88 protein-coding genes, 1 pseudogene and 2 CRISPR repeat arrays (2 of these 91 cut by a window edge) are annotated in these 115,343 nt (G+C 48.8%); of the genes and pseudogenes, 75 read left to right on the top strand and 14 right to left on the bottom strand.

Features of this window, described 5'->3' with window-relative positions; genetic code table 11:
* The 6 genes from sdaAA to coaD all read left to right on the top strand — a co-directional run.
* Nucleotides 1-812, top strand: partial view of an L-serine ammonia-lyase, iron-sulfur-dependent, subunit alpha gene (gene sdaAA, locus QQZ12_RS04345; protein ID WP_102992810.1) — the 3' portion only. The gene continues 82 nt to the left of window position 1, outside the view; the window shows 812 of its 894 coding nt (coding positions 83-894); its start codon lies off the left edge, out of view; its stop codon occupies nucleotides 810-812.
* Nucleotides 809-2,857: an ATP-dependent DNA helicase RecG gene (recG, locus tag QQZ12_RS04340; RefSeq protein ID WP_189318852.1), complete on the top strand. Its 2,049-nt coding sequence runs from the start codon at nucleotides 809-811 to the stop codon at nucleotides 2,855-2,857. Before sdaAA ends, recG begins: the two co-directional genes overlap by 4 nt.
* Before the next feature lie 114 nt (nucleotides 2,858-2,971).
* A complete protein-coding gene (locus QQZ12_RS04335; protein WP_102992808.1) occupies nucleotides 2,972-3,274 on the top strand; it encodes a hypothetical protein in 303 nt (100 codons plus the stop codon).
* 105 nt (nucleotides 3,275-3,379) lie between these two features.
* A complete protein-coding gene (locus QQZ12_RS04330; RefSeq protein ID WP_102992807.1) occupies nucleotides 3,380-3,862 on the top strand; it encodes a hypothetical protein in 483 nt (160 codons plus the stop codon).
* 620 nt (nucleotides 3,863-4,482) lie between these two features.
* On the top strand, nucleotides 4,483-5,055 hold the full coding sequence (gene rsmD / locus QQZ12_RS04325) for a 16S rRNA (guanine(966)-N(2))-methyltransferase RsmD (RefSeq protein ID WP_102992806.1): 573 nt from the start codon (nucleotides 4,483-4,485) through the stop codon (nucleotides 5,053-5,055).
* Nucleotides 5,052-5,534, top strand: a complete 483-nt coding sequence (coaD, locus tag QQZ12_RS04320) for a pantetheine-phosphate adenylyltransferase (protein WP_102992805.1) — start codon at nucleotides 5,052-5,054, stop codon at nucleotides 5,532-5,534. Before rsmD ends, coaD begins: the two co-directional genes overlap by 4 nt.
* Nucleotides 5,535-5,631: 97 nt before the next feature.
* Here the strand turns inward: coaD and ylbJ are convergent, their stop codons facing one another.
* Complete coding sequence (ylbJ, locus tag QQZ12_RS04315; RefSeq protein ID WP_223247950.1) at nucleotides 5,632-6,843, bottom strand: sporulation integral membrane protein YlbJ; 1,212 nt, start codon at nucleotides 6,841-6,843, stop codon at nucleotides 5,632-5,634.
* Between the two features lie 94 nt (nucleotides 6,844-6,937).
* Here ylbJ and QQZ12_RS04310 point away from each other — a divergent pair, with 94 nt between their 5' ends.
* The 28 genes from QQZ12_RS04310 (at nucleotide 6,938) to QQZ12_RS04175 (ending at nucleotide 30,098) form a co-directional block, all read left to right on the top strand.
* Nucleotides 6,938-7,747 (top strand): patatin-like phospholipase family protein, encoded by an 810-nt coding sequence (locus QQZ12_RS04310; protein WP_102992804.1) that lies wholly within the window; start codon nucleotides 6,938-6,940, stop codon nucleotides 7,745-7,747.
* Nucleotides 7,728-8,816, top strand: coding sequence for a SepM family pheromone-processing serine protease (locus tag QQZ12_RS04305; RefSeq protein ID WP_102992803.1), 1,089 nt, complete (start codon nucleotides 7,728-7,730; stop codon nucleotides 8,814-8,816). Before QQZ12_RS04310 ends, QQZ12_RS04305 begins: the two co-directional genes overlap by 20 nt.
* 41 nt (nucleotides 8,817-8,857) lie before the next feature.
* A complete protein-coding gene (locus QQZ12_RS04300; protein WP_022736378.1) occupies nucleotides 8,858-9,376 on the top strand; it encodes a YceD family protein in 519 nt (172 codons plus the stop codon).
* 56 nt (nucleotides 9,377-9,432) lie between these two features.
* On the top strand, nucleotides 9,433-9,615 hold the full coding sequence (gene rpmF / locus QQZ12_RS04295; RefSeq protein WP_083465011.1) for a 50S ribosomal protein L32: 183 nt from the start codon (nucleotides 9,433-9,435) through the stop codon (nucleotides 9,613-9,615).
* Nucleotides 9,616-9,743: 128 nt separating this feature from the next.
* Nucleotides 9,744-10,316 carry a transcription factor FapR gene (gene fapR / locus QQZ12_RS04290; protein ID WP_022736377.1) on the top strand — a complete coding sequence of 191 codons (573 nt, stop codon included), beginning with the start codon at nucleotides 9,744-9,746 and terminating at the stop codon, nucleotides 10,314-10,316.
* Between the two features lie 12 nt (nucleotides 10,317-10,328).
* Nucleotides 10,329-11,318 (top strand): phosphate acyltransferase PlsX, encoded by a 990-nt coding sequence (gene plsX, locus QQZ12_RS04285; protein ID WP_102992802.1) that lies wholly within the window; start codon nucleotides 10,329-10,331, stop codon nucleotides 11,316-11,318.
* Complete coding sequence (locus tag QQZ12_RS04280) at nucleotides 11,269-12,312, top strand: beta-ketoacyl-ACP synthase III (protein ID WP_106342707.1); 1,044 nt, start codon at nucleotides 11,269-11,271, stop codon at nucleotides 12,310-12,312. Before plsX ends, QQZ12_RS04280 begins: the two co-directional genes overlap by 50 nt.
* A gap of 20 nt (nucleotides 12,313-12,332) precedes the next feature.
* The gene (gene fabD, locus QQZ12_RS04275; RefSeq protein ID WP_102992801.1) at nucleotides 12,333-13,280 is read left to right on the top strand and encodes an ACP S-malonyltransferase; all 948 of its coding nucleotides are present in this window, start codon (nucleotides 12,333-12,335) and stop codon (nucleotides 13,278-13,280) included.
* 22 nt (nucleotides 13,281-13,302) lie between these two features.
* Complete coding sequence (gene fabG / locus QQZ12_RS04270) at nucleotides 13,303-14,046, top strand: 3-oxoacyl-[acyl-carrier-protein] reductase (RefSeq protein ID WP_154987534.1); 744 nt, start codon at nucleotides 13,303-13,305, stop codon at nucleotides 14,044-14,046.
* A gap of 56 nt (nucleotides 14,047-14,102) precedes the next feature.
* Nucleotides 14,103-14,336, top strand: coding sequence for an acyl carrier protein (locus tag QQZ12_RS04265; RefSeq protein ID WP_022736372.1), 234 nt, complete (start codon nucleotides 14,103-14,105; stop codon nucleotides 14,334-14,336).
* Nucleotides 14,337-14,440: 104 nt separating this feature from the next.
* Entirely contained in the window at nucleotides 14,441-15,685 is a 1,245-nt protein-coding gene (fabF, locus tag QQZ12_RS04260) for a beta-ketoacyl-ACP synthase II (protein ID WP_284724032.1), read from the top strand.
* A 15-nt stretch (nucleotides 15,686-15,700) separates the two neighbouring features.
* A complete protein-coding gene (gene rnc, locus QQZ12_RS04255) occupies nucleotides 15,701-16,390 on the top strand; it encodes a ribonuclease III (RefSeq protein WP_375163202.1) in 690 nt (229 codons plus the stop codon).
* Between the two features lie 94 nt (nucleotides 16,391-16,484).
* On the top strand, nucleotides 16,485-16,607 hold the full coding sequence (locus QQZ12_RS04250) for a hypothetical protein (RefSeq protein WP_267203729.1): 123 nt from the start codon (nucleotides 16,485-16,487) through the stop codon (nucleotides 16,605-16,607).
* Between the two features lie 352 nt (nucleotides 16,608-16,959).
* On the top strand, nucleotides 16,960-17,757 hold the full coding sequence (locus tag QQZ12_RS04245; RefSeq protein WP_154987538.1) for an IucA/IucC family C-terminal-domain containing protein: 798 nt from the start codon (nucleotides 16,960-16,962) through the stop codon (nucleotides 17,755-17,757).
* Nucleotides 17,758-17,931: 174 nt separating this feature from the next.
* Complete coding sequence (locus tag QQZ12_RS04240; RefSeq protein ID WP_102992798.1) at nucleotides 17,932-18,270, top strand: tRNA-binding protein; 339 nt, start codon at nucleotides 17,932-17,934, stop codon at nucleotides 18,268-18,270.
* Nucleotides 18,271-18,553: 283 nt separating this feature from the next.
* Nucleotides 18,554-22,153 (top strand): chromosome segregation protein SMC, encoded by a 3,600-nt coding sequence (smc, locus tag QQZ12_RS04235; protein WP_102992797.1) that lies wholly within the window; start codon nucleotides 18,554-18,556, stop codon nucleotides 22,151-22,153.
* A gap of 1 nt (nucleotide 22,154) precedes the next feature.
* A complete protein-coding gene (ftsY, locus tag QQZ12_RS04230) occupies nucleotides 22,155-23,141 on the top strand; it encodes a signal recognition particle-docking protein FtsY (protein ID WP_284724031.1) in 987 nt (328 codons plus the stop codon).
* A gap of 152 nt (nucleotides 23,142-23,293) precedes the next feature.
* Complete coding sequence (gene ylxM / locus QQZ12_RS04225; protein WP_102992795.1) at nucleotides 23,294-23,626, top strand: YlxM family DNA-binding protein; 333 nt, start codon at nucleotides 23,294-23,296, stop codon at nucleotides 23,624-23,626.
* A gap of 24 nt (nucleotides 23,627-23,650) precedes the next feature.
* Nucleotides 23,651-25,003 (top strand): signal recognition particle protein, encoded by a 1,353-nt coding sequence (gene ffh / locus QQZ12_RS04220; RefSeq protein WP_102992794.1) that lies wholly within the window; start codon nucleotides 23,651-23,653, stop codon nucleotides 25,001-25,003.
* A 36-nt stretch (nucleotides 25,004-25,039) separates the two neighbouring features.
* Nucleotides 25,040-25,297: a 30S ribosomal protein S16 gene (gene rpsP, locus QQZ12_RS04215; RefSeq protein WP_102992793.1), complete on the top strand. Its 258-nt coding sequence runs from the start codon at nucleotides 25,040-25,042 to the stop codon at nucleotides 25,295-25,297.
* Between the two features lie 44 nt (nucleotides 25,298-25,341).
* Nucleotides 25,342-25,569: a KH domain-containing protein gene (locus tag QQZ12_RS04210; protein WP_022736361.1), complete on the top strand. Its 228-nt coding sequence runs from the start codon at nucleotides 25,342-25,344 to the stop codon at nucleotides 25,567-25,569.
* Between the two features lie 15 nt (nucleotides 25,570-25,584).
* Nucleotides 25,585-26,115 (top strand): ribosome maturation factor RimM, encoded by a 531-nt coding sequence (gene rimM / locus QQZ12_RS04205; protein ID WP_102992792.1) that lies wholly within the window; start codon nucleotides 25,585-25,587, stop codon nucleotides 26,113-26,115.
* A 10-nt stretch (nucleotides 26,116-26,125) separates the two neighbouring features.
* Nucleotides 26,126-26,872, top strand: coding sequence for a tRNA (guanosine(37)-N1)-methyltransferase TrmD (gene trmD, locus QQZ12_RS04200; RefSeq protein WP_102993861.1), 747 nt, complete (start codon nucleotides 26,126-26,128; stop codon nucleotides 26,870-26,872).
* 95 nt (nucleotides 26,873-26,967) lie between these two features.
* A complete protein-coding gene (gene rplS, locus QQZ12_RS04195; RefSeq protein WP_022736358.1) occupies nucleotides 26,968-27,315 on the top strand; it encodes a 50S ribosomal protein L19 in 348 nt (115 codons plus the stop codon).
* A 91-nt stretch (nucleotides 27,316-27,406) separates the two neighbouring features.
* Nucleotides 27,407-27,949, top strand: a complete 543-nt coding sequence (gene lepB, locus QQZ12_RS04190) for a signal peptidase I (protein WP_228503295.1) — start codon at nucleotides 27,407-27,409, stop codon at nucleotides 27,947-27,949.
* Nucleotides 27,950-28,040: 91 nt separating this feature from the next.
* Nucleotides 28,041-28,943, top strand: a complete 903-nt coding sequence (gene ylqF, locus QQZ12_RS04185; RefSeq protein WP_102993860.1) for a ribosome biogenesis GTPase YlqF — start codon at nucleotides 28,041-28,043, stop codon at nucleotides 28,941-28,943.
* The gene (gene rnhB, locus QQZ12_RS04180; protein WP_284724030.1) at nucleotides 28,918-29,733 is read left to right on the top strand and encodes a ribonuclease HII; all 816 of its coding nucleotides are present in this window, start codon (nucleotides 28,918-28,920) and stop codon (nucleotides 29,731-29,733) included. Before ylqF ends, rnhB begins: the two co-directional genes overlap by 26 nt.
* Entirely contained in the window at nucleotides 29,733-30,098 is a 366-nt protein-coding gene (locus QQZ12_RS04175; protein WP_102992790.1) for a YraN family protein, read from the top strand. The genes rnhB and QQZ12_RS04175 overlap by 1 nt, the downstream gene beginning before the upstream one ends.
* Before the next feature lie 80 nt (nucleotides 30,099-30,178).
* On the opposite strand, the gene QQZ12_RS04170 is transcribed toward QQZ12_RS04175, so the two are convergent.
* Nucleotides 30,179-30,388 carry a cold-shock protein gene (locus QQZ12_RS04170; RefSeq protein ID WP_106342703.1) on the bottom strand — a complete coding sequence of 70 codons (210 nt, stop codon included), beginning with the start codon at nucleotides 30,386-30,388 and terminating at the stop codon, nucleotides 30,179-30,181.
* A 263-nt stretch (nucleotides 30,389-30,651) separates the two neighbouring features.
* On the opposite strand from QQZ12_RS04170, the pseudogene QQZ12_RS17055 reads away from it, so the two are divergent.
* The 21 genes and pseudogenes from QQZ12_RS17055 to QQZ12_RS04070 all read left to right on the top strand — a co-directional run.
* Nucleotides 30,652-31,000 (top strand): annotated as a pseudogene (locus QQZ12_RS17055) (CNNM domain-containing protein); the annotation flags it as partial.
* A 15-nt stretch (nucleotides 31,001-31,015) separates the two neighbouring features.
* A complete protein-coding gene (locus QQZ12_RS04165; protein WP_284724029.1) occupies nucleotides 31,016-31,213 on the top strand; it encodes a hypothetical protein in 198 nt (65 codons plus the stop codon).
* A gap of 84 nt (nucleotides 31,214-31,297) precedes the next feature.
* Nucleotides 31,298-31,510 (top strand): transporter associated domain-containing protein, encoded by a 213-nt coding sequence (locus QQZ12_RS04160; protein ID WP_284724028.1) that lies wholly within the window; start codon nucleotides 31,298-31,300, stop codon nucleotides 31,508-31,510.
* A gap of 153 nt (nucleotides 31,511-31,663) precedes the next feature.
* Nucleotides 31,664-32,518 (top strand): tyrosine-type recombinase/integrase, encoded by an 855-nt coding sequence (locus QQZ12_RS04155; protein ID WP_102992787.1) that lies wholly within the window; start codon nucleotides 31,664-31,666, stop codon nucleotides 32,516-32,518.
* An 872-nt stretch (nucleotides 32,519-33,390) separates the two neighbouring features.
* Nucleotides 33,391-34,095, top strand: a complete 705-nt coding sequence (locus tag QQZ12_RS04150) for a thermonuclease family protein (protein WP_102992786.1) — start codon at nucleotides 33,391-33,393, stop codon at nucleotides 34,093-34,095.
* Nucleotides 34,096-34,112: 17 nt separating this feature from the next.
* A complete protein-coding gene (locus tag QQZ12_RS04145) occupies nucleotides 34,113-35,021 on the top strand; it encodes a sporulation protein (protein ID WP_102992785.1) in 909 nt (302 codons plus the stop codon).
* A 485-nt stretch (nucleotides 35,022-35,506) separates the two neighbouring features.
* Complete coding sequence (locus tag QQZ12_RS04140; RefSeq protein WP_284724027.1) at nucleotides 35,507-37,033, top strand: YifB family Mg chelatase-like AAA ATPase; 1,527 nt, start codon at nucleotides 35,507-35,509, stop codon at nucleotides 37,031-37,033.
* A gap of 516 nt (nucleotides 37,034-37,549) precedes the next feature.
* Nucleotides 37,550-39,100 carry a hypothetical protein gene (locus tag QQZ12_RS04135; RefSeq protein WP_102992782.1) on the top strand — a complete coding sequence of 517 codons (1,551 nt, stop codon included), beginning with the start codon at nucleotides 37,550-37,552 and terminating at the stop codon, nucleotides 39,098-39,100.
* 10 nt (nucleotides 39,101-39,110) lie between these two features.
* A complete protein-coding gene (locus QQZ12_RS04130; RefSeq protein ID WP_102992781.1) occupies nucleotides 39,111-39,557 on the top strand; it encodes a hypothetical protein in 447 nt (148 codons plus the stop codon).
* Between the two features lie 3 nt (nucleotides 39,558-39,560).
* Complete coding sequence (locus QQZ12_RS04125; RefSeq protein WP_284724026.1) at nucleotides 39,561-39,746, top strand: ATP-binding protein; 186 nt, start codon at nucleotides 39,561-39,563, stop codon at nucleotides 39,744-39,746.
* A 607-nt stretch (nucleotides 39,747-40,353) separates the two neighbouring features.
* Nucleotides 40,354-41,680: a CRISPR direct-repeat array (repeat unit 29 nt; unit sequence GTTATCAATTAACTATGTGGAATTTAAAT).
* Nucleotides 41,681-41,950: 270 nt separating this feature from the next.
* Nucleotides 41,951-42,685: a CRISPR-associated endoribonuclease Cas6 gene (gene cas6, locus QQZ12_RS04120; RefSeq protein WP_102992779.1), complete on the top strand. Its 735-nt coding sequence runs from the start codon at nucleotides 41,951-41,953 to the stop codon at nucleotides 42,683-42,685.
* Entirely contained in the window at nucleotides 42,682-44,418 is a 1,737-nt protein-coding gene (gene cas8a1 / locus QQZ12_RS04115; protein WP_284724025.1) for a type I-B CRISPR-associated protein Cas8b1/Cst1, read from the top strand. Before cas6 ends, cas8a1 begins: the two co-directional genes overlap by 4 nt.
* Nucleotides 44,411-45,331 (top strand): type I-B CRISPR-associated protein Cas7/Cst2/DevR, encoded by a 921-nt coding sequence (cas7i, locus tag QQZ12_RS04110; RefSeq protein ID WP_102992777.1) that lies wholly within the window; start codon nucleotides 44,411-44,413, stop codon nucleotides 45,329-45,331. The genes cas8a1 and cas7i overlap by 8 nt, the downstream gene beginning before the upstream one ends.
* Nucleotides 45,312-45,965 (top strand): type I-B CRISPR-associated protein Cas5b, encoded by a 654-nt coding sequence (cas5b, locus tag QQZ12_RS04105; RefSeq protein WP_102992776.1) that lies wholly within the window; start codon nucleotides 45,312-45,314, stop codon nucleotides 45,963-45,965. Before cas7i ends, cas5b begins: the two co-directional genes overlap by 20 nt.
* 29 nt (nucleotides 45,966-45,994) lie before the next feature.
* Nucleotides 45,995-48,280, top strand: a complete 2,286-nt coding sequence (cas3, locus tag QQZ12_RS04100) for a CRISPR-associated helicase Cas3' (RefSeq protein WP_284724024.1) — start codon at nucleotides 45,995-45,997, stop codon at nucleotides 48,278-48,280.
* Between the two features lie 11 nt (nucleotides 48,281-48,291).
* Nucleotides 48,292-48,804 carry a CRISPR-associated protein Cas4 gene (gene cas4 / locus QQZ12_RS04095; RefSeq protein ID WP_102992774.1) on the top strand — a complete coding sequence of 171 codons (513 nt, stop codon included), beginning with the start codon at nucleotides 48,292-48,294 and terminating at the stop codon, nucleotides 48,802-48,804.
* A gap of 127 nt (nucleotides 48,805-48,931) precedes the next feature.
* Nucleotides 48,932-49,783 (top strand): type I-B CRISPR-associated endonuclease Cas1b, encoded by an 852-nt coding sequence (gene cas1b, locus QQZ12_RS04090; RefSeq protein WP_284724023.1) that lies wholly within the window; start codon nucleotides 48,932-48,934, stop codon nucleotides 49,781-49,783.
* A 2-nt stretch (nucleotides 49,784-49,785) separates the two neighbouring features.
* The gene (gene cas2 / locus QQZ12_RS04085) at nucleotides 49,786-50,049 is read left to right on the top strand and encodes a CRISPR-associated endonuclease Cas2 (protein ID WP_102992772.1); all 264 of its coding nucleotides are present in this window, start codon (nucleotides 49,786-49,788) and stop codon (nucleotides 50,047-50,049) included.
* A 444-nt stretch (nucleotides 50,050-50,493) separates the two neighbouring features.
* A CRISPR array of direct repeats spans nucleotides 50,494-51,108; the repeat unit is 29 nt; unit sequence GTTATCACTTAACTATGTGGAATATGAAT.
* 157 nt (nucleotides 51,109-51,265) lie between these two features.
* Entirely contained in the window at nucleotides 51,266-51,757 is a 492-nt protein-coding gene (locus QQZ12_RS04080; RefSeq protein WP_284724022.1) for a hypothetical protein, read from the top strand.
* Nucleotides 51,758-51,900: 143 nt separating this feature from the next.
* Entirely contained in the window at nucleotides 51,901-52,470 is a 570-nt protein-coding gene (locus QQZ12_RS04075) for an imm11 family protein (protein WP_284724021.1), read from the top strand.
* A gap of 85 nt (nucleotides 52,471-52,555) precedes the next feature.
* Nucleotides 52,556-53,020, top strand: a complete 465-nt coding sequence (locus tag QQZ12_RS04070) for a GNAT family N-acetyltransferase (protein ID WP_228503103.1) — start codon at nucleotides 52,556-52,558, stop codon at nucleotides 53,018-53,020.
* 263 nt (nucleotides 53,021-53,283) lie between these two features.
* On the opposite strand, the gene QQZ12_RS04065 is transcribed toward QQZ12_RS04070, so the two are convergent.
* Nucleotides 53,284-54,186 carry a sulfite exporter TauE/SafE family protein gene (locus tag QQZ12_RS04065; protein ID WP_102992768.1) on the bottom strand — a complete coding sequence of 301 codons (903 nt, stop codon included), beginning with the start codon at nucleotides 54,184-54,186 and terminating at the stop codon, nucleotides 53,284-53,286.
* Between the two features lie 536 nt (nucleotides 54,187-54,722).
* Nucleotides 54,723-54,896, bottom strand: a complete 174-nt coding sequence (locus QQZ12_RS04060; protein WP_223247948.1) for a hypothetical protein — start codon at nucleotides 54,894-54,896, stop codon at nucleotides 54,723-54,725.
* Between the two features lie 346 nt (nucleotides 54,897-55,242).
* Between QQZ12_RS04060 and QQZ12_RS04055 the strand changes: the two genes are divergently transcribed.
* The 6 genes from QQZ12_RS04055 to QQZ12_RS04030 all read left to right on the top strand — a co-directional run bounded on the left by QQZ12_RS04055 (nucleotide 55,243) and on the right by QQZ12_RS04030 (nucleotide 61,580).
* Nucleotides 55,243-56,316 carry a WD40/YVTN/BNR-like repeat-containing protein gene (locus tag QQZ12_RS04055; RefSeq protein WP_284724020.1) on the top strand — a complete coding sequence of 358 codons (1,074 nt, stop codon included), beginning with the start codon at nucleotides 55,243-55,245 and terminating at the stop codon, nucleotides 56,314-56,316.
* Nucleotides 56,317-56,644: 328 nt separating this feature from the next.
* Nucleotides 56,645-57,454 (top strand): ABC transporter ATP-binding protein, encoded by an 810-nt coding sequence (locus QQZ12_RS04050; RefSeq protein WP_102992766.1) that lies wholly within the window; start codon nucleotides 56,645-56,647, stop codon nucleotides 57,452-57,454.
* Between the two features lie 88 nt (nucleotides 57,455-57,542).
* The gene (locus QQZ12_RS04045) at nucleotides 57,543-58,475 is read left to right on the top strand and encodes an iron-hydroxamate ABC transporter substrate-binding protein (RefSeq protein ID WP_189318851.1); all 933 of its coding nucleotides are present in this window, start codon (nucleotides 57,543-57,545) and stop codon (nucleotides 58,473-58,475) included.
* Between the two features lie 29 nt (nucleotides 58,476-58,504).
* On the top strand, nucleotides 58,505-59,545 hold the full coding sequence (locus QQZ12_RS04040; protein WP_431606295.1) for a FecCD family ABC transporter permease: 1,041 nt from the start codon (nucleotides 58,505-58,507) through the stop codon (nucleotides 59,543-59,545).
* A 2-nt stretch (nucleotides 59,546-59,547) separates the two neighbouring features.
* Entirely contained in the window at nucleotides 59,548-60,555 is a 1,008-nt protein-coding gene (locus QQZ12_RS04035) for a FecCD family ABC transporter permease (protein ID WP_284724157.1), read from the top strand.
* Between the two features lie 20 nt (nucleotides 60,556-60,575).
* The gene (locus QQZ12_RS04030) at nucleotides 60,576-61,580 is read left to right on the top strand and encodes an NAD(P)/FAD-dependent oxidoreductase (protein WP_102992765.1); all 1,005 of its coding nucleotides are present in this window, start codon (nucleotides 60,576-60,578) and stop codon (nucleotides 61,578-61,580) included.
* Between the two features lie 176 nt (nucleotides 61,581-61,756).
* Here QQZ12_RS04030 and QQZ12_RS04025 read toward each other — a convergent pair whose 3' ends face one another.
* Entirely contained in the window at nucleotides 61,757-63,025 is a 1,269-nt protein-coding gene (locus tag QQZ12_RS04025) for an MFS transporter (RefSeq protein ID WP_194830593.1), read from the bottom strand.
* Nucleotides 63,026-64,494: 1,469 nt separating this feature from the next.
* Here QQZ12_RS04025 and QQZ12_RS04020 point away from each other — a divergent pair.
* Both QQZ12_RS04020 and QQZ12_RS04015 read left to right on the top strand, forming a co-directional pair.
* The gene (locus tag QQZ12_RS04020; protein WP_284724019.1) at nucleotides 64,495-79,590 is read left to right on the top strand and encodes a non-ribosomal peptide synthetase; all 15,096 of its coding nucleotides are present in this window, start codon (nucleotides 64,495-64,497) and stop codon (nucleotides 79,588-79,590) included.
* Nucleotides 79,591-79,692: 102 nt separating this feature from the next.
* On the top strand, nucleotides 79,693-93,465 hold the full coding sequence (locus tag QQZ12_RS04015; protein WP_284724018.1) for a non-ribosomal peptide synthetase: 13,773 nt from the start codon (nucleotides 79,693-79,695) through the stop codon (nucleotides 93,463-93,465).
* 75 nt (nucleotides 93,466-93,540) lie between these two features.
* Here the strand turns inward: QQZ12_RS04015 and QQZ12_RS04010 are convergent, their stop codons facing one another.
* The 5 genes from QQZ12_RS04010 to QQZ12_RS03990 form a co-directional block, all read right to left on the bottom strand.
* Complete coding sequence (locus QQZ12_RS04010) at nucleotides 93,541-94,407, bottom strand: DUF4097 family beta strand repeat-containing protein (protein ID WP_102992761.1); 867 nt, start codon at nucleotides 94,405-94,407, stop codon at nucleotides 93,541-93,543.
* A 96-nt stretch (nucleotides 94,408-94,503) separates the two neighbouring features.
* A complete protein-coding gene (locus QQZ12_RS04005) occupies nucleotides 94,504-96,045 on the bottom strand; it encodes a hypothetical protein (RefSeq protein ID WP_106342666.1) in 1,542 nt (513 codons plus the stop codon).
* A gap of 17 nt (nucleotides 96,046-96,062) precedes the next feature.
* The gene (locus QQZ12_RS04000; RefSeq protein WP_102992759.1) at nucleotides 96,063-96,923 is read right to left on the bottom strand and encodes an ABC transporter ATP-binding protein; all 861 of its coding nucleotides are present in this window, start codon (nucleotides 96,921-96,923) and stop codon (nucleotides 96,063-96,065) included.
* Nucleotides 96,924-97,051: 128 nt separating this feature from the next.
* A complete protein-coding gene (locus tag QQZ12_RS03995) occupies nucleotides 97,052-98,131 on the bottom strand; it encodes a HAMP domain-containing sensor histidine kinase (RefSeq protein WP_245888346.1) in 1,080 nt (359 codons plus the stop codon).
* Nucleotides 98,128-98,847, bottom strand: coding sequence for a response regulator transcription factor (locus tag QQZ12_RS03990; protein ID WP_102993855.1), 720 nt, complete (start codon nucleotides 98,845-98,847; stop codon nucleotides 98,128-98,130). Before QQZ12_RS03990 ends, QQZ12_RS03995 begins: the two co-directional genes overlap by 4 nt.
* Nucleotides 98,848-99,215: 368 nt before the next feature.
* On the opposite strand from QQZ12_RS03990, the gene QQZ12_RS03985 reads away from it, so the two are divergent.
* The 3 genes from QQZ12_RS03985 (at nucleotide 99,216) to QQZ12_RS03975 (ending at nucleotide 102,033) form a co-directional block, all read left to right on the top strand.
* Complete coding sequence (locus QQZ12_RS03985; protein WP_284724017.1) at nucleotides 99,216-100,343, top strand: hypothetical protein; 1,128 nt, start codon at nucleotides 99,216-99,218, stop codon at nucleotides 100,341-100,343.
* 262 nt (nucleotides 100,344-100,605) lie between these two features.
* On the top strand, nucleotides 100,606-101,274 hold the full coding sequence (locus QQZ12_RS03980) for a lytic polysaccharide monooxygenase (RefSeq protein WP_284724016.1): 669 nt from the start codon (nucleotides 100,606-100,608) through the stop codon (nucleotides 101,272-101,274).
* 237 nt (nucleotides 101,275-101,511) lie between these two features.
* A complete protein-coding gene (locus QQZ12_RS03975) occupies nucleotides 101,512-102,033 on the top strand; it encodes a hypothetical protein (protein ID WP_106342664.1) in 522 nt (173 codons plus the stop codon).
* Between the two features lies 1 nt (nucleotide 102,034).
* Here QQZ12_RS03975 and QQZ12_RS03970 read toward each other — a convergent pair whose 3' ends face one another.
* The gene (locus QQZ12_RS03970) at nucleotides 102,035-102,607 is read right to left on the bottom strand and encodes a cysteine dioxygenase (protein WP_154987914.1); all 573 of its coding nucleotides are present in this window, start codon (nucleotides 102,605-102,607) and stop codon (nucleotides 102,035-102,037) included.
* A 674-nt stretch (nucleotides 102,608-103,281) separates the two neighbouring features.
* On the opposite strand from QQZ12_RS03970, the gene QQZ12_RS03965 reads away from it, so the two are divergent.
* From QQZ12_RS03965 to QQZ12_RS03940, 6 genes are all read left to right on the top strand, one after another.
* Entirely contained in the window at nucleotides 103,282-104,610 is a 1,329-nt protein-coding gene (locus QQZ12_RS03965) for an APC family permease (protein WP_102992754.1), read from the top strand.
* A gap of 246 nt (nucleotides 104,611-104,856) precedes the next feature.
* Nucleotides 104,857-106,494, top strand: a complete 1,638-nt coding sequence (locus tag QQZ12_RS03960; RefSeq protein ID WP_189318849.1) for a peptide ABC transporter substrate-binding protein — start codon at nucleotides 104,857-104,859, stop codon at nucleotides 106,492-106,494.
* A 243-nt stretch (nucleotides 106,495-106,737) separates the two neighbouring features.
* The gene (locus QQZ12_RS03955; RefSeq protein WP_102992752.1) at nucleotides 106,738-107,994 is read left to right on the top strand and encodes a dicarboxylate/amino acid:cation symporter; all 1,257 of its coding nucleotides are present in this window, start codon (nucleotides 106,738-106,740) and stop codon (nucleotides 107,992-107,994) included.
* A gap of 112 nt (nucleotides 107,995-108,106) precedes the next feature.
* Nucleotides 108,107-108,232: an RAxF-45 family protein gene (locus QQZ12_RS03950; RefSeq protein WP_262983035.1), complete on the top strand. Its 126-nt coding sequence runs from the start codon at nucleotides 108,107-108,109 to the stop codon at nucleotides 108,230-108,232.
* A 96-nt stretch (nucleotides 108,233-108,328) separates the two neighbouring features.
* On the top strand, nucleotides 108,329-109,975 hold the full coding sequence (gene abc-f / locus QQZ12_RS03945) for a ribosomal protection-like ABC-F family protein (protein WP_284724015.1): 1,647 nt from the start codon (nucleotides 108,329-108,331) through the stop codon (nucleotides 109,973-109,975).
* A 136-nt stretch (nucleotides 109,976-110,111) separates the two neighbouring features.
* Nucleotides 110,112-110,744 (top strand): fumarylacetoacetate hydrolase family protein, encoded by a 633-nt coding sequence (locus QQZ12_RS03940; RefSeq protein WP_284724014.1) that lies wholly within the window; start codon nucleotides 110,112-110,114, stop codon nucleotides 110,742-110,744.
* 335 nt (nucleotides 110,745-111,079) lie between these two features.
* Here QQZ12_RS03940 and QQZ12_RS03935 read toward each other — a convergent pair whose 3' ends face one another.
* The gene (locus QQZ12_RS03935; protein WP_189318848.1) at nucleotides 111,080-111,526 is read right to left on the bottom strand and encodes an EVE domain-containing protein; all 447 of its coding nucleotides are present in this window, start codon (nucleotides 111,524-111,526) and stop codon (nucleotides 111,080-111,082) included.
* A gap of 144 nt (nucleotides 111,527-111,670) precedes the next feature.
* Here QQZ12_RS03935 and QQZ12_RS03930 point away from each other — a divergent pair, with 144 nt between their 5' ends.
* Complete coding sequence (locus QQZ12_RS03930) at nucleotides 111,671-111,874, top strand: hypothetical protein (protein WP_102992748.1); 204 nt, start codon at nucleotides 111,671-111,673, stop codon at nucleotides 111,872-111,874.
* Nucleotides 111,875-111,942: 68 nt separating this feature from the next.
* Here QQZ12_RS03930 and QQZ12_RS03925 read toward each other — a convergent pair whose 3' ends face one another.
* Nucleotides 111,943-113,448 (bottom strand): golvesin C-terminal-like domain-containing protein, encoded by a 1,506-nt coding sequence (locus QQZ12_RS03925; RefSeq protein WP_223247946.1) that lies wholly within the window; start codon nucleotides 113,446-113,448, stop codon nucleotides 111,943-111,945.
* A gap of 238 nt (nucleotides 113,449-113,686) precedes the next feature.
* The gene (locus tag QQZ12_RS03920; protein ID WP_154987791.1) at nucleotides 113,687-113,839 is read right to left on the bottom strand and encodes a hypothetical protein; all 153 of its coding nucleotides are present in this window, start codon (nucleotides 113,837-113,839) and stop codon (nucleotides 113,687-113,689) included.
* 374 nt (nucleotides 113,840-114,213) lie between these two features.
* On the opposite strand from QQZ12_RS03920, the gene QQZ12_RS03910 reads away from it, so the two are divergent.
* Nucleotides 114,214-115,161 (top strand): carbohydrate kinase family protein, encoded by a 948-nt coding sequence (locus QQZ12_RS03910; protein ID WP_284724013.1) that lies wholly within the window; start codon nucleotides 114,214-114,216, stop codon nucleotides 115,159-115,161.
* On the top strand, nucleotides 115,158-115,343 hold the 5' portion of the coding sequence (locus tag QQZ12_RS03905) for a pseudouridine-5'-phosphate glycosidase (protein ID WP_223247945.1). It continues 735 nt past the right edge of the window; the window shows 186 of its 921 coding nt (coding positions 1-186); it begins with the start codon at nucleotides 115,158-115,160; its stop codon lies beyond the right edge, outside the window. Before QQZ12_RS03910 ends, QQZ12_RS03905 begins: the two co-directional genes overlap by 4 nt.

Below are 115,343 nucleotides of genomic sequence, written 5' to 3'. Positions count from 1 at the left end.
AAGCAACGGTGTTTAATCGGCCGGAGGCAGACATCTTTGAAGAGATGGGGCGCAACCTCGATGTGATGCTTGAAGCGATTAAACGGGGATTGACCGAAGACATTCGCTCGCATAGCGGTTTGACGGGCGGAGATGCCAAAAAAATACAGGAGTACAAGCGCACTGCACCGGTCTTGCTTTCAGGCGGGACAGTATTGGATGCGGTTTCACGAGCCACCGCCGTTTCGGAAGTGAATGCGGCCATGGGCACGATTGTCGCCACCCCGACAGCGGGAGCATGCGGTATTCTGCCGGGCACGATTGCTACTGCGGCGGAAAAACTGGGTTCCGATAGGGAAACGATGATCCGCGGATTGTTCACCGCGGGAGCGATTGGCTTTTGTATTGCCAACAACGCCTGCATCTCTGGAGCTGCTGGCGGATGCCAAGCTGAAGTCGGTTCTGCTACGGCGATGGCAGCGGCGGCGGTGGTGGAGATGGCCGGGGGAACGCCTTCGATGTCTGCGGAAGCGGTGGCCATCGCATTGAAAAACATGCTCGGCTTGGTGTGTGATCCGGTGGCCGGCCTGGTGGAGGCACCCTGCGTCAAACGAAACGCGATGGGCGCTGCCATTGCGATGGTGGCGGCGGATATGGCGATGGCGGGCGTCAAAAGTGTGATCCCTACAGATGAAGTGATCGATGCCATGTACAAAATCGGCCAATCGATGCCCGTGGCCCTGCGTGAAACAGCTTTGGGCGGTTTGGCGGCCACTCCCACAGGCCGGGTGCTGGAACGGCAAATTTTTGGGACGATCGACCAGAAATCATGAATTTGAGCCAAATTCCGGTAGATGTCCTTCCCGGAGTGGGAGAGCAACGGAAACAAGATTTGGCCGAGCTAGGGATTCACACCATTGCCGATTTGTTGGCGCATTACCCTTATCGCTATGAAGATTACCGCTTAAGCGATTTGTCGCAAGCTGCGCACGATGACCGAGTGACGGTGCGGGGGCAGGTTTTCGGACAGCCAAGCGTCCGCTGGTTCAACAAGAAAAAGTCGCGCATGACCGTAAAACTAGATGTCGACGGTGTGATGGTGAACGTTATTTGGTTTAACCAAGCTTATTTGAAAGACAAGATCCGGGTGGGCCAAACATTGGTCGTCTCCGGCAAATGGGATCGGCACCGCCTTTCGATCACCGCCGACCGCACATTTGTGAGTCAAGCGGAACAAGAGAAGCATTTGGGCCGGTTGGAGCCAGTTTATTCTGTCACCAGTTCGATCAAAATGCATTGGTTGCGCAAATTGATTTATGAAGCGTTTACGCAGTATGGGCGGGAGATAGAAGAAGTCTTGCCGCAGGAATTGCGCGAGCGGTATAAACTAATTCCGCGCGCCCAGGCTATGTACTACCTCCATTTTCCCAAAGGCAAAAAGGAAGGCATGCAAGCGCGACGCCGCATGGTGTATGAGGAATTGCTGTTGTATGAACTGAAGCTCATGTGGTTGAAAAAAATAACCCGCACGGAAACGGAAGGGATCGCCCATCAGTTTTCTGCCGACGAGGTGGAGGCATTCATTGCTAAGCTGGCATTTCCGCTGACTGGGGCGCAACGGCGCGTAGTTGAAGAAATTTTGTCCGACATGAAGGCGCCGCACCAGATGAACCGCTTGTTGCAGGGAGATGTGGGGTCGGGCAAAACGGTGGTGGCCGCAATCGCCTTGTACGCCAACTATTTGAGTGGACACCAAGGGGCGCTAATGGTGCCGACGGAAATCCTGGCTGATCAGCACGCCAGCTCCATCAGCAAGTTGTTAGCTCCGTTCGGGGTGAATGTCGTCCCGTTGACGGGAAGCATGACGGCCAAGGAGCGGCGGGAAGCGCTGGGGCAGATTCAGATGGGCTTGGCGAATGTTGTCGTTGGCACTCATGCCTTGATCCAAGAAGCGGTGGTTTATCGTGATTTGGGTTTGGTCATCATGGATGAACAGCACCGTTTTGGTGTCAAACAACGAGCCACCTTGCGGCAAAAAGGAGGCGCGCCTGATGTGTTGCATATGACAGCAACACCGATTCCGCGCACATTGGCGATCACCGTGTTCGGGGAGATGGATGTGTCGACGATTGACGAAATGCCAGCTGGCCGTCAGCCGATTGACACGTATTGGGTTAAAAAAGACCTGTGGCCCCGTATTGTTAATTTCATCGCCAAGGAGTGCAAAAGCGGGCGCCAAGCTTATGTGATTTGTCCGCTGATTGAAGAGTCAGAGAAGCTAGATTTGGAAAACGCTCAGGAAGTGTTTGAACAGCTGGCTACTCAGTTGGCTCCGATCCGGGTCGGCTTGTTGCATGGACGGATGGCCCCGGCGGAAAAAGAAGAAGTGATGCGGTGTTATGCGGAAAATGAGGTGCAAGTGCTAGTGTCAACCACAGTGGTCGAAGTGGGGGTTAACGTGCCCAATGCGACGGTGATGGTGATTTATGACGCCGACCGCTTCGGCTTGGCGCAATTGCACCAATTGCGTGGCCGGGTTGGGCGCGGTGGGGGCGCTTCCACCTGTGTGCTGGTGGCCGACCCCAAGTCGGAAATGGGTGTGGAACGGATGCGCATCATGACCGAAACGACGGATGGATTTGAAATTTCCCGCCGAGACTTGGCATTGCGCGGGCCGGGTGATTTCTTGGGTGTGAAACAGAGTGGCCTCCCCGATTTCAAGTTAGCCGATTTGAATGAAGATGTTCGGGTGTTGGAAGTGGCGCGCGCGGATGCGGCTTGGCTGGTGGATCAACCGGACTTTACCACCCGTCCCGAGTGGCGTCCCCTCGTGGAATATTTGCGTGAAAATCAATTGGAAACGATCAAGCTTGATTAAGCCCGTCTAATTGAGACGGGCTTTTTGGTGTTTTCGGGGCTGGATTTGCGGCGCACAGTCATGCCCGGAAGCGTATGCATAAGATGAAGCGTTGACACAACGGGGGTGAACAGTGTGAGTAAAACAGCGTTTTACCGTGAGTTGGTGCAGGAGATCAACCAAACGGTTGGCAGGGAAGCGGTGACTACCGAGCAGCTAAAAGAATTGGTTCGCCAAGCGAAGATGATTCGGCGAACGCAAGGGCTGATGGGACTGCTGGCATTTGCTAACCAGTTGCCGTACCGGTTTCTCACACCGCATGAAGTGCAAATGATCCAACGTTCGCCGCGATACAGGGAGCTGTCTAGGCGCACCTTGCAAATGTTGGTGATGGAGGGGGTGATCACCCCGTTTGAAGCGAATATGGTGCGAATCTGATCGTCAGCGATTTAGGCGGCGGGCATGGGTGTCCATCCATACGGTGGTTGCCTTGGTTTCATATGGTATAGGGATTGATTTGACCACCTAAGGGAGAGGAAAGGAATGAAGAAAAAACACCCGAAAAAAAACGTGATGAACAAGCGGGCCCTCAGAACCCAAAATCTAGAAAAACCCGCTTTCGGCTTTATCGATGAATTTCCGTGGGAAGAGGCCGGAGCGATGGGGGAATCGAAGCCATCGTCGAACCAGGGCTTCTCCGAGTACATGGCTGACGGCTGGGAAGAGGACTGGATTTTCGGAGGCGGGTGGGAGCCGAACCATGAAATGCCCACGCCGATGGAAGTGGATAAAAAGCGCAAAGGGGACGGAAAAAAGAAGAAGTTTTCGCCTTACGCTGAATCATCTGAGCCGACGTCACGGCTGGAAGAAGTGGAATGGCCCGATTTTTCCGAACTGGCCGCAGATGACTTGGATACGCAAAGCGACGTGGAAGAATGTCCACCTGGTTTTGATGAACTGTCTCAAATCCGATTGTCACAGCGGTCCAAAAAAACCAAAGCGAGAAGAGGGAAAGTCAAAGCTTGACACTACACACGGCTAAAGACGTGGATTCTTGGGTCAATAGCGTCCGCAGTCCGTTTCTGTTTTGAACAATGCCCAAGTTTAGGGGTGTGCCATCACCCCGTCCCATGCAGTTAGTAATGTACCCACACGGTCGGCATACCTATTACCAGTACGCTAGCTCCTTTTGCCTCACTCTCATGGTTATGACGTACACAGGAACAAACCCACTACCAGTGGGATGAGCACCGCTCATATGTTCGATTTACAACAAATTGGTTGCTCTTACCATCCCAAAAAGGGGATGTCGAGCAACGCCCCTTTCATCCCACGATTCAAACCATGGGCTTTCAGTCGACAAATTTCTGTAAAAAATAGGCTCGCGGGATATTCCGCGAGCCCGATGTATCTTCCACAACATCGGTGTCAGATACTTAATGGGAGAGGAGAAACCGGAGGAAGAGCTTATGGGGAAACGTAAGTCTTCTCCGCGGTTTGACAACATCATCACGACGCTGTCATCAATTAGGATTGCCGGTTTACCCTTTTTTATACATCCTGCAATCATTTTATTTTAGATCTTCTTTATGGTAGGATTAAACGTGTTATGTTCAATTGAACTAAGAGGAGCAAGGTGACGATCCATGCGAATTATTGCTGGCAACCGCAAAGGCACGCGGCTGAAAATGGTGCCAGGCCAACATGTTCGACCGACGGCTGACCGTGTGAAGGAATCGCTGTTTTCGGTGATCGGTCCGTTTTTCGACGGCGGATACGCCCTCGATTTGTTTGCTGGGACGGGTTCATTGGGTTTGGAAGCGCTTAGCCGGGGAATGGAGCGCGCTTTTTTTGTGGACCAATCTAGGACAAGTTGCGAGACGGTCAGAGCGAACGCAGCGTTGGCGAAGTTGTCGGAGCAAGTGGAAATCATGCGCCGAGACGCTAGGGCGGCATTAAAAACCTTGAACGAACGAGGCATTCAATTTGACATCATTTTTCTCGATCCGCCTTACCACAAACAATTGCTCATTCCCGCTTTGACGGAGATCGCCGAGCTTGGTTTGGTGGCGGAGGAGGGGGTGGTGGTGGCGGAGCACCCAAGCCAAGCCTCCATGCCTGAAAAGGTTGGGCGACTGACTTCTTTTCGTAGCTTGTCCTATGGCGACGTGGCGATGACGTTGTATACTCCGGAAGAGAAAGAAGGGGAAAACACATGAAAGTAGCCGTCTATCCAGGAAGTTTCGATCCGATTACATATGGCCATTTGGATATCATTGAGCGCGGGGCCAAGGTGTTTGACAAGATTATCGTTGCTGTTTTGGTCAACTCGTCCAAAAAGCCCCTGTTCAGTGTAGAAGAACGCAAAGCGTTGATCAGTCAAGCGACGGCTCATTTGCCGATGGTGGAAGTGGACAGTTTTGACGGATTGCTCGTCGATTACTTGCACAAGCGGCAAGCTAACGTCATTCTGCGTGGCCTCAGGGCGATTTCTGATTTCGAATATGAATTGCAACTGGCATCGACCAACCGCCAATTGCGTCCGGAAGCGGAAACCTTCTTTTTGATGACAAGCAATCAACATTCATTTATCAGTTCCGGCATGGTGAAAGAAGTGGCCAAACACGGCGCCGATGTCAAAGAGTTGGTACCGAGTCACGTGGCGATGGCATTGGCCAAAAAATTTGGCCGCGAGTAGTTTCCTGCACTTCAAGCGGGTTGGGCAAGTGTATATGGCCCGCCCGAAAAAGAAACAAGAGCTCTCAGCCGCCACAGCATGAGAGCTCCCCTCATTCTCAAGAGACGGAACGATGGCGCATGCGTTCGCATAAAATAAAGATACAACTCAAAACCAAGATAGTGATGGAAGTCCATTCCAATCCCGTCCACAACGGCGTTTGTAGCGGATGAAACACGGACACAGCCGCGGGCATATGGTGTAAATGTTTTTGCAACAACGGATACAAAAGAACAGTCAAAGCGCTGGAGATGAGCGCATGCAACAAGCGGGCTACAAAGTACGGGGCGTAGCGGATATCCGTCCGGCTGATCATGCTCGCCACTTGCGCGTGGATGGAAAGCCCGTTGAAGCCGATGACTAGGCTGACGATAGTCAATTTGAACATCAGCGGGATAGCTGGCGAAGCGGCGCTAGCTAGTTGCGATCCCAATGTGATTTCAAATATGCCGGCGGTAATCGCTTCCGACAGGCTGGCCGGAAAGGAAAAAAACTCCAAAACGTGGGCGATGCCCCTGTTGAAGAGTGTGGTTATGCCCACATAATTGACTAAGTGAGTGAGCACCGAGAACATCATGATAAAGCCACCGATCAATAGGAGGGTTTGCACGGCCGAAGTTACGGCTTGACCGATTAATTGTCCGAGTGTTCTGCTATCTTGTAGGCGGGCGCGATGCATCGCCCGCAAGGCTCGCAACAGGATGAAGCCCGTTTTTTTGACCGGCGGTTTGGAAGGTGGCGCTTTCGGCTCATGAAATCGCATGAGGAAGCCGACGGCAAACGCTCCTAAGTAATGGGCGAGCGCGAGGATAATGCCGACTGAGGTACTCTCAAAAAAACCGACGGCCACGGCCCCAAAGATGAACAGCGGTCCGGCGGTACTGGTGAAGGAAACAAGGCGCTCACCTTCTTCCCGTGAGATCAATCCCTGTTCCCGTAAGCGGGAGGTAAGTTTGGCGCCCATCGGATTGCCTGAAATCAATCCCACCGCCATCACAAAACCGCCTGCACCTGGCACGCGGAACAACGGCCGCATCAAGGGTTCCAATAAGACACCCATAAAATGGACGACTCCGAAGCCCATCATCATCTCTGCCGTGATAAAAAAAGGGAGCAACGCCGGGAACACGACATCCCACCAGATTGACAATCCCCGGATGGATGAGCGGAAGGCTTGCTCCGGATACATCAGTAGCACAACCGCGATAAAGAACGCGATGAACGCAAACGTGACCGTTTTTAATTGACTTCGGAGAAGGGGTTGCATCATATTTATTCTCTCCTCGTGGACAACTCAGACATTAACATGTCTACGTAAAACGTGCGTGATTTAGACCGTTTATTCTAAGAATGGAGGGTGGTTCATGGCACGCCCCAAAATCGGCCTGGCGTTGAGTTCAGGCGGTGCGCGCGGAATGGCGCATCTGGGTGTGGTGAAGGTATTGAAGGAAGCGGGAATCGATGTCCAATATGTGGCTGGGAGCAGCATGGGAAGCGTGGTTTCAGTCATGCTAGCCAATCGATTGGATTTAGATTTGTGCGAAAAGTTGGTTTCCGGTCTACGGGTGAAGCATTGGTTGGACCTGACGGTGCCCAAAATGGGTTTGGTCATGGGGGAGAAAGTGCAAGAACTGATCCGCCTATTGGCCCACCGCAAACGGATCGAAGAACTGCCGATTCCCGCGAGGATCGTGGCCACCGATCTAGTCAAAGGGGAGCCTGTCGTATTCAAAGAGGGGCCGATTGATGTCGCGGTGCGGGCTAGCATTGCCATTCCCGGCATATTTGAACCGGTGCGGCTCGGTGATCAGATATTGGTTGACGGGGGCGTCATCGATCGCATTCCGGTATCGGTGGTGCGGGAAATGGGGGCTGATTTTGTGATTGCCGTTGATGTCATCCCCAGGGTAAACAAGGCCAAGATCAAAAATATTTTTGATGTGATTGCGCAAACTTTAGTTATCATGGAGAAAGAAATCACCAGCCAGCGTTGGCCGATGGCGGATTTCCTCATCCATCCCGATGTGGCTGACATTTCGCCGACGGCGTTCAACCGGATGGATGAATGCGTCAAGCGCGGAGAAATGGAAGCGCGAAAAGTTCTGCCCCAACTGCTGGCGTTAATTGAGAATTGGCAAGGAGAGAAATCACGAGATGAGCTTGAATCGGTTTGACCAACGGAATATTTGGGGGGTGATTGCCCTTTCAATCATCTGTTTTCTGATCGGGGGTGCTTTTTTGATCCCCATCCCTTACTTTGCCATCGGTCCTGGCAAGGTGGTGGAAGTGGGGCCCTTGGTGACCGTGGGCAAAGAAAAGGGCAACGAGGAAGGGAGTTTTCGGCTGACCACGATATCGATGAAGCAGGGGGCTCCTGTCGACCTATTGCTGTCGCGCTGGACAAGTACTACTGAACTGGTTCCAGAGGAACACATTTTGGCCGAGGATGAGGATAAGCGGGATTACCAGCGCAGACAAACCGTCAATATGCGCTTATCACAGAATCAGGCAATCGTAGCTGCCTTTCGCCATGCCAAACGGCCTGTGTCCCAAAAAGTGCTGGGAGTTGAAGTGGAGCGGGTGCTGAAAGAAGGAGCCTCCTCTCTCAAAGAAGGGGATGTGATTAAGCGGATTGACGGAGAGCCGGTTGCTTCGATACAGCAATTGATATCCCGTCTCAGCCGCAAACGAGCGGGTGAACGCGTGGCATTGACTCTTTTGCGCGATGGCAAAGAACTGCGAATCACCGCGTCCTTAGTTCCTTTGCGGGTTGAACCGGGGTCCAAGCCGCGTGCTGGGCTGGGAATCGTGCCGGTGGAAAAAGTGGAAGTGAAAACAACACCGCCCACCCACATCGACGCCCAGGAGATCGGTGGCCCTTCCGCAGGCCTGATGTTTGCTTTGGAGGTCTTAAACCGGTTGGTTCCGGAAGATTTAACCCGAGGGTACCGGATCGCGGGAACGGGGACGATCACGGCGGATGGGGAAGTTGGACAGATCGGGGGGATTCAGCACAAAGTGGTGGCCGCGGATAAAGCAGGCATGGATTTGTTTTTTTGCCCCAAAGACATTCGTCCCGAAGATCAAAATGAAAAAACGGCTAAGCAAACGGTGAAGCGCTTGGGAATCAAGATGAAAGTGATTCCCGTGTCCGATTTGGATGAAGCAGTTCAGGCGCTGAAAAAGTTGCCGCCGAGGGGACAGGCATCTTTCAAGTCAAAAACATTGACAGGTGTCGCTTAAGTGTCTTATAATAACCCTGTTTTTACACAAGGAGTGGAATCATGCAGATTTCCCTGCACAAGTTGAACCAAGCAAAAGACGGGCAACTCGTGATACGTGAAACGGTTGCTCTGGACACGATGCCTGGTGAAGTCCCAGGGCTGATTCGGTTAGCGCCCGTAGAGGTCGAGGCCCGTGTGACGCGGCTCGATCCACACTTGATCGAAGCAGATGCCGAAGAGGAAAGCAAGGCGACTTTCACCTGTTCGCGCTGCTTGCAAGAGTTCGAAACACCGGTTCATGTCAAGTGGACGGAGTTGTTCACGGATGAGGCGCATCGGGCCGTGGAGACAGAGGAGCAGGAGATCCACTATTTCGAAGGGAACGAGCTGGATCTTTCCCCGTACATTCGGGAAGCGCTTATGCTCCAACTACCTTACATTCCGGTGTGTCGGGAAGATTGCAAAGGACTCTGTCCAAAATGTGGCGTCAATAAAAATGCCGATTCCTGCAATTGCCAAGTGGAGAAGATCGATCCGCGTTTGGCAGCTTTGCAGGATTGGCTCGATCAAAACAAATAAAAGACGTGTGAAAACTTCCCGGTCTTATGTTACATTCTTATAGGGGGTGAAACAGTATGGCAGTACCATTTAGACGCACTTCTAAAACTCGTAAGCGCAAACGTCGCACCCACTTCAAACTTTCCGTACCAGGTATGGTAAATTGCCCGCAATGCGGAGCTCCGAAGCTATCCCATCGCGTGTGCAAAGAGTGTGGGCACTACAAAGGCTCTGAAGTTGAAGGCGTAGTAAACGAGTAATAGCGAGCCAAGAGCCGACGGTGAAGTCGGCTCTTTATATTTTTTCCATTGCCCAATAAGCGTTTTTTTTATATACTGACTTAGTACCTGGTATTAGAATGTGGTATTAAAGAGAGGTGGGCTCCGCTATGCGCATCCCAAAAAAAGAGAGACAAAGAATAATCGCTCAATCCTTTCAAGAAGAACCATTTTTGACAGACGAAGAAATGGCCAAGCGGTGTAATGTAAGCATCCAAACGATTCGTCTGGATCGCGTTGAATTGGGGATTCCCGAATTGCGGGAACGAATTAAGCACATGGCGGAGAACCATTTTGATCCTGTAAAGTCGCTGTTGCAGGAAGAAGTGATCGGAGAAATTGTCGATTTACAATTGGATCAAAGTGGTGTGTCCATTCTGGAGATAAACAAGGAGCATGTATTCGCCCGCAATCAGATCGCCCGGGGGCACATCCTTTTCGCCCAGGCCAACTCGCTTGCAGTGGCCATCGTCGATGCAGAGGTGGCTTTGACGGGATCGGCGGGAATCCGATTTGTGCGCCCCGTCCGATTGGGAGAGAAATGTATTGCGCACGCTAAGGTTATCAGAAAGCAAATTAACAACAGTTTGCAAGTGGATGTGAAAACCAAAGTGAATGGCGAGATTGTCTTCCAAGGGATTTTTGATGTGTACCGCTTGGAAGACGGGCGTGTATCCATGTGAGGAGGAGCAACGATGCGGATTGCAATAGACGCGCATGGTGGAGACCATGCCCCTCAAGCGGTGATCGAAGGGGTCAAAATGGCGGCGCGAGAGTGGCCCGACACCACCATCATTCTTGTGGGATGCGATGAGAGCGTCTTGCCGGAGCCGCTGCCGGGAGTGGTCTTTAAAAAAGTAACAGAAGTCATAGAACCAGACGACGAACCCGTACGGTCGGTCCGCCGGAAAAAAGATTCCTCCATTGTCGTTGGATGCCGGATGGTGAAAGAGAAAGAAGCCGACGCTTTTATCAGTGGCGGGAATACGGGTGCGCTGATGGCTGCGGGCCTGTTTTACACGGGACGTTTGCCAGGGGTCGATCGACCTGCGCTAGCACCGGTTCTGCCGACCTTGTCAGGGAAAGGGATTTTGGTGCTGGATGTAGGGGCTAACCCCGAGGCACGAGCCGATCATTTGCACCAATACGCCAAATTGGGCAGTGTGTATGCGGAAAGGGTGTTGGGCTTTGAAGCCCCGCGCGTGGGCCTGCTCAACATTGGGACAGAAGAGGGCAAAGGGACGGAATTGAACAAGGCGGCGTTCGCTTTGTTCCAAGAAGATGAATCACTTCGCTTTCTAGGAAATGTTGAAGCGCGTGAAGTGTTGTATGGGCCGTGTGAAGTGTTGGTCTGCGACGGATACAGCGGCAACATCCTGTTGAAGAACACGGAAGGAGTTGCTAAAGCCGTCTTTGATCGCCTGAAACAGGTACTCACACAAAATCTGCTTACCAAACTGGCGGGTGCCATCTTGAAGCCGGGATTAAAGCGTTTCGCCAAAGAGATGGATTACAAAGAGCATGGCGGCGCTCCGTTGCTGGGACTGGCCGGTCCGATCATCAAAGCTCACGGATCGTCAGACGCCACCGCGTTTTTCAATGCGATACGGCAGGCGCGCCGATTTGTTGAAAACAATGTCATGGTTCAACTGGAAGCGGAATTTTCGCGTGGGAGAGGAGAGTGACGGCGTGGGCGCAGTTGGAATTCTTGGAACAGGTGCGTTTGTTCCGGAAAAAGTGCTAACCAATGCCGATTTGGAGAAGATGGTCGACACCAATGATGAGTGGATCGTATCGAGAACGGGGATTCGTGAGCGGCGTATCGCCGCCCCGGACCAGGCATCTTCTGATTTGGCTGTCAAAGCAGCTGAACGGGCTTTGGCCCATGCGGGATTGACGGCTGACCAGCTGGATTTGATCATTGTGGCGACAGTGACGCCGGATATGTCTTTTCCAGCGACGGCCTGTCTGGTGCAAGACAAACTCGGTGCGTCCAAGGCGGCAACGTTCGACCTTTCCGCAGCGTGCACTGGCTTTTTGTACGGGGTGTCTACCGCAGCCCAATTTATCCAGACTGGCATGTATAAGTACGCGTTGGTGATTGGGGTGGAATGCCTGTCCCGCATCGTGGATTGGTCAGACCGTAACACCTGCGTCCTGTTCGGGGATGGCGCGGGGGCGGCTGTGCTTGGCCCGGTTGAAGACGGATACGGTTTCCTCTCTTACGAGCTGGGAGGGGATGGCTCAGGGCAGGACTTGCTGAAGCTGGAAGCGGGCGGGTCACGCAAGCCGGCATCTCAACAGACCTTAGATGAACGCTTGCATTTCATTTACATGAACGGCAGAGAGGTGTTCAAATTTGCCGTCCGTGTGCTGGGCAATGCGACAGAAGAAGCACTCGCTAAAGCCGGTCTCGGCAAACACGATATCGATTTCCTGATCCCACACCAAGCCAACATCCGCATCATCGAATCGGCGGTCAAGCGGTTCGGTCTGACAGAGGACAAGGTGGTTGTCAACTTGGACCGTTATGGCAACATGTCTTCGGCGTCCGTGCCGGTGGCTTTGGACGAAGCAGTGAAATCAGGCAAGATCAAAAAAGGAGACACACTGGCCTTGTGCGGGTTTGGCGGAGGACTCACCTGGGGTGCCGCCATACTCAAATGGGCGCTTGATTAAGTGCAATGGGGGGAGACATGATGGGTAAAATCGCTTTGATCTTTCCGGGACAAGGATCGCAAAAAGTGGGAATGGGGCAGGACATTTGCGAAAACAGCGAGACGGCGAAGCAGATTTTTGAAGAAGCGGACGCCGCGTTGGGTTACGCATTGTCGGAGCTTTGCTTTCACGGTCCGGAAGAGGAGTTGCGCTTGACGGCCAACACGCAGCCTGCCATTTTGACCACCAGTATCGCGCTGTATATCGCGTTGCGGGAAAAATTACCACTCACACCGGATTTCGTGGCGGGACACAGCCTTGGAGAATATTCCGCGCTGGTAGCGGCGGGGGCGATGAGTTTCCGCGATGCGGTGACGACCGTGCGCAAGCGGGGGATCTATATGGAAGAAGCGGTGCCGGCGGGCGTCGGGGCTATGTCCGCAATTATGAATCTAGAGCGCGACAAGTTGGATGAGGTTTGCCGGAGCGTATCCAAAGCTGGACATGTGGTCGAGCCAGCCAATTATAATTCACCGGGTCAGATCGTCATCTCCGGACATGCCGCCGCAGTAGCTGAAGCAGGTGAACAGGCGGCGGAAGCGGGAGCGAGACGGGTCATCCCCCTGTCGGTCAGCGGTCCATTCCACTCCTCCCTGATGCAGCCAGCGGCCGAGCGGCTTAAAGCGGCACTGAGCCATGTGACTGTACGCGACGCCTCCGTGCCGGTCGTGGCCAACGTGACGGCGGAAGCTGTTTCGGGTTCGGCGGAAATCGTGGAATTGTTGGTTAAGCAAGTCGCTTCGCCCGTGTTGTGGGAGGATAGCGTGAGATACATGCTGAATCAAGGGGTGACCACTTTTGTGGAAGTGGGTGCCGGCAGTGTACTCACTGGTCTGGTGAGAAAGGTTGACCGCAAAGTGAAGGCGATTTCCATCCAGGATACACAAACGCTGGAGCAAGCGATTGAACAGCTTCAAACTCTCAGCTAGATGAACAGGAGGGGAACCGGGTATGTTAAACGGTAAGACGGCAGTGGTAACGGGCGGATCGCGTGGGATTGGGCGCGCGATTGCCATCACGTTGGCAGAAGCCGGCGCCGATATCGTCATTTTCTACGCCGGGAATCATGCGGCTGCAGAAGAAACGATTCAATCTGTGCGGGAAACGGGCCGGCAAGGCTTAGCCTTGAAAGTGGACGTATCTGACAAGGAGCAAGTTGATGCGGCGCTGAAAGAGGTGGTGTCCACCTTTGGGCGCGTCGATATCTTGGTGAACAATGCGGGCATTACGCGTGACAATCTGTTGATGCGCATGAAGGAAGACGAGTGGGATCAAGTGATTGCCACCAATCTCAAGGGCGCCTTCCTCTGCACCAAAGCAGTGATCCGGCCCATGCTCAAGCAAAAAGGCGGACGCATCATCAACATCAGCTCCGTCGTCGGCGTGGCGGGAAATCCGGGACAAGCCAATTATGTGGCGGCCAAAGCGGGCTTGATCGGCCTTACCAAAACCACGGCCAAAGAATTGGCGAGCCGCGGTATCACCGTGAATGCCATTGCGCCTGGATTCATTGAGACGGACATGACGTCTGTGTTGGACGAAGCCCTGAAGGAGCAAATGCGCTCCGAGATACCGCTCGGGTATTATGGTACCCCGCAAGACATTGCCGAGGCTGTTAAGTTTTTGGCTTCAGACTCCGGGCGTTACATCACCGGACAAACGATTCATGTCGATGGTGGCATGGTAATGAACTAAGATGACATTGCTTGCGAGGAAGTTGTCTCGTATAATACTGAGGGGAGGTGAAAGATATGGCAGATACGTTAGAACGTGTAAAGAAAATCATCGTTGAGCGTCTGGATGTGGATGAGGCAGAAGTGACGCTGGAAGCGTCCATCAAAGAAGATTTGGGTGCCGACTCACTCGACGTAGTGGATCTCATCATGGAATTGGAAGATGAGTTTGAATTGGAGATCGGCGATGATGAAGCTGCTAAAATCTCCACGGTTGGAGATATTGTAGAATATATCAACAAACATAATTAATCGCTTCTTCATACTTACTGTATAAAGTCCCGCTCTTGTTGCGGGACTTTATACACAACGTACTAAAAAGCGTATCAGCTATGTTGAGAAAGGCGGTGGATCAGGTGAATAAGAGGGTTGTGATCACCGGTCTTGGAATAATTTCTCCCCTTGGTAACGATGTAAACACATTCTGGAATCATCTGATCGCAGGCAAGTCCGGGGTGGGGAACATCACCCATTTCGACACAACGGACTATGCAGTGAAGATTGCCGCAGAGGTCAAGGATTTTGACCCGCTGAATTATATAGATAAAAAAGAAGCACGCCGCATGGATCGATTTGTGCAATTTGCGGTGGCGGCAGCCAAAGAAGCGCTGAAGCACGCTGAATTGGACATGGACAAAGTGGACGCCAACCGCGTAGGGGTTTATGTAGGCTCCGGGATCGGCGGACTGTCGACTTTGGAAAACCAACATCGCGTGTTGATGGAGCGGGGACCGCGCCGGGTTAGCCCATTTTTTGTGCCAATGATGATTGCCAACATGTCTTCGGGCATGGTGTCCATCCACACTGGCGCCAAAGGGCCCAATAGCGCGGCGATCTCGGCTTGCGCGACTGGCACGCACTGCGTCGGCGACTCGTTCAAAATGTTGCAGCGCGGCGATGCTGATGTGATGTTGGCCGGTGGCACAGAAGCGACCATTTTGCCAATGGCCATAGCCGGTTTTTCGGCGATGGGTGCCTTGTCCAGCCGCAATGATGATCCGCAAAAGGCTAGCCGTCCGTTTGACCGTGACCGTGACGGATTCGTCATGGGTGAAGGAGCGGCGGTGTTGGTGTTGGAAACGCTGGAGCATGCGCAGAAACGCGGTGCCAACATCATTGCCGAAGTTGTGGGATACGGAATGACGGCCGACGCCTATCACATCACCAGCCCCGACCCACACGGAGATGGCGCGAAACGAAGCATGGAGATGGCACTGTCCGACGCCGGTCTGAAACCGGAGGACATCGATTACATCAACGCCCATGGTACTTCAACCGATATCAACGACAAATTTGAGACGATGGCGATCAAAGCTGCTTTCGGTGAACATGCGCATAAGTTGGCGATTAGCTCAACCAAATCCATGATGGGGCACTTGCTGGGTGCGGCGGGAGCGATTGAAGCGGCGGTGTTGGCGCTTACGCTCAAAGAGCAAATCATTCCGCCAACAATCAATTTGGAAAATCCGGATCCCGAATGCGATTTGGACTATGTGCCGAATGAAGCGCGTAAGGCGCGCGTCCGGGCCGCCATATCGAACTCACTCGGTTTTGGCGGGCACAATGCCACCATCTGCATCAAAGAGTTTGCGGAAGCGTAAGGGGATGAACACATGATGGATTTATCTGAGTTGGAACGGTCCATCGGCTTGACCTTGAAAAACAAAAAATTGTTCCAACAAGCTTTTACCCACACTTCATTTGCCCATGAACGGAAAAACAGCGGGAAGTTCCCAGACAATGAGCGATTGGAGTTCTTGGGAGACGCGGTGCTTGAATTGGCAGTGTCGGAATACTTGTTTCACCGTTATCCGCAGATGAGCGAAGGTGAATTGACACGCACACGGGCACGTGTGGTGTGTGAAGCATCCCTTGCTTCTTTTGCCAAAGAGCTTGATTTTGGGCGCTTTGTGCGATTGGGAAAAGGAGAGGAGATGACGGGAGGCCGCACCCGTCCTTCCCTCTTAGCCGATGTGTTTGAAGCTTTTATCGGAGCCTTGTTTTTGGATCAGGGCTTGGATGAGGTGCGGCGGTTTTTGACCAGATTGGTCTTTCCGAAAATCAATGATGAATGGCTGGCCAACATGTTGGACGCCAAAAGCCAGTTGCAAGAGCTGGTTCAACAAGAGAGATTGGGTGCCTTGGAATATCGGATTGTAGATATGCAAGGCCCTGCGCATGATCGCCACTTTGTGGCTGAAGTGTATCTAGAAGACCGATGCTTGGGACAAGGCGCGGGCCGTTCCAAAAAAGAAGCAGAACAACAAGCGGCGCTGATCGCCCTTAAAACTTGGAAAGCAAGATAATGTGCAAACCACCGCCTGCTGGGAATCGGTGGTTTTTCTTATGGTCCGTGAGGGAATAGGGAGATGGGCATATCTTCAGAGAAGGGGGCGAAATATGGTTGACTTCCAATTGGGGACGATGCTTTTCCAGATCGCTGCGTTTCTAGCGTTTGTGTTTTTTTTTCTTATTGCCGGGTATTTTGGTCATCAACAGCTGGAAGCGTTTGAAACGGATTGAACAGCAGAATGAAACCATCGTCCGTCTGTTGCGGGAACGTTCGGTGCAAGCAGAGCGAAGGGAGACGGAATAGCGGGGGGGGGTTGGCTTCTCGCTTTATTGTATTTGGTTCACTTATTTCATTGCGATGGTGCCATCTTTTCCTTGCCGTAAAGCCTACCTTTCTGAATCTTGGAAAGAATGTTATCAGAAATATATTATTAAATTAATAAATAATTTGTCGTATAATCGCTCTTCTTTCCATTTCTATTGAAAATTTTTTCACTACCTGTGGATATGTCAACGCAAATTCGGTATAATGAGAATAAATATCATTATCGAATGGGTGAATCGGTGAAAGGAGAGGGAAGGCATGATGGCATTGGAACGGTTGGAAAATAGAGAAAGGGTGTTGTTGGAAAACCAGTTTCAAGTCGCTCCGTCGTTCACGCCTGCCTCGCCTTTGTCTTTTACGGCGTTGGAATTGTTGGATGGGGAAAAGTGCCGTGATATGATAGCAAGGCTTGCTGAAACGATCGGTGGTGCACCGTTGGTAGCGGTGGCGTCCCAGTTTAGCAAAAAATATACGTTTATGGTGATCGTGCCGGCTCTTTTTACGATGAGTGTGCTGAACAAAGGGTTGGACTTATCCCTTGGTAATGTAGTGATCGACCTGGAACAGCCGGGCGAAAAATCGCCTTTCGCAGCTCAACTCAAACGGTGGACGGTCACCAAGCCTGGTTCCCGGCGCGAAGCTTGGCGCGAACGGCTGGTCACCCAGCTTATCGGGCGGCATGTGGTGCCGCTATGGCATCAGCTCCATGAATCGACCGGTGTTCCGCTCGCCATGTTATGGGAAAACTTTGCCCTGTACGTATATTGGTTGTATGAAACGAAATTGGTGGGATTGGAAGGGGAAGAACAGAAACGAGTTGAAACTGATTATCATTATTTGCTCAATGAAACACCCGCTTCTCTGTATGCAGAAAAAATACAGCCGTTGGCGCGTTTTCACAGTCCCAAATGTTGGCCTGCCCATGCGCCCGAACCGGTGCGGATTCGCAAAACCTGTTGCCTCTACTACCAAGTGGGCGACAAGACCTGCAAGACTTGCCCGCGAAATTGCTTCACTATTACCGAACCTTGTCGTGATACTCCGCTTGAAGGCTGACTTCTCACCCGAGAGTCGGCTTTTTTGTTTGCCCTCCTTTTATGCAGGATGAGCGGGGAGGGAGCGCGAAGTATTTCATGCCGGCGTGGCCTGCACAAGCAATAGCGACCGGGTGTAAGCCCGCGCCGGATGAGCTCCCGCAAGCAACAGAGATAACTGAAAGGGATGAAGTTGATGAAGAGCATCAGTTATGACGACTTTTTGAAAGTGGAACTCAGAATCGGTCAAATCATCCGGGCAGAGGTGTTTGAGAAAGCGCGAAAGCCAGCGTACAAGCTATGGATTGACTTCGGTGAGGAGCTAGGGGTCAAACGCAGCAGTGCGCAAATCACGCAACTTTACCACATAGATGAGTTGGTTGGCAAACGGGTGGTGGCAGTGACCAATTTCCCACCGAAACAGATTGCTGATTTTATGTCTGAAGTGTTGGTGCTGGGGGTCGATTCCAAGGTTGGTGGCGTCACCCTGTTGGGAATAGACCATGAAGCCCCACTGGGCACGCGGGTGTACTGAGCAAGCACATTCCCTGAATCCTCACCAGGGAATGTTTTTTTATGCTAAAATAGATCAGTTCATTTGATTGAAACGTGCCACTTGCAGACTCGCTTTTAGGTGGCCGTTCTTTCGGATGGACTAGGGCGTGTCTGATGCATAGACCAGCGGCTCCAAAACCATTTTCTCATTCGCTTCACTTGTGCATCGCCGCTCCTAGAGAAAAGGTTTTTCCGCCGCTTCTTTCCCACCAACTTGATTTGCCAGACACACCCTAGTGAATGATGAAGAGAGGAGGGGGCTCATGTATCTTAAACGGTTAGAGATGAGCGGTTTCAAATCGTTCGCCGACCGCACGGAGCTGGAGTTTGTTCCGGGCGTGACCGCCGTTGTTGGACCCAATGGCAGTGGCAAGAGCAATGTCACCGACGGCATTCGTTGGGTGTTGGGGGAACAAAGTGCCAAATCGTTGCGCGGAAATAAGATGGAAGACGTCATTTTCGCAGGAAGCGACACGCGCAAACCGGTCGGTTATTGCGAAGTCTCCATGACCTTTGATAATTCGGAGCGGCGCCTGCCCGTCGATTATGAGGAAGTAACAGTGACGCGGCGCGTATACCGATCCGGAGAAAGCGAGTATTTCCTCAACAAGCAATCCTGCCGCCTCAAAGACATTCATGAGCTGTTTATGGACACAGGTATAGGCAAAGATGCGTATTCCATGATCGGACAAGGCAAAATTGACGAAATCCTCAGTTCCAAATCGGAAGATCGGCGGGCCATCTTCGAAGAGGCGGCGGGGATTGTCAAATACAAAGCCCGTAAAAAAGAAGCAGAGAAAAAGCTGGAAGGAACAGAGCAAAACCTTTCCCGTATCCACGATCTCATCCATGAAATCAAAGGGCAAGTGGAACCGCTTGCGGAACAGGCCGAGCGAGCGAACCGCTTCAAAGAATTGAAGGCGGAATTGCAGGAAGTGGAAATCGGCTTGTATGTACATAAAATTGAAACGCTACATGAAGAATGGCAAGAGGCTTCCCAAGCGGTGAAAAGCCTGTCCCAAGAGCAGGTCAGCCTGGCCGCTGCTGTCAGTGGACGTGAAGCGCAGTTGGAAGAGCTGAAAGCGAAACTGCTTGAGCAAGAACAAAACTGGGAGCAGGTTCAGACGGCGTTGCTGTCGGTGAGTGAAGAGTTAGAAAAGGCCGAGGGACAACGGGAAGTGCGGCTGGAGCGGGTGAAGAACCGAACGGAAACCCAGCAGCAATTGTCTGAACGCATCCGCGAGCTGGAAGCAGAGTGCGCGCGACTAAAGGCAGAAGAAGAGCGGACCAGCGATCTTCTTGCACAAAAGCGCGCCGAACTGGCCGAGCTGGAACAGCAACTTGAGAAGTTGGAGTTACAACTCTCACTATCATCAGCCGATGACGCCGACCAACTGGATGAGTTGTCCAAAAAAGTACAACAACATGGCAACCGGTTGGCGGCGCTCTCCAGCGAAAAACAATACATGACTGAACAGCTGGCCGAGCTGGTGGAGCGCATCAAGGATTTTGCGGAGCAAAAACAGGCTCTCCTGCAAGCCAAAGAGGCCCAAGCGGGACGATCCGATGAGATCGCCGACCAATTGAAGCAGGTGGAGGGCGAGTTGCGGGAGGCGGCCGAACAGGTTCGCGTCTTGGCAGAGCAACGCAGTCAAATCGAGCAGGAGGAGAAAGCCCTCGCTGACCGTAGCCGCAAAGTGGAGCAACAGCTCAACCGCCTCCGTTCCCAGTATGAATGGATCAAAGAGACGGAAGCCGAGCACCAAGGGTTCATGCATGGAGTGAAAGAGGTGCTTAAGGCTCGCGACCGGGGCATTTCGTCGTTAGCTGGAGTCCATGGCGCGGTGGCGCAGTTGATTCAAGTGCCGCGAGAGATGGAAGCGGCGATTGAGACCGCACTCGGTGGCGCGCTACAACATGTGGTGGTCGAAGATGAGAAGACCGGTCGCCAAGGCATTCAATACCTGAAGGAAAAACGGCTGGGCCGGGCCACCTTTTTGCCACTCGATGTGTTGAAAAGCCGTATGTTGCCGCAACAAGAAATAGCCAAATGCGAGTCGCAGCCTGGATTTGTGGGGATTGCGGCCAATTTGGTCAAAACGGAGCCCCGCTATCGCCGGTTGATTGAGAATTTGCTCGGACTGGTCGTGGTTACTGAGAACATGGAACAAGCCAACCGAATGGCCCGCAGTTTGAGTTACCGTTACCGGGTGGTTACCCTAGACGGCGACGTGGTCAATCCGGGTGGATCGATGACCGGGGGTAGCCGCCATCAGACCAAAAGCAATCTCTTGGGCCGGTCACGCCAACTGGAAGAATGCGAGAAGGAACTCAAACGGGCGGAAGCGGCTTGGCGCCAAGTGGAGCAGGAGTTCGAAGCTTTGCACCTGCGCAAGCAAGCACTTGAGCAGGAGTGGGAAGAAGTGCGGGTGCGCGGGGAAGAGCGGCGCTTGAAAGAACAAGAACTGCGCGGCAAAGAGCGCGAGTTGCAAGTGGAAGAGCGCGCATTGGACGAACAATTGCGCACACTCAACCAAGAGCATGAAAAGTCCCTCAAAAGAAAAGACGAGCTCCAAGAGCAATTGGCGCGGACAGAGCAGAGCATCGTCGAATTGGAGCGGGAGAAGGAGCTTCTGGGCGTGCTCATCAGCGAATCGCAAGAGCGGGTCAAGCAGCAAGCCAATGTGAAAGAAGAGGTTGGCGCGCAAATGACCGAATTTAAGGTGCGTCGCGCCCGCTTACATCAAGAAGTGACCAACCTAGAGGAAAACTTGGGCCGCCTCCAGCAAGAGTGGGCACGGCTGGACAAACAGAAACAGGCCGCACAAGCGGAATTGCGGAGCCTAGATGAGGCGCGCGAGTTCAACACGCAAGAAATGCAATCACTGGAGGAACGCATCGCCGAGCTGCGCGCTCGCAAGGAAGAAGTGCAACAACAGCTGGGCGAAACAAGAAGTTTGCGGGAACAGATGATCTCAGACCGCGAGGTACAGGAGAAGGAATTGCGTTCCACCCAGCAAAAATTGCGCAAGCTGGGCAATAAGTTGCATGAACAAGAAGTGCGTGCCAATCGTCTAGACGTGGAGCTTAATCACTTGTTGCAGAAGCTGGCTGAAGAATACGAAATGAGTTACGAACGCGCCAAACAAACCCACCCTGTCCCCGAACAGCCGGCGGAGGCTGAACGACGGGTTCGCTCATTGAAGGGGCAGATCGGAGCGTTAGGCGAAGTGAACCTGGGTGCAATCGAGGAATATGCTCGTCTGAAAGAGCGGCTCAGCTTTTTGGAGGAACAGGAGGCCGACTTGCTCGAAGCCAAACAAAAGCTGTATGAGATTATCAGCCAATTGGTCGAAGAGATGGGACGGCGCTTCGGTGAGGCGTTTGATATGATCCGAGCGGAATTCCAGCAGGTGTTTGTACAGATGTTTGGCGGCGGCCGCGCCGATTTGAAGCTGAGCGATCCGGATAATCTCTTGGAGACGGGGATTGAAATTGTGGCTCAGCCTCCAGGCAAAAAGTTGCAAAACCTCAATCTGCTGTCGGGTGGAGAACGCGCATTGGCCGCTCTTGCCCTGCTTTATTCGGTGTTGCGTATCAAGCCGGTGCCGTTTTGTGTGCTGGATGAAGTGGATGCAGCCCTCGATGAGGCCAACTTAACCCGTTATACGCGTTACATGCGGGAGTTCGCCAACAAGACGCAGTTTATCATCATTACCCACCGTAAGCACACCATGGAGGCATGTGACGTGCTGTATGGAATTACCATGCAAGAATCAGGTGTGTCGAAGCTGGTATCTGTGAAGCTGGAAGAGTATGATGGACTTAGCGAAGTTGCCGCTAGCAAGAAACAGGAGGAGTAGCATGAGTTTTTTCAAACGCTTGCGCGATAGTGTCGCGCAAAAGACCGAAGCGGTCACGCAAAAATTTATGACTGGACTCAGCAAGACCAGCAACAATCTGGTCGGTGCGATCAACGAATTGTTCACCGGCCGTTCTAAAATTGATGAAGAGCTGTATGAAGAACTGGAGGAGATCCTCATCACGGCAGATGTCGGCGTTGAGACGACAATGGAATTAGTCGAACGTTTGCGCACCGAGGTGAAACAGCAAAAGATCAAAGAACCGCAACATCTGCAACCCATTTTGTCCGAGATCATCGCCGAGATGATGGACGGTGCGGGTGAGGAAGGATTGCGGCTCAAAGAAAATGAATTGACCGTTATCCTTTTTGTCGGTGTGAACGGTGTGGGGAAAACGACCACCATCGGCAAGTTGGCGCACCGCTTTAAAAACGAAGGCAAAAAAGTGGTGCTGGCCGCGGGCGATACCTTTCGCGCCGGGGCGATTGACCAGTTGGAGACATGGGGGCAACGCGTCGGCGTAGACGTGATTAAGCACCAGGCGGGAGCGGACCCGGCTGCAGTCATCTATGATGGCATCCAGGCGGCCAAGTCCCGCAGTGCCGACATTCTCTTGTGCGACACAGCCGGCCGACTGCAAAACAAAGTGAATTTGATGGAAGAGTTGAAGAAGGTGTTCCGCGTGATCCGGCGCGAAGTGCCTGACGGCCCCCATGAAGTGTTGCTGGTGCTGGACGCCACAACTGGACAAAATGCGTTACTCCAAGCCAAGCAGTTCGGTGAAGCGGTCGACGTGTCTGGCATTGTCCTGACTAAACTGGATGGCACGGCCAAAGGCGGCATTGTCATCGCCATCAGCAACGAATTGAAGATCCCAGTAAAGCTGGTCGGCTTGGGCGAAAAAGCGGATGACTTGCAAGACTTCGACAAGGAGCAGTTTTTGCATGCGCTGTTCAAAGAGATGATTGACAAGAATGAGACGGATTAATCTGAACGACGGGCGACGTACCTTCATTGGCTCAGTGAATATTGCGACTTCCATCTTCATCAAGGAAAAAACCTTGACAAGAGGCGGCGGGCTCCGCTATAGTATACTCCTGTAAAGGTTGACGCCTTGACGGTGTAAATGAGGTGACTCCGATGCTGGAGCAAACCACAGAGATGAACCTGTTGTATGATTTTTACGGTTCACTTTTAAGAGATAAACAGCGCACCTTGTTGGAAATGTATTACCATGAAGACTGGTCGCTCGGTGAAATCGCGGAACACCAAGGCGTATCACGACAAGCGGTGTTTGAGGCGATCAAGCGGGCTCAGGCGACGCTGACTGAACTTGAAGAGAAGCTGGGCTTGGTGCAGAAACACTTGGAGCGGCAAAGGCTCGCCCAAGAGATACTGGCCCGATTGGAAGAAGAGCCGGAAGCGCGTCTGAAGGTCGAATCGCTCGTCAAACAGATGGTTGACCTCGATTAATCAGCGATTGAAGGAGGGGGAACCATGGCGTTTGAAGGCTTGTCAGAACGATTGCAGTCCGTCATGAAGAAGTTGCGCGGTAAAGGGAAAGTGACCGAGGCCGATGTAAAAGAGGCCATGCGAGAAGTACGTTTGGCTTTGTTGGAGGCAGACGTCAACTTCAAAGTGGTCAAAACCTTTATCGACCGGGTTAAAGAGCGTGCGGTCGGACAAGAGGTATTGCAGAGCTTGACCCCCGGGCAGCAAGTGATCAAAGTGGTCAATGAAGAGCTGCAAGAACTGATGGGTGGGGAGCAAAGCAAATTGGCCCAAGCCAATAAGCCGCCAACCAAAATCATGATGGTCGGTTTGCAAGGTGCCGGTAAAACGACGACTTCTGGCAAATTGGTTCGTTATTTGCAAAAGCAAAACCGACGCACCCTGCTTGTGGCCGCGGACGTGTACCGCCCTGCGGCGATCAAGCAATTGGAAGTGTTGGGTGCGGATTTAAATACACCCGTTTTTTCGCTCGGAGATCAGGCCAACCCTGTGGACATCGCGGAGCAGGGAGTGGCCAAAGCTTCGGCGGAGGGCTTTGATTATGTGATCATCGACACCGCAGGCCGCCTGCATATCGATGAGCAGATGATGGACGAACTGAAGCAGATTCGTGAACAGATTCGTCCCGATGAGATTTTGCTCGTCGTCGATGCGATGACAGGGCAAGATGCGGTGAACGTGGCTGATCACTTTAACAAACAATTAGGGCTGACTGGCGTGGTGCTCACCAAGTTGGATGGGGACACGCGCGGTGGGGCAGCCCTGTCGGTCAAGTCGGTGACCAATTGCCCGATCAAGTTTGTCGGGATGGGTGAGAAGACGGATGCCTTGGAGCCCTTCCATCCCGACCGGATGGCTTCTCGCATCCTGGGTATGGGCGATGTGCTCAGCCTGATCGAAAAGGCGCAATCCGCCGTCGATAAGGAGAAAGCCAAGGATTTAGAGCGCAAGATGCGGACGCTCAGCTTCACGTTTGATGATTTCTTGGACCAGTTGCAACAAGTGCGCAAGATGGGTCCACTGGAAGACATGCTGTCCATGCTCCCTGGCGCTGGCCAGATAAAGGGGCTAAAGAACATCCAAGTGGATGAAAAACAGCTGTCGCGTGTAGAGGCAATCATCAGGTCGATGACGCCGAAGGAGAAAGAGCATCCAGAAATCATCAACGCCAGCCGTCGCAAACGTATTGCGGCAGGAAGCGGGACGACTGTCCAAGATGTAAACCGGCTGTTGAAGCAATTTGAAGACATGAAGAAGATGATGAAGCAGTTCTCCAATATGGCCAAAGGCATGAAGAAGAAAAAACGGGGCGGTTTCCGCTTTCCGTTTATGCCATGACGGCCCATTATACCCTGTTTAGGAGGTGAATTGACAATGGCAGTGAAAATCCGTTTGAGACGCATGGGTGCCAAAAAAGCACCTTTCTACCGTGTGGTGGTTGCTGACTCCCGCGCGCCGCGTGACGGTCGTTCCATCGATGAGATCGGGTACTACAATCCATTGACTCAACCGGCTACGGTGAAGATCGATGCAGAGAAAGCCCAAAAGTGGCTGGCTGAAGGTGCTCAACCATCTGATACCGTCCGCAATCTGTTCCGCCGTGAAGGTATCCTGAAAAGCGACAAAGAGTAATTTCAGAACCATTTCTGGTGCGGAAGACCGGAGGGTCATCATATATGAAAGAACTGATTGAATGGATTGCGGTCTCCTTGGTGGATCATCCTGATCAAGTGACGGTGACGGAACGGAAGACCGAAGAGCGGGTCGTCTACGAATTGTCCGTCGCCAAAGAGGATCTAGGCAAGGTTATTGGCCGACAAGGGCGGATCGCCAAAGCGATTCGCACGGTGGTCAATGTTGCGCATGGGAAGGAGAAGCGGCGTGTGTGGGTGGAAATCAAGTGAAGGAGAAGATGCGGCATGAACACAGCTGAATACCTTAATGTCGGTCGTCTGGTCGGTACGCATGGCGTTCGCGGTGAAGTGCGCGTTTACTCGGACACGGATTTCCCCGATGTGCGTTTTGCCCAAGGCAGTTCGCTTCTCCTTGTTCATCCCAGCCTGAAGGAACCGCTCCCATTGACGGTGGAAAAGGGCCGTCCCCATAAATCGGTGTGGCTGGTCAAGTTTAAGGAGTGGGACAACATCAATCAAGCTGAGCCTTACAAGGGCGGCAAGTTGGTGGTATTGAAAGAGGATCTCGCGCCTGTAAACGAAGAGGAGGGGGAGTTCTACTTCCACCAAATCATCGGCTGCACCGTCGTGACGACGGATGGGAACGAGTTGGGTAAAGTGCGGGAGATCTTGCCTTTGCCGGCCAATGATGTGTGGGTGGTAAAGCCCGATGGCAAAGGGAAAGAAATGTTGCTCCCATATATTGCGGATGTGGTGAAAGACGTGGACATCAAGGAACGGCGAATCACGATCGAGTGGATGGAGGGGCTGGACTGACGTGCCACAGATACGATTTGATGTGTTAACCCTTTTTCCGGAGATGTTTTCGGGATTTTTGCATTCCAGTATTATCAAAAAAGCTCATGAAAAAGGGCTAGTTGAAACACACCTCATCAATTTTCGCGATTACGCCACGGACAAACACCGTATGGTGGATGATATGCCCTATGGCGGTGGCGGTGGCATGGTGCTCAAACCCGAACCGATTTTTTCGGCGGTCGATGAGCTGTTGTCCGGCACTGACGAACGTCCACCCATCCTGCTGATGTCTCCGCAAGGCGTGCCATTCACGCAGAAGAAGGCTGAAGAGCTCGCCCAACATTCCCATCTCATCTTCCTTTGCGGCCATTATGAAGGATATGATGAACGGATTCGCCAACACTTGGTCACAGAGGAGATCTCCATCGGAGACTATGTCCTTACAGGAGGCGAATTGCCCGCCATGGTCATCATGGATAGCGTAAGCCGGCTGGTGCCGGGTGTGCTGGGCAATGAATCTTCCGCGGTGACGGATTCCTTTTCCACCGGGCTCCTTGAGTATCCGCAATATACGCGGCCGGCGGAGTACCGTGGATTCAAAGTGCCGGATGTCCTGCTTTCGGGGCATCACGCGCGGATCGAACAATGGCGGCGTCAAGAGTCGCTCCGGCGCACATGGGAGCGGCGGCCCGACCTGCTTGAGAGCGCTCCGCTCACCGATGAAGACCGCCGGTTCCTACAGGAGTTGGCCAAGGATGCGCGCCAAGGCGAGTAATTGTTTTCAATCAGGTCGTATGATACAATATTCTCCGTTCATAGGCAAACGGAGCCAATGTTTGGATTTTCGTTATGGAAAGGAGGTTGGCTGACATGCGTCCAATCATTCGTGAAATCACCGAAGGACAACTTCGTCAAGATATCCCTCAATTCCGTGCAGGTGACACCCTGCGCGTGCACGTGAAAGTAAAAGAGGGTCAACGCGAGCGTATCCAGATCTTCGAAGGCGTTGTAATCCAACGTCGTGGTGGTGGCGTTTCCGAAACGTTCACTGTTCGCAAAATCTCTTACGGTGTGGGTGTTGAGCGTACCTTCCCATTGCACTCCCCACGCATTGAGAAAATCGAAGTGACCCGCCGCGGTAAAGTACGTCGTGCGAAACTGTACTACCTGCGCAACTTGCGCGGTAAAGCGGCTCGCATTAAAGAACTGCACCGCTAAGCGTTTTATAGAAAAGGGCTTGGATATTCAAGCCCTTTTCTCGCATTTATTTCCTTTTCCAAGTAAGGCAGGCAAATGGGGGAACAAGATCATGACACTGCCGATGTCTCGCTCGGAGCGATTGCGGAGACAAAAAAGAATCAGGGCGAGAGAATGGATGGTTGCGGTTTTGCTGGCTGTCTCGTTGGCGATCGTGATCCGTATCTTTGTGTTTGAACCTTTTAATGTCGTTGGACCTTCTATGAAAACAACATTGGAAACAGGGAATTTGATATTGGTGAACAAGTTGGTCTACCGTTTCGAAGAACCGGAACGGGGCGAAGTAATCGTATTTCACGCGCCGCAACACAAGGAATATGTGAAACGGGTTATCGCGTTGCCGGGAGAAACAGTGGAGGCCAAAAATAATAAAATCCTGATCAACGGCAAGATTATGGAAGAGCCCTATCTTGCGACCGATATGCGCACACGCGATTTTGACCTCGTGCGAGTGCCGTCGGGCAAAGTGTTTGTGTTGGGAGACAATCGGCTGGATAGCACAGACAGCCGTGTCATCGGACCCATTGGCATGTCCGAAATCGTCGGCCGTGTGGAAATGGTTTATTGGCCGTTCCAGATGTGGAAATTACTATAATAGCTGACAACCAAAGGGCTTGAGTTGATCAAGCTCTTTTACATATCATGAACAGTGAGAAAATAAGGGTCAGGAAAGGATTCGCACAATGATGAACACGATTCAATGGTTCCCCGGGCATATGGCCAAAGCCCGGCGCCAAGTGACGGAAAAACTACATCTGGTCGATATCGTCATTGAGCTGCTTGACGCTCGGTTGCCGCTGTCTAGTCGCAATCCGATGATGAATGACATCGTGAAGGACAAGCCGCGGTTGATTTTGTTGACCAAAAGCGATTTGGCGGACGAGCAGGTCACCAAAGAGTGGAAAGCATATTTTAGCGAGCAAGGTATTCACGTTTTGCCGATTGACGCCCAATCAGGCAAGGGAGTTAATCAAATTGTGCCGCAGTGTGAACGGGTGTTGGCTCCCTTGTTCGCCGCCCGTGAGAAAAAAGGCATCAAATCGCGGAAGTTTCGCGTGATGGTAGTAGGAATTCCCAATGTAGGTAAATCGACTATCATCAACCGCTTAGCCAAACGAAACGCTACCGTCACCGGCGATCGGCCTGGCGTGACCAAAGCGCAGCAGTGGATTCGGGTGGGCCAAACGATGGAAATCTTGGACACCCCGGGCATTTTGTGGCCCAAATTTGATGATCCCACCGTGGGGATGCGGTTGGCTGTCAGTGGCGCGATCAAAGGGGAAATCCTGCCTATCGATGAAGTGGCCCTCTATGCGTTGACGTTTCTCGCCGAGCGCTATCCCACCGCCTTGATGGAACGGTATAAGTTGAATGACGTGGCGTCACTCGACCGGGTGGAGCTGATGGAGGAGATCGGTAAAAAGCGCGGGTGCCTCATCCGCGGTGGGGAAGTCGATTATGAAAAAGCAGCGGAGATCATTCTGACCGATTTTCGTGCGGGCAGAATCGGGCGCATCACACTGGAAAAACCGGAGGATTGGTTAAAGGAAGAGGGGAATGCGGATGAAACGGACCATTCCCGAGATTAAAGCTTGGTTGCAGGCAGTGGATACTTTGTCGCCGGAAGAGTTGCAAGAGCTGTTGACCGATGACAGGGTTGGTGTCCGCAAATTGGCGGAGAGTTATCAAAGGGAACAGGCACGCAAGCAGAAAGAGCGGGAACGCGTGGCCAAGATGTGGCAGTATGAGCGGGAGTGTTGGTCGAATGGGCTAACTCTTGTGGCAGGGGTCGATGAAGCAGGGCGCGGCCCGTTGGCTGGTCCAGTTGTCGCCGCCGCGGTCATTTTGCCGCCCACCTTTGACGCGACGGGGTTAAACGATTCCAAGCAACTGTCGGAAGAGATGCGCACAGTCTTGAAACAGCGCATTGAACAGGAAGCGTTGGCAGTAGGGGTGGGGATTGTGGATGCGGCGCACATCGACAAGCACAACATCTTACAAGCCACATATCATGCGATGCGGATCGCCTTGTCCCAATTGACACCCTCACCCCAAGCTATCTTGGCGGATGCGGTAAAGATTCCTGGCGTGGACATACCGCAGCAAGGAATTGTCAAAGGTGACAGCTTGAGCCATTCTATCGCCGCCGCTTCCATCATCGCCAAAACCACCCGGGATGAGTGGATGAAGCGGGCAGCGCAGATGTATCCCGCATACGGATTTGAGCAACATATGGGTTACGGTACCCCCGAGCACCTTGAGGCCTTGCGCCGATTTGGTCCCACGCCCTTGCATCGCCGCAGTTTTGCTCCGGTGAGGGAAGTCATTGAAAACAGTGGGGTTCAAGGGACGCTATTTGCCGAAGGGAGTATCCGTTAATGAACAGGGACCGGCGCCAAACGGTTGGGCGCATAGGCGAAGAAGCAGCCGCCCGTCTGTTGATGAAGAAAGGCTATCGCATTTTGGATCGCAATTGGCGAAGCAAGCTGGGTGAAATCGATATTGTCGCCAGCCAAGGTGAATTGCTGGTCATCGTAGAAGTGCGGACGACGACCGGCAACCACTTCGGCGCAGGCATGGAGTCAGTCGACTATCGTAAGCAACAAAAAGTCCGAAGATTAGCAACACAATATGCGCAAATGCATCACCGGCTGGGTTGCCCGCAACGGATTGATGTGATGTCGGTCTTATTGTCCCGCGATTTGACACCGGTGCGCATCGACCATATTGAGGGTGCTTTTTGAGGTCTAGCCTTTCTTTTAGGTATAAAAGATTAAAAAAGCTGTTGGCAGATGCCAACAGCTTTTGTTATGAAGCTCATCACTTATAATTTTTCAACATTGGCCGCTTGTACACCACGTCGGTCGTTTTCAACGATGTCAAAGCTTACCCGTTGACCTTCGTCAAGGCTTTTGAACCCTTCACCTTGAATGGCAGAGAAATGCACGAATACATCGTCACTCCCTGGAACCTCGATGAAGCCATACCCTTTTTCCGCGTTGAACCATTTAACTGTGCCAGTCGTTTTGCTCATTGTGAACCCCCACATTTTAAAAAAAGATTTACTCGATTTCTATCCAAAAAAAATTCACATGTTAGCACGAGATACACGTTAAAAGTATCCCCTGATAACATGTGAATTTAATCCAGATTAATCTCGTATTTGTATATCATAACAGCTCGTCTAAAAAAGAGCAACCCCTCATTTGCCGCTGAATTTGCGATAGTAAAAAGTTAGATCGACCAGGATGGCCCAGATTGAGGGGCGTAAAGGAAAATTTGCTCGTAACGCAGTAGGGTATTACTTTGGCGTCGCTTGGACTTGGGTGGGTTGGAGAGACCGCTATAGCCAAAATGATTGAGCCGGCACTCGCCTGTTTGAAATTGCCATCATGGGCGATCGATACAGTTGCATTTACTATAGCTTTCTCCATTATTACCTTTTTGCATATTGTGTTGGGGGAAATGCTCCCAAATCACTTGCCATTCGCAAAGCAGAGGCAACGACTTTATGGACAGCAACAACGATTCGCACCAAGCTCATGCAGAGGAAGAAATCCGTATGCTCATTGCTCAGAGCCATAAAAGCGGTATAATAAATCAAGTTGAATTGGCGCTATTTGATAATGTGTTTGACTTTACCGAATGAGTGGCGAGAGAAGTGATGGTACCACGTGTAAAGATGGTCTGTTTGTATGAAGGCCAATCATTTGAGGAAAATTTTGAGATTATCAAAAAAAACATACTTGCTTTCCGATATGTGGGCGAGATAAAGGATGATATCAAGGGAATTATCCAAATCAATGGAAGTGAAGGATATCCCAAAAGGGAAACTAGAAATGGCGGTTGTGGTGGATGAATTGGTGGTACCTCAGGTTTGGTAACAACGAAAGATATTGTTGAAGAAATTTTCGGGGAAATATAGGATGAGTTTGATGATGAGATGCCAGCCTTTCAAGAAACCGATGAAGGAACATCCATTGATTCAGGTTGGATGGCTTTTTACCAATTGGAAGAAGTACCGCAAATTAGTGACCAAGTTTCCTTTGGTGAGTGGGTGTATACCGTGCAAGAGATGGATGAATTACGAATTTCGCGCATTTTAGTTAAAAAGAATAGCATTCTGGTGCCAATAACCGAAGCCAACGAATCATGACTCATGTGACAGGAGCCGACAAAGGCTCCTTATTTAATTTTGTGCAATCAATACCGATTAGTTTCGAAAACTTGCTAATGCAAAACAATCAATGAGTTGTCCTTCATTTGTTCAATTCGTATAATAAAGAATACAATCGAGGGGGTGATATTCATGGATTTTAGTGTATTTGCAGACTTCATTGATGAATTTACTAAATGGTTGGCAGAGGCGGGCAGAAAACAGCGGACGATTGACGAATATTTAACGGCTGTCTTCATATTCTACACTTGGTTCAGCCATAAATATAAAATCGATTTCCGGCCGGACCAAGTGATGTCCACACATATCATCGAATGGCAGAATGAAATGCTGCATTTGGAGAAACTGTCCCCTTCCACTGTTCACAAACGAATGGCCTCATTAAAGTCTTATTGGAATTTTTTGACCGAGAATAACATTGTTGGCCATAATCCTTTGTCAGAGATCAGCGCACCCAAAATACAGTCCAATCACCCTTCACATTCGTGGTTAACAATGGAAGAAGAAAAAAAATTGCTTGAACGAGTAAAATCTGAAAAAAACGATTGGAAACGGCATCGTAATCTTTGTATTGTGTATTTAATGATGAAGGCTGGCTTTACGGTTTCAGAAACTGTCCTGTTGGATTGGGATCAAGTTTTTTGGAAAGATGGATTAATCATGATTAAAAATGAGCACAAAATGACGCGAACGGTACCGATGAACGAGTTGCTCACTCAGTCACTGATCGAATGGATTCCCTATGTAAAAAAGAAGCAAGACGGGCCGGTTGTCCTTTCCCAACTCAATGAAAGAATGACGAGACAAGGCATTCATTATTTAATTAAAAAGTTTTTTCAAGATATCGGGTTGGATCAATATTCAGCACAAACTTTGCGGCATACATTTTGCCGCAGGCTGATTGAAGCCAACATGGATTTAAAAGAGGTATCCAAGTTAGCGGGTTATGCCAGCATTGAAACAACAAAGAGATATTTAAACGGGTAGACAAACACTCTTTGAATCCCCCATAAAAAAGCCATTGCTTTGGCTCTTTTATGGGGGATTTTTGTTATGCCATTTATATAGTGTTTATCCTACTTGATCTTTAGATACTGAAGGAGTTTTTGAACATATTTAAAGACATTTGAAATTGATCCACTGTTAAAGTAAAGTTGCTTCACTCTATCAATGATATAACCTTGTTTTTTTTCCTCTGGGAGAAATGGATAAAAACCTTATATCCTTTAACAAGATCATTCCACCGTTAGTCCTGCCCGGGGTCCAAAAAGCTTGCAAGATCAATTAACTTAATGTGTATTCCTTGCAGAATAATTCCAAGCTCTAAACATTCGTATAAGGTGTATCCCGATTCGTGTGAAAGGATGAGAAAATTGGAGTCTCTACCAAAACAAGTGGCGAAATAGGGGAAGGGTGTCTACTTTTTATAGGCACTATACTCTTTTTCCAGCAAGTGGTGGGGGTCATTGGAAAAAATTTTGTACACCTTCTCTGGTTCAAGTCGGTGACGTACAACAATGGCGTCTATGCCTGTGCCGATCAAAGTAAAGCTTGGTGGCAGAGGTCATTAAGTATGATGTGGGTTAAGTTTTCTTCCTCTGTCAATATGTGATTTCCCCTGATTTTAGTTTTATATATCCCATTCTATTGAATTCGGTTAAAAAAAACAAGCGATGTTCGGTAAAGAAAAAAAGTCGATTTTAAGAAATATGAATAGCAAAAGTAACTTAGGCTCGGATTTTGGAACCTAATTTTCTTTACCGAATTTGATTTTTGAATTTCAACGTGATAAGTTTAATTTTGAAAAGATTCAATTGGAAACGAATGTGCCTTGATATCATGAAAAGGAGAGAGAAGTAGTGGCCAGTTTGAGAAAACTAGGTGTATGGTTCCTGTTGATGGGGCTGTTGATTGTCGCGGGTTGTGGTAATGGGGAAAGAACTGAGGTACCAAAACAATCGGTGTCAGTGGTGGATGGAGACACGATTAAAGTCAAAATGAAGAAAAAAGAGGAAACAGTCCAGTTATTGTTGGTGGATACACCAGAAATCAATCACCCGGATGTCGGAAAGCAACCGCTTGGAGATGAAGCAAAAGCCTTTACTCAGAAATTGATCAATGAAGCGAAAAAAATTGAGCTGGAAAAAGAAGAGACGAAGAGGGATAAATATGGCCGATTTCTTGCCTATCTGCATGTGGATGGGAAGTTATTGCAGGAAGAGCTGGTGAAGGAAGGATTTGCTCGCATTGCTTATGTGGAACAACCCGACGCCAAATATCTGGAAGAGCTAAGAAAAGCGGAACAAGAGGCGAAACGCAAAAAAGTTGGAATTTGGCAATGGGATAGTTACACAAAAAAAGATGGTTTCCATGTCGAAGCGCTAAAAAATGAGAGGAATATTTTTGTTGCGAGCAAGAATAGCGATGTATACCATCCTATCGGCTGTCATGTTGTGAAAGACATTAAACCGGAAAACCTCATGTACTTTTATTCGGAGCAAGAAGCCATGAAAACAAACCGGCACCGCAGTGGAGTGAAAGAGTGTTGGAGTTCCTATAAATAATTAGGAAGGTGAACCAATTGTTTAAAGATTTGATGGCCCGATTTGGCAAAGGGGCTGCAAAGGTGGATTTGGTACTGAACAGGAATCAATTTCAACTTGGGGATGTGGCTGAAGGGAAATTGGTGATCCAAGGCGGAACGGTCGAACAAAAAATAAACAAGATCGATGTGCGACTGATGGTTGTCATCCGCCATGATGAAACGGAATATGTTCATGCGGTTACATCGATTCCATTTTATGAATCTTTTATCATTCATCCAGGGGAATACAAAGAATTCCCCTTTCAATATCAATTGCCTTATGATCTCTTGATTTCAGGCAATTATGTGACCTACTTTTTCAACACGAAATTGGACATTGCGGGCGGTGTCGATCAAAAGGACCGGGATTACATAGAAATCCTTTGTCCCCACTCTTTACAGCAAGTATTGGATGCATTAAGCCAGTTGGGATTCAGGGAGAAACATGATTCCCGCAAGTTTAATGGTCATGTGCAGGAATTTGCACTTTTCCCCACTGACTTCTTACAAGGCAAAGCTGAAGAATTGGAATTTGTTGTGGCGATGCAACACGATGGTGTTCGGTTGTTGCTAGAATTGGATCTGTATTCTTTTGGGCATGAAAAAGAGCTGAAACGAGAGGTATTCATCCCCAATCACCTATTGGATTCTGAAGCGGAGTTGGTCAGTGAATTAAAAGGAATTCTAGAGGAAATGGTTGATTATGCGCATACCGGTTATCACCATGAGTCTCATTACGGGCACTCCCATCATGGTCATGGATACCATTCTTCGGGTATGGCTGGGGCCGTTGGGGGATTTGCTGCTGGAGTCATAGGAGCAATGGTAGTTAACGAAATGTTAGATAATGACGACAATGATGATGACGATGGAGGATTGGAAGATTTTTTTGAAGACGATGATTGATTTAACATGCGATGAATAGCCCTTAATGGGTTATTCATCGCTTTTTTGATGATCGTTCGATTTTGAACGGGTGCTTTTTAGGTATAATTACCAGATATAGGGCGAATTGAGACAGGAGGATTAGATTTGGAAGGTTATGGTGTTTTATCCTTACTTTTTTATTGTATGACTCATCATGATCTTTAGAAAAAGTAAGCCTACATATAAATACACCCTACCCAGTTTTGCTACCTTATCCTGTTCTATTTACCTTTATAGGCAATACTTTTTATTTGAGTCAATGGGTGTTGGATTGTATAACTGGAGCCATTCAAAAATGATTGCTCAGTATCTGCGATCTCATAACTTTGTTTACTTTAGTTTTGTTTGGCTAATGATCATCCTATTTATTGTGGGGATACTTGCTTGACAGAGGCACAGACAGGAAATTTGTCGATTAATCTAGAAAAATATGGGAGATGACATTTATTTCCGGGGGAATACGAGTGTACACCAAACTTTACAGCGCTAGCGTCTTAGGCATTGACGGACGATTGGTTGAAGTAGAAGTAGATATCAGTAACGGCTTGCCGTCGTTTGATATTGTCGGCTTGCCCGATTCGGCGGTGCGAGAAGCCAAAGACCGCGTCCGCGCGGCCATCAAAAACAGTGAAGCCCACTTTCCGTTGCAGCGAATCACCACGAACTTGGCACCGGCTGATGTGAAAAAAGAAGGGTCCGGTTTTGATTTGGCCATCGCCTTGGGGGTGTTGATCGCTAGCGGCCAGTTGACTGCTGATTCGCTTCAGCGCACCCTCTTTATCGGCGAACTGGCTTTGGACGGAAGCTTGCGCCCTTTAAGTGGTGTGTTGGCCATGGTGATGGCGGCCCGGGAAGCGGGAATAGAGGAAGTGGTTCTTCCAGCGGCCAATGCGGCGGAAGGAGCGTTGGTGGACGGCTTGCGGCTGGTTCCGGTTGTTTCATTGGCACAAGCAGTTGCTTATTTCCGAGGGGAGTGGCGACCCACTGGTGGCCCAACTGAGCAAATGTGCGAGGAATCCGTCTTTTCGGTCGACTTCGCCGATGTACAAGGGCAGAGCCATGTGAAACGGGCCATGGAAGTGGCGGCCGCGGGCCAACACAACTTGTTGTTAATCGGTCCGCCTGGCTCGGGCAAAACAATGTTGGCCAGAAGGATTCCCACCATTCTGCCCAAGATGAGTTTGCAAGAGTCGTTGGAAGTGACCAAGATCTGCAGCATTGCAGGATTAATCAAAGAGCGGGGACGGCTGATCACCGAACGCCCTTTTCGTTCACCTCATCACACCATCTCCACTGCTGGCTTGGTGGGCGGGGGAACTGTGCCAAAGCCGGGGGAAGTGAGTTTGGCTCATCGCGGCGTGCTGTTCCTCGATGAACTGCCAGAGTTCTCTAAAACCGTGCTGGAAGTGCTTCGCCAGCCCTTGGAAGACCGCGAAGTTACCCTTGGCCGGGCCCGCGCTGTCCTGACATTTCCTGCTGAGCTGATGCTGGTAGCGAGCATGAACCCTTGCCCGTGCGGTTACTTCGGGTACGAAGAAGACCGCTCCTGTACATGTACTCCGCATCAAGTGAGCCGCTACCGTTCTAAAATCTCCGGCCCGTTGCTGGACCGCATTGACATTCACATCGAAGTTCCCAAAGTGGATTTCAAGACATTGAGCGGCGCAGAAACAGGGGAATCCTCGACTGCCATCCGCGACCGGGTCAACCGCGCTCGCGAGCGACAAGCCCGCCGTTTCCAAGGGAAAGAACACAGCACTAACAGCACCATGAGCACGGCCGACATCCGCGAACACTGCGTCTTGGACAAAGAATCACGCCAATTGATGAAGCAAGCTTTCGACACCCTGGGCTTAAGCGCCCGTGCCCACGATCGCATTTTGAAAGTGGCGCGCACCATCGCCGACCTCGCCGGAGCGGAGCAGATCAGCGCTGCCCACATCGCCGAGGCGATCCGTTACCGGGCGCTGGATCGGAAGTTTTGGGAGTGAGGGGGAAAATCAGTTGGTATATAGAGAGATAAATGGGTGGGGGCAAGGGGCCTAAATGCCTCCCCTTTTCACAAGGAGCGGCATGGGAGCACTGGATTTTATAATAGAATCATAAAGAAACAGAGTTTGGATCACATCTTCAAGGACAAAAACGACATCGCACATTGGCTTTCATCCTTTCTAATGAAGACTGTATCAGCGGAATTAAAGGTAGAACCCATTGCTGTAATGGGAGCACATGAAGAATTGATGCAAAAGCAGTTTATCTATACTCAGTTGTTTACCGATAAGATTCAAGGTTCGCTGAGTTATGAGACGAGTTTATCTTGCAATTTATACGCCAAGGGAAATTGCGTTTATGAATCCATTGTTTCATGAGATTAAATACAAAGTTGATATAAAGTAGACCAAATATAGATGTGATATTGTTATTTTATTAAGCTCTTCCCTCTAATTTCCGGTTGACTTAATATGTTCTTGTAAGAAGAAAACCCAAACCGGAGGGTGAAAGCTTAGTTGAGTAGATTGATTGGGTTTCTGAATAGTCTTGCTAAGTCTTTGAGAAGTCGTAAAGGGTCATCGACGATAGAGTACATCGTGGTCATATCTTGTGGTATCGCCTTAGCGCTTTTACTTGACCAAGTGGCAGCTAGTGCAGAGGTACAGGGATTGCTACAACAAAAAATCATACAAGTGATCACTGGACAGAACATGGTTGTATCCTTAGATGAGGATCGTGCCGAAAATACGGAATTGGGGGAACAATCACTTGAGGAACGAAAAGATGATTTGTTTGGCAGGCCCGAGTGGATGGAAGAACTTATATCTGGTTACCAGTTCCTTGAGAAGAAAGTGGACGATGGCTTAAATGAAGCCTGGGAGACGGTAAAGGATAAATCGCTCGCATGGTTTACGGATGAAGAGAAAAGCCCCCATCAAAAGTTAAAGGACCTTCTGACTTGGCTTCATCCACTTATAATGGCTAATGAGTTGATGGAGCAGGCTAGTGGATTTGATCCACTTGGAAATTTAGCAAAATACATAACAGAACATCCTATCGATTCTGCGGTAACAGCGGGATTTATTCTCTTGTCTCTATTTCAACCTGAAATTGGGTTGGCTGGCTTGATCGGAGGGGCGGCATCTGGAAGCATGTTTGCCGGAGGTCTAAGTGGAATTGCAGGGTGGGCCGTTTTCCGTGGCATATGGCTGGCCGGGGGACGGATCGCAGGATGGATGGGAAGAGCTTTTTCGCCGTTTGCACAAAGATTAATGAATACCGGAATCTCTGGCGGGGTCGCTGCCTTTGCCGACAGTATGGTCTTTGATTGGCTTAAAGGGAAGTGGCCAAGTATCAAGAAAGCCGGAATTGCGGCGCTTGTCGGACTTACTTTTGGATTTGGTGGTGTCGTTCTTGCCCACCATGGTCAGTCCATTGTTTCCAAGATCATTAATATTCCATTATCGGCTGTGACGGTATTTGGTGACGGCACTGCATCTGCACCAAAAACAATAGAGGATACTGCTTTTGGATCATGGTTGCAGAAGTTTGCTGCTGAAGTAGGAAATGGTGCCGGTGGCAATAAAAAAGTTAAGAGAGATGATCTGGTTCCTGGAAGCCCAGAACACAAGGCTCAAAGGTGGAAGGAGTATCAAGAGAGAAATGGAGAGATGAGTTACGATCGTTGGAGTAAGCTATATGATGCTAATATGGGGAAACCGAGTAAGTCGCATCAGGTAGTCGAAAACTATATGAAAAAATTAGATTGGCCAGCGTCTACTCAGGTTTCGGAAAATACTCCTTATGGTCGTCGGTTACTGGATATAGCAAATCAAGATCTAAGAAAGGCGATTGAACATAAAACGAGTACCAAGGAAGGTAAAGAGTATTATGTTTCACTCAATGAAAGGATTAGAGAGGAAGTTGCCAAAGATCGATTTTTAGTCGAGGAAGAAGGATGGGATATTACTTGGGTATTTGAAAATGCTACCGCAAGTAAACCCCTTATTGAAGAACTTGAGAAAAGTGGTATCAACGTGATAATTGAAAATGAAAAGAAAAAGTAGGTGCACAGTGATGAGCAGAAATCAATTTTTTTCTTCAGAAGATCAATTTCAAGAATGGCTATTCTTTGCATCGGACGTACTTGAGGATTTTATCGATAAGTTTAGCAACTTAGATTTAGACTATTCGCCAGAATCGCTTATACGATTGGAGCAATGGATTTTAGATAAACATCCCTCACCACAGTCCTTTGTTGAAGGTGAAAAGGCAGAGGTTATTGACGGGATGTTACGATATGTTGGTGATGTGTATGTAAAGCAATTAAAGGGTAAATGGGATGTTGAATTAGATGACCCACAATATGTTTATTATAGTATGCCTATTGTGAAAATGGAGGGGGTTAATGCAGTATCTCCATTTTCGGAACTTGTTGCTAGCACTGATCGAAGACGAGGTGACTATATGTACAAGTTGTTTATGAATAAAAAGCGGCGAATGGAAGAAAGCGGTCTTTTATAGTAAATGAGAAGCCACATCTGCCTGTGCGGTTACATCGGGTATGACAAAGACCAATCCTGCACATGCACACCGCATAAAGTGAGCCGCTACCGCTCTAAAATCTCCGGCCCGTTGCTGGACCGCATTGACATCCACATCGAAGTCCCCAAAGTGGATTTCAAGACATTGAGTGGCGCAGAAACAGGGTAATCCTCGTCTGCCATCCGCGAACGGGTCAACCGCGCTCGCGAGCGACAAGCTCGCCGTTTCCAAGGGAAAGAACACAGCACCCACAGAACCATGAGCAGAACCATGAGCACGGCCGATATCCGCGAACTCTGAGCCTTAGACAAAGAATCACGACAATTGGCGATGCAAACAGAGTTGGACCACATCTTCAAGGACAAAACCGACATTGCACATTGGCTTACATCCTTTCTAATGCAGACGTATCACCGTAATTAAAGGTAGAACCCATTGCTGTAATGGGGAAGTTCCAAAAATGCGATGATTTACGTTTCTTTCCTTTTAATGATCTTCCGGCAAATATGATCTTTTTACTTTAGTTTTGTTTGGCAAATGATTACCCTATTTATGGGGTTTAATATTGTTGTCCTTTTCATTTTAAAATGGTGCAGTAAGGTTTTTTTATAATAAAATGTAGTAAAGGCCTTAAAACACCTTACTCGGAACACTATCCTATGCGCAGGAAGCAGATTAATACTGAAAGTTTAATGCAATTGGAGGGGGATTGAAGTCTTATTCAATTTGTTGAAAGCCTTGAAATAACTAGGTTTTTCTCATGTGATTTTATAGGGTTATCAATTAACTATGTGGAATTTAAATGCTCACCGAAAACTTAGGATATGGGATAGAGATTCGTTATCAATTAACTATGTGGAATTTAAATAATGGAACGGCGCTATTGGCGAAAAACTGGTTCGTGAGTTATCAATTAACTATGTGGAATTTAAATAGGATTTCGTCGCGTACAAACTCGTTGTCATCCAGGTTATCAATTAACTATGTGGAATTTAAATCAAGTTGATGGAAACGTCATATACCTGATGGGATTCTGGTTATCAATTAACTATGTGGAATTTAAATATTTAATGCCACATCAGATCAAGTTTAACACCTGCGTTATCAATTAACTATGTGGAATTTAAATACGATTTTGTCCCTTAACTTGCTAGCCACGTGAAATCGTTATCAATTAACTATGTGAATTTAAATGTTGAACACATTCAGCCTGTCATCGACTGGCTGGAAGGTTATCAATTAACTATGTGGAATTTAAATATGGTTCGGGCGTTGCGGGAGCTGCGGGTTGGAGTTGTTATCAATTAACTATGTGGAATTTAAATTTCCGAACCCTAATCCGATAGTAACCAGAGGAGATAGTTATCAATTAACTATGTGGAATTTAAATGTTATTCCGATCACGGCTGTTTGAGCCTGGGGGCTCGTTATCAATTAACTATGTGGAATTTAAATCAGTTTGGGCAACTTGCGTCTTGTCTGTTTGCCAGGGTTATCAATTAACTATGTGGAATATAAATTATCCAAGGGTTGAAAGATGCAAGCTATGAGCTTTGTTATCAATTAACTATGTGGAATATAAATGAGTTCGCTGAAGAAGTGTTCCGGCGCCTAGAGAGGTTATCAATTAACTATGTGGAATATAAATGCGACAACGAAAAAATGGAGCAAACCAGCGTACTGGGTTATCAATTAACTATGTGGAATATAAATAACATCGAAATGATATTGCTGAAACGGAAGCAGAAAGTTATCAATTAACTATGTGGAATATAAATACACATCTAACCGCGATTCAATTCGCTGAAGCATGGTTATCAATTAACTATGTGGAATATAAATCTTGACCGGAATGGGAAGCGACTCGTTAAAGCGAAGTTATCAATTAACTATGTGGAATATAAATTTATTGCGTTCAATGGATTGCATTTCTTTTTGTCACTCGTTATCAATTAACTATGTGGAATATAAATAACTCAGCCAGGCGAATCCGCCCCTCTTTCAACCCGTTATCAATTAACTATGTGGAATATAAATCCACAAACGCGCCGTTCACGGTGACGCGATACATAGGTTATAAATTAACTATGTGGAATATAAATACACGATCCAAGCGGCAACCAAAGGGAAAACTTACAGCGGTGGTGTTTCACCGCTGTTTTTGTGTTGGACACGAAAGTAGCTTAAATATAAACTAATGACCCACCGAAAATGCAGTAAACCTCAAGTTAGAAAAATCAGCAGATGAAAATGCAAAAAAAGTCTAGTCATATCAAGGTATTGATGAATATCCCGTTAAAAGAGGTTCACTGCAAAGTTGTTATGCAAGATAAAATAAGTTAATATATAAATTGTTCAGAGAGGAGGTAATTATGAGAATAAAATGTTCATTTACTTGCGAGGAACTTCCCCGTTCTTATCGAACGATGTTTGTAAGTTTGATTAAAAAAAGTTTGGAAACATCCAACGAAAATTATTTCAAGCAACTTTATTTTTACCAAGACAAGGCGAACAAGCGAACTAAGAACTTCACCTTTTCAGTCCGACTTAAGGATTACGAGCTAATTGAAGATCAATTTAAGGTGAACGGCCAGGTTGATTTATTTATTAGTTCACCTGATCAAGAATGGATGATTTATTTTTACAACGGACTACTGAAACTCAATCGGTTTGAATATCGCCAGTTCTGCCTTACGAAGCAGAGTGTGTACATGCTGAAAGAACCGGATGTGACCCGTACCTATTTGCTATGCAAAACCATGTCCCCCATATATATAAAAGATAAAAATGGACAAGCTCTCTCTCCCTACGATCAGTCATATGCGAATGAATTCCTTTACATATCTGATCTCACCTTGACGAATTATCGTGGAGTTGGATTGCAATCTTCCCTTCGCTTTGTGCCGATTGAGATGAAAAAAAACATTATTAAAGAACCGATCACAAAGTTTCAAGAGCAAACACAAAAGCCTTACCTACTGATAGAAGGGTATAAAGGAACTTTTCTCTTAGAGGGGCATCCTGAAGATTTAAGAGATTTGTATCAATTAGGGGTTGGTTTTCGCCGGAGTTCGGGTTGGGGCATGCTAGAGGTGATTGACCGATGAAACATATTTATTTGGATGAGTGGTTTGTCAATGCGGGCATTCTTGGATTTAAAAAAGTATTAGATCATTATGCAGAACCTTCCCAATATCAGGTTGGCCGTCATTCTATAAAATTGGACCCATCTTTATTTGAAACATTTGCCCCTCATTTTTTTGAGGTACTAATTCAAAAATATAGCAAACGTGAGCAAGACCGGATTCGTCTCGAAAAACACCTTGAATATGCCCGTAACTCTACTTATTTCTCCTCTAATGTAGAACGAATTTCACATACGATCAAGTTAACAAAAGGGAAACTGAAAAAAGCACCATTTGCTGAGGGGATACTTGAGCATGTGGATCAATTGTTAGATGGTATCAAGAAACTAAAGAAAGAACCTGATCATGGTCAGCTGAGCCTGTATGTGAGTCAATACCTAGACATCTTATCCCATCCGGATGTGCATGACTTCTTGACGATTAACTATATACGATCAGTGTTGGGGGGACTCTTCGGTCAACCGAGCTTTTTAAATCCAAGTTTCAAAGGGACAAAGCAAGACTTTATTCAAAAATTCCATGCTGATTATGTTCAACCAGTCATTGAAGAGTGTCAATTTCTAGACTGGTTGCAACTAGTGCCAAGTGTTCAATTGCTTTCTCAGTTAAAAGAAAAAAAGAAAGACAAATCGCTATCCAAGATACAGAAAGACTTGACAAAAGTAGCTATTTTTCAGGTTCAAAGTATTGGAAGAGTGATCCCTTGCTCTGTGCAATCTGAATGGATGGGGTCCATTCGCTTTGAAGAGATGATGTTTTCTCCATTGGGATTAAGTCTGAAAAACGAGAATATTAGCTGGGACTCTAAAGGAACTCCACTGATTTCCTATATGACTCGTTTATTGCTGTTTTGCTCAAGCATCGCATTTACCTATTACCAAAAAAAGATTAGTAATAGTAGGCTAACTGATCAGGAGTATGTATCTACTTATGCCTTTGTGAATTTGGATGACTCTATTCAGAACTTGGAACATGCAAATGCTCAATTTGAATATAAAAGGGATTCAGACAACCCATATTCAGAACTGGTCTATGACTTACTCTTATCAACACAGGAAGTTGCTACTTTCTCTTTACAAAATATATTCTTTGTCGAGTTATCCAATGAGGGGAAAAATAGCAAGTTGCATTATTTTCATGTTCCCAAAAAGCTGGCACGCTTTTTTAAAGATGAGGCACTGGAGATTAGAAAGATAAAGGACAAGGGTTTTAAATATCTTTTCATTGATGAAATATTAAAGCGAAATGATCCCATTCATCTGATCGCCAATCACCTACGTAATCAGATACAGCAGGAGAAACCAGCCAAAGATTGTTTAGAAGCTCTTTTGTCTAGAAGACGACTACATTGTCATTTAAGGAGTGAAGGAACCTTGCCAGACAAGAAACTAAAATTTCTATATATGGAAGGGATGAATGTTGCAAAGCGTTTTCGGGATGAAAGCAAGGAGAATCAACTACAAGGTATCTCTTATCGTTTGCTGAATGCGTGTAAAGCCGGAAACCGGCAACTATTTATGGATATATTAATGCGTATGTATATGTCCTCAAGACGCGAGATTCCCACGCTTTTTTTAAATGTATTGCATCAAAAAGACTTGGACTTCGTAGAAGTGGGTTATTCTTTCCTTTCCGGCTTGCAAGCGAAATCGGATTCAAGAGAAAAATTAGAGGAGGAAAAAGCAAATGAATAAGGGTTTGACATTAACTATGATCTTTCAAGCCAATTCATTGAACTATGGAGAAGGAATGGGAAACATTTCAGAGCTTAAAAAGTTTAGCCGAGGAAATGGTCAAATGTACACGTTTGCTTCCCGTCAAAGTTTGCGTTATGACATTGTTCGCTTAGGCCATGAATTGTTCAACTGGAACTTGCAGACGGTAAGCAATGATGAAGGAACTATTCAATTTAAAAAAGACGCGACAATTGAAGATTCGGAAGAGATGGATCTTTTTGGGTATATGAAGACTGTGAAGGGGAAAAGTGCTCTCACCAGGGAAGCCGTGGTTCGGGTTACACCAGCCATTTCGTTAGAGCCATATAAAAGCGATATGGACTTTTTAAATAACATGGGCATGGCGCAACGAATTGGCGAAAGCAATAACTTAGCGAACATCGAACAACACCATAGTCTGTATACCTATACCGTGACTATTGATTTGTCGAAGATCGGAGAAGATGGGCCAGTCTCTCTATCACCAGATGAAAAAAGCAAGCGAGTCACTCAACTGTTAACTATTTTGAATTTATTAAATCGTCGTATTCGTGGTCGCCAGGAAAATCTGTCTCCGTTGTTTATTATCGGTGGCATATATGCTGTTTGTAACCCGTTTTTCTTAGGGCGCATTCAGCTTCGTCCTGAACATACTGGCTTTGAGTTAGACACATCTCTCCTTCAAGACGGCTTAGAGAAGAAGTTTTTCGTTCATGAAATCAAGCATCATACCCATATCGGCATGGCTTCAGGTGTTTTTAACAACGAAGAGGATCTTTCTGGCATGCTACCATCTAAACAAGTGCATTCCGTTCAAGGAATGTTTGACTATTTAATTGATAAAGTCAAATCTTATTATCTGGTGGATGAATATGAAGGCACTACTAATTAAGTTATATCAAGAGACGGCAAGTTACACTAAACCGTTTGCGTATAAGGTGGGAGAAACCTATCCTCTCCCACCCTACTCGACAGTTATCGGGATGCTTCATCGATTACTAAAAGCAGATGCCTATCACGAGATGAAAGTGAGTATTCAAGGAACATATGAGGATAAATGCATAGATTATCGCAGTAGTTACCTTTACAAAGGAAAAGAATTAGGCAAATCTCCACTGAATATTCATTTGCTTTATGGCGTTCATTTGCTTCTTCATATCCATGCTGATGAGGGTTTATTAGATCAGATTGATGGCCAGTTTAAGCAAAATCAAGAGTTTCTAAGCTTAGGACGAAAAGAAGATCTTGTACGATTAGATGAAGTCAAATGGGTTGGTATAGAGCGAGAAGATGCAGATCAACACCACACCTTGTTGCATGATATCTATGTGCCTGTATATTATTTGCAAAATGAGGACACTAGTGGAATTCGCTATAACTTGAATTCCAAATACCAAGTGATAAATGGGATACGTGTGTGGGAGAAAGTACCTGTTCTCTATTTAACAGAAGGAGATCATTTGGAAGAAGAGCAATATTGGCGTGATGAAGAAGGGAATGTTGTTTATTTTCACACCCCATTGTAATGGGGTGTTTTTAAAGGCAGGGGATTGACATGTATGCGAAGTCACAACCAGTGGAAACGATTATGGAACATACACAAGCCCTATTGACTAACTATGATGTGTTACGGGAAAAGTATCCTGATCTGTTAACAGACCGGCAGCGGCTTTTGTTGAAAATTGCTGTCCAATATCATGATGCTGGTAAAGTATATTCACGGTTTCAAAATATGATCAGAAAGCAGCTAGGTCTTTCTTTGCTACCCTGTTCAGTGGATCATGATATCCCCCATAACTTTTTGTCGCCCTTGTTTGTACCTATAAAAAAATTGCGCAAAGAAGTTGGCTTGTCTGTAGAAGAGGAGCGGGTTTTACTTCAAGCAATTGCTTATCATCATGAACGGAATAAAGATATTCGGCAACTAAAGGATGCTATTCTGGAGGTGATTAATCAGGATTTACATCCAAATATGAAGGATATTCAATCCTGCCTTGATATGCCCTTACCTGAACGATTAAGTACACTGCAATTAGCAAAAGTAAACAAACAGATTGATTATCGAGATGCAAATTATCTAGATTATGTGTTAATAAAAGGATTACTTTTACGGTTGGATCATGCGGCAAGCGCTCATGAACCTATTGAACTTCATTCTTCTTATGATGTTAGTGAATATGTGAATAGTTATTTAAAGGAAAAAGAAGGTTTACGTCCTTTACAGGTTTTCACACAAGAAAATCAGGATCGAAATTTGGTTCTGATTGGGCAAACGGGGATGGGGAAAACGGAAGCTGCGCTGTTATGGCTTGGGAAAGGGAAAGGTTTTTTCACCTTGCCCCTCCGTGTAAGTTTAAATGCCTTGTATGAGCGAACCAAGGATGTCAAAAAGATAGCATACGTGGATGCAAATCAACGACCTATTGCAGGGCTTCTTCATTCAAATGCATTGGATTTTTTATTCAAAAATCAGGAAGACAGCGAAGAGAATGAACAGTCACTTCACGACCTAGAGCAATCTTATCAACAAAGTCGTCTATTATCCCGTAAATTAACGTTTTCGACGATCGATCAAATACTAACATTTCCATTCTACTTTAAAGGTCATGAAAAATGGTTAGCCACTTTATCTTATTCCAAACTTGTTATTGATGAAATTCAGGCTTACTCCCCAAGAATTGCGGCTGTGCTATTAAAAGGAATTCAACGGATTCATCAACTGGGTGGCAAATTTTTGATCATGACGGCAACTATGCCTACATTTTTCTTAGAAAAAATGAATGAAATGGGACTTTCGCTTGGAGGGGATTACCTTTATGAAACATTTACAAATGACTTAATTCGGCATCGAATCAGTGTGGAAGAAAACAGCCTATTGGATGCAGTAGAGGACATTGTGGATAAAGGAAAGCGAAAGAAAGTGCTCGTTATCTGCAATACAGTCAAACAAAGTATCAAGATGTATGAAGCTTTGAAGGATCAGGGTGTATCTTCTCATCTACTCCATTCCCAGTTTACATTAGGAGATCGTGCTGCTTTAGAGAAAAAAATCCTTACTTTTGCACCCAATGATTGTATGAGGAATCAGGAGTCAGGGATATGGATCACCACTCAAGTAGTAGAGGCATCGATTGACGTTGATTTTGATGTTCTTTATACGGAACTTTCTGTGCTAGACAGTTTGTTTCAACGTATGGGGAGATGTTATCGTAGTCGTTCCTATTCGGGTTTGGAGGCAAATGTATATGTATATACGCAGAACGTATCAGGTATTGGAGCAAATGCAGTATATCACCCTGAACTGTTTCAGTTAAGCAAAGAATTCCTTCTACCGTATCATGGGCAATTTCTTTCAGAAGAAGAGAAAGTGAATCTAGTCGCAGAAATGTACAAAACTGAGAGATTGCAACAGACTGCTTACTATAGAGAATTCGAAAAAGCTCTGAAAATATTGGAGCACCCTCCTGCCAATGAAATTGGGAGAAATGAAGCACATCAAATAATGCGTGAGGTTGACCGTGTTCAGGTGATTCCAAGGCAAAAGTGTGATGAGTTGTGGCCCCAATTTGAAAAATATGATGAATTAAAAAGATTAGAATATCAAGCTCGAAAACAAAAAGACTGGGATCGCTTGAAAAAATATAAAGTAGAAAAGAGACAAATTTATTTTGAAATTGAGCAACAAGTGATCAGTATTCCTAGGTATCTAGCTAAAAATAAGGTATCTCCTCTTCCGTCAAATATCAGGCATTTGTACATGTACGATTGCCAATATGACTTTGATTCATCAAGGGTGACTGGAAAAGGGGTTGTCTATGATGAATATGATCCCTTTTTGTGAGGTGAGGTTCATTGGATTTTGATTCATTGAAGGTGCAAGGAACGAAAGTCAATTATTACTATATCTGCAAGAGGAAGTTATGGCTGTTTTCTAAGCAGATTACCATGGAACACACATACGATCGCGTATTGCAAGGGAAAGTGCTGCATGACGAAAGTTATCAATATAAGAGAAAAGAGTTTAAGCTGGATGATTTGATTCAATTAGATTTAATAGATAGTCAATATGTCGGAGAAGTGAAGTCAAGTCGGAAAATGAATCGAGCAGATCGTATGCAACTGTTATACTATTTGTTTTATTTGAAAGAAAGGGGGATTATTCGGAAAGGAAAACTTCACTATGTGAAAGAGCGCAGAGTGGAAGAAGTGGAGTTAACGCCAGAGATAGAAAAAGAGGTCATTTTGTGCCTTGAGGATATTCAACGTATTCTTTCGAACCCATCTCCACCTAAACTTGAGAAATACCCTTACTGTACTAAATGTGCATATTACCACTTTTGTTTTGTAGGAGAGTTGGACGAATGAGATCCTTTTATGTGATAAACAGTGGGCGCTTCAAAAGACAGGACAATACAATAGTGTTTATTGATTATGAAGAGAAGAAAAAACCTTACCCATTGAGCAAATCAATGATATCCACATTTTCGCGGAAGTGGACTTTAATTCAAGCTTCTTCAACTTAATGAGTCAACATGATATTTTTGTTCACATGTATAATTATTACGGTTATTATTCAGGAAGTTATGTGCCTAGGAATAAACAGGTTTCTGGATATGTCGATGTCCAGCAGGCTGCGCATTATCTTGACGATGACAAAAGGATATATTTGGCTAGGAGATTTATAGATGGGGCAGTTCATCACATTTTGCGTAATTTGAGAAGAAAAAAAGAAAACACCGCATTGGCGATACAAAAAATCCTAGAAGAAAAGAGGATGTTGGCTCGGGTTCATCAGATTACTGAATTGATGGGAATCGAGGGGAGAATTCGCAAAATCTATTATTCGGCATTTAATGACTTATGCAAGAACCCCTTTTTTCGATTTGAAAAAAGAGAAAAACGTCCCCCTACTGATCCGATGAATGCATTGATTTCTTTTGGTAATGGGTTGCTTTATACAGATGTATTGAGAGAACTGTATAAAACAACAATAAATCCTACGATTAGTTTTTTACACCAACCAACCAGAAAGCGATATTCCTTGTGCTTGGACGTGGCAGAGATATTTAAGCCACTAATCATAGATCAATTGATTTTTTATTTGATCAATAATCGCATGTTAAAAGATACGCATTTTGATCAAGTGGAAGGTGTATGTTTTTTGAATGAGGATGGGCGGAAGTTGTTTTTATCTGAGTACGATAAAAAGATGAAGACCACTGTTAAGCATAGGAAATTGAATCGGAATGTATCGTATAAATCTTTTATTCGACATGAAGGTTATAAACTCATAAAGCATTTTATAGGCGATGAGGAATATAAGCCTCTGAAAGCGTGGTGGTAAGCTTGTTTGTCATTATCACTTATGACATTGAAGATAAGCGTGTTGCTAAGGTACACAAGATATTGAAAAAATATCTGGTTTGGACTCAAAACTCCGTGTTTGAAGGTGAAATTACAGAAGGTAAATTAAAGAAGTGTCTGGCAGAGATTAGGGGAGTAGTAAATGACCAAGTAGATTCACTGTATGTATATCAAGTAAAAAATCCGAAACAGATTCAGAAAACGGTATATGGACAGGAAAAATCCTTTGAAACCATGTTCTTATAATGGTGCAGTAAGGTTTTTTATAATAAAATGTAGTAAAGGTTTCGAGATATCTTACTCAAACTCAAACATATGCTCGGAAAGCAGATTAATATTGAAGGTTGCAATTGAGGAATTTTGAAGCCTTATTCAATTTGTTAAAAGCCTTGAAATGACTGGTTTTTACTTGTGTGATCTTATAGGTTATCAATTAACTATGTGGATTATGAAATCTTTATTTGAAACAAGACTAATGAATAGTTAACTAACTATGTGGATAAATTTATCGCAGTAAAGTTCTTTTTTTGAACAGAAGCAAAAGGCCTTAAAAAGTCTAGCTTGAGCACCAGTATCTATTCAAAAGGTAGATTAATACTAAAGGTATACTGCAAAAATAGTAAATAGAGAGTTTTATAAAATCGCTCAAAGCTTTGTGATTATTGGGCTTTTTGTTTATGTATGTATAGGGTTATCACTTAACTATGTGGAATATGAATTTGGTAGGTTAATGTCAAAATCGCAATACTGGCCCGTTATCACTTAACTATGTGGAATATGAATTTCAACACCACGTAGCGTTGCGAATGCGCAAACTGTGTTATCACTTAACTATGTGGAATATGAATTGGGTAACAGACAAGGATAAATCAGATGCTGAAGTGGGTTATCACTTAACTATGTGGAATATGAATTTGCTTCTCGCATCTTCATTCCTCCTCAGATTTTTCGTTATCACTTAACTATGTGGAATATGAATCACAAAACAAAGGAGGAAGCGAAATGCGTGTTTATGGTTATCACTTAACTATGTGGAATATGAATCTCCTAAAGTCGCTTAGAATCGAAAATAGAAGCTCTGTTATCACTTAACTATGTGGAATATGAATTATAAACATCAAGAAGAACTAGAGCGGCTAGGTTATGTGTTATCACTTAACTATGTGGAATATGAATTCGTATTCCCACTCCTCTCCGCAGTTGCTGCAAGTGGTTATCACTTAACTATGTGGAATATGAATAAAACGGCTGGATCGGCTCCTACTTATGCGGCTGCGTTATCAATTAACTATGTGGAATATGAATTTGCATGGGACAAATGGAATACGCCGTTATTGGGTTTCAGCAATAATCATCATTATGTCATATGTTCTTCGTGATCAAAAATTAAATGGAAGTAAATAGTAAGAGTAGAGATGGTCTTTTCATTGTAAAAACCATCTCACAATGTAGGAGCATGGCTATGATCCATATGGAGAAAGTAGAGTTAGAGCAATTGGATTTGCCTTTTTCCCTGAAGGAACCAGTCAAATATGCGTTAAGTATATATTTTGAGGGAGAAAAGCAAGAAAAACAGCAAAACCTGATTTCTTTTATTGAGCTTCAAGATCAGTTTCCGATATGCCTAGTAATCGAGCCTTTCTGTTTTATGGAAGAGGAGATTGAAGAAAGATGTATAGAGGAGAACATTTCGTATAAAACGATTAAGAGTAGGCATAACAAATATTATTTGATTGACGTGAATAAAGCATTTGTGAAGGAAGCGTTCACTTGGGCTTATGAATTAGGGAGTAATAATCAGTTTGTGGGATGGGCACCGTTCACAAACAGTTTTTTTGAGATGAAAGAAATCGAAACGTCAATTCTAGGATTGTTTAAAAAGAAAACCTGTATTCCTAGTGTTCAATTGTCTAAGTGTACTACATTTTTTTGGATTGGGTTTGATGTGAGATAGTTGAAATAAATCGCCCGTCTTTTCAGATGGGATTTTTGTTAACGGCAATTTACTGATGTTTTGCTTGATACCGCTACGACGTAAATGCTGAGCGGTATTTTAAATTTATATAGAAGTGATTGCATCCTAATGGAGGGGTGAGCATGAAAATATGGGAGTTAAAAGCCTCTTTGGATGAGCGTTTTGAAACATTACAGCTAGTAAATTTTGACCAAGCTTATGAAAAATACTTTAAGGAAAGATTTCATTCCATTACTCCATTAGCCGATGTCTGGGAAGATGTGAACGTATTTACATTAGAAGATGGGGAGCCGAGTGATTGCCCAATATTTTGGGGTCATTCAGCTACCCTTGTTTGTAGTGACCGAGCTTTTAATGAGTTACAAAAGTTTTTAAAGGATAAAGTAGAGGGGTTGCCGCTTATTCATCCACAGAAAGAGTATTATGCTATACATGTTATGAATGCCATTGATGCGATCGATTATCAACATGCAGTTATCAGACAATTGAGTACGGGGTTGAAGGTAGGATTTGAAAGGTATGCGTTTATTCCAGAAAAAGTTAAGAATGAACACGTTTTTCGTATTTGGTTAGATGATCGAATTGGATTGATGGTCTTTGTATCTGATGAGTTTAAAGAAGCGGTTGAGTCCAAAGGATTGGTTGGATTTCAGTTTACTGAAGTTTGGAATTCGAAAAAGCTAGTTTTTTAGATAAGCGATAACGGCTGATTCAATTTTAGATATGGTACAGAAAAGGGGATGGGTTTGTGAATATTCGTCCGAGAATGCTGATTTGTTGGAGGTACAGAGGGTAGCTCAAGTCACATGGCTACATGCCTATAAAGAAATTTATCCAGAGAAAGCGATTCTCACATTTTTATCGCAAGCGTACTCATTAGATAGGCTGAGAGACTTGCTGAGAACAGACAGTAACAAGCTTCGTCGCCTGTTTTATGTAGTTGCTACCGAAGACGGCATCGTTGGTTATGGGGAATTAGTAGAAAGAGGATTTGCTGAGTATGAATTAACTCGGATTTATCTTCTTCCAGAATTTCAAGGCAAAGGGATAGGTAAACGCTTATTGAATCAATTGATCAACGATGTATATCCTCTTCGTCAGATGTTTGCTTGGGTAGAAAAGGAGAATGGTGGTGGACGATCCTTTTATGAATCGATGCAGTTTCACGTGGAAGAAGAGATAGAAGATAACTTTTTTGGTACGGTGACCCATTTGTTGAAATATGTTCGGGAGTGGGAGTAAGAATAGAAACAGTGAAACATGGCGAAGCGGGGATTTGTCACATAGTGTATCAAGGTCAAGCGCTCGTTATGTTTTCTTTTTATTAAGGGCAAAATTTGAAGCCCTCTTTTTTTATTCCTACTGAGATTGATGGCGTCTCTGTTCAAGCGGACCCAAGTGTATATGCAAAAAAGAGCCGCCTTGTTTAAAGCGGCTCCGGCATTTTTTATTCCGGACAACCCTGTCCCGATATACTAAAAACGGCGTTAAAGACCGAAGCAGTATTAAAGTGCTTTTTCTTCCTGCTTTGTTTGTTGGATTTGTTTATAATGGCGCACAATGTTGTACGCGACAGCGCCAGCCCACAGCAAAGCGACAAAGAGATAGGCTCCATTTTGTACGGCATTGGAACTGATATCAAAGGCGCCAAATAATGTTTTGAGGTTCGTAATGATAATCAGTCCCCCAACCAACACACCGAGAATGGCGGCCGGAATCTTGCGGACCAACCAAGCAGCGATAGGAGCAGCTACTACTCCTCCCGCCATCAATGCCAATACCCATTGCCAATGAAACTGCTCCGGGCCCAATGAAATAAAAAAGCCAATTGTGGCGGCGGAGGCGATGGCAAACTCACTGGCATCTACTGAGCCAATCACTTTGCGCGGTTCAAGCTCATTGCGTGATAGCAAGACCGGCGTTGTGAGTGGGCCCCAGCCACCTCCTCCCGTAGAATCAGCAAAGCCCGCGATGAAGCCGAGCGGAACAAGTAACTTTTTACTGGGTGTGCGGTTGGTATCGGCATGGGTAATTTTCTTGGAGTCAGCAAGCAAAAATCGCAGAAGTACATAAATACCCAAAGCAAATAAGAAAACGGCGATATACGGTTTAACCACATCCCCAGGCAAGTTGCTCAAAAAACAAGCTCCGATAAAGGCACCCAGGGAACCAGGGAGAATCAGGCGATAAACGGTTTGCTTATCCACGTTTCCAAAACGGATGTGAGATACGCCTGAAGCGGCAGTAGTGACGACTTCAGCCATGTGAACAGAAGCAGAAGCAATCGCTGGAGAAACGCCGAATAGAAGTAAAAGCGAACTGGAAGTGACGCCATATGCCATCCCTAAGGAGCCGTCCACCAATTGGGCGAAAAGCCCGATGATGGCGAAAATGATAAGCCGTTGCATAAAGATCCTCCTTTAACGGACAATATCCATCTAATTACTCAGAATTAGATCATAAGATGTTAGAGCGAATTCATTCCAACAGACATCCCGATAGCAAGTATGATTGGGAAAATTGCGACACAAAAAATCATCTCAAGATGCCGTGTCATGCGATCGCCCTATGCATAAGGTATCGCTTGCTACATAAGCATGCTTTTCGATAAGCAACTCCACTATGTCGAGTCAATTGGTCGAGATATGATCCTGCTAAATCAATCTATTCATCCAGCACCAAAAAATTACTTAAAGCATAAAACATACTTAATTGATATGAATTATTTGATTTAAAATAATCATATCCATCCGTTAACCGCCTGTCAAGAATGAGATTGAAAAGTGAAATCTTGCTTATTGCTTTATTGGCATCCTTTATTCAGCGGCGCACAGAAAAGGATGGGAGAGTATCCCATCCTTCTTTCAACTCGGCACCGCGTTGCGGGGGGTGGATTCGTTTCGTCTTCTTAATTTGCGGCCCGGTGCACGTGCCTAAGCTGTGATTATTTTACAGGAATCCAGATTTCTGAGTAATAGTCTGGCTTGTAGGGATCGTCATCGTCGTACACTTTGAGTTCGGGTGTGCCGGCCAGTTTAACCAAAACCATTTTCTCATTCGCTTCACGCGGTGGCGAGGCGCTCCTCGAGAAAAGGTTTTTCAGCCGCTTCTTCCCCACTAGACACACCCTAGAAAACATTGTAGTTGCGGGCGGGTGAGGTCAGAGTCAAAGCTGAATGCGAGGATCTGCGATTGTTCGACCTCTTACATCATAGCACGTTGTATCCCCGGCGAATCGATCTCTGCCAGCCTGTAGGCATGACCGAAAGTGTGTGTATCAATGATAGATTTATTTAGAATGATTATTAGGTAATTTTAAATTGTAAGTTATATTTGTTATTATTTAATTGTAGTATGATTATTTGTTTGTTCGTGGAAGTAACTGGTTGCATGTCTGTTTTTAGGGTGTCATTAGCTGGCATGTTTGCAAGTCCAAACAAATGAATCTAAAGGTGGGTGTTTCCATGACGAAGCTGTACTTGGCGATGGAAAAGGATCTACTGGTGGTGGATGTGCAAGGGGAACGAATCACAACCAAGCAAACGTTGCAGGGAATGCAACCGATTTGTGTGACATTCGATCCTTTTCGGCGGGAGCGTGTGTACTGCGGCACCTTTGGTCGGGGACTGTGGCGTAGTGATGATGGGGGCGAGACGTGGGAGCCTTGCGGTTCACCTGGCCTCTACACGGAACCGCTGATGGGTCGGGGGATTAATCAGGCCATTGTGACGGCGGTCGCAGTCAGCCCCGTTCAACAGGCTAACGGTTACGGTGTGGTGTTTGTGGGAACCGAACCGACCGCTTTGTACCGCTCTGACGACGGCGGGGACAACTGGACGGAACTGGAAAATGTCCGCCTGTTGCCATCGGCGGCCACTTGGAGCTTCCCACCACGCCCCCATACCAGTCACATCCGCTGGATCACGCCAGATATCAAAGAGGGGGAAAAAATCTATGTTTCCATCGAGGCTGGCGCTTTCATTCGCAGTCTGGACGGCGGCCAAACATGGGAAGATCGGAAGTTTCGCGGGCCTTTGGACACGCATACCTTGCTGACTCATCCAATGGCTCCGGGCCGGCTGTATGCCGCGGCGGGTGACGGATTGTTTGAAGTGGGGCGCGAATACCTGGAGAGTAAGGACGCCGGTCTGACTTGGGAGAGCAAGGCCGAAGGGCTTAAGCATCATTATCTTTACGGTATGGCAGTGGACCCGGGAAATCCAGACGTGATTATCGTATCGGCCTCGGTTCATGCGATGGAGGCTCATCATCTGCACCAAGTTACACCGGAATCCACCATCTACCGTAAAGAAGGAAATCAGCCGTGGCAGGAAGTGAGGGAGGGGCTTCCACCGACGGAAGGCATGGTGATTCCCATTCTTGCGGCTAATCAAGATGAGCCAGGCGTTTTTTACGCTTTGACCAATCAGGGATTGTATCGCTCGGCGGATACTGGTTTGACATGGCGGCGTTTGGACATCGACTGGAAAGAGGAGTATGAGCGGCAGCATCCGCACGCGTTGGCGGTGAGAGGATGAGGCAGTCATTTTCAGCACATCAACGCGATCTGTGAAGTTGGCCTAGATAACACTGGATCAAATAAGGAAGGCAGGTACCAATGAGGCTGCCCTATCTGGGAGGCAGCCTCATTTTATTTGCAAATAAGAATACAAGTAAATAAGCGGCTTTTATTTAGTGGCAACAGTTGACACAACGGCGAGACCAAACTAAAATATCATTTGAGATCGAGAATCGTTATCAACAATTACAAGGGTGAAAATCGGAGATTGTGCTAAGAGTTCGCCGCATGACTGATTGCAACACATCAGGTGTTGTCTTTCAAGTCAGGGCGATTGGAGGGAGAAAATGTCCAGGCTTTTTACTGAGAATTTAAGAATAGCCTATGGAAGCCAAGATATCGTCAACAATTTGAACTTAACCATTCCAGATGGGAAAATCACTGCGATCATCGGACCGAATGGGTGTGGCAAATCGACTGTGTTGAAGACCATGGCGCGCATTCTTTCCGCAAAATCAGGAGCAGTGTTTCTGGACGGCAAAGATATTACGATGGAAAAAACGAAAAAGATTGCGCAAAAGATGGCGATATTGCCTCAGTCGCCGGACGCCCCGGAAGGGCTTACTGTGGCCGAACTCGTTTCTTATGGAAGGTTTCCATACCAAAAGGGGATGGGCAGGCTACAAGAAGCCGACTGGAAAGTAATTAATTGGGCTATGGAGATCACCGGCGTTTCCCACTTTAAGGACAGAGCGGTGGATGCCCTGTCGGGCGGGCAGAGACAGCGGGCGTGGATCGCTATGGCGCTAGTCCAGGAAACCGATATCATTCTACTTGATGAACCGACAACGTATCTTGACTTGTCGCATCAACTGGAGATATTGGAGCTACTCAAACATTTGAACGAAAAGGAAAAGCGCACCATTGTGATGGTGATCCATGATCTCAACCATGCGGCCCGTTTCGCGGATCACATCGTGGCTATGAAAGCGGGGGAATTGGTTAAAGAAGGGACAGCGGAGGAGATCATCACTCCCGAAATCCTTCAGCGCGTTTTTAACATCGATGTTGAAGTTGGCTTAGACCCGCGGACGAAAAAGCCGATGTGCCTCACATATGATTTGATCGATCGGTCTCATGTCGCAGTGATTGATTGATGTGAGGGAGCTTGGAGGAACAGCTTTTTTTTTGAGGAATGATCGAGAATGATTTTTATTATTAAAACAAATTGGAGATGAGGGAAAAATGCGCATACATAAAAAACGAATGCTTTTCAGCATGATAATGATGGTTATGGCGGTCTTACTGGCCGCGTGTGGGGGCAACGCAGGTCAATCGACCACGGATTCCACATCACAAACCAGAACGTACCGTTCTGAACAAGGGGATATTAAAGTCCCTGCGAAACCGCAGAGAGTAGCTGTGCTGGCTGCGACTTATGCAGGAAACTTGCTGAAACTTGGCATCAAGCCAATCGCTGTCAATGAATGGCCGAAAGGAAACAAATTTTATGAAGGTCAGTTGGATGATGTGGAAGTGGTCACCGAAGATTCCGTGGAGAAGCTCTTGGCGTTAAATCCCGATTTGATCATTACCTACTCCAACGATAAAAATCTTAAAAAATATGCTCAAATCGCTCCAACGGTCGCGTTTACTTACGAAAAATACGACTATCTGCAACAGCATATCGAGATCGGCAAGCTGGTGGGTAAAGAAAAGGAAGCCAGAGAGTGGGTCGCACAGTGGCAAGAGAAGGCAAAAGCGGAGCGCAAAAAGGTTCAAGCAGCTATCGGTGAAAATGCCACCGCCACCGTGTTGGAAACGTTCGGCAAAGACATGTATGTGTATGGAAAAAACTGGGGTCGCGGGACAGAAGTCATCTATCAGGCGCTTGGCTTGAAACCGACCAAAAAGTTGGAACAGGATGTGTTCGGGCCTGGGTATAAAGCGATTTCCAAAGAGGTGATTCCACAATACGCAGGCGACTACCTCTTTGTTGGCCAAGGGGATGATTCAGCAGACAACTCGTTTATGCAAACCGATGTTTGGAAAGGCATTCCTGCTGTGCAGAAGAACCAGGTGATTCTCTTCGACTCCAAATCTTTTTATTTCAATGATCCGATTTCGCTTGAAAAAGAGATGGAGTTCATTGTTGACTCCCTGACGAAAAGAAAATGACTTCAAAGTCGGATAAAGGATTCATGCCCATGATGTTTAGCAAAAACAAACGGATGCAAGCAGGAGACGCCGCTTTTTCCCGACCGGTAATCGGGGCTACGGTCCTAGTGTCTGGCATCGCTCTCCTCATGCTCAGCATGGCGTTTGCCATTTCGGTCGGGGCGGCCGACATTGACTTTTTCACCGTGTGGCGATCGATATTTGACTATGATTCAACGAGAGAGGCGGATCAAATCATTGTCAGCCTCAGGTTGCCTCGCGAGCTGGCAGCAGCGGCCGTGGGGGCGGCCTTGGCGGTCAGCGGCTCTATCATGCAGGGAATGACCAGGAATCCTCTCGCCGACTCCGGTTTGCTCGGTTTAAACGCCGGTGCCAGTCTGGCCCTAGCGTGTGTCTTTGCTTTTTACCCGAGTGCCACCTATTTATCGGTCATGATCGTTTCCTTTATCGGTGCCGGGATCGGGGCTGCGATGGTGTTTGGCTTGGGTTCTTTGAAACGAGGGGGCTTAACGCCCCTTCGTATCACATTGGCGGGGGCTGCCGTTACAGCTTTATTGTCAGCGATTGCGGAAGGCATTGCACTCTATTACAAGCTGTCCCAAGAACTCACTTTCTGGACGGCCGGAGGGGTGTCAGGGACAAACTGGGTTCAACTGAGATGGCTGTTGCCCGTCGTCGGCGTCGGCATCGTGATCGCCATCATGTTTTCAAAAGGGTTGACGGTGTTAAGCTTTGGTGAAGAAATAGCCAAAGGGTTAGGACAGCGCACGTTATTGACGAAAACTGTCCTTATGTGTGTCGTGCTCATCCTGGCCGGGGCAGCCGTTTCCATCGCCGGGGCCATTGCTTTTGTCGGTTTGATGGTGCCTCATATGGTCCGCTTTTTGGTGGGGACAGATTACCGGTGGATTATCCCCTGTTCGGCCATCTTTGGGGGTGTGTTGATGGTGCTAGCCGATACGGCGGCGAGACTGGTCAATGCACCATATGAGACTCCAGTAGGAGCCATCGTTTCCATGGTTGGCGTGCCTTTCTTTCTTTATCTCGCGCGAAGAGGAGGGAGGAAGTGAACATGATCCATGCGCAACAGCACGCAAGAGTTCGGCTTGCAGTCATCATTGCTCTATTGTTTCTGTTGGCACTGATTGTGGTGAGTGTGGCGACGGGGTTTGTGTCACTGTCTCCCGAGCAATTGGCGCGAACCTTATTGGGGCGGGGCACAGAAAAAGAAGAGTTGATTTTATACGGCTTTCGGTTGCCGAGAATAGTGATCACGGTTTTGGCAGGAATGGGTCTGGCCGTTTCTGGTTCGATTTTACAAAGCATCACCAAAAATCCGCTGTCAGATCCAGGTGTGTTGGGGATTAATGCGGGAGCTGGATTCATGGTGGTGGTCTATGTGATGTTCTTTACCGTAGAGTCATCCACTTATGTCTATATTCTCCCGCTGTTTGCGTTGCTGGGTGGCATTATTACGGCTATCTTCATTTACACCATGGCCCATAAAAAAGGAGAGGGAGTTGACCCGACTCGGCTGGTGCTTATTGGTGTAGGGATGGCGGCTGCCCTAAACGGCGGGATCATCACGTTGACTTCCCGGTTGGGACAGGAAGAGGCCTCTTTCTTCGCCAATTGGATGGCGGGCCGGATCTGGGGAGACGATTGGACATTTGTGTTGGCGTTACTACCATGGATTCTTGTTTTGCTCCCTATTGCATGGGCGAAGTCCCATGTTTTGAATACATTGCATTTGCATGAGCATGTGTCCATCGGGTTAGGTGTTCATGTGGAGCGGGAAAGACGCTTGCTCATTTTGATCGCGGTGGCCCTTTCGTCAGCATCTGTGGCGGTCAGCGGAGGGATCGCTTTTGTCGGTCTGATGGCTCCGCATATCGCTAGGTCGCTGGTTGGGCCTCGCCTCCAGGGAGCTCTTCCCATCGCGGCTTTGCTTGGTGCGATATTGCTCCTTGCCGCTGACACGATCGGCAGGGCCATGACGGATCCCATCGGCATTCCCGCTGGTATTGTTGTAAGTATCATCGGTGCGCCCTATTTTATGTACTTAATGGCTAAAAAATAGTTCAGCTGGAGGAGAGGCACATGAAAAAAGATGGCCTGTACGATGTCACGATCATAGGGGGAGGGCCGGTAGGGCTGTTTAGCGCATTTTACAGCGGCATGCGAGAAATGAAAACCAAATTGATTGAATCCGGGCCGGAACTCGGCGGCAAAGTCTCCATGTTTTTTCCAGAGAAAACCATCAGAGATATCGGCGGCATCCCGGCAATCACTGGTGCTGACCTCGTCGAGCGACTCAAGGAGCAGGCGCAAACTTTTGCACCGACAATCATTTGCGGACAGCGCATTTCCGGACTGGAACGGTTGGAAGACGGAACCTTTCTATTGACCAGCACCCAAGGAGACATCCACCATACACGAACCATTATCCTGACAGTGGGTCACGGCATTTTTGAACCGATCAAACTGGACATAGAAGGCGCGGAACGTTATGAAAGCGGCAATTTGCACTATTCGGTGGGCGAATTGGACAAGTTTAAAGGGAAGCACGTTCTCATTTCGGGAGGCGGAAACGCGGCGGTGGATTGGGCTAATGAATTGTTGCCGATCGCCAAAAAGGTGACGGTTATTCACCGCAGAGATGAATTCCGGGGCCATGAACAGCATGTCACCCATATGAGCGAAGCGGCAGTCACGTTGACCCCATATGCTCTGAAAGCATTGCATGGGGAGTCTGATCACATTCAAAAAGTGACGATTGAACACTTGGAAACAGGAGAAACGCGCGAGCTGGAGATTGATGAATTGATCGTGAATCACGGAATCAGAGGAGATTTGGGCGGAATCAACGATTGGGGACTGGAGATGAAAGACGGGCATTTTGTAGTGAACAATGCGATGGAAACGAATATTCCAGGTATTTTTGCGGCCGGGGACGCAGTGACCTATCCCAACAAATTGAAGCTCATCACGGGAGGTTTCACAGAAGGGCCGGTCGCTGTGAACAGCGCAAAGAAACATTTGCAACCGGAATCCCCATTGGCTGATTTATATTCCACCCATCACGATAAGTTTGTCGATGCCTGATGATACCTAATTGGCTAACCGACTCCTACGCATGAAAAGCAAGCGTGGGAAACGGGCTAATTGGCTATGGGTAAAGTGGCAGGATATAAAAGATGAGAATGGAAAAAAGGGCGAGTTGGGTGTATCTTCCAACTTTGCCCTTTTGTTGTTGTGTCGAAATCGCTTCGAGCGAAGGATTATTGAGAACGGATCGTTTTGACCAATAGCAACACACTGATCAGAAAAACGCAAGTGATGGAACTACCGGCGATCAGCAAATGGGACAGCGAGACACCCTTGTTCAATATCATCGGGATGAAGCCCTGGGAGATAGGAACCAATCCGGTTGAAGCCATGGTGAACAAGCTCATTACTCTACCCATTTTGTCCATGTCAATGATCGATTGCAATGCGGTGACCATGGTTGTGTTGGCAAAAGAGGAAAAGATCCCCGTGAACAGCAGGGCGATAATGGCCGGAATCAGTTCTTTGGCAAAACCAAGCCCCATCATGCTGAAGCAGAAGAAGAGCATAAAGATATAGGACCACATGGCCCGTTGTTTAGTGATATTGATCATGCCGATGACGATTGCGCCGATCAAGGACCCGGCGGTCAAAGAAATTTCAAGGTAGGTGAAATCCATCGCGGTTCCGTTTAGTGTTTCCGTCACAAACGTGGGAATAGCGATAGACAAGGGACCGACCAAGAAAAAGACAGAAATGGCGTTTGTGAGCAGAATGGAAAACTTGAACCGATCCTCTTTTATGTAAAGGAACCCTTCCTTGATTTCTGCTAGCATCGACTGTTTTTCCTCTGATACTTCGTCAGGCTCCGATTGCTGTGGTTGGTCGCGGACGCCCAGCAAGAACACGGACCCGAGCAACAGCATGACGCTGATGAGGCCAAAAGACCAATCATATGAGCCCCAAGTGAGGGACATCCCGGCGATGACAGGGCCGACGAGCACGCCGACTTGCTGGATAGTGAAGTTGTAGCTGTTGGCCGCGCCCAATTGCGAATCGGGAACGATGGTCGGAATGATGGAGGAGGCCGCGGGCCAGTAGAATGATTCCAAAACTCCGAACAACAGGGCGAAAATGATCAAGATGGTGAAGGTCAATTGATCAGAAAGAAATAGAAATGTCATGGCCAACAATAGCACAAACCTAAAGAAATCAGAGTAAAACATGATAAGGGACCGTCTGAAGCGGTCGGCCACCACGCCCCCCACACTCATCAGCAACAAGCGCGGGATCGCTGTTGCCATCAACACGTAACCAATCATCGAAGGCATTTGCAAATGTTTGGAAACATACCAAGTTTCAATCATCAGATAGGTGGAAGTGGCCAAGCTACTAAAGATAATGGAAATGATCAACATCAAAAAAGAACGATTTTTTAAAAGAGGAGTGGGTGACGGTTTCTCTTGTGTGACACTCATTTCTTTCGATAAGGATTCATTCATCATTTAGACCTCACTTTTACAAAAGAAGTTGAGCCACATGACCAAAATCCGCCAAAATGTGAAACGCAAGATTTTCCAGCGGAATCGGGCGTGTTGAAAAGCCAAATAGTCCTTGTGGGAGAAGAGGGGTGAATCTCGTCCTGTCCGCACCGTTTCTTTTCCTCGGGCATCCCTTCGTTGAATAGGAGTAGAAAACCATCGTGATGTATCAATACATGTTCCCAGTCAAGCGATAGGCAAAATCCACTTCAGGCAGATCAACACGCTTGTGGCGGAATATGTTTATCTACTAGATGAGAGTGATAATATACATAGTCTATATAGAATCCGTTTATTTAAAAAATACCGCTTCACACCAAATATCATATATAATAACAATTTAAAAAACAACAAAAATCTCCTTTTTTAATAAATTGTGCGTCCACTTCATAGTTGTTCCCTTGCATTTTTTAATAAATGAACATTGGTCATTCATAAATTTTATGGTTTATTAAGGATGGGATGGTGGCATATAATAGCTGTTGAGTCTGGTATGACTAGATTTTTTAAAGAAGTGTAGTTCGAGAAGAAATTTATATGTAAAAAAACAATATTTCTTATTAATTGTCTGGTAAGTTGTTGACGAATGGAAATTTATATATTTAAATTAATGGTATCGAATGTAGTAAAGATTGTATATGTAATTTATAACATAACTGCATGAATTTATGCTCATAACGTCTCAGCTGCTTAGCAGAGGTGATGGTTTCTTATTTCACTGGACTTACAGGCATACCCAAAAACGTGGAATTAGGGAATAATTGTTTTTGTTTGGTATGGGAAAGGTGGGATGAGGAACGGAAATGTTGAAAGAAATGGTTTTCTATTTTTGATGATCACTGTCAGCCTGATTTAATATTGGTAAATAGGAAGATCGTATCCCAGGCCGACTTTCCTTTGGCGAGTCTGAGCTTGGGGCTACGAAAAGATTGAATGTTACAGATGGTTGAGCGCTCATCGAACTTAGAGCGGCAATTGTTTTTAGTGTTTTAATAGGAAATTCGAATAAGGAAGATTGGATTTATTCGTAAAAGGTATATAAATGTGCATGGTACAGGTTTGCTCCGAACGGGGGTGAGCGATTGATACGTTCCCAACCAGAAGGATTGCAACCTGTTTGACGATGCTTTTGGCGGTGGGGAGGATGGTTGTTCCTAACCATGTATGTGCGCGAGACACTGCCAGTTGTTACGAAGATCATGTGTTGGAGGTGATGCACCACTACATAGACATGATGATGCATTGGAATGCCTTTAAGAAGAATCCAATCTGATCGCCATACCTGTTGGCGCGACTAGGGCGTGTCTGATGAATAGGATAGCGGCTCCAAAATCATTTTCTTATTCGCTTCACGCATGTAGAGGCGCTCCTCTGCCAGACACACCCTAGCAGGTACCACAGAGAGGATAAAAAGTTAAGGGGTGGAAAAAGTGTCGCCTTTTACGCAAAACAAAGAGGTTTTGTCAAAGGATCAGGTGTATGATTGCGACTTGGTCATGCAAGTGCAAGGCGAGGTGGATGCGGAATTATTAAAATACTTACTTGATGCATTATATAATGAACATTCCGTCGATAGGCGGCCGCTAACCTTTAGCGAAGATGACTTGCGCGGACTGTCGGCGGAGCAAAAAGCGTCAATCATCCAAGCGCATCGGCGCGGTGAGGGGGAGGCGACTGATTCTGTTTCCCTACAGGTGATTGTCGTTCAGGATGACGGCGGGATCAGCTGGCTCATTTTCCGATATGATCGGCAAGCGATCGACGGAAAAACATTGAACCTGTTGATCCGTAAAGCGTTTGGCGCTTACAACCAAAAACGGTTGGGCCGGGTACCGAAGCACCTGTCCGCGTTTCATGAGCAGCGGATGGAGTCGCTGGAAGAGGCCAAAGCTTACTGGAGCGGACGGTTTGCCGACTATGAACACAAACCGTTTTTCCCCACCATACCCGCCGATTTGGAAGAGGGCAGTTTGACGTCTCCCTCTGTGACCTTGCACCTGGACAGCGAACAAACTGACAGATTGTCGAAGGTCGCTGCCCAATTAGATGTGCCATTGCCCACCATGTTGCACGGGGTCTGGGGTGTTTTGTTGCAAAAGTACGGGAACGCGGATGATGTGTCATATTTGTCCATGAAACCGGAGCGTTTCCCGTTGGCCCGGGATGTGCGTCAGGCGATCGGTCTGTGTGTTGACGCGACACCAGTTCGAGTTCACGGAGACAATCCATCTTTTGCGGCCGTCGTGGCTGATTTGCATCGTGATTTGGCTAAAGGGCGGGAACACGGTGGATTGCATCTGGCCCAACTTGCGGATTGGACGGGATTGACCGTCGAATCGTTTGATCACTTCTTCGTCTGCGATCTCGAAGTGGAGCAACTCCGGGGTGTGCAAGACGATTTGACCCTGATCGGTGCCGACCGGTCGGAGCAAGCTTCATTTAAGCTCAAAGTGGTGGCGACGAAAGCTGAAGATGGATTAAGCATTGATTTCATTTATGATTCAGCGAGCTATCCCCAGACGTTTGTTCAAAACATGGCGGACCATGTGGAGCGGATCATCGAAGCAGTCATCCGGAATCCGCATGTGCTGGTGAGTGAAATCGACCTCTGCACCGAAGAGGAAAAACATACTATGCTTTCGGGCTTTAACCCAGACCCAGTGAGTTATCCCAAGCACAAAACGGTGCAAGCGTTATTTGAAGAGCAAGTTGAACAGCATCCAGAGCGAATTGCATTGAAATACAAAAACCAAACGGTCACTTACAATGAGTTGAACCGACAAGCCAACCAGCTGGCGCGGGTGTTGCGTGCGCGCGGGGTGAAGCGGGGCGACAAAGTGGGGCTGATGGCCAAGCGCTCACCAGAAATGGTCATCGGCGTGCTTGGCATCATCAAAGCGGGCGCTGTTTATGTTCCTCTCTCCCCCGACTATCCGGAGGAACGCATCCGTTATATGGCTGAAGATTGCCAAATGTCGCTGTTGCTCAAACAGCCGCAAGCCATGCCAGAGTTTGCCTACGAGGGTGAGATTTGCCCCTTGGTGAGGGATACCTGGATCGGGGAAGACGACAGCAATGTGGAAGATGTCAACACCAGCGATGATTTGATTTATGTGATTTATACTTCGGGATCGACAGGCAAGCCGAAAGGGGTACTGATTCGGCATTACAACTTGACGCGCACGATGATTAACTGTGGTTACATTGAGATCACAGAAGATGACACGATATTGCAATTATCCAATTTTGCTTTTGACGCTTCTGTGTTCGATATGTTTGGCGCGCTGTTGCACGGTGCCAAGTTGGTGCTTGTACCCGAAGAGGTGCTCATGGATCTCAAGCAGTTGACCCAATTGATCAAAGAGGAAGAAATCACTGTCAGCTTTATGACGACCGCTTTGCTCAACACGTTGGTGGATTGGGACCCACACGCACTCGCTGGGCTTCGCAAAATTATCTTTGGCGGGGAGAAAGCATCACTCAAACACGTGGAGAAGGCATATGCCGTTTTGGGTGATGGGCAGTTGATGAATGCTTACGGCCCAACAGAAACATCGGTCTTCACCACGATGTATCCGATTAAAGCTTGGAGCGCGCAAAAGGGCATTCCGATCGGTAAACCGATCAATCATTCCCGCGTCTATGTGTTGAACAGACACAATCAGCTACAACCGATCGGTGTTGCCGGAGAGCTTTGCATCAGTGGTGACGGAGTAGGTGCTGGTTATTTGAACCGTCCAGAACAGACGGCACAAGTGTTTGTAGACGATCCGTTTGCACCGGGTGAAACGATGTATCGCACAGGGGACTTGGTTCGTTGGCTGCCGGATGGCAATCTGGAATTTTTGGGCCGCATGGACGGCCAAGTGAAAATCCGGGGACACCGGATCGAGTTGACAGAGATTGAACTGAAATTGCTCGAACATCCGGCTGTGCAACAAACGATCGTAACCGCGGGCAAGGATGAGGATGGTCATTCTTTCTTAAGTGGCTATGTCGTTTTGGACGAGCCATGCGAGATGGCGGATATCCGCCGGCATTTGGCGACAACCTTGCCGGAATATATGGTGCCCACGTATTTGGTGGAACTAAACGCCTTGCCGCTGACGGCCAATGGCAAAGTGGACAAACGAGCGTTGCCTGATCCCCGATTGCTTGACAGCGAGCCGACAGAAGAGCTGTCCGCTCCCACCAACGAAACGGAACGCAAGTTGGCGGCCATTTGGGAAGACATCTTGGGCATCAAGCGGATTGGCATCACCGACCACTTCTTTGAATCGGGCGGTCATTCACTGAAAGCAATGCAGTTGATTGCGCGAATTCGTGATCAATTCGGTGTAGAAATGTCTTTCCAAGATGCGTTTGATTATCCGACGATCAAAGAGATGGCTTCGTATATCGCTGGAGCTAATCAATCACATGTTACCATGATCCAACGCGCTGGTGAGCAAGATTATTATCCTGTGTCGGCGGCGCAAAAACGGCTGTATGCGTTGCAACAATGGGAGAACGTGGGAACGGCGTACAACACACCGATCTTGTTGGAAGTGGAAGGTCGGTTGGATGTTAAGGCCCTGACGGATGCGCTTAACGCCTTTGTCGCTCGGCATGAAGCGCTGCGCACCTCCTTTACGTTTGTGGACGGAGAGTTGGTGCAACAGATTCATCCCCGCCTGGAAGTGGAGATGAAACACGTCACCGTGTCGGATGAGGCTGAGTTGGAGTCGCTGGTGCAAGGAATGATCCAGCCGTTTGATTTGAGCCAGGCACCGTTGTTTAGAGCGGGTGTGTTCAGCCTGTCCGATGAGCGGCACGTGTTGGTGCTCGATATGCACCACATCATCTCAGATGGGATTTCGCACAGCATTTTGTATCGCGAACTGGGGGCGCTCTATCAGAAACAATCGTTGCCGGAACTACCGATTCAATACAAGGATTACGCGGTATGGGAGCAAAGCCGGGATGCAGCGAACGAAGAGAAAGAGCAGTACTGGCTGGAGCAGTTTGCCGGGGAAGTGCCGGTGCTGGAATTGCCGACCGATTATCCGCGCCCGTCGATGCAACAGTTTGATGGGGAAGTGAAGACCTTTTATCTGCCTGAAGAGGTGGAAGCACAGGTTAAACAATTGGCCAAAGAGCAGAAGAGCACCTTGTTCATCACCTTGCTCGCTTCCTATTATGTGCTCTTGTCCAAGTATTCGGGGCAGGATGATATTATTGTCGGTTCGCCGATCGCCGGCCGCACCCAAAGCGAGCTGGAACCGATCTTCGGGATGTTTGTTAACACCTTGCCGCTAAGAGCTCATGTACCAAGTGAAGAGCGTTTCACCAGCTTCCTGAAGAGATTGCAAGCGCAGATGCTGGAAGCATATGAGCGGCAGGATTATCCGTTTGATGAGCTGGTCGGCAAATTGGGTTTACAACGTGATCTGAGCCGCAACCCGTTGTTTGACACCATGTTTGTGTTGCAAAACATGGACTTGTCCATGATCCAAATCCCAGGGCTCACTTTCCGCCCGTATCCGATTCAGGCTAAAAAGGTGCAGTTTGATTTGGCCTTGGTGGTGACAGAGGAAGAGCGACTCCAGTTTCAGGTGGAATACAACACCGCGCTGTTTAAGCGGGAAACGGTGGAGCGCATGATCGGCCATGTGGAGCAGGTGTTGCGCCAAGTGACGGCCTATCCGGAGATTTCTGTGCGGGAGATCAGCCTGATCACCGAACAGGAGAAGCAGCTGGTGTTAGAAGTATTTAACCGCACTGAAGCGGAGTATCCGCATGACCAAACCTTGCCAGAACTCTTTGAGGCGCAGGTGGCGCGGACACCGGACGAACCGGCGTTGGTGTTTGGCGAAGTCCAGCTGACATACCGGGAATTGGATGAGCAAGCAAACCGCTTGGCCCGGGCGCTAAGGAAGAAAGGCGTACAACCGGAACAATTTGTAGGCATTTTGCTGGAGCGGTCTCCAGAGATGATTATCGCTCTGTTGGGGGTGCTGAAAGCGGGGGCAGCTTATCTCCCAATTGATCCTGAGTATCCTCAGGAACGGATTCGTTACATGCTGGAAGACAGCCAAGCCAAGTGGCTTATCACCCAGCAGGGAGTGGATGTGCCAGCAGAGTTTGCGGGTGAGACGATCCGCATCGAAGAGAGCGAATGGCGAGAGGAAGAAGGGACGCCACTTCCCATAATCAACACCCCTGACCATCTGGCATACATGATTTATACCTCGGGTTCTACTGGGAAGCCGAAAGGAGTCATGATCGAACACCGGGGCGTGGCCAACTTGCAACTGATGGCTGAAACGTACGGCATCGGCCCGGGAAGTCGGGTGTTGCAGTTCTCCTCGATCAGTTTTGACGCGGCTGTGGGTGACATTTTCCACACCTTGCTCAATGGTGGCGCGCTCTATCTGATCAAGAAAGAACAATTGTTGGATGGAACCGGATTTGTGCAATGGTTGAAAGAACAGCGCATCACCTCGATGCCGTTTATCCCGCCGTCCGTGTTGCGTACGCTGCCGTATCTGGATTTGCCCGATTTGACTACCATCAGTACGGGGGGAGAAGCGTGCTCACCGGATTTGGTGAAAGTCTGGGGACAGGGTCGCACGTTCCTGAACGCTTACGGCCCGACGGAAGGGACGGTAGATGCGACGATCGGTGTGTGCTCTCCGGAGGCTGAAACGATCACGATTGGGACGCCGATCCGCAATAAGAAAGCGTATGTCTTAAGCCCAGAAGGACAATTGCAACCGATCGGTGTGCCGGGCGAATTGTGCATCGGTGGGGAAGGGTTGGCGCGCGGGTATTGGAACCGGCCCGACTTGACCGCGGAGAAGTTTGTACCCAATCCGTTCCGTCCGGGCGAGCGGATGTACAAAACCGGAGACTTGGTGCGGTGGTTGCCGACAGGGGAGATCGAATACTTGGGACGGATCGACGATCAGGTGAAGATCCGTGGGCACCGCATTGAAATCGGTGAGATCGAGACCATGCTGTTGGAAATGGAGCAGGTGGAAGAAGCCGTGGTGTTGGCCAGAAACGACAAAGGAAGCGGTGCGTACCTCTGTGCGTATATCGTCTGGAAAACACCTGGTTCGGTCAAAACCTTGCGTGATGACTTAAGCGCCATCCTGCCGCATTACATGATTCCGTCTTACTTTGTGGAGATGGACAAAATTCCGCTGACCCCCAACGGTAAAGTGGACAAAAAAGCGTTGCCTGAACCGGAGGGACGGGTGCAGACCAGCGCGGAGTATGTCGCACCGCAAACGCCGATGGAAACACTTCTCGCCCAGATTTGGGAAGAAGTGCTGGGCGTCGAGCGCATCGGGATCGAAGACAACTTCTTCGAATTGGGTGGCGATTCAATCAAGGCGATCCAGATTGCAGCTCGATTGCACCAACAAAAGTGGCAGTTGGAGATGAAAGGATTGTTCCGCCATCCTACCATTCGGGAGCTGGCGCCGCGCATCACCAGCAAGGCGGAAACAGCGGCGGAACAAGGTGTTGTGACCGGCAATGTGCCACCAACTCCAATTCAGCAATGGTTTGCTGAACTGAACAGCCAAGCGTCGCATCACTACAATCAAGCGATGATGCTTCACCAGCCGGAAGGATGGGACAGCGAGCGAGTGAAGTCCACGCTGACTCGACTCGTGGCCCACCATGATGCACTGCGCATGACTGCGGCGTTTACGGACGATGGCTTGGTGCTGACGAATCAAGGCTTGGAAGCAGACGGCTTCACACTGAGCGAGTATGACTTCACAGGTGTGGCGGACGTACGCGCGGCGATTGAACAGGAAGCCAACCGTCTGCAACAGTCTATCGACTTGGAGCAAGGGCCGTTGGTTAAAGTGGGGCTGTTCCACACTGCTGACGGAGATTATCTGCTGCTGGTGATTCACCATCTGGTGGTAGACGGTGTATCTTGGCGCATCTTACTAGAAGACTTCACGACTCTGTATGAGCAAGCGGACGCATCTTTGCCGCTGAAAACAAGTTCTTTCCAAGCATGGGCGCGGAAGTTGCGCGAATATGCTGTCAGCCCGCAACTGATGGCGGAGATTCCACACTGGAAGCGGGTAGAAACGGCACAAGTACAGGCGTTGCCAAAAGACCGCGAGCCAGCGACGGAAATCTATATGAAGGATCGCGACGCGGTGCGCGTTCACTTGTCAGACACGGAAACGGCGGCTTTGCTCACGCAAGCGCATCGGGCTTATCACACAGAAGCAAATGATTTGCTGATCGCCGGTTTGAGCATGGCCCTGAAAAAGTGGACTGGGCAAGACAAAGTGGCTCTGTATTTGGAAGGGCATGGTCGCGAAGAGCTGTTTAAGGAGATCGACTTGACCCGGACAGTGGGTTGGTTCACGTCCCTGTATCCCGTGGTGTTGGACATGGCTGCAGATGAGATGGGGCGGATCGTGCCGACAGTGAAAGAAACCCTGCGCCAAGTGCCTAACAAAGGAGTGGGCTACGGGGTATTGCGGTACTTGACTCCGGCCGAAATGACCTCCGACTTGTCTTTCAGTTGCAAGCCGGAAATCAGCTTCAACTATCTCGGTCAATTTGACCAAGGCGGGTTGGACCCATCATCGATGCCGACCGGGGAATGGTTCAGTCCGGAGACGCCAATCGATGTGGCCATTGAGATCAACGGCTGGGTCGCCGAAGGGCAACTTACGCTGGAATGCAGTTATGATCGCACTGCGTTCACTGAGCAAACGATCCACCAGTTGATGGACGAAGTGAAACGAAGCTTGCATGCGTTGGTGGAACATTGTCTGGCGCAGCCAGAATCACTGCGGACGCCAAGTGATTTCAGCATCGGCTCCTGTCCGTTGGAAGATTTGGAGCTCGTACGCAACATCGTGGCCGAGGCAGAGATTCAAGATTTGTATCATCTGTCGCCCATGCAAGAAGGCATCTTGTTCCACGCTTTGAAGGACAAAGAGAGCGAGGCGTATTTTGACCAGATCACTTTCCGCATGGAAGGCGTTCTCGATCCCGAGCGGTTGAAGAAAAGTTTGGACTCGCTCATTCAAAAGTACGATGTGTTCCGGACGGTGTTCATCTACGACAAAGTCAAAAAGCCGATCCAAGTCGTGTTGAAACACAAAGAGGCGACGTTCAGATATGAGGACATTCGTCATCTGGCTCCGGCGGAACAAACCGCGCACATGGAAGCGTTCAAGCGGCAAGATCGGTTGAAAGGATTTGATCTGACACGTGATGTGATGATCCGTTTCGCTTTGTTCCAAACGGGTGAACGCCATTATCAATTGGTGTTCAGTTCCCATCACATCCTGATGGATGGTTGGTGCTTCGGATTAATTGTGGAAGATTGGCTGAACTTCTACATCGACGCGCAGCAAACAGAAAGCGCCGCCCCCTACAGTGAATATATTCGCTGGTTGGAACGTCAGGATGACCAACAAGCGACCGCTTATTGGAAAGAGTATCTGCACGGATACGAACAAGCTGTCTCGATACCGCAAGATACGCTGGACGGGCGTCGAGGAAGCGAGCCCAAAGCCGAGCTGGACTTCCGTTTGGACAAGGAGCTAACAGAGCGGCTTACACGTACGGCGGCACGGCAACGCGTTACGTTGAACACGATGTTCCAAGCAATCTGGGGCGTGTTGTTGCAACGCTACAACGATACCGATGATGTCGTGTTCGGAGCGGTTATCTCTGGACGGCCGACAGAGATCCCCGATGTGGAAAAAATGGTCGGCTTGTTCATCAACACCATCCCGGTACGGGTGCAAGGGCAGAGAGACACCTCTTTTACTGACCTGCTGGCTAAGATGCAGGAAAATGCGTTGACGTCTGAACGGTACGGTTATAAATCATTGGCGGAAATCCAAGCTGGTACCGATTTGTCTGGAGCGTTGTTTAACCACATCTTGGTGTTTGAGAACTATCCATTGGATCAAGACCTGTTTAGCAAGCGGGCGGACGAGCTCGGGTTTACCATTACGGGGTTGGATGTGTTTGAGCAGGAGAACTTTGAATTAAGCGTGACCATCTATCCCGGTGAGCAACTGCATCTAAAAGTGCAATATGACCAAGCATTGTATTCGCAAGACAAGATCGAACAGCTGTTCACCCATTTGCAAACGGTCATGGAACAGGTGGTTACGGCTCCTGAGATGAAGTTGGCGGAGATTGAAATCGTATCTGAGGCGGAGCGGACGCAACTTTTGACCGCGTTCAACCGCACGGAACGCCCTTATCCGCAGGACAAAACGTTGCATGAGCTGTTTGCGGAACAGGTGGCTCGGACCCCAGATCACCCGGCGGTTGTCTTTGAAGATGTCAGCTTGACTTACCGTGAGCTGCATCAGAGATCCAATCAATTGGCAAGAGCGCTACGTGACAAGGGGGTTACACGCGACCAATTTGTGGGGATGATGACAGAACGCACACCTGACATGATCGTCGGCCTTTTGGCGGTGTTAAAGGCGGGCGGGGCTTATGTCCCGATCGATCCCGATTATCCGCAAGAACGGATCGCCTTTATGTTGCAAGACAGCCAAGCCCGGTTGTTGTTAACCCACAGCCACATTCAGGTTCCGGCTGAATTTGCGGGCGAAGTGATCCGATTGGATGAGCCCAGCTGGTACGAGAGGGATGCTTCGGAGTTGGAGCAGATCAACCAGCCGACGGATTTGGCTTATATGATCTACACCTCCGGTTCCACTGGCAAACCCAAAGGCGTCATGATTGAGCATCTCGGGGTGTGCAATCTCAGTGCGATGGCTGACCTGTATCAAATCACTGAGGGAAGTCGGGTGTTGCAATTCGCTTCTATCAGCTTTGACGCTTCCGTATCTGAGATTTTCCCAGCCTTGCTGACCGGAGCGACACTTTATCTGGTTCGTAAAGAGCAGCTGGTACCCGACCGGTTTGTACAGTGGCTGAAAGAGGAGAAAATCAACTTCTTGGGACTGTCGCCATCGGCGTTACAAACGTTCCCATATGCGGAATTGCCGGATTTGCGGACGATTTTGACAGGTGGGGAAGCTGTTACCAGCGATCTGGTGAAACGCTGGGGCCAAGGTCGAACCTTCATCAATGCCTACGGACCGACGGAAGTGACGGTGGACGCTACGTTGGGATATTGTCGCGCGGAAGACGACAAACCGACGATTGGCACGCCATTCCCCAACAAAAAGGTATACATCCTAAACCGGCACAACCAACTGCAACCGATTGGCGTACCAGGAGAGTTGTGCGTCGGTGGGGTTGGTTTGGCACGAGGTTACTGGGGTCGAGAAGATCTGACGACTGAGAAGTTTGTGCCCAATCCGTTTAACCCTGAGGAGAAAATGTATAAGACCGGCGATTTGGCTCGTTGGTTGCCCAATGGAGAAATCGAGTACCTTGGCCGGATCGACGATCAAGTGAAGATTCGTGGACATCGCGTGGAATTGGGAGAAGTGGTTGAGCGCCTCCTGCAATTGGACGGTGTGCGGGAAGCAACGGTCGTGCCTTATCTTGACCATCAGGGATATGCGTACCTGTGCGCGTATACGGTCTTGGCGGAAGGGATGACAGTGGCGCAGGTTCGGGAACAATTGGCGGCACAGTTACCCAATTATATGGTTCCGACCCAGTTTGTAGAGATGGACGCTCTGCCGCTCAACGCCAATGGCAAAGTGGACCGAAAAGCTTTGCCGAAACCCGATTCGCAATCCCAAACCCAGCGCGAGTATGTCCCACCTGCTGATGAATTGGAACACAAATTGGCGGAAATCTGCCAACAACTGATGGGGCTGGAACGCGTCGGAATGAATGACAACTTCTTCGAGCTGGGAGGACACTCGCTGCTGGCGATGAGTTTGGTGTCGCAAGTGCACAAGGTGTTGAACATTGAGATTCCGCTCAATGTAATCTTCACCAGCACCACGCTGAAAGAGTTGGCTCAATACTTGCGTGATGCGGACAAGGGCACTTATGAGGCGATTGTGCCGGCAGGAGAGCGGGAAGCTTATCCGGTTACCTCAAGCCAAAGAAGAATGTTTGCCATTGACAGTTTGGGCAATGCTGGCACGGGTTACAACTTGACCGCCACCCTCATGATCGAAGGAGAGCTGGACCCCGAGCGCTTGCGTGCGGCGTGGAATCAACTTGTGGAGCGGCATGAGCCATTGCGCACCTCTTTCCACTTGTCCGATGGGGAATTGGTGCAACAAATCCACCCATCCGTCACTTGCGATATCGAACTGATGGAAGTGGAGGAAGCGAAGGTAGATGCCTTCATCGGCGAGTTTGTGCAGCCGTTTGAGTTGCATCAGGCGCCTCTGGCCAGAGTGGCACTGGCTCGCCTCACTGAAACCAAGCACCTGTTTATCGTCGATATGCACCATATCATCACCGATGGTTTGTCTGTAGGCATCCTGTTTGATGAGTTGGCGCAATTGCTTCAAGGCAAATCGCTGCCTGAGCTCAAATTTCAGTACAAGGATTACGCTGTATGGCAAAAATCTTTTGCCGCGTCGGAAACATACCAAAAGCAAGAAGCGTTTTGGTTGGACGCGTTTAAAGGGGAATTGCCAACCCTGTCCTTGCCGACGGACTTTGTTCGGCCGCCGGTGAAGCAATTTGACGGGGATCTGATCCGCTTTGAGTTGGATGAAGAATTGACCGCGGGGCTGAAACGCGTAGCCATGGAAAACGGCGCAACCATGTATATGACGTTGTTGGCGGCATACAACGTGTTGTTGTCCAAGTACAGCGGACAGGATGACATTGTCGTCGGTAGCGCCATTGCCGGCCGGAACCATCCGGATGTGCAATCCATCTTCGGGCTGTTTGTCAATACATTGGTCTTGCGTAACCATCCACAGCCGCAACAAAGCTTCACCCAATTCTTGCAAGCGGTGAAAGAGCGGACGCTCCAATGCTTTGACCATGCAGATTATCCGCTGGAAGATCTGATCGACAAGTTGCAGCTGCGTCGGGACATGAGCCGCAACCCGCTGTTTGACACCATGTTCAACTATGAGGGAGATGACGCCCTGTCGGCGGAAGTCCCCGGACTGAAACTGAGTCATTATGCTTTGCAGGAGAAAGTAGCCGCGCAATTCGACTTGACTTGGACGGTTTATGAGGACGATGACCGCTTGCGATTCGCCCTGTCTTACGCCACCAGCCTGTTTAAAAAGGAAACGGCGGAACGGATGGTTTCTCATTTCATCCACCTTTTGCAACAAGTGGTTAGCCGTCCGGATAGCACGCTGGATGACATGGCGTTGATCACCGAGGCGGAAACGCAACAGATCTTGCACGCGTTTAATAACACGCGGGTGGAATATCCGCCGGCCAAACCGTTGCCAACCTTGTTTGAGGAACAAGTGGCACGGACACCCGACCGGATTGCGATTGAGTTTGGCGACGGGAAATGGACGTACGCCGAAGTGAACGCCCGTGCAAACCACTTGGCTCGGATGCTGCGCGCCAAAGGCGTCGGTCCCAACCAAATCGTCGGATTGCTGGCAGAGCGTTCACTGGAAATGATGATCGGCATCTTGGGGATTCTCAAAGCCGGTGCGGCGTATATGCCGATTTCGCCTGAATTCCCAGAAGAACGGATCGCCTACATGCTCGACAACAGTGAAGCGCGCTTGATTTTGTCACTGAGCAAGTTCCGCGGCTTGGCTGGTTCTTTCGACGCAGAAGTACTCTATCTGGACGAAATCGCGTTGGAGCAAGGGGAAGCCGACAATTTGCCAGCCACGGCTACAGTGAGAGATTTGGCATATGTGATTTACACCTCGGGGTCTACTGGGAAGCCCAAAGGGGTCATGATCGAGCATTACACGGCGTATAACCGGATTGAATGGATGGCGCGCCAATATGAGTTTGGCCCGGAAGATGTCATCTTGCAAAAAACGCCGATCGTGTTTGACGTGTCGGTGTGGGAGTTGTTCTTGTGGTTCTTCGTCGGTGCTCGCGTGCACCTGTTGGAGCCGGGCGGTGAGAAAGCGCCGGAGCTTATGATCAACACGATAGAGCGTTACGGCATCACCACCATGCACTTTGTGCCGTCCATGTTCCATCTGTTCTTGGAACACCTTCATGAATCCAACTTGCCTCGCTTGTCCAGCTTGCGGCGGGTGTTTACCAGTGGGGAAGCGCTGTTGCCCAACCATGCTGCCCGTTTCCGGGACACGATGTATCGTGTGAATGGAACCCGGTTGTACAATCTGTACGGGCCGACCGAAGCGACGGTAGACGTCTCGTACTATGATTGCCCGACAGACCATGATCCAGATGTGATACCGATTGGTAAACCCATCGCCAATGTCCAATTGCTGGTGCTGGATGAGCGCAACCGACTGCAACCAATCGGTGTGCCAGGTGAGCTCTGTCTGTCCGGAACCTGTCTGGCCCGCGGATACCTCAACCGGGAAGACCTGACCCGGGAGAAATTTGTTCCCAACCCCTATCTCCCCGGAGAGTTGATGTACAAGACGGGAGATTTGGCGCGGTGGATGTCCGATGGGAACATCGAGTATTTGGGCCGCATGGACCATCAAGTGAAGATCCGGGGTTACCGCATTGAGTTGGATGAAGTGACCGGTCAATTGATGAAGCACCCCGCTGTGAAAGATGGTGCGGTGATCGCCCGCCACGATGCGCAAGGACAAGCTTACCTGTGCGCCTACCTGGTTAGCGAGGCGGACTGGGATGTGGCCGAATTGCGCAAGCATATGGGCCAAGGGTTGCCTGACTATATGATTCCGGCCTACTTTGTGGAACTGCCCGAACTGCCGCTCAACGCCAATGGTAAGCTGGATCGCAAAGCGCTACCCGAACCGACCGAATACGTCGTGAGCGGAGCGGAATATGCGGCGCCCACCAATGAAGTGGAAGCCCTGCTGGCCGAGGTGTGGCAGCAAGTTTTGCAGATCGGGCGGATCGGGATTCATGACAACTTCTTTGAATTGGGCGGAGATTCCATCAAAGCGATTCAAATCGCAGCTCGTCTGGCACAACACCAACTGCGCCTGAACATCAAAGACATCTTCCAGTATGAGACGATTTCGGCACTGGCGCCGTTCATCGAACGGAATCAGTTGGTCATCGACCAAGGGCCGGTCACGGGCGAAGTACCGCTTACTCCGATCCAACGAGATTTCCTCACTTTGCATGCGGAGGCACCGCATCATTTCAACCAGGCGATGCTGTTGACCCGTCGCGGTGGTTGGGATGAGGAAATGGTGCGGACCGTGTTCGCCAAAATCGTGGAACACCACGACGCTTTGCGCCATGTGTTCACCCAAACGGACGGACAATGGGTGCAAACTGGACGCGAGCCGGAAGCGGACGCGTTTACGCTGGAACTGTTTGACCTGGCCGGGGAGCCGGATGTGGCCGCCCGCATCGAGCGAGAAGCCGACCGCTTGCACGCCAGCCTAAATATCGAGGCAGGTCCGTTGATTCGATTGGGATTGTTCAAGGCACCAGAAGCTGACCATCTGTTGATCGTCATTCACCACTTGATTGTGGATGGGGTGTCTTGGCGGATCTTGGTCGAGGATTTGGAGGCCGGGTATCGCCAAGCGCTTACGAATCAACCGATCAAGTTCCCGGATAAAACCCATTCTTACCAGGCGTGGAGCCGGATGTTGCGTGAGTATGCCAATAGCAAAGCGCTGTTGAAGGAGATTCCGTATTGGCAGGAGCTGGAGAGCCAACAAGTCGCGCCGTTGCCACGGGAAGGTGCGCAAGACGCAACCCAGGTGTACGGGGATCAGGACACAGTCGTCGTGCGATTGCCTGAGTCGGTGACCAAACAGCTTTTGACAGATGCCCATCAAGCATACCGGACCGAGATCAACGACCTGTTGCTGGCCGCTTTGGGCTTGGCGCTCAAAGATTGGACAGGAGAAGAACGTTTCGCGGTTTATTTGGAAGGGCATGGGCGTGAAGAGATCATCGAGGATATCGATTTGACCCGCACCGTGGGTTGGTTTACTTCGATTTATCCCGTAGTGGTAGATGTAAGCGGGGGCGACTTGGCAGAGTCGATCAAACAGGTGAAAGAGCACTTGCGCAAAATCCCCAACAAAGGTGTCGGCTATGGTATCCTACAACATCTGACGGCGCCGGAGCACAAGCAAGACCTAGCTTTTTCCCTGTCACCCGACATCCTGTTCAACTATTTGGGACAATTTGATTCCGATGAAGAGGAAGGGGAAGTGGTGATCAGCGACTTGCCGACGGGACAAGCGGTAGGGGCTTCGATGCCAAACCGTTTCCTGTTGGAAGTGAATGAATTGATTGTGAAAGGCCAATTGGAGATTCATCTCACTTACCACACTCACCTTCACCGGAAGGAAACCATGGAGGCCCTTGGCGAGCGCTACCGGCAATACCTGATTGACTTGGTTGATCACTGCCTGTCGCAGCAAGAGCCCAATTACACGCCAAGTGATTTCAGTTCAGATGATTTAACTTACGACGAACTGGACAGCATTGCTGAACTTCTGGAGGATCTGTAAGACATGACGTTTGTATGGGAAGGAAACGGGGGTGGCGCAATCAGTGGCGCTACCCTCCCCTCCCCAAGTACTGATCACTTTGATTTGGGAGGTAAGGCATCGATGGATAAAAAGCAAATTGCAGATATTTACTCCCTTTCACCCATGCAGGAAGCCATGTTGTTCCATTCCATCCACGACGAAGGAAACGCTTATTTCGAGCAAATGGCGCTAACCATCGAGGGTAGCCTGGATATCGACAAGTTTGCGGAGAGCGTGCAGTGGATTGTGGACAAATATGAAGTGTTCCGGACGATTTTCAGTTACAAGAAATTAGCCAAGCCGCGGCAAGTGGTTTTACGGCGACGCAAAGCGACATTGGATTACCATGACATCAGCCAACTGCCCACGGAAGAGAAAGAAGCATTTCTTAGCGAATATAAGCGCAAAGATCGCGAAAAAGGGTTTGACTTGTCACGGGATATGCTGGTGCGGTTTGCCATAGTGAAAACGGAGGCTAACCGCTACGAATTTATCTTCAGCCACCATCACATCCTGATGGACGGTTGGTGCTTGGGCATCGTGCTCGATGAGTTGTTTGACATTTATGGGCAACTGCTGGCGAGCAATAAGCCAGTGCTGACAAAAACGACCCCTTACAGTGAGTACATCCGCTGGTTGGACAAACAAGATCATGATGAAGCGAAGGCGTACTGGAAGACGTATCTGGAAGGATACACGCAGATGAGTGAGATTCCGCGCCAAGGCTATCACACGAGCGGAGATGAGTTCCAGCCGGAAGAAATCGTCTGCACATTGGATCAAACGGTGGTAAAACGCTTGACCAAATTGGCGCAACAACATCACCTCACCTTGAACAACCTGTTCCAATGCATCTGGGGTGTCCTGTTGCAACGGATGAATCACACGGATGATGTAGTGTTTGGGGCGGTTGTGTCAGGCCGCAACAAAAACATTCGCAATATCGAAAACATTGTTGGCTTGTTCATCAACACGATTCCCGTTCGCGTGCGCACCAAAGAGGGTGCTTCGTTCATCGAGTTGGCGCAAACGGCCAAACAATCGACGATCGCATCCGAAGAGTACGATTACTTGTCCTTGGCGGATATCCAAGCCAACAGCGCGTTGAACAACCATTTGTTTGATCATCTGTTCGTGTTTGAAAACTATCCCTTCGATGCTGACGCCATGGATGAGAGTATGGCCAAAATGGGTTTCAAAGTGGTCGGTTCTGAGGCGTATGAACAAACCAACTACCAGTTTAACGTGTTGGTCATTCCTTATGATGAGGATCGGATTGAAGTCAGATTTTCATTTAACCGGGCGATGTTCGATCCAGTGTTTGTGCAAAATCTGACCCGCAACTTTCGCTATGTGATCGAGCAAGTATTGGCAAATCCACAGGTGCCGGTAGCCGAGATCAGTGTGATCTCCGAAGAAGAGAAGCAACAAGTGCTGACAGCATTCAACCAAACAGACGCCAACTATCCGACAGCGCAAACCATTCATCAACGTTTTGCTGAACAAGTGGCACGGACGCCGGACAACATCGCAGTGGTGTTTGAAGAAGAACGGCTTACTTACCGCGAGTTGGAAGACCGCGCCAACCAATTGGCCGTCATGCTGCGCGAGCGCGGAGTAAAACGGGATCAAGTCGTAGGCTTGATGGTGGAACGTTCCATCGAAATGATCGTCGGCATGCTGGCGATATTGAAAGCGGGCGGCGCATACATGCCAATCGACCCGCTGTATCCGCAAGACCGCATCACCTACATGCTGGCAGACAGCGGCACGAACCTGTTGCTGACGCGGAAAGGGCTAGAAGTGCCGGGCTCTTACACCGGCGAAATCGTTTATTTCGACGAGATCGTTTGGCAAGAGGGAGTAGAAGCGCCAGCTTCGGTGAATGAGCCGCAGGATATGTGCTACATCATCTATACCTCCGGTTCGACGGGCAATCCCAAAGGGGTGATGGTGGAGCACCGCAATGTGATTCGCTTGCTGTTTAACGACCGCAACCTGTTCGATTTCTCCGAGGCCGATGTGTGGACGATGTTCCACTCCTTCAGCTTCGACTTCTCGGTGTGGGAGATGTACGGGGCCCTCTTGTACGGCGGAAAGTTGGTCGTGGTGCCGGCGTTGGTGGCCAAAGACACCAAAGCGTTTTTGGATCTCCTGAAGCGGGAGCGGGTAACCGTCTTGAACCAAACGCCAACCGCGTTCTACCAATTGTCCAATGTGGAGATGATGGGGCCGAAATCGGACGAAATGTCGGTGCGAATGGTGATCTTCGGCGGGGAAGCCTTGGCACCGAGCATGTTAAAACCGTGGCGAGAGCGGTATCCGCAAACGAAATTGATCAACATGTACGGAATCACGGAAACGACCGTGCACGTGACTTATAAAGAGATCACGGAACGGGAAATCGAGTCCAATGTGAGCAACATTGGGGTGCCAATCCCGACATTGAAAGTGTATGTGTTGGATGAACAGATGAATCCGGTGCCCATCGGGGTTGCAGGAGAGATGTATGTCAGCGGGGCAGGTGTGACGCGGGGGTACCTGAACCGGCCGGAGTTGACAGCGGAGCGTTTCATCGAGGACCCGTTTAACCCAGGGGCGCGGATGTACAAATCGGGGGACTTGGCGCGTTGGCTGTCTGACGGCACGTTGGAATACTTGGGTCGGATCGACCATCAAGTGAAAATCAGAGGACATCGGATCGAGCTGGGAGAGATTGAGACGAAGCTACTGGAACATCCAGCGATCACCGAGTGCGTGGTGATGGCGCGGACCGACGAATCAGGTGCCGCTTATCTCGCTGCGTATGTCGTGGCGAGTCAGGCGTGGACGGCGGCTGAGCTACGTCAACATCTGGGAGTGACGTTGCCGGAGTACATGGTGCCTTCATATTTCGTAGAGTTGGACAAATTCCCGCTCACGTCAAACGGCAAGGTGAACCGCAAGGCGTTGCCGGTGCCGGAGAAAGTGTCTACGGCCAATTATGTTCCTCCGACCAACCGAATTGAAGAAGCGTTGGTTGGCATTTATCAAGAAGTCTTGGGTGTGGAGCGAGTTGGTATCGAAGATCATTTCTTCGAGTTGGGCGGCCATTCGATCAAAGCCATGATGCTGACTTCGCGCATCCTGAAAGAGTTGGACGCGGATGTTCCGTTGCGGGAAGTGTTTGCCCGAGATACGGTCAAAGAGTTGGCCGCTTATATCAAAAAAGCGAAAAGCACCTCGTTTGCGGCGATTGAGAAAGCGGATGAGATGGAGTATTACCCCGTGTCTTCGGCGCAAAAGCGCTTGTATGTGGTAGAGCAACTGGAAGAAGGCGGCATTGGGTACAACATTCCGATGACCTTGGAACTCACCGGGAAGCTCAATCGGGAGAAATTGGAACACGCGGTAAGACAATTGGCCGCACGCCACGAATCGTTCCGCACCTCTTTCCACATGCGGGATGGCGAATTGATGCAAAAAATCCATTCGGATGTCACGTTGCAAGTGGATTGGGTGACGGCGGAAGATGAATCAGAAGTGCAAGCGTTGATTGATGCGCGCATTCGCCCATTTGATCTGAGCCAGGCGCCATTGTGCCGCATCGCGGTGATTCAGGTCGAGGAAGAGCGCCACATCATGTTGATGGATATGCACCACATCATTTCCGATGGCGTCTCTACTGAAATTCTCTATCGCGAACTGGTTCACTTGTACCATGACAAAACATTGCCGGTGCAAAAGATCCAATACAAAGATTATGCAGTGTGGCAACAGTCGCTCCTGCAATCAGAAGAGTGGAACAAGCAAGAAGCGTTCTGGTTGCAAGAATTCCAGGATTCCGTGCCGACCTTGGAGTTGAAGACGGACTTCCCGCGTCCTGCGGTACAACAGCTGACCGGAAAGCTGCTCACCTTTGCGGCCGATCCGGATCTCAAGGAAAAATTGCAGTCCTTCGTGGCCGAAGAAAAAAGCACACTGTATATCGTGTTGCTGTCGGTCTACAATGTGTTGCTGGCAAAGTACACAGGACAAGAAGATATCGTGGTAGGCGCTCCGATCACGGGCCGTTCTCACGCCGATCTGGAATCGGTTGTCGGGATGTTTGTCAACATGTTGGCATTGCGCAATTTTCCAAAACAAGACCAATCCTTTACCGAGTTTGTAGCGGATGTAAAAAAGCGGGTGCTGACTGCCTTTGAACACGGTGATTATCCATTTGAAGAATTGGTTGAAAAATTGCAAGAGCAACGAGATTTGAGCCGTCATCCGATCTTTGACACGACCTTCACGATCCAAAGCTTTGAAGCGGCTCAAAGCCAAGATGACACCCTCCGGTTCGAGGCGTATCAGACGGATTGGAATACCGCTAAATTCGATATGAGCTGGACATTTGACGAAACCGATTGGAGCCTTTCCGTCGAATACGCAACCCATCTGTTTAAGCCGGAAACGATTAAACGCATGGTTGGCCATTATTTCCATTTGCTCAAACAAATCATTGACAATAAGACGGTGAAATTGTCTGAGTTGGAGTTGGTGACCGAAGAAGAAAAACAACAATTGCTGGTCGAGTTCAACGCAACGGAAGGAGCAGATCCGACCGAGCAGCATGTTGTTGCGTTGTTTGAAGAACAGGCGCAACGGAACCCTGATCATCCCGCAGTGGTGCATCAAGGTCAGTCAGTTACTTACCGCGAGCTGAATGACCGGGCCAATCAATTGGCGCGCCGTTTGCGTCAACAGGGTGTGGGCAAAGAACAGATTGTTGCTCTCATGTTCCAACCCTCGGTTGAGATGCTGGTGGGGATTTGGGGCGTGTTGAAAGCAGGCGCAGCATATTTGCCGATCGACCCCAATTATCCGGCTGAGCGCGTCCGGTATATGCTCGATGACAGCCGCACGAACTTATTGCTCACGCATGGTTCGGTTCAATTGCAAGTGGAATGGGACGGGGATGTATGGCTGATCGATGACACCTCTTTCCGTCAAGGAGAGACAACCAACCTGGGCACTCAGACAAAAGCGGACGATCTGGCTTATGTGATCTACACGTCGGGGTCCACAGGTCAGCCCAAAGGGGTGATGGTGGAGCATCGGGCACTGATGAACTTGTGCCTGTGGCATGTGGAGCGCTTCAACCTGACGGCGGACGACCGCAGTGCCAAATACGCGGGCTTCGGATTTGACGCTTCTGTGTGGGAGATTTTCCCGACGCTGGTGGCGGGCGCAACACTGTATATGGTGGAAGAAGATGTTCGTTACGACGTAGTTGCATTAAATGCGTTTTTCCAAGAGCAGGGCATCACGATCAGCTTCTTGCCGACTCAATTTGCTGAGCAGTTCATGAAATTGCCCAATCAAACGCTCAAAACCTTGTTGATCGGTGGTGATCGCGCTCAACACATCGTTCCGCAATCGTATGAAGTGGTCAATAACTACGGCCCCACTGAAAACGCTGTTGTTGCCACCAGCGGCCGGATTGATGAAAACGCCGATGTGATCACGATCGGAAAACCGATCACCAACAATCGTGTGTACATCTTAAATGAACACCATCAGTTGCAACCGATCGGTGTGCCTGGGGAACTCTGCTTGAGCGGTCAAAGTTTGGCTAGAGGTTATCTGCACCGCCCTGATCTGACTCAGGAACGGTTTGTGGACAATCCGTTTGAGCCGGGACAAAAAATGTACAAGACAGGGGATTTGGTGCGGTGGTTGCCGGACGGTACCATTGAATTTTTGGGGCGGATCGATGATCAAGTCAAAATTCGCGGCTTCCGCATCGAGATCGGGGAAATCACCAGCCGTCTGATGGCGCATTCCGCAGTGAAAGAAGCGGTAGTAGTGGCTCACACCGACGAGCAGGAGACGGCGCTTTGTGCCTATGTCGTAACCGACGGCGAATGGACATACGCAGACATGAGACAGCACCTTGCTCAGACCTTGCCGGATTACATGATTCCTGCGCACTTGGTGACCCTGCCGGCTCTGCCGATGACAGCCAACGGCAAAGTGGATAAGAAAGCTTTGCCCAAGCCGGATCGTACAGCGGGCTCCGACCGGGAGTATGTAGCGCCGCAGACGGATCTGGAGCGCGAGTTGGCCATGATGTGGCAAGAGGTCTTGAATGTAGACCGTGTGAGTGTTCTTGACCACTTCTTTGAATTGGGCGGCCATTCGCTGAAGGCCATGGCCTTGGTGTCGCAAATTCAAAAGAAATGCGATGTGCACCTGTCTCTGCGCGATATTTTCAGCCATCCGACGGTGAAAGAGTTGGCGGCTTTGATCGAGCAGGCGGATACCCGCAAATATGCTGAGATCAACCCGGTTGAGAAGCGCGATTATTATCCTGTCTCCTCGGCACAGAAACGAATTTATGTCACGCAACAGTTGGAAGAAGGCGGAATGAGTTACAACATGCCGATGGTGTTGCGCGTGGAAGGGCAGCTTGATCTGGCTCGCTTGACAGAAGCTGGCACCCGGTTGATCGCCCGCCATGAGTCCTTGCGCACATCGTTTGGTTTTGTGAACGGAGAATTGGTGCAATGGATTCATCCACACGTGGACTTTGCCGTGACTCAGCAGAAAATCGCCGATGAATCAGAACTGGATACCCTCCTCTCCTCTTTGATCCAGCCGTTTGATTTGGCGAAAGCGCCATTGTTCCGGATGGCATTGGTCGAAGTGGAAGAAGATTTGCAGTACCTGGTTATAGACATGCACCACATTATTTCGGACGGCGTCTCTGTGAACCTGATGCTTAAAGAACTGTCCAGCTTCTATGATGGGGCTGACTTGCCTCCGCTCCGCATTCACTATAAAGATTTCGCGGTGTGGCAAAATGGGCACAGAGAAACAGAGCAATGGCAAGCGAAAGAAGCGTATTGGCTGAAAGAGATGGGCGGGGAACTGCCGATGCTAGAATTGCCGACAGACAAACCGCGTCCGCCGGTGCAACAGTTCGACGGAGATTACTTCACCATGCCAATTGACACCGCGTTGATGCAAAAGTTGGATCGTTTCTTGATCGAGAACAATGTGACTTTGCATATGGCGTTGATGGCAACCTATCATGTGCTTCTGTCCAAATACGCAGGACAAGAAGATATCATCGTCGGTTTCCCGGTGGCCGGCCGCGACCATCCCGACTTGGAGCAAATGGTGGGCATGTTTGTCAACACCTTGGCGATCCGCACCCAGCCGCAGCCGGAAAAAACGTTTTCCGCCTTTTTGGCCGATGTGAAGGAACGCATGCTCAAAGCGCTGGAAAATGGCGATTATCCGTTTGAAGAATTGGTCGATCAACTGGACGCACACCGCGACTTGAGCCGCCATCCGCTGTTTGACACGATGTTTGCCGTGCAAAACATGGAGATGTCTGACATGCGGTTGTCTGGTCTCCCACTGACGCCTTATGAATGGGAATGGAATAAAATCAAATTCGACTTGAGCTGGACGGTGGAGAAAGATGATGCCACACAGTTGACCATCGGCTACAGCACGCATTTGTTCGAGCACGCGACGATCGCTCGCATGGCTGGCCACTTTGTCCGCCTGTTGGAGCAAATCGTGGAGAACCCGGATTGCCGTCTGGCCGATTTGCAACTGGTGACAGCAGAAGAACAGGAACAACTGCTGGTCGCATTTAATGACTCTGAAGTGGAGTTCCCGGCAGATCAAACCATTCACTCCCTGTGGGCGGAGCAAGTAGCTCGCACCCCAGACAAGCCGGCGGTGGTATTTGGCCAAGAACAACTCACTTACCGGGAATTGGACATCCGCTCCAATCAGTTGGCAAGATTGTTGCGCGGCAAAGGTGCCGAACGTAACCAGATCATCGCCTTGATGATGCCTCCTTCCTTAGAAATGATCGTCGGCATGCTGGGCGTTCTCAAAGCCGGTGCAGCTTATCTTCCGGTCGATCCCCATTACCCGCAACACCGGATTGAGCATATGCTGTCTGACAGCGAAGCCGCCTTGTTGCTCACATTGGGTGAACCGACTGTACCTGAAGCTTATGCAGGAGAAACCATCCGTGTTGAAGAGATCCCGTGGACCGAACTCGATGGCGATGCGGTGGATAATGGCAACGATTCAAGTGATCTCGCCTATATGATCTATACCTCGGGTTCAACCGGAAAACCGAAAGGGGTAATGATTGAACACCGTTCCGTCTGCAACTTGCAGTTGGTGGCCCATGCGCTTGACATCACGGAAGATAGCCGCGTCCTGCAATTCGCTTCCTTCAGCTTTGACGCGTCTGTATGGGAAATCTTCCCGTCCTTGCTCCATGGTGCAACGGTGGTGATGGAGGAGAAAGAGAAACTCTTCTACGACTTCGCCGGTTGGTTAAGAGCCCAAGAGATCACAACCATGACCTTGCCGCCCACGGTGCTGAAGTCATTGTCGCCAGAAAACTTGCCGGCCTTGCGCACCGTCGTAACCGCGGGAGAAGCTTGTCCACAAGATTTGATCAAAGTCTGGAGTAAAGACTTTACCTTCATTAATGCTTACGGCCCGACGGAAACCACGGTTTGCGCCACATTGGCTAAGCTTTCACCGCAGATGAGCAAACCGCCGATCGGAAAGCCGATTGCGAACCAAAAAGTCTATATCGTCAATGAGTACAACCATCTCCAACCGATCGGTGTGCCTGGAGAGTTGTGCGTCAGCGGAGCCGGTCTGGCACGAGGTTACTGGAACCGTCCGGATCTCACCGCAGAAAAATTCGTCGACAATCCGTTTGTGCCGGGTGAGAAGATGTACCGAACCGGCGATTTGGCAAGATGGCTGCCAGATGGCAACATCGAGTATCTCGGACGGATCGACGAACAAGTGAAAGTGCGCGGCTTCCGGATTGAGACCGGGGAAATTGAAGCGAAGTTGCTGGAGCATCCCGCCGTCAACGAAGCGGTCGTGATCACGCGGGAGATGAACGGAGAAATGGTGCTGTGCGGGTATGTCATTGCCCAAAGTACAGTGGGTGACGCAGACTTGCGCGCGCATTTGGCGACGGAGTTGCCTGACTATATGATCCCGTCATATCTCACTCAGTTGGATCAGTTCCCGCTCACGCCCAATGGCAAAGTGGACAAAAAAGCTTTGCCGGAGCCAGAGGGCGCTCAAACAGGTGACACCTACGAGGCCCCGGCAACCGAAGTAGAGAAACGATTGTCCCAGATATATGAAGAAGTGCTCAACGTGGAGCCTGTCGGCGCGCTGGACCATTTCTTCAAGTTGGGCGGTAACTCGCTCAAAGCGATGCTGTTGACAGCGCGAATTCATCAAGAATTGGGTGTGCAAATCTCCTTGCGCGAGGTATTCTCTCGCCCCGTCCTGCGCGATCTAGCGCACTTGATCGGCCAAGCGGAACAAACGGGCTTCGAGGAGATCCGCCCCGTGGAAGAACGCGACTACTATCCGGTTTCTTCGGCACAAAGACGCTTGTACGTCACTCAGCAATTTGAAAATGTGCATGTCGGCTACAATATGCCGCTCATCTCGGAGATCAAAGGAAATCTGTCCATCGCGCACCTGGAGAGCGCATTCGCCCAGCTAGTTCAGCGGCACGAATCCCTCCGTACTTCGTTCCACTTCCATGATGGGGAATTGGTGCAAAAGATCGCTCCGACCGTACCTTGCCAGATTGAGCGATTACATGCCACCCACCTGGAGGAAGCGAAGCGCATGGCCGAGTCGTGCATCCGGCCGTTTGACCTGAGTCAAGCCCCGCTGGCGCGCATGACATTGATTTCGTTGGCTGAGGATCATCACATCTTGGTGTTTGACATGCATCACATTATTTCTGACGGCATGTCGATGGATATCTTGATGCATGATTTGATGAGCTTGTACCAACAAAAACCGTTGTCAGCGCTCAAGGTTCAGTACAAAGATTACGCCGTATGGCAAGAGCGCTATATGCAAACGGAGCAGTGGAAGCAAGATGAGGCTTATTGGGTGAACCAATTCTCCGGTGCTCTGCCGGTGTTGGAATTGCCCACCGACTATCCGCGTCCAAACGTGATGCGCTTTGATGGAAACCAAGTGGGCTTCCAACTGGATGCTGCGTTAACCAGCCAGGTGAAGCAATTCGCGTTTGAGCGGCAAGTCACGTTGCACATGGTTTTGATGGCCGCTTATCAGTTGCTCTTGTCCAAGTACTCAGGGCAGGACGACCTGATTGTGGGTTCCCCTGTTGCGGGACGGCCGCATCCGGATCTGCAATCGGTAGTGGGGATGTTTGTCAATACCCTTGCTATCCGCAACCGCCTGCAACCGGAGCAAACGGTTGAGTCTTTGATCGACGCCGTCAAACAGCAGGTGTTAGAAGCATACGAGCATGCGGAATATCCCTTGGAAGAGCTGTTGGAACGGTTGGATGTGCAGCGCGATCTCAGTCGTCAGCCATTGTTTGATACCCTGCTCACCGTGCAGAACATCGACATGGGCGAGCTGGAGTTGCCCGGCCTTCGCATCGAGCCCGTCGATATGGATTGGAAAGCAGCTAAGTTTGATATGAACTGGGTGTTTGTCGAAGCAGATCAGTTAGAATTGACGGTAGAATACAGCACCCACCTCTTCAAACAAGAAACGATCGAGCGAATGGTTCGCCATTTTACTCATCTGTTGGCACAAGTGGTAAATCAACCGTCTGCGCGGTTGGCCGACCTAGAGCTGTGCACGGAAGAGGAGAAACGGCAAATCTTGTTCGACTTTAACCAAACGCAAGCGGAATTCCCCCGCGAAGCGACTGTGCATCAACTGTTTGAACAACAAGTGGCCCAAACGCCTGAGCGCATCTGCTTGGAGTGGGAGAACCGCACCATGACGTATGCGGAAGTAAACAGACGGGCAAACCAATGGGCTCGCGTATTGCGCGCCAACGGCTTGCAACCCAACCAACGGGTGGGGGTCATCGCCGATCGCTCCTTCAATCAGATTATCGCCCTGCTGTCCATTCTCAAGGCAGGCGGCGCGTATGTTCCGATTGATCCCACCTATCCCGTGGAGCGCATCCAATATATGTTGTCTGACAGTGATGTGCGGCTCTTGTTGATGCAACCTGATTTGAGTGTGCCGCAAGGATATGATGGAGACGTGATTTTCATCAACCAATCCTTGGGCTTGGATGAAGAGGATACCAACTTGACCAACGTGAACACGGCGGATGATTTGGCTTACATCATCTATACGTCTGGTTCTACCGGTAAGCCGAAAGGAACGCTGACCATTCACCGCAACATCGTCAGAACGATTGTCAATAACGGATATATTGAAGTTGGGGAAGAGGACACCTTGATGCAACTCTCCAACTACGCTTTTGACGGGTCAACCTTTGACATTTACAACGCTTTGTTAAACGGAGCGAAGTTGATTCTGGTGCCAAAAGAGTTGCTTATGTCGCTGGAAGATCTGACAAAACTCATCCGGGAGCGGGAGGTTACCATCAGCTTCATGACCACGGCTCTCTTCAACACCTTGGTCGAGTTTGATCTCTCCTGCTTTGACAAGATGAAGAAGATTGTCTTTGGCGGTGAAAAAGCATCGCTGGCCCATGTGAAAAAAGCGGTTGCCTATCTGGGCGACGGTCGGTTGATCAATGGTTACGGCCCCACAGAAACCACGGTTTTTGCTACGACGCACGCCATCACGCAAGAGGTAGCGACGACGAACCGGGTGCCGATCGGCAAACCGTTGAACAACACCACCGTGTATGTGCTGAACGAGCGGAACCAATTGCAACCAATCGGGGTTCCGGGAGAACTTTGCGTCGCTGGAGACGGTGTGGCTCTAGGGTACTTAAACAATCAGAAACTTACTGAGGAACGGTTTGTACCCAATCCGTTTAAAGAAGGAGATCGGATGTACCGCACCGGAGACTTGGTTCGGTGGTTGCCGGATGGCAGCATTGATTATATCGACCGGATTGACCAGCAAGTGAAGATTCGCGGACACCGCATCGAATTGGGAGAGATTGAGAGCAAGTTGCTTGAACATCCCGGCGTCAAAGAAGCGGTTGTGCTGGCGCTGGAAGAAGAATCCGGCCAAAACCCATCCTTCCTGTGCGCGTATGTCGTTTGCGAAGAGCAGGAAGAAGCGGCTGACCTGCACCGTCACTTGGAGCAGTCGTTGCCCGATTACATGGTTCCATCGCATTACATCCAACTTGATGAGTTGCCGCTGACATCAAACGGCAAAGTGGATAAGCGCGCGCTGCCTCGCCCGGAAGCGAACGCTGATGCAGGTGTGGAATATGTGGCTCCGACAACCGCCACAGAGAAGTTGCTGGCCGAAATATGGCAAGATGTCCTCAAGCGTGAGCGTGTTGGCATCCATGACAATTTCTTCACCTTGGGCGGGGATTCAATCAAGGCTATTCAGATTGCTGCCCGCGCCAGCCAACAGCAATATCGCTTGCAGATCAGTGATTTGCTCAAGCATCCGACGATTGCGTCTTTGGCTCCATATGTGTCAGTCAAGGGCGAAAACATGGAAAATCATGTGGTGGAAGGGCCAGTACCCGTCACACCGGTGCAACAATGGATCTTCGGTTTGTCCGACGTTCCGGAACATTGGAACATGGCTGTGGTGTTGCACCGTCCGGAATGCTGGGATGCGGATGCCTTGCGCAAAGTATGGAGAAAGCTCGTTCAACACCATGATGCATTGCGCATGAGTTATTCCTTCCAAGATGGACAGTGGACGCAATTCAACCGAGGTTATGATGAGCAAGAGGCAGATGCTTATTTCACTGTGGAAGAGTTCAACCTGATGGACGAATCAGAGGAAGTGGATGTTGCCACAGTGATTGAGCGGGAGGCCAATCGCATGCACGAAAGCTTGTCGCTCACCGATGGGCCACTCGTCCGGTGCGGGGTGTTCTACACCCATGACGGTGACTATCTGCTGATCATCATTCACCACTTGGTGGTTGATGCGGTCTCCTGGCGCATCCTGTCGGAAGACTTATACTCTGCTTATGAGCAGGTGTTGCAAGAAAAAGAGATTAGGCTACCCGATAAAACCACCTCCTTTAAAACATGGAGCGAATCGTTGCGCGACTATGCCAACAGTGACGCCTTCATGCAAGCCGAATGGCCGTATTGGCAACAGGTGGTGGCACAGGAAGTGGCCCCGCTGCCTGTCGATATGGAAAGTGACGGCAAATATCTGATTCGGGATGTAGGCGTTGCGGAGATCACCTTCTCCAAGGAAGAAACCAAGGCGCTGTTGACAGAGGTGCATGATGCTTATCAGACGGAGATCAATGACATCTTGTTGACCGCGTTGTCACTGACAGTCAAAGAATGGACGGGTGAGCCCGTGGCCGTTCACATGGAAGGGCACGGTCGGGAAGAGATTGCTGAACACGTGGATGTGACTCGCACGGTCGGTTGGTTCACTTCCATCTATCCCGTGGTATTCGATCTGACCGCGTTGGATGTCGCTAAAGCTATCCAAGAAGTGAAAGCGACGATTCGGTCCGTACCTAACAGAGGGATCGGCTATAGCTTGTTGCGGTATATGCTTGAACCGAGCAAGAGAGAGGCGCTTTCCTTTGTCCTGAAGCCGGAGATCAACTTCAACTATCAAGGGCAATTTGTGCAGGATGTAGAGGCGGGAGAAACTGAGTTGACGTCCGTTTCTGTCGGACAAGGGGTTAGTCCGCTCAACCAATGGCCGTTTAAACTGGATTTCAACGGGTTGGTTGAAGAGGGTCAATTGCTGATTTCGGTTCGTTATCCCAAAACGGTGTATCATCACAGCACCGTGGAAGGTCTGGTGCAACGTTATCAGGAGCATTTGCGCAACATCATCGCGCATTGCCTGAAGAAACGTGCGGAACAGAAAGGACAACGAGTATAAGGTAGTGCGGCGATTGCCTTGGCAATCGCCGCTTTTTTTATGCAAAGGTGTTGGAATTGGGTGTTTTTACCTTCTTTATTTTTCCAATTTGATTCTGCCTTCCGTATTGATGGTCAACTTGCTTGACCCACCACCGCCATTCAGTGCGCCCTCCATGGTGAAAACTCCTTCGTTATCTTTTACTGCGGGGGCGGAAAAGCTGGAAGAGATCCCTTGATCGGAGCGAAGGTTTACATGGACGGCTTCGGTGCCTACATTTACTTTGACGTCACCAAAGCTGGAACGGATTTGGCTGTTACCAATGATGCCATTGGCTACGGAGACGTTGACTGCACCGGAAGAGGAGCTGATGGAGAACGGTGCATCAATTTGTTGCAAGTTGAAGTTGCCATGTGCTGTTTTTCCGGTCAGTTGATTACCTTTGAATCCATTAAGTTTAAAGTCGCCTTCGTTGGTGTTTAAGTCTAACTCAGCTGCTTCCAAGTTCTCGGCGGTAAAGTTGGCGTTTTGCGAATGCAGTTTGATGGATTGATAAGATTTTTTCGGCACATAGATGTGAAGGGTGGGGGTGGTGGTGTTAAGGCCAAATACGGAAGGGCCGGCACCCATTTTTACTTGCAAGGTATCACCACTCACGTTTGCATCTAACTTGGTATCATTGTCTACATTAGTCAGCAAAACCTTGATCTCATTGCTATCAGAGTGATGGAGTTGTACGCCAATCTCTTTGGAATAAATGTCAAGCACGGAAACATTGTCGGCGAGAAAACTTTTTTGAACTTGTCCCTTTTTCGAAGTATCAATGGCACCAGCGTCTAACTTGATGTTGCTGTTGGAATTGGAGTTGTTGGTGTCGAAGTCCGGATCATCTAAATCCAAAGAACATCCTGACATGACGGTCAATGAAAGTACCAAGCCTGCGATCAATGAAGTTTTTCTCATGTTTACATCCTCCTAATCATTTTGTGTATTTGGTTTGTTTGAATTGTGGATCATGTATATCATCATCTTCCAACGAGGTGAAAATTGGAAGGGATTTTAAGCATTCGCTTGTTTTTTCTTCAAGAACAAGGCGGTTGCAAGCAGTACCACTGTGCATAAGAAATAGAACCAGGTCAATTTGGACGTCAGATGCAGTCCGTAAAAATCAAGTGCTGATTCGTATTGCATCGGTCCCATATACCACAATAGCAGGTAAATAACCTCAAATACTTTCTTGGTCCCGCTGATTACGCCAGATAGTAAGGCGAGCGTTGGCACAAAGCACATTCCCACCACCCAGGAGAGCAGAAAGTCCCAATCGCCAGCCATGATCGTATTTAGCGTGACGCCGATTCCTAGGGCAAAGGTGGCTAACAATCCGGCGATCCAGATGGAGAGGGTTTGGAGCAAAGGTGGGCCGCTGGATGTAACCAGCGCTGTCATACGGTAGCGCTTTTCGCGAGTGGCCATTTGCGACCACAGCGCGATGGGCCAAACCAGCAACAATCCCATCCAATCTTTCAGTTCGTTGTATGGCAGAAACAGGCTTCCTGCGATCAACAGCAGGGTGACAATGTACCACCAGCGTGGAAAATCTTTTGATATGAGCTTGAGTTCCACACGAATATGGGGAATCAATTCATACCGTTTTTCTCCTTGCAATGGGCTCAGCGCCATGGTTCCCGGAGTGAGCTCCTGTTGTAGCAAGGGTTTGACCGCCGGGTTCCCCGGTTTGCTCTCAGCGGGAGCGTGGCGATTCAGCAATGAATTGCGGCGAAAGATCAGAAGGGCTACCGCGAACAGCCCAATCGCCCAGATGAACCAAGTCAGGCGGGATTGGATGATGTCGGGAGTCCAAGTGATCCCGTCCCAGACAAAGGTTTGCAATTTCCCGATTTCGTTGTATCCAAAGCCGAAACTTTCGTCAGCCAGCGGAACGTGCTGTTTGGCATCGGCGATGATGGCAGAGAATATGAATTGCACTCCCATCACATCGGCCCAAGTGTATTTTTCCAGACTAAACGCGCCGAGAGCGGCCCAAAGGAAGAAGTAAATAAAATTGCCCAATGCTCCCTTCAATCCAGGAATGACGTCAAAGAGGATCGTCAAGGCGGCCAGTACTGCGAATGAAGGGACGATCACGAACAGAAACGGCGCGAAATAATCCCATACATTGATGATGACGCTCTCCCGCCGCACCAGTTGCATCACCATGAATGCGAAGATGAGTGCCAAGTGCATCATCAGCAGGAGCAGCCAATTGCTAAGCGCTTTGGTGAACAGATATTGTCCATTTCGATAGGGAGAAGGGACAATCAATGTGCCGATGTTCAATTGCCGGTCTGTGGAAATGTTGCTTCTCAGCAGATAAAAGCCGAACAACCACAACAGTGTGGCAGAGGCCACGGTGGCCATCGCGCTCAACCAAGCGGAATTGTAAATCCCGCGCACGCCGCCGGTGTGTAGAATCGTATACCCGGCATCGCTGGTCGGCACTAGCGCGTATCCCATGAAGATGATCAGCGCGAGGGTGATCATAAATGGGTAACTGCGGATTTGCCGCAACATTTCAGTGCGAATAATGGTGAAAGTGTTCATGGCTTTCCCCCCTTTCTTTAGTTCATGGTGTAATAGAGATAAACATCTTCAAGCGAGGCCGGGACATTTTCGGCGTCTGGGGCCGGCGGCTCATCGGAAACCACGCGAACCAATAGTCCGTCGCTACGATGGACGGCATGGCTGACGATGAAGTTTTTCTGGAGCGAATCGAGCTCTTCTGCCGGGATGACGCACTCCCACACCTTGTAGGCCAGCATTTCCAAGAGCGTTTCCGGTTTGGCGTTGGCGATCAGCGATCCCTGACGGATCAGGATGATCTGGTTAGCGATCGTTTCCACATCGGAGACAATATGGGTCGACAAGATGATGATGCGGTCTTTTCCAATCTGGGAAAGCAAGTTTCTGAACCGGATTCTTTCCGTTGGGTCCAGCCCTACGGTGGGTTCGTCCACAATCAGCAATTGGGGGTCGTTCAACAACGCCTGCGCAATGCCGACACGTTGCTTCATCCCGCCCGAATAACCGCCGATCATGCGCTTGGCATCATTGGTCAGGTTTAACAGCTCCAACAACTCATCGATGCGTTTGCGCGCTTGCTTCATAGGCAACCCTTTGATGGCGGCCATATATTCTAAAAACTCAATGGCGTTTAAATTAGGATAAACGCCGAAGTCCTGTGGCAAATAGCCGAGTTCTGACCGCAGAGCCAACGGGTGCTTAACGATGTCGACTCCGTTCCAAGTGACAGTGCCTTCAGTGGGTTGGTCAATGGTGGCCAAAATCTTCATCATGGTTGACTTGCCGGCACCATTGGGACCTAAAAATCCCCAGACCCCTTTGTCCAGCTCTAGGTTCAGTTGATGAAGGGCCCGTTTTTTGCCGTAATGTTTACTCACATCTTTGATAGTCAAATTCATGTATCATTCGCCTTTCAAATAAGTGATTGGTTATAGCATAAGAAATGAAAGTAAAAAGAAAGTAAAATCAAAGCAAAAGGTTGACAAAATAAAAACCAAGCAGGTAAAACTCTGCTTGGCTGAGTGGGTTAAGTGCTGGCCAAATGGCGAGGAAGGGAAATGGTTACGGTTGTCCCTTTGTTTAATTGACTGTGGACGTCAATCGTTCCTTTGTGCACAGAAATCAGCTGTTTGACGATGGACATGCCTAAGCCCGTCCCTTCCGCCGGCGCGTCGGTGGGAGTGCCTCGGTAATATTTGACGAAGAGGTTATCCACCGTTTCTTTGTCCATGCCTTTGCCATTATCTTGGATCACGATCTGTACCTGGCTGCTCACGAGGATCGACACTTGAATGGTTGTTCCCGGCGGATTGTGGATGATGGCGTTCATCATCAAATTTTGCAGGGCCCGTTTGAAGAGTTTTTCGTCGATTTCCGTTTCTGCGCGTTCGTGATAGGTATAAAATTCAATCTGATCATCTTTGGCCCTGGGGTCGTTGGCCGCATCGGCGACCACCCGGCGCACAAACTCGATGATGTCCACCTTTTTCAAATTCAGAGGAATTTTGTTTTCATCCAGTTGCAAGGACAGATTGAGATCTTGGATCAATTCTTGCAAATGGATTGATTTGGCGTGGATTTCTTTCAAGAATTGCTCTTTTTCCTCTTCTGTCCATTGGTAATGCGGCGACAGTAACATGGTCGAATAACCGTTGATGTAGGTGAGCGGCGTTTTTAAATCATGGGAGATGCCAGCGATCCATTCTTTTTTTAACTCATCTAATTGTTGTTTTTTCAATTCATTTTCTTGCAGGGTGTTTGTTAGCGTCCACACATTGAGCAACACATCCTGATAGAGTTGGTAAGGTTTTTTCATCTGATGGTTATGGGGTTGATAACTGCGCTGAATTTTGTCAGGAACTGAGTAGTCCCCTTCCGCCAACTGACGGATCCAGCTGATCAGGTGGCGGAGAGGCCGTCCCAGGTACCAACCATAACTGATCGCGAACACCACAAACACGATAATGCCGAACAGGGGCGCTTGGTTGAAGTTCTTATTGGATTCCGGGACGATTTCTTCGATGAACATCATTGACAATCCCAACAGGAACAACATCAAGAGCAAACTTAAGACGAAGTGCAGAGCGATGCGAAAGCTCATTTTCATGGACGTTCACCTGCCTTGGGGGGAACAAATTTATAACCGATGCCTCGTAAGTTCACGATGAATCGGGGATTTTTGGGGTCGGGTTCAATTTTTTTACGCAATTTGGATACGTGGACGGCCACCGTTTTTTCGTCCCCCATCAACATGGAGTCCCATACTTGCTCATACAACTGGCTGGTTGTGAAAATCTGATTGGGATGTTCGCACAGAAAGATCATCAGGTCATATTCTTTCGCTGTGCAACGGACTTCTTTACCATTAACAAACAACTGTCCCGTCTCTTTATTGACTGAAAAAGAACCGAAATCCCATTTGGTCGGCTTGGCTTGCATCGATTTTTTGAGGATGCTGTTTCGGCGCAGATGGGCGTTGATGCGGGCGACTACTTCCAAAGGATTGAAGGGTTTGGTGATATAGTCGTCGCCACCGATCCCCAAGCCGGTCAACTTATCTAAATCGCTGGAGCGCGCCGACAGAAACAGAATCGGTGCTTCGGTCACATTGCGTAATTTTCGACACAAGTCAAAGCCGTCGGAATCAGGTAGCATCACATCTAGCACGATGATGTCAAATGGGGTCGTCTCCACGGCTTGTAAGGCTTCTTTGCTTGACGTGGCTTTCACGATCGAGTGAAACCCTTCTTTCAGCAAGATTTTTTCCAACATATTAAGAATGCCAACTTCATCATCTATTAAAAGAATTTTTTCTGTGCGCATCCATTCACCCTCACTTTGCATATCATTCTCCACCGTTCATTATAATTGTTTGGCGAACCCATGTCTTAAGTCTATGATAAAATTCGACAAATCGGCTACAGGTTACAAAGATCGGGTGAGTGAGAAAATGGTCATGTGAAGGATGGGTAATCCAGAGAAATATGAGCTGTTTTCGGCTGGATAAACATGCATGTTGGCATGATGACACAAAAGGAGGACAATTAAAAAAGCATAAAAATAAATACGATAAAACGAAATTGCCATGTAGAGGATGAGCAAGAATAGACACGGTCTAGGGATTGATCCTTGTGAGGTAACGTGAGACGATTAAAAAATATAGAAGACTTACGTAAACGAAGGAGAACACCATGACCGAACAACAACTGTTAGAAAAATACACTGGGATTGTGCAATTTCAAGTTAGCTTTTACAACAATGAAGGCGAAGAGATACTGGAGCATTTAGCGCCATTGGTGGATATACCATTTGACAAACAAGCTTATATAGAGGCTAAAGGCAGACAGAAATCTTCCATCTATCTCATGCGGAGTCAAACTGACGCCCGATGTTTGGTTTTGGTTGAATTCATGACATATACTCACACGCTCATCGTCCGGTGCAAAGAAGAAGTGGGAGCGGCGGTTCGAGAATTGCTATGCCGGGATGAGAATAAAAAGATCGAAAACACGTTGATCAAGCATAGTATGATGAATGCAATCGTACGCCGGTACGGACTGAATATCGATATCGTCGATGAGTTTGATCTGTGGAACTCTGTGTTTAAGGACCGCAGGTTCTGGTGGGAGTATGTCCATTTCAATGCGTACGGGTTATATGATGATGACAATAGCATTTATCCCGAGCTGGTCGATCCCATTCGTTTTCCTATCACAGAGGATGCGGGATTGATGGTATGGATCGGAGACGACATTGACATGTCCTCACTCCACCTGTTTCACCCCTCTTTAGCCAATTCTTTTGAATTGGGATGGGATGACTTGGGTAGATGGCATCCGCATGCACTCAGATGGGAAGAGTTTGAAAAGCTGTACCTCTTTCTCACCCTGCGGCATCCCGAGCAGTTTGTTGTGCCATTTTTGCTAATGCTTCGGTTCGCGGTGGTGACGCGACATGAGGATGCCAAGGCGATTGCCCGCAAAGTGAAAGCAGCATGGCGTTCATTGGGGCTGTTTTCTGAGGAGGAAATCGAACAATTCGATCGGATGGTTTGGTTCAAACCGCATTTTGAATGGACGCAAGATCCGGTTCATGGATGGTATCACGCATGCGATTCGCCTTTTGATGTGTATTCGATGCGGCATGTGTGCACTGATGAGTTTCCATTTCAAGCGTTGGCGGAGGTAATGCAAGCTATTGACTGGCAGATGGACGAGGCGTCCTGGAAAGAAGCAGTGGCGAAATGGGATGCGTTGGTGGAGACCTATTCAATAGACGATGATGAACATTGGTTGGAACGGCGGCAAGGGGAATGCTGAGAGAGAATGCCGTTACTGGATAGCTGTCTACATCCGTTCCTGCTTTGAGGTTGAGGCACAGCGCGGATGCCTGAGTGCTCCGAAAAAATGAGCTCACATCGAAGGCGTCAACCTGCCACTAGCCATGTGTGTGACATCGGTTGACGCCTTTTCTCTTACGAGCAATTGACACCACAGAATTGGTATAGACAATCCTACCAATATAAGATACATTATAAATATATAGAATATTCTATTAATATTGAATGAGGAGGTTGAGATGATGCGTGCTTGGAAAAAAATTGCGTTGCGGTTAGGTCTGTTGGTCATGGGTTGTGGGTTGAGCGTGGCGGCGTTTGCCGAAGGCGCTTTTGCCCATGGTTATATCCAGTCTCCCGCCAGCCGTACTTATCTGTGCCAACAAAAGCAAAACACGAATTGCGGTCAAATTCAGTGGGAACCGCAAAGCGTGGAAGGGGTAGGATCATTTCCACATTCAGGTCCGCCTGACGGACAGATTACAGGGGGCGGACGTTATCCGGAGTTGTACGAGCAAACGTCGACTCGTTGGGCCAAAGTGACTCTGCGCGGGGGGAGCAATTCGTTTACCTGGTATCTGACTGCGCCGCATAGCACGAGAGAGTGGAAGTATTACATCACCAAGAAGGGATGGAATCCGGACAAGCCGATTGCTCGGGCCGATCTGGAATTGTTTTGTTATGTCTATGACGGGGGGAAACGACCGCCAAACACCGTAACCCACCAATGCAACGTGCCGACCGACCGCAGTGGGTACCATGTGATTTTGGGCGTATGGGAAATTGCCGACACCGGCAATGCGTTTTATCAGGCTGTCGATGTAAACCTGGTTAACAGCAAGGTTACCCATGCTTCATGGTTATTGGAGAGATCACGCATAGTAAATGCCCTATCTCAGCAAAAGAATGGTTAAGAAGTTTTTCACCCCTGTCCCCACGGGGGTTTACTGATCCAACCTCACAGGTATTCAGCCCATGCCATCCAAACGCAACGGGTGGCATGGGCCGTTTTTTATTGGAGATTTTTTTGTCGAGGTTTGAAAAAAGGCGTCATAACACAATTTCGCAAGTGATAAATATTATTATGCGGGAAAGGGGGGAAATGGAGAAACGAACATGAAGCAATGAATTGCAAGGGGAGTGTGAATGTGATGAAAAAGAAATGGAAATCCATGATTCTGGCGATCGTGTTTGTGTTGGCTGTTACCTTGGGGAGCGTGTCAGTTAGTCCTGTTGAAGCCAGAACGGTGGTTCCGCTGGAATATGATTTGAGCCATGTCCAATATCAGATTGTGGATACCGATGGAAAGACGTACAATTACAAAACCAGAGCGGCGTATGAAATCGCCGAAAAGAAGTTCAAACAAAAATGGGCCGTCCAGCAAGAGGGGATAAAGGCACAAGCTTCTGATTATGCGACCGAATCGTTCCAACATTCCGGCTTCCGTGGTTGGAAATACACGACACCAGTGGGATATTATACGAACTTCAACAACAGCTCTTACAATGATGAAGTTTCATCACTCAAAACAGCCAGAAAAAGTTCGGGAACACGGGTTTGTTTTCACAAAAATGGGGGCGAACCTTGCAAAACGTTTGGGCCTGGACTTGATATTAGATATGTTGGTGATGGCTGGAATGACCAAATTTCTTATATTAACGTATATCGTTAGGCTATTTCCCGCCCTTTGGGTGGGTTTTTTGTTTGTGGGAGGCGGATCTCGTCAGCTTGATTTGCTTAACAGGCGTGCTTGAGGCTTGGGGCGGTTGCAAGACCTGCTTGGCAAAGGGAGGGTAGAATGTTGCATTTCGCAATGGCGGGGTATAGAGGTGGAAAGTGATGAGGCGTTGGGGTCCTGGATTGTACAAGGAGTGGATTTGTCCATAATCGCAATAAAGGAATTCCCCCGCTTGTTTTCGTTGTTCCCGCTCGGGGGCGGTATCCGACGGGGTGGCGTAGATTCGGTTCACCACTGAGCCGGAGACAACATACAAGCAACAAATCGAATCGCCGTGATCATGGATCGGCGTTTCTGTGTATCCAGGCAAATGGATGACGATCGCTTCTACAGACTTGGAACGGTAGATGACGTTTCGGCCGTAGTGAAGAGGGGGAGCGGGAGCAGGGATGTGCGCGCTTATGCGCTCCAACGTGCATTCGGCCTGTTCAATCGCCTGTTTTAATGCGGTGAAATCAAGGTTCGGGCGGTTGCGCAGGGACATGGCGATGCATTCGATCATATTCATGCAATCTCCTCCTGTGTGATAAAAGAATGTCGTCCATCATGAGTAACTTACTCGAGATTCAAAAGGGAACAAGATTGGTGGGCTGTCTTGTGTAATGATGCTATCATTCCGCAGCCCGGGGAAGTGCGTGGCATGTGATGATGCCGTGGGCATGGAGGTGTGTGCGATGCTTGGACTGTTAGTTATATTATACCATTTGGCAATAGAATAAATCTTCTTTATGTAGTAAGAGGCAAGCCATTTGTTTGCTGTGTCGCTGATACATCTGCCAGTGGCCTCACGATTGCGGCCGGCATGCGTTTTTCTTGAGAGGATTGATTGTTGATTAACGAAATTACCCTTTTGTTAACCAATAGAGGGATGATTTTTATGTATTAATATTGATTGATAAGAAATGGTCGATAGCAAAGGTCGGGAGCCAGTCCGAAAGCGGGTGCGCCAATCTCTTTTCCTGCCTCCTTGAGCGTGAGGAGAAGAGGTAATTTTCATAAAAATTTATCATCTCGATAACCAATCATTAATATTTATAATATTTCGGTTGTTCATTAGCTGTTTTTTGTATAATTGCATTTAAGATGGTAAATTAATCAGTTCTTTTTAGCATCAACATGGTATAATACATGATGATGTGTTACTGAATGAAACAAATGTCTTTTGGGGGAGGACGAAATGGGATGGCAGAACAACATTTGAAGAAAGATATCGGCTTTATGGTGGCGTTGTCGATCGTGATAGGGACGGTGATCGGATCGGGCGTCTTCATGAAGCCGGGCGTTGTGCTCGGTCAAACCAGCGATTCCACGATGGGATTGTTGGCTTGGCTGATCGGGGGAGTGATCACCCTGGCAGGAGGATTGACCATTGCAGAGATTGGGGCACAAATTCCCAAAACCGGCGGTTTGAATGTCTATCTGGAAGAGACATACGGCGAACGTTGGGGGTTTTTGTGTGGATGGATGCAAACCGTCATTTACGGGCCCGCTGTCATTGGCGCCTTGGGGCTGTACCTAGGAAGCCTTATTGTTCACCTGTTTGGCATGGATCATGCCTGGTCGACCTTGATTGGCGTTGGGTTTGTGATCTTTTTGGCGTTGGTGAACATGATCGGCACCAAATACGGTGGTCAGGTGCAGTTGGTGTCAACGATTGCTAAATTGTTGCCTATCGCTTTGATCATTGTGTTTGGCTTGTGGAAAGGGGAAGCCACCATTTTTGGCGTTGCTGGGTCTTCCTCGATGGAGATCAGTTTTGGAGCCGCGGTTGTCGCTACCTTGTTCGCTTATGACGGGTGGATCATGGTCGCGTCGGTGGCCGGTGAAATGAAAAATCCCGCCAAGATGTTGCCGCGGGCGATCATTTTTGGGATTTCAGCGGTGACGCTGGTTTATCTGTTGGTCAACCTTGCGATGTTGCACATCCTGCCAGCAGGAGAAATCGTGAAGCTTGGGGAGAATGCGGCAAGCACCGCCGCTACGTTGTTGTTTGGAGACGTGGGTGGGAAGTTGATTCAAATCGGTATTATTATTTCTATTTTCGGCTGTCTCAACGGCAAAATTCTCACATTCCCCCGCATCCCGTTTTCAATGGCAGAACGGGGCCAATTGCCGGGTTCCCGTTATTTGAAACATGTTCACTCCACGTGGAAAACACCCGTGATGTCCATTTTGTCCCAAGTTGTCTTGGCTATCGCCATGATGCTGTTGGCTGATCCGAACCAATTGTCGGACATTGCTGTGTTTGCGACGTTCCTGTTTTATTTGATGGCTTTTGTCGCTGTATTTATCCTGCGCAAGCGCAAAGGGAACGCTGAGCTTCCGTACCGCGTGCCCTTGTATCCGTTTGTGCCGATTGTGGCCATCGTCGGCGCGTTGTTTGTGATTGTCAGTGCGCTGACGAATGACGTGGTGGGCAGTTTGTCTGTTGTGGGGATTACCCTAGCTGGATTGCCGATCTATTGGCTCATTCGCCGTTATCGGACGGTGAAGAGTGGGCAGGTTGCTTGAGTAAGCAGATAAAGGGATGGGATTGTCCGTTCGTTGGACAATCCCTTTTTTTGTATGTTGAAGTCAGCGCCTCTATTGTTGTTTAATTAATTTGTCAATTCCTTTATTATTAACAAAAGACCAAAGTTTGGTTGTAAATTTATCAGTTTTTTGCAACAAACTCTTTACTTTATTAGTGTAAATGAATAAAATCGAATATATTCAATCGTCGGCATAATTATACTCTTAATAAAAATGGGGGAAATCATGAGGAAAAAGAGTTTGTTCATCGCGTCAGTTGTTTCGTTGTCTCTGTCGTTATTGACCGCGTGTAGTATTCCGTGGTTGGAATCAAACGAAGCCATTCCGGAAAACAAGATTTTGCGTATCATGGAGAGCAATCAGATCTCCAACTTGGACAGTGCCAAGTATGTGGACATCGTTTCATGGAACATTTTGTATAACGTGAATGAAGGATTGATGCGGTTAGGGCCGAACAACCGGCTCGTCAATGGTATGGCAGAATCAGTGGAAGTGAGTCCTGACAAAAAAACCTACACCTTCAAACTGCGCGATGACGCGGAGTGGAGTGATGAAGAGCCAGTCACTGCCCATGATTTCGAATATGCATGGAAACGGGCGCTCGATCCCCGGATTAAATCGGAATACGCTTATATCTTATATCCGATTATGGGCGCAGAAGAATATAACAAGGGAAGAGGTTCCGCGAATCAAGTCAAAGTGAAAGCGATTGATGACCATACGTTGGAAGTGTGCTTGAAGCAACCAGAGCATGAATTTCTGAGCTTGACCACGCAATCCACCTATTTCCCGCAACGAAAAGACATTGTTGAAAAATATGGAGAGGAATATGCCAAATCTCCCGACAAGATGGTTTATAACGGGCCGTTCATCATTGATTCGGTTACACCTACCCAAGTACGGTTGTTGAAAAACGAGCGGTATTGGGACAAAGACACGGTTCAGCTTGGACAAGTCGATGTGCAGGTGCAAGCGGATACATCAAAGCGCATCAATTTTTATAATTCTGGAAAAGCGGACATCACCAAAATTGATTCCGAATTTGTCTACGCATTCAAGCAAACGACAGATTACACCAGTTTGGAATTGGCCTCCTCACAATATCTGTTGATGAACCAAAGCAAACCGTTTTTTAAAAATCCCAATATTCGGCGTGCAATCAGCTTGGCCATCGATCGTAATGAGATTGTAGACAGGGTGTTGAAAGACGGATCAAAACCAGCGGGAGCGCTAATTCCGCCAGCGCTGTCAGTAGAGGGGCAATCATTCCGTCAACGGGCTGGTGGCGAAGTCGTTGGCCACAACCCGAGCTTGGCGCAGACGTACTTCAACAAGGGGTTACGGGAACTGGGGTTAACCCGGCCCCCGGAGTCGATTGTGATGCTCAGCTTCAACGACCAACGAAGTTATGTGGCGTTATCAATCAAAGAGCAACTCAAGGCTAAATTGGGGCTGGAGATCAAATTGAACACTCTCCCGCGTAAAACCAAAGTGGATCACGAATTGAAAGGTGAATTTGACATGACCATGTCCAGCTGGTTTGCCGACTACAGTGATCCCATCGGTTTCTTGGAAATATGGACCGCAAATTCCGGATTGAATTACATGAAATTTAACAATGCGGCCTATGATCGGTTGATCAAACAAGCCAAAGCGGCAGCATCGCACAATAAGAAAACCTCCTTGATGATTCAGGCGGAGAAACTATTGGTCGGAACAGGTGAGGGCCAACAGGCGGCGCTTGTGCCCTTGTATTATGAGACGAATTCGTTTTTGCAAAAGCCATATGTGAAGGGGTTGCATCGCCATCCGTATGGAGCCGAATATGACCTCAAATGGGCTTCGGTCGACGGGAAACAGTGAAGCGGGCAGGGGTGCGGCTACTCAGAGGAGAAGCCGCACCTTTTTTATGAAGGATGTGATCGGTGACGAGAGTGATTCGTGCGTGTTTGATAAAGAGATAAATAGAAAAGATTTTTCCGCTGTTTCTATCCACCCACTTGATTTGCGTGACATACCCTAATATTTTTGAAAAGAGGGAATGTTCCATGCAGAGTCAGAAGCATTGCCCACACCAGCATCACGATCGGACAGGAGGCGGAAGTAGTGAAGAAATTATTCACAAATTTAACTTTTCAAGTGCTAAGTGCAATCACCATCGGGATCATCCTTGGCGCCGTCGCACCAAACACGGCCAATTACCTGAAGCCGCTCAGCGATATCTTTATCAACATGGTTAAGATGGTGATCGCGCCGATTATCTTTTTTACGATTGTGCTCGGCATTGCCAAAATGGGCGACATGAAGAAAGTGGGAAGGGTCGGAGGAAAAGCGCTGCTCTACTTTGAAATCGTGACCACGTTTGCGTTGATTATCGGCCTGGTGGTCGCCAATGTGGTCGAGCCGGGTGAGGGAGTGCCCCTTAACAGCTCACAATACAAAAAAGAAGTGGACGGATACGTTCATGAAGGCGAGAAAATGGATATGGTGGACTTCTTGATCCATATCGTTCCCTCCAATGTGGTAGATTCGTTCGCAAAAGGGGACATTCTTCAGGTCGTCTTTTTCGCTGTCCTGTTCGGCTTCGCTTTGGCTTCCCTCGGGCAGGCAAACCAGCTGGTGATTGACGTGTTCGAGCGGATCAGTCAAGCTTTTTTCAAACTCGTCAACATGGTGATGCGGGTGGCGCCGCTTGGGGCGCTTGGAGCGATCTCATACACGATTGGTCATTACGGCTTATCTTCGCTCATCCCGTTGGGGAAATTGATGTTGGCCGTCTATCTGACCATGATTTTCTTTGTGTTTGTCATACTTAATCTGATTTGTAAGATATATGGATTCAGTTTGTGGAAGTATTTGAAATTCATCAAAGAGGAAATATTGATCGTTTTGGGCACATCTTCATCGGAATCCGTTTTGCCGCGGATGATGCATAAAATGGAGGCGTATGGGTGCTCCCGATCAGTGGTTGGGTTAGTACTTCCCACCGGATATTCGTTTAACCTGGACGGCACTTCGATTTATTTGACCATGGCCGTTATCTTTTTGGCGCAGGTGAGCGGGGTGGACTTGAGTCTGACGCAAGAATTGACAGTCATCGCCATTCTCATGTTGACGTCCAAGGGGGCAGCCACAGTGACCGGTGGAGGCTTCATTGTGTTGGCGTCCACATTGGGGGCGATGCAGGTCATACCGATGGAGGGGCTGACGTTGTTGTTGGGTGTGGACCGCTTCATGTCTGAAGCCCGTGCGCTTGTCAATATGATCGGAAACGGGATCGCCACCATCGTTGTGGCCAAAAGCGAACAGGAATTTGATGCGGCCAAACAGCTAGAAGCGGAGCAGAATGCTGTTGCGTCTTAGGGTGCGCGTAGCTTCCAGCGGACACGGGCGATTTGCCGCTTGCTTATGAAAGAAATTTCAATTAAAATGGATAGTGCGACAATACTGATCAACGACAAGGAGGTGAGGGTTCATGAGCTACGCATGGCAGAATTGGCTGGGTTGGTTGGTGGTGGAAATTACTGCCATTACCCATGGTTTGGCTGAAAATGGGATACGTGTGCCCTTTTTTAGCCAAATACCAGCAATTCAAGCGTAGCATCAGAACCCCACTATTCTCAACATAGATGTGAGAAAGCCATCAGCGGGTGTGTATGCTGATGGCTTTTTTGCGTCCAAAAAGGAGTGTTTGTCGATGATCGTATGCGCATGTCATCAATTGAAAAAAATGTTGGGTGCCACATGGGTACTAAAACAAATAGATGGTGAAATACATGAACGCGCTCGCATTGGCTTGGTTGGTGCCAACGGGAGCGGGAAGACCACCCTATTGAAATGTTTGGCAGGGATTGAGCGGCCAGATGAAGGAGAAGTCTTCATTCGCAAGCAAGCGAAAGTGGGCTATCTGGCACAATTGCCAGAGACGGATAAGAAGACCACGGTGGAGGACGTGTTGCGGCAACCGTTTGCCAAACTGACTGCCATGGAGCGTAAAATGAATGAATTATCGTTGCAAATGGGTGAAACGGACTCTCCCCAAAAATTAGAACGCTTGCTCAGCCAATGGGATGTGTTGCGCGAACGCTTTGAACAAGAAGGCGGGTACCAGATCGACTCGCTCATTACCCAGGTAGCTACTGGATTGGGTGTGCCCAAAGAGATGTGGAATCTGCCATTTCACAAGTTGAGCGGTGGAGAAAAGACGAAAGTTGGTTTGGCTACATTGCTACTGTCCCGGCCGGACTGCTTGCTGCTTGATGAACCGACCAATCATTTGGATTTGCCGTCGGTGGAATGGTTGGAAAACTATCTTGAAAAATATCAAGGCGCCGTGTTGCTCGTCTCTCATGACCGTTACTTTCTTGATCGGGTGACTAATGAGACATGGGATTTGGAAGATGGAGAGATTCATATATATCCCGGTAATTACTCCCGTTTCACCAAACTGAAGGAAGAACGCCTGCTGGCTGAATTCAAACAGTATCAAGAGCAGGAGAAGAAAATCAAAAAAATGAAAGAAACCATTAAACGGCTGAAAGAATGGGCCAACCGCGCCAATCCTCCCAATGCAGGCATGCATCGGCGCGCCAAAAGCATGGAAAAAGCGCTGGAGCGGATGGAGAAGGTGAAAAAGCCTGTCTTGGAGCGGAGGAAAATGCGTTTGCAATTTGATTTTGCCAAGCGGAGCGGCAAAGATGTGATCGTCGCCGAAAATATTGGCAAGTTGTATGGTGACCGCTTGCTGTTCGCAGGGTGCGGGATGTTGGTACGTTTCGGGGAGAGATGTGCCATTGTCGGAGCGAACGGAACAGGCAAATCCACGTTGCTGCGCATCATCCTGGGCCGGGAGCAGGCGGACGATGGCTGGGTGCGGTTGGGTGACAGCGTGAAAGTGGGCTATCTTTCCCAGGCGGGCTATGAAGGCGATCCGGAGCAAACGGTAATCAACGCCTTCAGAGAGGAAGTCGCGGTGACAGAAGGGGAGGCCCGCCATTTGTTGGCCCGGTTCCTTTTTTACGGCCACTCTGTCTTCCGCAAAGTGGGCGACTTGAGCGGTGGGGAGCGGATGCGGTTGCGGTTGGCGCAGTTGATGCATCAGGACATCAATTTGTTGGTTATGGATGAGCCGACGAATCACTTGGACATCGACTCGCGGGAAGTGCTTGAAGAAGCATTGGCGGAATTTCCCGGCACCATCCTCGCCGTTTCCCATGACCGCTATTTCTTAAACCGTTTGTTCGGCACCATTTATTGGCTGGAGAATCAGCAACTTCACCGCTACGATGGTGATTATGATTGGGCCAAAAACAAACGCTTAGAGGGCGGCCCATCGCAGGCGTGACTTCTTCGGCACAAAGGAGCCTTTTGATGAAAAAAGGCTCCTTTTTATGTTTCGAAGAGTTGGGGTAGTTCACACCGATTCCTGCTTCAGGTATCTTTAAAAGAGAACGCGGAAACAAATGAGGGGGGTAAAGGAAATGGACACGACTCGCAACATTTATTGCGTGGGTCGCAATTACCGTCTGCATGCGGCGGAGCTTGGCAATGCGGTGCCCTCGTCGCTGATGGTTTTCTCTAAGCCGACCCATGCGCTAGCGCTTGCCGATGGACGGGCCATCAGACTGCCTGTGGGTCAAGGGCAGGTGCACTATGAAGCGGAGTTGGTCATCCGAATCGGCAAACCGTATCAAAAAGGGCTATCAGTTGATGAATTGATTGACGCTTTTGCGCTTGGTATCGATTTTACGTTGCGTGATTTGCAAGAAGATTTAAAACGGAAAGGTCATCCGTGGCTTCAGGCCAAAGGATTTCCCAACTCAGCCCTGGTCACCAAGTTTTACCCCTTCCCGGGTGTAGAGACCTGTGCTGACACGGATTTCGCCCTTGCCAAAAATGGGGTTGAGGTGCAACGTGGCAACATTCAGGATATGGTGTTCGATTTGCAGACGATCGTCGATTTTTGCGGAAATCATTTGGGACTGGGAGCAGGGGATATCATTTATACTAGCACGCCGGCTGGCGTCGGTGAAGTGAATGCGGGTGACCGGTTGCAGTTGCTGTGGGGAGAGGACGTGCTCGGGGAGTGTGTGATTGCTGGCACTGATCAGTAAACCGGAGGTCTAGCTTGGTGCGGTTTATGATTGAGCGGTGATGATAAATCTGTAAGTTTTAGAGAGAGATAAGCTCATTCTAGCTTTACGTATATGTATAGCGTAACTACATATGTTAATAAAACAGGCGTAGGGTATGATTATATTGTGATAACAGCCCCATCTCCTGAATGCTAGTCTTGAAGGATCGGATATCATTTACTCTTAAAAATAAGTAGTACGTAGCCGTATTCCTATTGGTATACGGCTTTTTAAGTTGCGAAACGTCGCGAAACACAGAGAATCGTATCCCCCGCTTTGCCATCATGGTCATGGCAGGGTTGATAACATTCTTTTTATCGGCAAGGAGTAAGGCCCACGAATTGAAACCATTCCCAAAACGCTTTCCGTTCCGCGGCGCTGACTGGAAAGTTGGTTCCTTTGGGGTTGCGCAGGATGGACAGATTGGCGAATTCAGGATCTTGCGACAAATGCTTGCGCAAAACGGGTTGGTTCAGCACATAGTCAAACCGGACATGACACTTAACTCCGCCGAATCGATCATATTCATGAATGGTGAAGGGATCACGCATAACCCTTCCAATCACGTAGACTCCCGCGTTGGGTTGCGTTTTCCAGAAATAGATTTCATCCCCTTGTTTGATTCGTTGACGATGCTGATTGACGCTCCAAGTATCGGGTCTGCTGGGGCGGGAGTTCCGCTGCTTGAGATGTTGCATCAAATCAAAGCCAAGCTTGGGGTTGTATTGAAAGATCCATGCCGTAAGGTTCTGTTCCACCATTTTGAATGGTCCCTCCAAGAACTGCGTTTCTTCTATGATAAACCAGTGGGGAAACATTTCCCGGGGAATGGATAACACGACCCATAAAGTGTGGTAGAATGGGGTCAGTTCTTTGAATACATACCAATAGGAGTGTGTTTTATTATGCCGATAGGCCAACCTGATTATGTCAACCAACTGTTGATCCCCTTGGGAGCAGACTTGTTGCTGTTCATCCTCAAAGGGGTGGTTGTTTTGCTGTTGGCGGGCTTTTTTGTGAAAAAGTATGTTGCCCCTTTGTTCAAAAAAGAGACCAAAGCGGTTGAAGAGCCAAGTGCGCCGGCGGCAACATCAGAGCAACAATCATAGGTGAAAACAAGCGGCCCGCCTGCATGGCGGGCCGCTTTACGCTTTGTTGTTGGCAAGCGGTGGTTCATTTACCTTTTCACGAATTTGACGGCATCTGCGATGACATAGCCGGTGCCTGTCGTCCAGCGTGACACGGCAATACGGTTGGCGTCACCCGCCGCAAAGTTAAAGGTTCCTAGATGGTTCCAGACACCTCCGCTGGAGCGTTGGGAAACGTGGACGGTCTGGCTACCGTTGGTGGTGTTGATCACATAAGGTGTCTGGTCATTGTAGATGGAGCCTGACGGCCACCAAGCATATACATCATAACTTCCAGAGGTGGGGAGGTTTACTTTGTACCATGCTGCGTCACTGATCGTTTCAGGCTTGGCATAGCGATAATCGGCTCCGTATTTTTGGGCATTGGTCGTGCCTATCGCCCAATTGGCGCTGGCAGTGAAGCGGTTCGAAGTGGCGTTATCAGTGACCAAATCGGCACCGCCGCCCGACTGATTGACTAAGCTCATGTAATAGTTCCAATCCCAATTGGGGCCGGGGTCGGTGTGGGTGGCGCCTGGAACTTGGTTATGGCCAATAATGTGACTGCGGTCTTTGGGAATCCCGTACCTGTCGCACAACCAGCGGGTCAGCTTGGCAGAGGCGCGGTACATGGCATCAGTGTACCAGGCTGGATCATTTACATACCCTTCATGCTCTATCCCTACGGAGTGGACATTGTAATCCCAGTTGCCAGCATGCCAAGCGATGTCTTTGTTCTGCACCATTTGGGTCACTTGTCCATCACTGGAGCGGATGACATAATGCGCGCTTACTTGGGCAGAGGGATTTTGAAACCAACTGATCGTACCATTATAAGAGCCTTGCGTGGTGTGGATGATCACGTAGTTGATGGCATTGCCGTCGGATTCCCTGTTGGCGGCAGTATAGTTGGCACTGGATGCCGCTACCCAGCGCGCTTCGGGATAATCGGGTGTGGCTTGGCCGGACGGATCGCGAGGTTCACCGTATTCCCCGCGGTTGGGTGTGACCGGCGTGGGTTTTAATCGCACCTCTTGGCCGTTGATAACGCGGGAGACGCCGCGGTTGATCAGAGCATATACATCATCGGCATACCATGCTTTGGTTTGGTGGCTGGATAGTCCGCTGTATTCCGCTACGACTGTGTACCAATCGGCCAGCTTCTTCGGTACGTGTCCCTGGTTTTGTTCTTTGGCGATTTGCCGCAACACGGCTGCCGCGCCACGGATGTTAGCCTGGATGTCCCGGGTCAGCACTTGTTTATCTATGCCTAGCAATCGGCTGGCTTGTACCAATGAGTCATTGGTGGGGTTTTCGGCCAAATGCATAATGCCGTATCCGTTGAGCTGGCTGGGTTGGCCCTGATGATCCATCCATCTTGTCTCGGCATAGCCAATCGCCAACAACACTTCAACGGGCACCTCAAACTCTGCGGCGGCCATCTCGAAGACGTGGGACAAAGACGGCTGTTCCTCGGCTGCAACGGGCGGTGGAGCTGAGAAAGGCAGAGTGAGCAGACAGCAAATGGCTAACCAAGAGAGCAAACGCTTTCTCAAATGAAGACGCCTCCTTTACAAATAGATAGATTGGGTGTGTAGGAGTTTAGTACGAACGGTTGCATGAAAAAGAAGAGATCATTTTTGTAAATATGACAGGATAACTAATGTTATTATAAATAATAATATTCTGATAGTAAATAATATTATGTTTTGTGTCTGGTCGTGCGGGATACATAAAAATTGGCCGGGAGGGGACAGGTGATTTGTCCTCCCGGCCAAAGGGATTTGGGTGACATTATCTTTCAACAAGAAGATCCCAATTTGGTTCGTCATCGGAAGAAGATTGATTGTAGATAAGCGAGTTGGCCGATTCCTGTTTCTTTTCGTGGCCCATCGACAGGATCTCTTCATCTGAGGCGTCCCATGCTGGTCGCGGTTCTCGGTTCATGATTCTCACCTTCTTTCTCGATGGATGCCGACGGTTATCAGTAAGGAGTTCCATCCCACTGTAAGGAGTTGATTCGCTCCAAACAGGTACGATAACGTTTATAGCCATTGGCGTCACCGTATGGTTCAGACAGAGGATGGAACAGAGGAAAAAGATCCACTTGCTGAATGATCATCGTCGGTCTTACTTTGGTCATTTTTTTTAATATGGATGGATAATTTCTTCCTCATGCGAGAGGGATTAAAAAGCTGGTTCAGTGCACATGGTTTTGTTAAACTGTAATTGGATGGTTCTGAAAATAAAGAATAATTCCGTTCGTGTTTGGGTTTCCCGCTTCAAGCTCCTGACTAAATAGATGAGGGAGAGATGGTTTGGTGAATCAGAAGAGCGTCTGGTCCGGGCTTTTGTGTATCGGCGGAGCCCACTTGGACCGCAAGGCGATGAGTCAAACCACCGTCAGATTGGGCTCTTCTAATCCGGCGGTAACGATTGAAACATGTGGCGGCGTGGCCCGCAATGTGGCAGAAGCGGTGGCGAGGTTGGGGGAGCGCGTTTCTTTGGTTTCCCGTGTGGGCCGAGATCGCATCGGCGAAAGGGTGATCATGGGTACAAAACGGGCGGGGGTAGATGTCCAGTATGTGGACATTAGTCCTACTGCCCGGACGGGTACTTATACGGCGCTGATCGATGCCAATGGGGAACTGGTTGTCTCGTTCGCCGACACGATGATATATGAAGAAATGACCGTTGCTTGGATTGAGCCGCGTTGGCCGTTGATCGCTTCGGCCGCTTTGGTGTTTCTCGACACGAATCTTCCCGAGCAGACGCTTCAGTATGTGATCGGGCGTTGTCGGCGAGAACAGATTCCGGTGTGCGTCAATTTGGTTTCCGCCGCAAAGGCTCCCAAAGCCAAAGCGCATTTGGAAGGGTTAGAGATGCTCTTTTCCAACCTTGAAGAAGCGGAAGCATTGACCGGCAAGCCCATCGGTTCCCCAGCAGAAGCGGAAACGGCGGCCAACTCTTTGCTGGGGAGAGGCGTGAAGCAGGTATTTCTCACATTGGGCGAACAGGGGGTCATCTGTGCGTCGGCGACGGAATTGTTGCGGTGGCCTGCGACGGCGGCCGCAGTTGTGGATGCGACTGGGGCGGGGGATGCCTTTGTGGCTGGCGTACTGGTTCAATGGATGCGGGGGACAGTAGGTGCAGAAGCGGTTCGGTTTGGGTTGGCTATGGCGCAGCTCGCGCTGCAAACCGTCGATAATGTGGCTTGCGATTTGAGTTTTGAACGGATTCAGCAGCAGTTAAGAGGGGAGAGCGCATGAGAGAAGAGATGTGGCACCTGTCTGCGGAAGTAAAACGGGCACTGAATGAAGGCAAGCCCGTCGTCGCTTTGGAAAGCACCATCATTTCCCACGGCATGCCTTATCCGCACAACTTGTCCACGGCTCAGGAAGTGGAACAGATCATACGCGAGCAGGGCGCTGTTCCGGCGATGATCGCAATT

Origin of the sequence: Laceyella tengchongensis (assembly GCF_900182735.1) — a bacterium.
Lineage (GTDB): Bacteria > Bacillota > Bacilli > Thermoactinomycetales > Thermoactinomycetaceae > Laceyella > Laceyella tengchongensis.
Note: the sequence above shows the minus strand (reverse complement) of the source record. Positions and strands in the feature narration are given on the sequence as shown.

What these genes read in the sequence shown, in the direction of transcription:
- recG (WP_189318852.1), top strand. Translation starts at nt 809, where the DNA reads ATGAATTTGAGCCAAATTCCGGTAGATGTCCTTCCCGGAGTGGGAGAG.
- QQZ12_RS04330 (WP_102992807.1), top strand. Translation starts at nt 3,380, where the DNA reads ATGAAGAAAAAACACCCGAAAAAAAACGTGATGAACAAGCGGGCCCTC.
- rsmD (WP_102992806.1), top strand. Translation starts at nt 4,483, where the DNA reads ATGCGAATTATTGCTGGCAACCGCAAAGGCACGCGGCTGAAAATGGTG.
- coaD (WP_102992805.1), top strand. Translation starts at nt 5,052, where the DNA reads ATGAAAGTAGCCGTCTATCCAGGAAGTTTCGATCCGATTACATATGGC.
- ylbJ (WP_223247950.1), bottom strand. Translation starts at nt 6,843, where the DNA reads ATGATGCAACCCCTTCTCCGAAGTCAATTAAAAACGGTCACGTTTGCG.
- QQZ12_RS04310 (WP_102992804.1), top strand. Translation starts at nt 6,938, where the DNA reads ATGGCACGCCCCAAAATCGGCCTGGCGTTGAGTTCAGGCGGTGCGCGC.
- QQZ12_RS04305 (WP_102992803.1), top strand. Translation starts at nt 7,728, where the DNA reads ATGAGCTTGAATCGGTTTGACCAACGGAATATTTGGGGGGTGATTGCC.
- QQZ12_RS04300 (WP_022736378.1), top strand. Translation starts at nt 8,858, where the DNA reads ATGCAGATTTCCCTGCACAAGTTGAACCAAGCAAAAGACGGGCAACTC.
- rpmF (WP_083465011.1), top strand. Translation starts at nt 9,433, where the DNA reads ATGGCAGTACCATTTAGACGCACTTCTAAAACTCGTAAGCGCAAACGT.
- fapR (WP_022736377.1), top strand. Translation starts at nt 9,744, where the DNA reads ATGCGCATCCCAAAAAAAGAGAGACAAAGAATAATCGCTCAATCCTTT.
- plsX (WP_102992802.1), top strand. Translation starts at nt 10,329, where the DNA reads ATGCGGATTGCAATAGACGCGCATGGTGGAGACCATGCCCCTCAAGCG.
- QQZ12_RS04280 (WP_106342707.1), top strand. Translation starts at nt 11,269, where the DNA reads ATGTCATGGTTCAACTGGAAGCGGAATTTTCGCGTGGGAGAGGAGAGT.
- fabD (WP_102992801.1), top strand. Translation starts at nt 12,333, where the DNA reads ATGGGTAAAATCGCTTTGATCTTTCCGGGACAAGGATCGCAAAAAGTG.
- fabG (WP_154987534.1), top strand. Translation starts at nt 13,303, where the DNA reads ATGTTAAACGGTAAGACGGCAGTGGTAACGGGCGGATCGCGTGGGATT.
- QQZ12_RS04265 (WP_022736372.1), top strand. Translation starts at nt 14,103, where the DNA reads ATGGCAGATACGTTAGAACGTGTAAAGAAAATCATCGTTGAGCGTCTG.
- rnc (WP_375163202.1), top strand. Translation starts at nt 15,701, where the DNA reads ATGGATTTATCTGAGTTGGAACGGTCCATCGGCTTGACCTTGAAAAAC.
- QQZ12_RS04250 (WP_267203729.1), top strand. Translation starts at nt 16,485, where the DNA reads ATGGTTGACTTCCAATTGGGGACGATGCTTTTCCAGATCGCTGCGTTT.
- QQZ12_RS04245 (WP_154987538.1), top strand. Translation starts at nt 16,960, where the DNA reads ATGATGGCATTGGAACGGTTGGAAAATAGAGAAAGGGTGTTGTTGGAA.
- QQZ12_RS04240 (WP_102992798.1), top strand. Translation starts at nt 17,932, where the DNA reads ATGAAGAGCATCAGTTATGACGACTTTTTGAAAGTGGAACTCAGAATC.
- smc (WP_102992797.1), top strand. Translation starts at nt 18,554, where the DNA reads ATGTATCTTAAACGGTTAGAGATGAGCGGTTTCAAATCGTTCGCCGAC.
- ftsY (WP_284724031.1), top strand. Translation starts at nt 22,155, where the DNA reads ATGAGTTTTTTCAAACGCTTGCGCGATAGTGTCGCGCAAAAGACCGAA.
- ylxM (WP_102992795.1), top strand. Translation starts at nt 23,294, where the DNA reads ATGCTGGAGCAAACCACAGAGATGAACCTGTTGTATGATTTTTACGGT.
- ffh (WP_102992794.1), top strand. Translation starts at nt 23,651, where the DNA reads ATGGCGTTTGAAGGCTTGTCAGAACGATTGCAGTCCGTCATGAAGAAG.
- rpsP (WP_102992793.1), top strand. Translation starts at nt 25,040, where the DNA reads ATGGCAGTGAAAATCCGTTTGAGACGCATGGGTGCCAAAAAAGCACCT.
- QQZ12_RS04210 (WP_022736361.1), top strand. Translation starts at nt 25,342, where the DNA reads ATGAAAGAACTGATTGAATGGATTGCGGTCTCCTTGGTGGATCATCCT.
- rimM (WP_102992792.1), top strand. Translation starts at nt 25,585, where the DNA reads ATGAACACAGCTGAATACCTTAATGTCGGTCGTCTGGTCGGTACGCAT.
- rplS (WP_022736358.1), top strand. Translation starts at nt 26,968, where the DNA reads ATGCGTCCAATCATTCGTGAAATCACCGAAGGACAACTTCGTCAAGAT.
- lepB (WP_228503295.1), top strand. Translation starts at nt 27,407, where the DNA reads ATGACACTGCCGATGTCTCGCTCGGAGCGATTGCGGAGACAAAAAAGA.
- ylqF (WP_102993860.1), top strand. Translation starts at nt 28,041, where the DNA reads ATGAACACGATTCAATGGTTCCCCGGGCATATGGCCAAAGCCCGGCGC.
- rnhB (WP_284724030.1), top strand. Translation starts at nt 28,918, where the DNA reads ATGAAACGGACCATTCCCGAGATTAAAGCTTGGTTGCAGGCAGTGGAT.
- QQZ12_RS04175 (WP_102992790.1), top strand. Translation starts at nt 29,733, where the DNA reads ATGAACAGGGACCGGCGCCAAACGGTTGGGCGCATAGGCGAAGAAGCA.
- QQZ12_RS04170 (WP_106342703.1), bottom strand. Translation starts at nt 30,388, where the DNA reads ATGAGCAAAACGACTGGCACAGTTAAATGGTTCAACGCGGAAAAAGGG.
- QQZ12_RS04160 (WP_284724028.1), top strand. Translation starts at nt 31,298, where the DNA reads ATGCCAGCCTTTCAAGAAACCGATGAAGGAACATCCATTGATTCAGGT.
- QQZ12_RS04155 (WP_102992787.1), top strand. Translation starts at nt 31,664, where the DNA reads ATGGATTTTAGTGTATTTGCAGACTTCATTGATGAATTTACTAAATGG.
- QQZ12_RS04130 (WP_102992781.1), top strand. Translation starts at nt 39,111, where the DNA reads ATGAGCAGAAATCAATTTTTTTCTTCAGAAGATCAATTTCAAGAATGG.
- QQZ12_RS04125 (WP_284724026.1), top strand. Translation starts at nt 39,561, where the DNA reads ATGAGAAGCCACATCTGCCTGTGCGGTTACATCGGGTATGACAAAGAC.
- cas6 (WP_102992779.1), top strand. Translation starts at nt 41,951, where the DNA reads ATGAGAATAAAATGTTCATTTACTTGCGAGGAACTTCCCCGTTCTTAT.
- cas8a1 (WP_284724025.1), top strand. Translation starts at nt 42,682, where the DNA reads ATGAAACATATTTATTTGGATGAGTGGTTTGTCAATGCGGGCATTCTT.
- cas7i (WP_102992777.1), top strand. Translation starts at nt 44,411, where the DNA reads ATGAATAAGGGTTTGACATTAACTATGATCTTTCAAGCCAATTCATTG.
- cas5b (WP_102992776.1), top strand. Translation starts at nt 45,312, where the DNA reads ATGAAGGCACTACTAATTAAGTTATATCAAGAGACGGCAAGTTACACT.
- cas3 (WP_284724024.1), top strand. Translation starts at nt 45,995, where the DNA reads ATGTATGCGAAGTCACAACCAGTGGAAACGATTATGGAACATACACAA.
- QQZ12_RS04080 (WP_284724022.1), top strand. Translation starts at nt 51,266, where the DNA reads ATGATCCATATGGAGAAAGTAGAGTTAGAGCAATTGGATTTGCCTTTT.
- QQZ12_RS04075 (WP_284724021.1), top strand. Translation starts at nt 51,901, where the DNA reads ATGAAAATATGGGAGTTAAAAGCCTCTTTGGATGAGCGTTTTGAAACA.
- QQZ12_RS04065 (WP_102992768.1), bottom strand. Translation starts at nt 54,186, where the DNA reads ATGCAACGGCTTATCATTTTCGCCATCATCGGGCTTTTCGCCCAATTG.
- QQZ12_RS04055 (WP_284724020.1), top strand. Translation starts at nt 55,243, where the DNA reads ATGACGAAGCTGTACTTGGCGATGGAAAAGGATCTACTGGTGGTGGAT.
- QQZ12_RS04050 (WP_102992766.1), top strand. Translation starts at nt 56,645, where the DNA reads ATGTCCAGGCTTTTTACTGAGAATTTAAGAATAGCCTATGGAAGCCAA.
- QQZ12_RS04045 (WP_189318851.1), top strand. Translation starts at nt 57,543, where the DNA reads ATGCGCATACATAAAAAACGAATGCTTTTCAGCATGATAATGATGGTT.
- QQZ12_RS04040 (WP_431606295.1), top strand. Translation starts at nt 58,505, where the DNA reads ATGATGTTTAGCAAAAACAAACGGATGCAAGCAGGAGACGCCGCTTTT.
- QQZ12_RS04035 (WP_284724157.1), top strand. Translation starts at nt 59,548, where the DNA reads ATGATCCATGCGCAACAGCACGCAAGAGTTCGGCTTGCAGTCATCATT.
- QQZ12_RS04030 (WP_102992765.1), top strand. Translation starts at nt 60,576, where the DNA reads ATGAAAAAAGATGGCCTGTACGATGTCACGATCATAGGGGGAGGGCCG.
- QQZ12_RS04025 (WP_194830593.1), bottom strand. Translation starts at nt 63,025, where the DNA reads ATGAATGAATCCTTATCGAAAGAAATGAGTGTCACACAAGAGAAACCG.
- QQZ12_RS04015 (WP_284724018.1), top strand. Translation starts at nt 79,693, where the DNA reads ATGGATAAAAAGCAAATTGCAGATATTTACTCCCTTTCACCCATGCAG.
- QQZ12_RS04010 (WP_102992761.1), bottom strand. Translation starts at nt 94,407, where the DNA reads ATGAGAAAAACTTCATTGATCGCAGGCTTGGTACTTTCATTGACCGTC.
- QQZ12_RS04005 (WP_106342666.1), bottom strand. Translation starts at nt 96,045, where the DNA reads ATGAACACTTTCACCATTATTCGCACTGAAATGTTGCGGCAAATCCGC.
- QQZ12_RS04000 (WP_102992759.1), bottom strand. Translation starts at nt 96,923, where the DNA reads ATGAATTTGACTATCAAAGATGTGAGTAAACATTACGGCAAAAAACGG.
- QQZ12_RS03995 (WP_245888346.1), bottom strand. Translation starts at nt 98,131, where the DNA reads ATGAAAATGAGCTTTCGCATCGCTCTGCACTTCGTCTTAAGTTTGCTC.
- QQZ12_RS03990 (WP_102993855.1), bottom strand. Translation starts at nt 98,847, where the DNA reads ATGCGCACAGAAAAAATTCTTTTAATAGATGATGAAGTTGGCATTCTT.
- QQZ12_RS03985 (WP_284724017.1), top strand. Translation starts at nt 99,216, where the DNA reads ATGACCGAACAACAACTGTTAGAAAAATACACTGGGATTGTGCAATTT.
- QQZ12_RS03980 (WP_284724016.1), top strand. Translation starts at nt 100,606, where the DNA reads ATGCGTGCTTGGAAAAAAATTGCGTTGCGGTTAGGTCTGTTGGTCATG.
- QQZ12_RS03975 (WP_106342664.1), top strand. Translation starts at nt 101,512, where the DNA reads ATGAAAAAGAAATGGAAATCCATGATTCTGGCGATCGTGTTTGTGTTG.
- QQZ12_RS03970 (WP_154987914.1), bottom strand. Translation starts at nt 102,607, where the DNA reads ATGAATATGATCGAATGCATCGCCATGTCCCTGCGCAACCGCCCGAAC.
- QQZ12_RS03965 (WP_102992754.1), top strand. Translation starts at nt 103,282, where the DNA reads ATGGCAGAACAACATTTGAAGAAAGATATCGGCTTTATGGTGGCGTTG.
- QQZ12_RS03960 (WP_189318849.1), top strand. Translation starts at nt 104,857, where the DNA reads ATGAGGAAAAAGAGTTTGTTCATCGCGTCAGTTGTTTCGTTGTCTCTG.
- QQZ12_RS03950 (WP_262983035.1), top strand. Translation starts at nt 108,107, where the DNA reads ATGAGCTACGCATGGCAGAATTGGCTGGGTTGGTTGGTGGTGGAAATT.
- abc-f (WP_284724015.1), top strand. Translation starts at nt 108,329, where the DNA reads ATGATCGTATGCGCATGTCATCAATTGAAAAAAATGTTGGGTGCCACA.
- QQZ12_RS03940 (WP_284724014.1), top strand. Translation starts at nt 110,112, where the DNA reads ATGGACACGACTCGCAACATTTATTGCGTGGGTCGCAATTACCGTCTG.
- QQZ12_RS03935 (WP_189318848.1), bottom strand. Translation starts at nt 111,526, where the DNA reads ATGGTGGAACAGAACCTTACGGCATGGATCTTTCAATACAACCCCAAG.
- QQZ12_RS03930 (WP_102992748.1), top strand. Translation starts at nt 111,671, where the DNA reads ATGCCGATAGGCCAACCTGATTATGTCAACCAACTGTTGATCCCCTTG.
- QQZ12_RS03920 (WP_154987791.1), bottom strand. Translation starts at nt 113,839, where the DNA reads ATGAACCGAGAACCGCGACCAGCATGGGACGCCTCAGATGAAGAGATC.